The 115,343-nt window shown below is 29.5% G+C and carries 112 protein-coding genes, 2 tRNA genes and 1 pseudogene (2 of these 115 only partly in view); 38 read left to right on the forward strand and 77 right to left on the reverse strand.

The features are described from left to right. The 25 genes and pseudogenes from rplO to rpsL all read right to left on the reverse strand — a co-directional run. Positions 1-224: the 5' end (the start) of a 50S ribosomal protein L15 gene (rplO, locus tag R4I97_RS02740; RefSeq protein WP_013243952.1), read on the reverse strand. It extends 256 nt beyond the left edge of the window; 224 of the gene's 480 nt are visible here — the first part of the coding sequence; it begins with the start codon at positions 222-224; its stop codon lies beyond the left edge, outside the window. Between the two features lie 10 nt (positions 225-234). Next, positions 235-414 carry a 50S ribosomal protein L30 gene (gene rpmD / locus R4I97_RS02745; RefSeq protein ID WP_219708118.1) on the reverse strand — a complete coding sequence of 60 codons (180 nt, stop codon included), beginning with the start codon at positions 412-414 and terminating at the stop codon, positions 235-237. Beyond that, positions 414-896 (reverse strand): 30S ribosomal protein S5, encoded by a 483-nt coding sequence (rpsE, locus tag R4I97_RS02750; protein WP_013243954.1) that lies wholly within the window; start codon positions 894-896, stop codon positions 414-416. The genes rpmD and rpsE overlap by 1 nt, the downstream gene beginning before the upstream one ends. Positions 897-937: 41 nt before the next feature. Then, positions 938-1,294, reverse strand: coding sequence for a 50S ribosomal protein L18 (gene rplR / locus R4I97_RS02755; RefSeq protein ID WP_335783599.1), 357 nt, complete (start codon positions 1,292-1,294; stop codon positions 938-940). A 12-nt stretch (positions 1,295-1,306) separates the two neighbouring features. Then, entirely contained in the window at positions 1,307-1,879 is a 573-nt protein-coding gene (gene rplF, locus R4I97_RS02760; protein ID WP_013243956.1) for a 50S ribosomal protein L6, read from the reverse strand. 25 nt (positions 1,880-1,904) lie between these two features. Next, a complete protein-coding gene (gene rpsH / locus R4I97_RS02765; protein WP_013243957.1) occupies positions 1,905-2,306 on the reverse strand; it encodes a 30S ribosomal protein S8 in 402 nt (133 codons plus the stop codon). Between the two features lie 18 nt (positions 2,307-2,324). Beyond that, positions 2,325-2,510 (reverse strand): type Z 30S ribosomal protein S14, encoded by a 186-nt coding sequence (locus R4I97_RS02770; protein ID WP_008723403.1) that lies wholly within the window; start codon positions 2,508-2,510, stop codon positions 2,325-2,327. After that, complete coding sequence (gene rplE / locus R4I97_RS02775) at positions 2,510-3,073, reverse strand: 50S ribosomal protein L5 (protein WP_219708119.1); 564 nt, start codon at positions 3,071-3,073, stop codon at positions 2,510-2,512. Before rplE ends, R4I97_RS02770 begins: the two co-directional genes overlap by 1 nt. A 16-nt stretch (positions 3,074-3,089) precedes the next feature. Next, positions 3,090-3,431 carry a 50S ribosomal protein L24 gene (rplX, locus tag R4I97_RS02780; RefSeq protein ID WP_013243959.1) on the reverse strand — a complete coding sequence of 114 codons (342 nt, stop codon included), beginning with the start codon at positions 3,429-3,431 and terminating at the stop codon, positions 3,090-3,092. A 2-nt stretch (positions 3,432-3,433) separates the two neighbouring features. Further along, positions 3,434-3,802, reverse strand: coding sequence for a 50S ribosomal protein L14 (rplN, locus tag R4I97_RS02785; protein WP_014933895.1), 369 nt, complete (start codon positions 3,800-3,802; stop codon positions 3,434-3,436). Positions 3,803-3,912: 110 nt separating this feature from the next. Beyond that, positions 3,913-4,170 (reverse strand): annotated as a pseudogene (gene rpsQ, locus R4I97_RS02790) (30S ribosomal protein S17); the annotation flags it as partial. A 14-nt stretch (positions 4,171-4,184) separates the two neighbouring features. Then, entirely contained in the window at positions 4,185-4,391 is a 207-nt protein-coding gene (rpmC, locus tag R4I97_RS02795) for a 50S ribosomal protein L29 (RefSeq protein WP_013243962.1), read from the reverse strand. Further along, positions 4,391-4,804 (reverse strand): 50S ribosomal protein L16, encoded by a 414-nt coding sequence (rplP, locus tag R4I97_RS02800; RefSeq protein ID WP_014933897.1) that lies wholly within the window; start codon positions 4,802-4,804, stop codon positions 4,391-4,393. Before rplP ends, rpmC begins: the two co-directional genes overlap by 1 nt. Next, on the reverse strand, positions 4,804-5,541 hold the full coding sequence (rpsC, locus tag R4I97_RS02805; RefSeq protein ID WP_013243964.1) for a 30S ribosomal protein S3: 738 nt from the start codon (positions 5,539-5,541) through the stop codon (positions 4,804-4,806). Before rpsC ends, rplP begins: the two co-directional genes overlap by 1 nt. 3 nt (positions 5,542-5,544) lie before the next feature. Continuing rightward, complete coding sequence (rplV, locus tag R4I97_RS02810) at positions 5,545-5,949, reverse strand: 50S ribosomal protein L22 (protein WP_014933898.1); 405 nt, start codon at positions 5,947-5,949, stop codon at positions 5,545-5,547. An 11-nt stretch (positions 5,950-5,960) separates the two neighbouring features. Continuing rightward, on the reverse strand, positions 5,961-6,230 hold the full coding sequence (rpsS, locus tag R4I97_RS02815; RefSeq protein ID WP_013243966.1) for a 30S ribosomal protein S19: 270 nt from the start codon (positions 6,228-6,230) through the stop codon (positions 5,961-5,963). After that, on the reverse strand, positions 6,230-7,066 hold the full coding sequence (rplB, locus tag R4I97_RS02820; RefSeq protein ID WP_013243967.1) for a 50S ribosomal protein L2: 837 nt from the start codon (positions 7,064-7,066) through the stop codon (positions 6,230-6,232). Before rplB ends, rpsS begins: the two co-directional genes overlap by 1 nt. A gap of 14 nt (positions 7,067-7,080) precedes the next feature. Continuing rightward, positions 7,081-7,374, reverse strand: a complete 294-nt coding sequence (rplW, locus tag R4I97_RS02825) for a 50S ribosomal protein L23 (RefSeq protein WP_173385055.1) — start codon at positions 7,372-7,374, stop codon at positions 7,081-7,083. An 11-nt stretch (positions 7,375-7,385) separates the two neighbouring features. Beyond that, the gene (rplD, locus tag R4I97_RS02830) at positions 7,386-8,033 is read right to left on the reverse strand and encodes a 50S ribosomal protein L4 (protein WP_013243969.1); all 648 of its coding nucleotides are present in this window, start codon (positions 8,031-8,033) and stop codon (positions 7,386-7,388) included. Positions 8,034-8,051: 18 nt separating this feature from the next. Beyond that, the gene (rplC, locus tag R4I97_RS02835) at positions 8,052-8,708 is read right to left on the reverse strand and encodes a 50S ribosomal protein L3 (protein WP_013243970.1); all 657 of its coding nucleotides are present in this window, start codon (positions 8,706-8,708) and stop codon (positions 8,052-8,054) included. Between the two features lie 125 nt (positions 8,709-8,833). After that, positions 8,834-9,139: a 30S ribosomal protein S10 gene (gene rpsJ / locus R4I97_RS02840; protein WP_013243971.1), complete on the reverse strand. Its 306-nt coding sequence runs from the start codon at positions 9,137-9,139 to the stop codon at positions 8,834-8,836. Between the two features lie 82 nt (positions 9,140-9,221). Next, complete coding sequence (gene tuf / locus R4I97_RS02845) at positions 9,222-10,448, reverse strand: elongation factor Tu (RefSeq protein WP_013243972.1); 1,227 nt, start codon at positions 10,446-10,448, stop codon at positions 9,222-9,224. Positions 10,449-10,514: 66 nt separating this feature from the next. Then, on the reverse strand, positions 10,515-12,596 hold the full coding sequence (gene fusA / locus R4I97_RS02850; RefSeq protein WP_219695059.1) for an elongation factor G: 2,082 nt from the start codon (positions 12,594-12,596) through the stop codon (positions 10,515-10,517). A gap of 20 nt (positions 12,597-12,616) precedes the next feature. Beyond that, positions 12,617-13,087 (reverse strand): 30S ribosomal protein S7, encoded by a 471-nt coding sequence (rpsG, locus tag R4I97_RS02855; RefSeq protein ID WP_013243974.1) that lies wholly within the window; start codon positions 13,085-13,087, stop codon positions 12,617-12,619. A 14-nt stretch (positions 13,088-13,101) separates the two neighbouring features. After that, the gene (rpsL, locus tag R4I97_RS02860) at positions 13,102-13,476 is read right to left on the reverse strand and encodes a 30S ribosomal protein S12 (protein ID WP_015274803.1); all 375 of its coding nucleotides are present in this window, start codon (positions 13,474-13,476) and stop codon (positions 13,102-13,104) included. A gap of 376 nt (positions 13,477-13,852) precedes the next feature. Here rpsL and R4I97_RS02865 point away from each other — a divergent pair, with 376 nt between their 5' ends. The 8 genes from R4I97_RS02865 to R4I97_RS02900 all read left to right on the forward strand — a co-directional run bounded on the left by R4I97_RS02865 (position 13,853) and on the right by R4I97_RS02900 (position 26,803). Further along, positions 13,853-14,458 (forward strand): restriction endonuclease subunit S, encoded by a 606-nt coding sequence (locus R4I97_RS02865; protein ID WP_335783600.1) that lies wholly within the window; start codon positions 13,853-13,855, stop codon positions 14,456-14,458. A gap of 124 nt (positions 14,459-14,582) precedes the next feature. Then, entirely contained in the window at positions 14,583-15,554 is a 972-nt protein-coding gene (locus R4I97_RS02870; RefSeq protein WP_335783601.1) for an AAA family ATPase, read from the forward strand. Continuing rightward, complete coding sequence (locus R4I97_RS02875; protein WP_335783602.1) at positions 15,554-18,025, forward strand: S8 family peptidase; 2,472 nt, start codon at positions 15,554-15,556, stop codon at positions 18,023-18,025. The genes R4I97_RS02870 and R4I97_RS02875 overlap by 1 nt, the downstream gene beginning before the upstream one ends. Positions 18,026-18,157: 132 nt before the next feature. After that, positions 18,158-19,375 carry a restriction endonuclease subunit S gene (locus tag R4I97_RS02880; protein ID WP_335783603.1) on the forward strand — a complete coding sequence of 406 codons (1,218 nt, stop codon included), beginning with the start codon at positions 18,158-18,160 and terminating at the stop codon, positions 19,373-19,375. 225 nt (positions 19,376-19,600) lie between these two features. Then, positions 19,601-21,091, forward strand: coding sequence for a type I restriction-modification system subunit M (locus tag R4I97_RS02885; protein WP_335783604.1), 1,491 nt, complete (start codon positions 19,601-19,603; stop codon positions 21,089-21,091). A gap of 240 nt (positions 21,092-21,331) precedes the next feature. Continuing rightward, on the forward strand, positions 21,332-22,519 hold the full coding sequence (locus R4I97_RS02890) for a restriction endonuclease subunit S (protein ID WP_335783605.1): 1,188 nt from the start codon (positions 21,332-21,334) through the stop codon (positions 22,517-22,519). Between the two features lie 440 nt (positions 22,520-22,959). Beyond that, positions 22,960-26,097 (forward strand): HsdR family type I site-specific deoxyribonuclease, encoded by a 3,138-nt coding sequence (locus tag R4I97_RS02895; RefSeq protein ID WP_335783606.1) that lies wholly within the window; start codon positions 22,960-22,962, stop codon positions 26,095-26,097. Between the two features lie 7 nt (positions 26,098-26,104). Continuing rightward, positions 26,105-26,803, forward strand: a complete 699-nt coding sequence (locus R4I97_RS02900) for a SprT family zinc-dependent metalloprotease (RefSeq protein ID WP_335783607.1) — start codon at positions 26,105-26,107, stop codon at positions 26,801-26,803. A gap of 111 nt (positions 26,804-26,914) precedes the next feature. Here the strand turns inward: R4I97_RS02900 and R4I97_RS02905 are convergent, their stop codons facing one another. The 12 genes from R4I97_RS02905 to R4I97_RS02960 form a co-directional block, all read right to left on the reverse strand. Beyond that, complete coding sequence (locus tag R4I97_RS02905; RefSeq protein WP_335783608.1) at positions 26,915-27,853, reverse strand: ABC transporter ATP-binding protein; 939 nt, start codon at positions 27,851-27,853, stop codon at positions 26,915-26,917. Positions 27,854-27,868: 15 nt separating this feature from the next. Further along, entirely contained in the window at positions 27,869-28,825 is a 957-nt protein-coding gene (locus tag R4I97_RS02910; protein ID WP_335783609.1) for an ABC transporter ATP-binding protein, read from the reverse strand. 36 nt (positions 28,826-28,861) lie between these two features. After that, positions 28,862-30,358, reverse strand: a complete 1,497-nt coding sequence (locus R4I97_RS02915) for an ABC transporter permease (protein ID WP_335783610.1) — start codon at positions 30,356-30,358, stop codon at positions 28,862-28,864. Between the two features lie 22 nt (positions 30,359-30,380). Further along, a complete protein-coding gene (locus tag R4I97_RS02920) occupies positions 30,381-31,778 on the reverse strand; it encodes an ABC transporter permease (protein WP_335783611.1) in 1,398 nt (465 codons plus the stop codon). 100 nt (positions 31,779-31,878) lie between these two features. Next, entirely contained in the window at positions 31,879-33,663 is a 1,785-nt protein-coding gene (locus R4I97_RS02925) for an ABC transporter substrate-binding protein (RefSeq protein WP_335783612.1), read from the reverse strand. A 295-nt stretch (positions 33,664-33,958) separates the two neighbouring features. Then, a complete protein-coding gene (locus R4I97_RS02930; RefSeq protein ID WP_013243976.1) occupies positions 33,959-34,426 on the reverse strand; it encodes a V-type ATP synthase subunit K in 468 nt (155 codons plus the stop codon). Positions 34,427-34,492: 66 nt separating this feature from the next. Further along, positions 34,493-36,352, reverse strand: a complete 1,860-nt coding sequence (locus R4I97_RS02935) for a V-type ATP synthase subunit I (protein WP_335783613.1) — start codon at positions 36,350-36,352, stop codon at positions 34,493-34,495. After that, the gene (locus R4I97_RS02940) at positions 36,349-36,948 is read right to left on the reverse strand and encodes a V-type ATP synthase subunit D (protein ID WP_013243978.1); all 600 of its coding nucleotides are present in this window, start codon (positions 36,946-36,948) and stop codon (positions 36,349-36,351) included. Before R4I97_RS02940 ends, R4I97_RS02935 begins: the two co-directional genes overlap by 4 nt. A gap of 23 nt (positions 36,949-36,971) precedes the next feature. Then, entirely contained in the window at positions 36,972-38,297 is a 1,326-nt protein-coding gene (locus R4I97_RS02945; RefSeq protein WP_335783614.1) for a V-type ATP synthase subunit B, read from the reverse strand. After that, positions 38,290-40,053 (reverse strand): V-type ATP synthase subunit A, encoded by a 1,764-nt coding sequence (locus tag R4I97_RS02950; protein ID WP_101504042.1) that lies wholly within the window; start codon positions 40,051-40,053, stop codon positions 38,290-38,292. The genes R4I97_RS02945 and R4I97_RS02950 overlap by 8 nt, the downstream gene beginning before the upstream one ends. Before the next feature lie 25 nt (positions 40,054-40,078). Then, positions 40,079-40,912: a DUF2764 family protein gene (locus R4I97_RS02955; protein WP_335783615.1), complete on the reverse strand. Its 834-nt coding sequence runs from the start codon at positions 40,910-40,912 to the stop codon at positions 40,079-40,081. A gap of 11 nt (positions 40,913-40,923) precedes the next feature. Further along, the gene (locus tag R4I97_RS02960; RefSeq protein WP_219676840.1) at positions 40,924-41,538 is read right to left on the reverse strand and encodes a V-type ATP synthase subunit E; all 615 of its coding nucleotides are present in this window, start codon (positions 41,536-41,538) and stop codon (positions 40,924-40,926) included. 281 nt (positions 41,539-41,819) lie between these two features. Between R4I97_RS02960 and hpt the strand changes: the two genes are divergently transcribed. Then, positions 41,820-42,347, forward strand: coding sequence for a hypoxanthine phosphoribosyltransferase (gene hpt, locus R4I97_RS02965; RefSeq protein WP_335783616.1), 528 nt, complete (start codon positions 41,820-41,822; stop codon positions 42,345-42,347). A 320-nt stretch (positions 42,348-42,667) separates the two neighbouring features. On the opposite strand, the gene R4I97_RS02970 is transcribed toward hpt, so the two are convergent. The 3 genes from R4I97_RS02970 to ispG all read right to left on the reverse strand — a co-directional run bounded on the left by R4I97_RS02970 (position 42,668) and on the right by ispG (position 46,417). Next, positions 42,668-43,588 (reverse strand): energy transducer TonB, encoded by a 921-nt coding sequence (locus R4I97_RS02970; RefSeq protein WP_335783617.1) that lies wholly within the window; start codon positions 43,586-43,588, stop codon positions 42,668-42,670. A 333-nt stretch (positions 43,589-43,921) separates the two neighbouring features. Beyond that, entirely contained in the window at positions 43,922-44,935 is a 1,014-nt protein-coding gene (locus R4I97_RS02975) for an FAD:protein FMN transferase (protein ID WP_335783618.1), read from the reverse strand. Positions 44,936-45,379: 444 nt separating this feature from the next. After that, complete coding sequence (ispG, locus tag R4I97_RS02980) at positions 45,380-46,417, reverse strand: flavodoxin-dependent (E)-4-hydroxy-3-methylbut-2-enyl-diphosphate synthase (RefSeq protein ID WP_335783619.1); 1,038 nt, start codon at positions 46,415-46,417, stop codon at positions 45,380-45,382. Positions 46,418-46,611: 194 nt separating this feature from the next. Here ispG and R4I97_RS02985 point away from each other — a divergent pair, with 194 nt between their 5' ends. After that, positions 46,612-47,184: a CarD family transcriptional regulator gene (locus R4I97_RS02985; RefSeq protein WP_335783620.1), complete on the forward strand. Its 573-nt coding sequence runs from the start codon at positions 46,612-46,614 to the stop codon at positions 47,182-47,184. Positions 47,185-47,263: 79 nt separating this feature from the next. After that, positions 47,264-48,271 (forward strand): PIN/TRAM domain-containing protein, encoded by a 1,008-nt coding sequence (locus R4I97_RS02990; RefSeq protein WP_335783621.1) that lies wholly within the window; start codon positions 47,264-47,266, stop codon positions 48,269-48,271. Positions 48,272-48,498: 227 nt separating this feature from the next. On the opposite strand, the gene mreD is transcribed toward R4I97_RS02990, so the two are convergent. The 7 genes from mreD to R4I97_RS03025 are packed head-to-tail and all read right to left on the reverse strand — an operon-like array spanning position 48,499 to position 53,577. Further along, positions 48,499-49,038: a rod shape-determining protein MreD gene (gene mreD / locus R4I97_RS02995; protein ID WP_335783622.1), complete on the reverse strand. Its 540-nt coding sequence runs from the start codon at positions 49,036-49,038 to the stop codon at positions 48,499-48,501. Further along, entirely contained in the window at positions 49,035-49,913 is an 879-nt protein-coding gene (gene mreC, locus R4I97_RS03000; protein WP_420535687.1) for a rod shape-determining protein MreC, read from the reverse strand. Before mreC ends, mreD begins: the two co-directional genes overlap by 4 nt. 12 nt (positions 49,914-49,925) lie before the next feature. Beyond that, entirely contained in the window at positions 49,926-50,951 is a 1,026-nt protein-coding gene (locus tag R4I97_RS03005; protein WP_014933928.1) for a rod shape-determining protein, read from the reverse strand. A gap of 5 nt (positions 50,952-50,956) precedes the next feature. Beyond that, positions 50,957-51,895 carry a tetratricopeptide repeat protein gene (locus tag R4I97_RS03010; protein WP_335783623.1) on the reverse strand — a complete coding sequence of 313 codons (939 nt, stop codon included), beginning with the start codon at positions 51,893-51,895 and terminating at the stop codon, positions 50,957-50,959. Positions 51,896-51,903: 8 nt separating this feature from the next. Continuing rightward, positions 51,904-52,305, reverse strand: coding sequence for a polymer-forming cytoskeletal protein (locus tag R4I97_RS03015; RefSeq protein ID WP_335783624.1), 402 nt, complete (start codon positions 52,303-52,305; stop codon positions 51,904-51,906). Next, positions 52,305-53,135, reverse strand: a complete 831-nt coding sequence (locus tag R4I97_RS03020; protein ID WP_335783625.1) for a protein-glutamate O-methyltransferase CheR — start codon at positions 53,133-53,135, stop codon at positions 52,305-52,307. Before R4I97_RS03020 ends, R4I97_RS03015 begins: the two co-directional genes overlap by 1 nt. Positions 53,136-53,160: 25 nt before the next feature. Beyond that, a complete protein-coding gene (locus tag R4I97_RS03025) occupies positions 53,161-53,577 on the reverse strand; it encodes a response regulator (RefSeq protein ID WP_147731789.1) in 417 nt (138 codons plus the stop codon). Positions 53,578-54,080: 503 nt separating this feature from the next. Between R4I97_RS03025 and efp the strand changes: the two genes are divergently transcribed. After that, positions 54,081-54,641: an elongation factor P gene (efp, locus tag R4I97_RS03030; RefSeq protein WP_297285258.1), complete on the forward strand. Its 561-nt coding sequence runs from the start codon at positions 54,081-54,083 to the stop codon at positions 54,639-54,641. A 1-nt stretch (position 54,642) separates the two neighbouring features. Beyond that, positions 54,643-55,218 carry a hypothetical protein gene (locus R4I97_RS03035; protein ID WP_335783626.1) on the forward strand — a complete coding sequence of 192 codons (576 nt, stop codon included), beginning with the start codon at positions 54,643-54,645 and terminating at the stop codon, positions 55,216-55,218. On the opposite strand, the gene R4I97_RS03040 is transcribed toward R4I97_RS03035, so the two are convergent. After that, positions 55,212-55,574 carry a hypothetical protein gene (locus R4I97_RS03040; protein WP_335783627.1) on the reverse strand — a complete coding sequence of 121 codons (363 nt, stop codon included), beginning with the start codon at positions 55,572-55,574 and terminating at the stop codon, positions 55,212-55,214. The two genes, R4I97_RS03035 and R4I97_RS03040, sit on opposite strands and share 7 nt — an antisense overlap. 361 nt (positions 55,575-55,935) lie before the next feature. Between R4I97_RS03040 and R4I97_RS03045 the strand changes: the two genes are divergently transcribed. Together R4I97_RS03045 and R4I97_RS03050 are read left to right on the forward strand one after the other, a co-directional pair. Then, complete coding sequence (locus R4I97_RS03045) at positions 55,936-57,036, forward strand: AAA family ATPase (protein ID WP_335783628.1); 1,101 nt, start codon at positions 55,936-55,938, stop codon at positions 57,034-57,036. 274 nt (positions 57,037-57,310) lie between these two features. Next, a complete protein-coding gene (locus R4I97_RS03050) occupies positions 57,311-58,462 on the forward strand; it encodes an iron-containing alcohol dehydrogenase (RefSeq protein WP_335783629.1) in 1,152 nt (383 codons plus the stop codon). Between the two features lie 19 nt (positions 58,463-58,481). On the opposite strand, the gene R4I97_RS03055 is transcribed toward R4I97_RS03050, so the two are convergent. Beyond that, positions 58,482-59,375 carry a ribonuclease H-like domain-containing protein gene (locus tag R4I97_RS03055; RefSeq protein ID WP_335783630.1) on the reverse strand — a complete coding sequence of 298 codons (894 nt, stop codon included), beginning with the start codon at positions 59,373-59,375 and terminating at the stop codon, positions 58,482-58,484. Next, positions 59,350-60,759 carry a cysteine--tRNA ligase gene (cysS, locus tag R4I97_RS03060; RefSeq protein WP_335783631.1) on the reverse strand — a complete coding sequence of 470 codons (1,410 nt, stop codon included), beginning with the start codon at positions 60,757-60,759 and terminating at the stop codon, positions 59,350-59,352. Before cysS ends, R4I97_RS03055 begins: the two co-directional genes overlap by 26 nt. 222 nt (positions 60,760-60,981) lie before the next feature. On the opposite strand from cysS, the gene R4I97_RS03065 reads away from it, so the two are divergent. After that, positions 60,982-61,055 (forward strand) — tRNA-Ile (locus R4I97_RS03065). A gap of 28 nt (positions 61,056-61,083) precedes the next feature. On the opposite strand, the gene R4I97_RS03070 is transcribed toward R4I97_RS03065, so the two are convergent. Next, the gene (locus tag R4I97_RS03070; protein ID WP_335783632.1) at positions 61,084-62,289 is read right to left on the reverse strand and encodes a hypothetical protein; all 1,206 of its coding nucleotides are present in this window, start codon (positions 62,287-62,289) and stop codon (positions 61,084-61,086) included. A 214-nt stretch (positions 62,290-62,503) separates the two neighbouring features. Between R4I97_RS03070 and R4I97_RS03075 the strand changes: the two genes are divergently transcribed. Together R4I97_RS03075 and R4I97_RS03080 are read left to right on the forward strand one after the other, a co-directional pair. Continuing rightward, positions 62,504-63,004 carry a hypothetical protein gene (locus tag R4I97_RS03075; protein ID WP_335783633.1) on the forward strand — a complete coding sequence of 167 codons (501 nt, stop codon included), beginning with the start codon at positions 62,504-62,506 and terminating at the stop codon, positions 63,002-63,004. Positions 63,005-63,045: 41 nt separating this feature from the next. Beyond that, entirely contained in the window at positions 63,046-63,528 is a 483-nt protein-coding gene (locus R4I97_RS03080; RefSeq protein WP_335784056.1) for a ComF family protein, read from the forward strand. On the opposite strand, the gene gatA is transcribed toward R4I97_RS03080, so the two are convergent. From gatA to R4I97_RS03095, 3 genes are all read right to left on the reverse strand, one after another. Next, complete coding sequence (gene gatA / locus R4I97_RS03085; RefSeq protein ID WP_335783634.1) at positions 63,519-64,967, reverse strand: Asp-tRNA(Asn)/Glu-tRNA(Gln) amidotransferase subunit GatA; 1,449 nt, start codon at positions 64,965-64,967, stop codon at positions 63,519-63,521. The genes R4I97_RS03080 and gatA overlap by 10 nt on opposite strands. A gap of 313 nt (positions 64,968-65,280) precedes the next feature. Next, positions 65,281-66,747, reverse strand: coding sequence for a Na+/H+ antiporter NhaC (nhaC, locus tag R4I97_RS03090; protein ID WP_335783635.1), 1,467 nt, complete (start codon positions 66,745-66,747; stop codon positions 65,281-65,283). 29 nt (positions 66,748-66,776) lie between these two features. Continuing rightward, the gene (locus R4I97_RS03095; protein ID WP_335783636.1) at positions 66,777-67,955 is read right to left on the reverse strand and encodes a PLP-dependent aspartate aminotransferase family protein; all 1,179 of its coding nucleotides are present in this window, start codon (positions 67,953-67,955) and stop codon (positions 66,777-66,779) included. A gap of 243 nt (positions 67,956-68,198) precedes the next feature. Between R4I97_RS03095 and murA the strand changes: the two genes are divergently transcribed. The 5 genes from murA to R4I97_RS03120 all read left to right on the forward strand — a co-directional run bounded on the left by murA (position 68,199) and on the right by R4I97_RS03120 (position 76,073). After that, on the forward strand, positions 68,199-69,476 hold the full coding sequence (gene murA / locus R4I97_RS03100) for a UDP-N-acetylglucosamine 1-carboxyvinyltransferase (RefSeq protein WP_335783637.1): 1,278 nt from the start codon (positions 68,199-68,201) through the stop codon (positions 69,474-69,476). A gap of 20 nt (positions 69,477-69,496) precedes the next feature. Continuing rightward, positions 69,497-70,345 carry a flagellar basal-body rod protein FlgF gene (gene flgF, locus R4I97_RS03105; RefSeq protein WP_219708570.1) on the forward strand — a complete coding sequence of 283 codons (849 nt, stop codon included), beginning with the start codon at positions 69,497-69,499 and terminating at the stop codon, positions 70,343-70,345. A gap of 79 nt (positions 70,346-70,424) precedes the next feature. Next, positions 70,425-73,358: a methyl-accepting chemotaxis protein gene (locus tag R4I97_RS03110; RefSeq protein ID WP_335783638.1), complete on the forward strand. Its 2,934-nt coding sequence runs from the start codon at positions 70,425-70,427 to the stop codon at positions 73,356-73,358. Between the two features lie 156 nt (positions 73,359-73,514). Then, positions 73,515-74,624, forward strand: a complete 1,110-nt coding sequence (gene alr, locus R4I97_RS03115) for an alanine racemase (RefSeq protein ID WP_335783639.1) — start codon at positions 73,515-73,517, stop codon at positions 74,622-74,624. Between the two features lie 75 nt (positions 74,625-74,699). Continuing rightward, positions 74,700-76,073: a sodium:alanine symporter family protein gene (locus R4I97_RS03120; RefSeq protein ID WP_335783640.1), complete on the forward strand. Its 1,374-nt coding sequence runs from the start codon at positions 74,700-74,702 to the stop codon at positions 76,071-76,073. A gap of 668 nt (positions 76,074-76,741) precedes the next feature. Here R4I97_RS03120 and R4I97_RS03125 read toward each other — a convergent pair. Both R4I97_RS03125 and R4I97_RS03130 read right to left on the reverse strand, forming a co-directional pair. Further along, entirely contained in the window at positions 76,742-77,272 is a 531-nt protein-coding gene (locus R4I97_RS03125) for a Fe-S-containing hydro-lyase (protein ID WP_335783641.1), read from the reverse strand. A 36-nt stretch (positions 77,273-77,308) separates the two neighbouring features. Next, positions 77,309-78,151, reverse strand: coding sequence for a fumarate hydratase (locus R4I97_RS03130; RefSeq protein ID WP_335783642.1), 843 nt, complete (start codon positions 78,149-78,151; stop codon positions 77,309-77,311). 570 nt (positions 78,152-78,721) lie between these two features. On the opposite strand from R4I97_RS03130, the gene R4I97_RS03135 reads away from it, so the two are divergent. From R4I97_RS03135 to R4I97_RS03150, 4 genes are all read left to right on the forward strand, one after another. After that, the gene (locus tag R4I97_RS03135; protein ID WP_335783643.1) at positions 78,722-79,987 is read left to right on the forward strand and encodes an alcohol acetyltransferase; all 1,266 of its coding nucleotides are present in this window, start codon (positions 78,722-78,724) and stop codon (positions 79,985-79,987) included. Between the two features lie 3 nt (positions 79,988-79,990). Next, complete coding sequence (locus R4I97_RS03140) at positions 79,991-80,647, forward strand: DUF6320 domain-containing protein (RefSeq protein ID WP_335783644.1); 657 nt, start codon at positions 79,991-79,993, stop codon at positions 80,645-80,647. Between the two features lie 34 nt (positions 80,648-80,681). Then, a complete protein-coding gene (locus R4I97_RS03145; protein ID WP_335783645.1) occupies positions 80,682-81,563 on the forward strand; it encodes an alpha/beta hydrolase in 882 nt (293 codons plus the stop codon). Positions 81,564-81,998: 435 nt separating this feature from the next. Further along, positions 81,999-83,990 (forward strand): ATP-dependent helicase, encoded by a 1,992-nt coding sequence (locus R4I97_RS03150; RefSeq protein ID WP_335783646.1) that lies wholly within the window; start codon positions 81,999-82,001, stop codon positions 83,988-83,990. A gap of 306 nt (positions 83,991-84,296) precedes the next feature. Here the strand turns inward: R4I97_RS03150 and R4I97_RS03155 are convergent, their stop codons facing one another. The 3 genes from R4I97_RS03155 to R4I97_RS03165 form a co-directional block, all read right to left on the reverse strand. Beyond that, on the reverse strand, positions 84,297-84,809 hold the full coding sequence (locus R4I97_RS03155) for a PaaI family thioesterase (protein ID WP_219710416.1): 513 nt from the start codon (positions 84,807-84,809) through the stop codon (positions 84,297-84,299). Between the two features lie 158 nt (positions 84,810-84,967). Next, positions 84,968-87,460: a ferrous iron transport protein B gene (feoB, locus tag R4I97_RS03160; RefSeq protein WP_335783647.1), complete on the reverse strand. Its 2,493-nt coding sequence runs from the start codon at positions 87,458-87,460 to the stop codon at positions 84,968-84,970. 111 nt (positions 87,461-87,571) lie between these two features. Beyond that, complete coding sequence (locus R4I97_RS03165) at positions 87,572-87,859, reverse strand: DUF6506 family protein (RefSeq protein ID WP_335783648.1); 288 nt, start codon at positions 87,857-87,859, stop codon at positions 87,572-87,574. Between the two features lie 333 nt (positions 87,860-88,192). Here R4I97_RS03165 and R4I97_RS03170 point away from each other — a divergent pair, with 333 nt between their 5' ends. Then, entirely contained in the window at positions 88,193-88,849 is a 657-nt protein-coding gene (locus tag R4I97_RS03170) for a phage head-tail adapter protein (RefSeq protein ID WP_335783649.1), read from the forward strand. A 280-nt stretch (positions 88,850-89,129) separates the two neighbouring features. Here the strand turns inward: R4I97_RS03170 and pyrF are convergent, their stop codons facing one another. The 5 genes from pyrF to R4I97_RS03195 form a co-directional block, all read right to left on the reverse strand. Continuing rightward, on the reverse strand, positions 89,130-90,485 hold the full coding sequence (gene pyrF, locus R4I97_RS03175; RefSeq protein ID WP_335783650.1) for an orotidine-5'-phosphate decarboxylase: 1,356 nt from the start codon (positions 90,483-90,485) through the stop codon (positions 89,130-89,132). Continuing rightward, the gene (locus R4I97_RS03180; protein ID WP_335783651.1) at positions 90,482-91,399 is read right to left on the reverse strand and encodes a dihydroorotate dehydrogenase; all 918 of its coding nucleotides are present in this window, start codon (positions 91,397-91,399) and stop codon (positions 90,482-90,484) included. The genes pyrF and R4I97_RS03180 overlap by 4 nt, the downstream gene beginning before the upstream one ends. Next, entirely contained in the window at positions 91,392-92,159 is a 768-nt protein-coding gene (locus tag R4I97_RS03185) for a dihydroorotate dehydrogenase electron transfer subunit (protein ID WP_335783652.1), read from the reverse strand. The genes R4I97_RS03180 and R4I97_RS03185 overlap by 8 nt, the downstream gene beginning before the upstream one ends. A 24-nt stretch (positions 92,160-92,183) precedes the next feature. Continuing rightward, positions 92,184-93,026 carry a DinB family protein gene (locus R4I97_RS03190; protein ID WP_335783653.1) on the reverse strand — a complete coding sequence of 281 codons (843 nt, stop codon included), beginning with the start codon at positions 93,024-93,026 and terminating at the stop codon, positions 92,184-92,186. A 236-nt stretch (positions 93,027-93,262) separates the two neighbouring features. Next, a complete protein-coding gene (locus R4I97_RS03195) occupies positions 93,263-93,982 on the reverse strand; it encodes an SDR family oxidoreductase (RefSeq protein WP_335783654.1) in 720 nt (239 codons plus the stop codon). Between the two features lie 124 nt (positions 93,983-94,106). Between R4I97_RS03195 and R4I97_RS03200 the strand changes: the two genes are divergently transcribed. After that, positions 94,107-94,454 carry a winged helix-turn-helix transcriptional regulator gene (locus tag R4I97_RS03200; RefSeq protein WP_295295393.1) on the forward strand — a complete coding sequence of 116 codons (348 nt, stop codon included), beginning with the start codon at positions 94,107-94,109 and terminating at the stop codon, positions 94,452-94,454. 243 nt (positions 94,455-94,697) lie between these two features. Here R4I97_RS03200 and R4I97_RS03205 read toward each other — a convergent pair whose 3' ends face one another. The 6 genes from R4I97_RS03205 to R4I97_RS03230 form a co-directional block, all read right to left on the reverse strand. Beyond that, the gene (locus R4I97_RS03205) at positions 94,698-98,444 is read right to left on the reverse strand and encodes a phosphoribosylformylglycinamidine synthase (RefSeq protein WP_335783655.1); all 3,747 of its coding nucleotides are present in this window, start codon (positions 98,442-98,444) and stop codon (positions 94,698-94,700) included. Between the two features lie 85 nt (positions 98,445-98,529). Next, positions 98,530-99,543, reverse strand: coding sequence for an AAA family ATPase (locus tag R4I97_RS03210; RefSeq protein ID WP_335783656.1), 1,014 nt, complete (start codon positions 99,541-99,543; stop codon positions 98,530-98,532). A gap of 19 nt (positions 99,544-99,562) precedes the next feature. Beyond that, entirely contained in the window at positions 99,563-100,261 is a 699-nt protein-coding gene (gene pnuC / locus R4I97_RS03215; RefSeq protein ID WP_335783657.1) for a nicotinamide riboside transporter PnuC, read from the reverse strand. Between the two features lie 182 nt (positions 100,262-100,443). Beyond that, complete coding sequence (gene pcp / locus R4I97_RS03220) at positions 100,444-101,052, reverse strand: pyroglutamyl-peptidase I (protein ID WP_335783658.1); 609 nt, start codon at positions 101,050-101,052, stop codon at positions 100,444-100,446. Between the two features lie 79 nt (positions 101,053-101,131). Further along, complete coding sequence (locus tag R4I97_RS03225; protein WP_335783659.1) at positions 101,132-102,049, reverse strand: DUF979 domain-containing protein; 918 nt, start codon at positions 102,047-102,049, stop codon at positions 101,132-101,134. Between the two features lie 30 nt (positions 102,050-102,079). Next, on the reverse strand, positions 102,080-102,763 hold the full coding sequence (locus tag R4I97_RS03230) for a DUF969 domain-containing protein (RefSeq protein ID WP_335783660.1): 684 nt from the start codon (positions 102,761-102,763) through the stop codon (positions 102,080-102,082). A gap of 173 nt (positions 102,764-102,936) precedes the next feature. Here R4I97_RS03230 and R4I97_RS03235 point away from each other — a divergent pair, with 173 nt between their 5' ends. The 3 genes from R4I97_RS03235 (at position 102,937) to purE (ending at position 105,018) form a co-directional block, all read left to right on the forward strand. Beyond that, positions 102,937-103,320: a VOC family protein gene (locus tag R4I97_RS03235; RefSeq protein ID WP_335783661.1), complete on the forward strand. Its 384-nt coding sequence runs from the start codon at positions 102,937-102,939 to the stop codon at positions 103,318-103,320. 22 nt (positions 103,321-103,342) lie between these two features. After that, on the forward strand, positions 103,343-104,092 hold the full coding sequence (locus tag R4I97_RS03240; protein WP_335783662.1) for an SDR family oxidoreductase: 750 nt from the start codon (positions 103,343-103,345) through the stop codon (positions 104,090-104,092). A gap of 437 nt (positions 104,093-104,529) precedes the next feature. Continuing rightward, the gene (purE, locus tag R4I97_RS03245) at positions 104,530-105,018 is read left to right on the forward strand and encodes a 5-(carboxyamino)imidazole ribonucleotide mutase (RefSeq protein ID WP_335783663.1); all 489 of its coding nucleotides are present in this window, start codon (positions 104,530-104,532) and stop codon (positions 105,016-105,018) included. 79 nt (positions 105,019-105,097) lie between these two features. On the opposite strand, the gene R4I97_RS03250 is transcribed toward purE, so the two are convergent. Together R4I97_RS03250 and R4I97_RS03255 are read right to left on the reverse strand one after the other, a co-directional pair. Beyond that, entirely contained in the window at positions 105,098-106,792 is a 1,695-nt protein-coding gene (locus R4I97_RS03250; RefSeq protein WP_335783664.1) for a hypothetical protein, read from the reverse strand. Between the two features lie 30 nt (positions 106,793-106,822). Then, positions 106,823-107,443, reverse strand: coding sequence for a hypothetical protein (locus R4I97_RS03255; protein WP_335783665.1), 621 nt, complete (start codon positions 107,441-107,443; stop codon positions 106,823-106,825). A 278-nt stretch (positions 107,444-107,721) separates the two neighbouring features. On the opposite strand from R4I97_RS03255, the gene R4I97_RS03260 reads away from it, so the two are divergent. From R4I97_RS03260 to purN, 5 genes are all read left to right on the forward strand, one after another. After that, positions 107,722-107,794: transfer RNA gene (locus R4I97_RS03260), tRNA-Thr, on the forward strand. A gap of 96 nt (positions 107,795-107,890) precedes the next feature. Then, complete coding sequence (locus R4I97_RS03265; protein ID WP_335783666.1) at positions 107,891-108,928, forward strand: N-acetylneuraminate synthase family protein; 1,038 nt, start codon at positions 107,891-107,893, stop codon at positions 108,926-108,928. Between the two features lie 129 nt (positions 108,929-109,057). Then, entirely contained in the window at positions 109,058-109,945 is an 888-nt protein-coding gene (locus R4I97_RS03270) for a hypothetical protein (RefSeq protein WP_335783667.1), read from the forward strand. 213 nt (positions 109,946-110,158) lie between these two features. After that, positions 110,159-111,169 (forward strand): phosphoribosylformylglycinamidine cyclo-ligase, encoded by a 1,011-nt coding sequence (gene purM / locus R4I97_RS03275; RefSeq protein WP_335783668.1) that lies wholly within the window; start codon positions 110,159-110,161, stop codon positions 111,167-111,169. Beyond that, positions 111,157-111,723, forward strand: coding sequence for a phosphoribosylglycinamide formyltransferase (gene purN / locus R4I97_RS03280; protein ID WP_335783669.1), 567 nt, complete (start codon positions 111,157-111,159; stop codon positions 111,721-111,723). Before purM ends, purN begins: the two co-directional genes overlap by 13 nt. 135 nt (positions 111,724-111,858) lie before the next feature. On the opposite strand, the gene R4I97_RS03285 is transcribed toward purN, so the two are convergent. The 3 genes from R4I97_RS03285 to R4I97_RS03295 all read right to left on the reverse strand — a co-directional run bounded on the left by R4I97_RS03285 (position 111,859) and on the right by R4I97_RS03295 (position 113,563). Beyond that, positions 111,859-112,857 carry an Ldh family oxidoreductase gene (locus tag R4I97_RS03285; RefSeq protein WP_335783670.1) on the reverse strand — a complete coding sequence of 333 codons (999 nt, stop codon included), beginning with the start codon at positions 112,855-112,857 and terminating at the stop codon, positions 111,859-111,861. 71 nt (positions 112,858-112,928) lie between these two features. After that, positions 112,929-113,168 (reverse strand): hypothetical protein, encoded by a 240-nt coding sequence (locus tag R4I97_RS03290; protein WP_335783671.1) that lies wholly within the window; start codon positions 113,166-113,168, stop codon positions 112,929-112,931. 35 nt (positions 113,169-113,203) lie between these two features. Then, the gene (locus R4I97_RS03295; protein WP_335783672.1) at positions 113,204-113,563 is read right to left on the reverse strand and encodes a hypothetical protein; all 360 of its coding nucleotides are present in this window, start codon (positions 113,561-113,563) and stop codon (positions 113,204-113,206) included. Positions 113,564-113,638: 75 nt separating this feature from the next. On the opposite strand from R4I97_RS03295, the gene R4I97_RS03300 reads away from it, so the two are divergent. Then, positions 113,639-113,983, forward strand: coding sequence for a hypothetical protein (locus tag R4I97_RS03300; protein ID WP_335783673.1), 345 nt, complete (start codon positions 113,639-113,641; stop codon positions 113,981-113,983). 139 nt (positions 113,984-114,122) lie between these two features. Here the strand turns inward: R4I97_RS03300 and R4I97_RS03305 are convergent, their stop codons facing one another. Then, positions 114,123-114,941, reverse strand: a complete 819-nt coding sequence (locus R4I97_RS03305; RefSeq protein WP_335783674.1) for a PTS system mannose/fructose/sorbose family transporter subunit IID — start codon at positions 114,939-114,941, stop codon at positions 114,123-114,125. A 15-nt stretch (positions 114,942-114,956) separates the two neighbouring features. Beyond that, positions 114,957-115,343 carry the 3' end of a PTS sugar transporter subunit IIC gene (locus tag R4I97_RS03310; protein ID WP_335783675.1) on the reverse strand. The gene runs 393 nt beyond the window's last position, so the window shows 387 of its 780 coding nt (coding positions 394-780); its start codon lies off the right edge, out of view; the stop codon is at positions 114,957-114,959.

The raw sequence follows: 115,343 nt of genomic DNA on the forward strand, positions 1-115,343 counted from the left end.
TTGAAAGCAGCATTAGTGAAACCGCTTTTAGGAATTCTTCTATGTAAAGGCATCTGTCCGCCTTCAAAACCAGCTCTTCTGCTGTAACCTGCACGAGACTGAGCACCTTTATCACCTCTTCCTGCAGTACAACCCCAACCAGAACCTTGTCCGCGTCCTACTCTATGACGATTTTTGCTCGATCCTTTTGGAGCTCTTAATATTTTTGTATTTTCCTGTGCCATTCTCTAGCCCTCACTTATACTCTACTTTTAAAAGATGTGATATTTTATTAATCATTCCATTTATTTGAGGAGTTGCTTCGTGTTCTACAACTCTTCTACTCTTTTTGAAACCTAAAGCTACAACAGTATCTCTTTGAGACTTTTCATAGCCTATAGGAGATTTAACTAATGTTATTACAACTTTAGCCATTATTCAGCCCTCCCATAAATCTGGTCAACACTAATTCCTCTTTTATTAGCCATATCTTGAACAGTTTGTAAAGATTTTAAACCTTCAAAAGTAGCTTTAGCTAAGTTCATAGAATTGTTATTACCTAAAGATTTAGAAAGAATATTTTTTACGCCTGCTAATTCTAATACAGCACGTGCAGGACCGCCCGAAATAACTCCTGTACCTTTAGAAGCTGGTTTCATTATTATTCTGCTGCTTCTAAATACACCAACTGTATTATGAGGAATAGTTTCACCTTTAAGGTTAACTTCTATCATATTCTTTTTAGCCTGCTCTATAGCTTTTCTTATAGCATCAGGTACTTCGTTTGCTTTACCGTAACCTAAACCAACATGTCCGTTCTTATCACCTAAAACCATTAAAGCTGCAAATCTAAAGCGTCTTCCACCTTTCATAACTTTAGCTACTCTGTTTAGAGTTATTAGACGCTCTTCAAACATACTTTTTTCTTCGTTATTATCGTGTGCCAAGGTTATACTCCTTAAAATTTCAATCCTGCTTCACGAGCACCGTCAGCTAAGGATTTTATTTTTCCATGATATATATAGCCGTTTCTATCAAACACTACTTCACTAATATTTTTTTCTTTTGCTCTTGTAGCTAATACTTTACCTATCTCTTTAGCTACATCTACATTTTTACCGCTTTTTAAATCTTTCTCTTGAGAAGATGCTGATACTAAAGTTACACCTTTACTATCATCTATTATTTGAGCAGATACATATTTAAGACTTTTATAAACTGTAAGTCTAGGACGCTGTGAACTTCCCTCTATTTTTATACGTATGCTTCTCTTTCTTCTTTCGCGTTGAGCTTTAATTTTTTCTCTTAAACTCATATAGCTTACCCCTTACTTAGCAGCTTTTTTACTTTCTTTCATTTTAACATACTCGCCTTCAAATCTTACACCTTTACCTTTATAAGGCTCAACAGGTCTTTTCTTTTTAATATTCATAGCGAGTTCGCCTACTTTCTCTTTATCATTACCTTCTATAATGATTTTAGTGTCTTTTTCTACTGTTACTTTGATACCCTCAGGGATTTTCATTTTTACATCACTAGAGAAACCTAATTGTAATGTTAAAGTATCTCCCTGAACATTAGAACGGTAACCTGTACCTTCTAATTGTAATACTTTTTTATAACCAGTATTAACACCTTCTATCATGTTAGAAATAAGTTTCCAAACTAAACCTAATTTAGCAGAATACTTAGCTTTATTTTCTTTTATAGCTTCTTCATCAGTGCTATCAATCTTAGGAGGTTTAACCCAAAGAGAATTATTTTCAAGTTCAAGTATTATATAATCAAAAAACTCTCTTGTCAACTCCCCTCTTTTACCTTTTACTACTACTTTGTGGCCGTCAATTTTTACTTCAACGCCTTGAGGAATAGCTATAGGCTTATTTGATAATCTACTCATTATAAATACCCTCTCTCAATTTATATTACCATACATAACATAAAACTTCGCCGCCAACTTTCTCTTTTCTAGCTTCTTTATCAGTCATTACGCCTTTACTAGTAGAGATTACAGATATACCGAAACCATTTTTTACTTGAGGAATAGTATCTACTGATGTATAAACTCTAAGACCTGGAGTTGATACTCTTTGAATACCTTCTATAACAGAATTTCCCTCATAATATTTCAAATCTATTTCTATGCGGAAGAAATTTTTATCTTTTACTTCTACTTTTTTGAAGTCATTAATATACCCTTCTTTTTTCAAAATTGCAAGTATATTTTCCATTTTTGTAGAAAAAGGTATAGTTACATTCTCTTTTTTTGCTCTACAACCATTTCTAATCACAGTTAAAGCATCTGCTATTGGATCATGTACGCTCATTTATATACTCTCCTTAAATTACCAACTAGACTTAGTTACGCCCGGAATTAAACCTTTATTTGCTAAATCTCTAAAACAGATTCTACACATTTTATACTGTCTTATATAAGCACGAGGTCTTCCACATATAGGGCAGCGATTATATTGTCTTGTTTTATATTTTTGTTTTTTTGTAGCTTTAACTTTAAGTGCCAATCTAGCCATTATTTATTCTCCTGACTTTTAGGTGCAGCACGAAATGGCAAACCTATACGTTCTAATAAAGTGCGAGCCATATCGTCATTATCTGCAGTTGTTACTATTGTTATATTTAATCCCTTAACAGCATCTGTTTTGTCGAAACTTATTTCTGGGAATATAATATGCTCTTTTATACCTAAATTGTAATTACCTCTTCCGTCAAAACCTCTTCTAGGAATACCTTGGAAGTCTCTTACTCTTGGTAAAGCTATAAATATTAACCTTTCCAAGAAGTCATACATTCTCTCTCCTCTCAAAGTTACTCTACAACCTATAGGCATACCTTGTCTTAATTTGAAGTTAGCTATAGACTTTTTAGCTCTAGTGATAACAGCTCTCTGACCTGCTATTTGACTTAGTTCTTCTACAGCAGAATCAACATATTTTTTGTCTGTTACAGCTTGAGTAATACCCATATTGATAATAATTTTCTCTATTTTAGGTATAGCCATAGAGGAGCTTAAATTCATATCTTTTAACAAAGATTGTCTTATTTCATTTTCATATCTATCTTTCAATACTGACATATTTAATAACTCCTACTTACTTATCAAGAACTTCGCCTGATTTTTTAGCATATCTTTTTAATTTTCCATCAACTTCTTTTCTTCCAACCCTAGTAGTTTTACCGCCTTTGTCAACCAACATAAGATTAGATATATGTATAGAAGCCTCTTTCTCAACTATACCGCCTTTTTGATTCTCTTGACTTTTAGGCATAGTTTTTTTAATCATGTTAATATTCTTTACGAAAGCTCTTCCCTTTGCTCTGTCTATAGACAATACTTCACCGCGTTCTCCGCTCTGCTCTCCAGCTATCACTTCAACAGTATCGCCTTTTTTTATTTTGTATTTTGTATTACTAAAATCTTTTTTCTTTATCATAATTATATTACCTCTGGTGCAAGTGATACGATTTTCATAAAGCCTTTATCCCTAAGTTCACGAGCTACAGGTCCGAATATACGTTTACCACGAGGCTCTTTTTTATCGTCTACTATAACAGCAGCATTCTCATCAAAACGTATGTATGAACCATCAGGGCGTCTAACTTCTTTCTTTACTCTTACTATTACAGCTTTTACAACTTTACCTTTTTCTATAGAGCAAGTAGGGATTATATCAGTTACAGAACAAACTATAACATCTCCTAAAGTAGCATATCTGCGTCTACTTCCTCCTAATACCTTAATACATTTCAACTTCTTTACGCCTGTGTTGTCGGCTACATTAAGAGTAGTTGGTACTTGTATCATAATTCTTACTCTCCTTCAACCTGTGAAGAAACTGCTGCTTCTGGAGCATGCTTCTCACGTTTTAATACGCTTTCTACATCGCTATCCATAGAATCTTTCTCTACACGCTCAGACTTCTTAACGATTTTTACTAATCTGAATTTTTTATCTTTACTAATAGGTCTGCACTCTATTATTCTTACTAAATCGCCTTCAAAACATTCATTTTTTTCATCATGAGCTTTATAGCGTTTATTCTTACTTATAGTCTTACCATAAAGGGGGTGTTTCTGTTTACTCTCTACTTTTACAACTATAGTTTTATCCATTTTATCAGAAACTACAATTCCTTCAAGTACTCTTTTATATTTTTTTGCTTTGTTTTCCACAGTAATACCTCACACTATTTTTTTATGCCAAGTTCATGCTGACGTATAAATGTCTTAACTCTAGCTATATCTTTGCGAGCTTTCTTTAATTGATGAGTTTGTCTTGCATCACCAACTACTTTTTCAAATCTATGCTCTTGATATTCTTTTTCTAATTTTAGAAGTTCACCCTTAAGCTCTTCTAAACCTAATGACTTATAATCTTTATTATTCTTAGCCATTATATAGCCTCCCTCTTAATGAACTTAGTTTTAATAGGAAGCTTGAAACCAGCTAATCTGAAAGCAGATTGTGCTAATTCTTCTGGTACACCTGCTATTTCAAATATAACTTTACCTGGCTTTACAACTGCTACCCAATATTCAACGTTACCTTTACCTTTACCCATTCTTGTTTCTGCTGGCTTTTTAGTATAAGGTTTGTCTGGAAATACTTTTATCCACATTTTACCTACACGCTTAACATGTCTTGATATAGCAATACGTGCAGCTTCAATTTGTCTATCTGTAAGCCATACAGGCTCTAATGCCATTAAACCATAATCTCCAAAAGTTAAGTTACTTCCTCTTTTGGACTTACCTTTCATTCTACCTCTATGCTGTTTACGATACTTAGTTCTTGATGGTTGTAACATTATCTATCTCCTTTAGCACTGATAACTTTACCCGCATCATCTTGTTTGCTTTCTTTCTTATCAAGAATCTCGCCTTTATATATCCACACTTTTACCCCGATGATACCAAATGTAGTAGAAGCTTCAGCAGTACCATAATCTATATTTGCTCTTATTGTATGAAGAGGTACTGAACCATTTTTGTACTGTTCTGTTCTAGCGATATCAGCACCTGCTAAACGACCAGAACACATAACTTTTATACCTTTAGCACCTTTCTTCATAGCTTGAGTGATAACACTCTTCATAGCTCTTCTGAAAGCAACACGCATTTCTAATTGACGAGCTACGCTTTGTGCTGCCAAAGTAGCATCTAATTCAGCCTCTTTTATTTCTGATATAGAAACATTAATAGGCTTTTTTACTAACTTTTGTACAGCAGCCTTAACAGCCTCAACTCTCTGACCCTTAGGACCTACAACTACTCCTACTCTTGCAGTAGAAATAAATACATTGATTCTATCTGGGAAACGTACTATTTGTATGTCAGATATAGCAGGATCAAAAGACTCTTTCTTTCCGCCAATTTTTTTCTGTTCTTCTTTTAATGTCTTATAATAATAGTTCATTATATAGCGTCTTATAGATAAATCTTCATGCAAACTATCTGCATAAGTTCTGCCATCTTCGAACCATTTACTAGACCAAGTTTTATTAACTCCGAGTCTTAAACCTATTGGACTAACCTTTTGACCCATAGTTTATACCTCCGCTACTTTAGCTGCTTCTTCTTTTTTTGCAACTCTCTTAATTTTTTTCTTCTCAGGTTTTTTTTCATCACTTAATACTATAGTAATATGTGAATTTCTTTTTAATATAGGATCAGCACTACCACGACTTGCTGCTCTTATGCGTTTCAATGATGGTGCTTTATCAACAAAAGCTGTCTTAACCCATAATGTGTCTGGGTTAATAGTTCTAGTCTGAGAAATAGCATTTGCTATACCGCTTTTTATAGCCTTTCTAAGTACAACTGATGACATTTGTGGCATAGTTGTAAGATTAGCGATAGCATGGTTAACATACTCACCTTTAACGAAAGGAAGTAATCTTGCTACTTTCCTGCGACCTATGCGTAAATAACGTACCTTTACCTTATATTCCATAGTCCAATTCCTTATTTCTTAGCTACCTTAGCTGCACCTGCATGTGAACGAAAAGTTCTTGTAGGAGCAAATTCACCTAATTTATGACCTATCATATTCTCTTGTACATAAACTGCTACAAATGTTTTTCCGTTATGAACATTTATAGTAAAACCTATCATCTCTGGAATAATTGTTGAAGCACGGCTATAAGTTTTTATTTGGTGCTTGTTATCTCCAGCTTGTATCTTCTTGAAAAGATTTTTATCTACAAAAGGTCCTTTCTTAATAGAGCGAGACATTATTTCTTACCCCCTCTTCTCTTAATTATTAATCTGTCAGAATATTTGTTTTTCTTTCTAGTCTTATATCCCTTAGTAGGTACACCTGTAGGAGATACTGGATGTGGGTTACCCTGTCCACTCTTACCTTCACCACCACCGTGTGGGTGATCTACTGGGTTCATTACAACACCTCTTACTTTTGGTCTTCTACCTTTATGTCTAGTAGTACCAGCTTTACCGTCTGTAGTGTTGAAATGGTCTAAGTTACCGATTTGTCCTATAGTAGCATAACAATCTTCTAATATTCTTCTCTCTTCACCAGAGCGAAGTCTTATTACACAATAACCGCCAGATTTTGCTGTTATCTGAGCACCACCGCCTGCTGCTCTAACAAGCTGACCACCTTTTCCTGGTGTTATTTCTATGTTATGTATTATAGTACCCAAAGGTATCTTTCTTAAAGGTAAAGTGCAACCTACTTTTACTTTAGCATTTTCTCCGCTAACAACTCTGTCGCCTACATTAAGTCCCAATGGCCATATTATATATCTTTTTTCACCATCTGTGTAATGTAAAAGAGCTATACGAGCTGTTCTGTTAGGATCATACTCTATAGAAACTACTTTAGCTTCTATATCATGCTTATCTCTTCTAAAATCTACTAATCTAAATAATTTCTTGTGTCCACCACCACGACGACGCATAGTGATACGACCGTTTGAACCTCTTCCGCTTATGCGTTTCTTTCCGCATACTAATGATTTACAAGGCTCATTTGTTGTTATATCCGAAAAATCAACTACTGTACGATAACGTAAACTTGGTGTTGTCGGTTTAAATTTCTTAATAGCCATCGGTATCCCTCAACTTATTTTACTATATCTATTGATTCTTTGCCATCGAGAACTATTATCGCTTTTTTATAACTGCGTGTATAACCGCGTCTGCTCATTCTGCGATTTTTCTTCTTAGGCTTTACATTTATTATCTTACAATCTAGCGGATGTACATTAAATATTTTTTCAACCGCTTTCTTCAACTCTTGCTTATTAGCGTCCTGTCTTACTCTAAATACATAATAACGCTTCTCTGTTCCTTTAGGCTCAGTTCTAAGGATATTACTCTTTTCTGTAAGTATAGGCTCTATTAAAAGTGAATACATGCTCATATTTATTATCCCTTAATTCTAGCATTTAATTTAGATAAAGCTGTTTTAGTAAAGTATACTTCATCAGCATAATATAAAGGATGTATAGACATACTGTCTGCATTTACAAGCTTTAAATCTTTGATGTTTCTTAAAGATAATAATAACTTATTGTAATTATCACCTAATGACTCATCTTTACCTACTACAAATGCTACCTTTCTGCTATTTGGCTCTTTAACCTTACTTATAAAACTTGCCATTCTTTTTGTCTTTGGAGCATCAAAAGTGAAATCCTCAAAAACTTTAAGAACATTGTTACCATATTTCAAAGATAAAACAGACAATAGAGCCTTACGTTTCATCTTTTTAGGCAATCTATAACTATAATCTCTAGGCTTAGGAGTATGTGTTTTACCACCGCCTACCCAAATTGGTGAACGTGTAGAACCTGCTCTTGCTCTACCTGTACCTTTTTGTCTCCAAGGCTTCTTACCGCCTCCTGAAACTTCTGCTCTTGTCTTAGTAGAGTGAGTTCCTTGACGTCTGTTCGCCAACTCATTTTTGATTGCTTCGTAAAGTAGATTGTTGTTAACTTCTGATTTGAATATCTCGTCAACTACCTCTAAATTACCTACGCTATCTCCATTTTCATTTAGTATTACTACTTCCATTTTATCATCCTGCTTTTATTATTTAGTCATTGAGTTCTTCTTCTTATTTTTCTTCTTAGCTGCTTGAGTGATTTTTACTATACCGTTTATAGCTCCAGGTATAGAACCTTTAATCATAATCAAGTTATCTTCTGGTCTTATTTCAACTACTTTTAAGTTTTGTATAGTAGTTAAAGTATTACCCATATGACCAGGCATACCTTTGCCTTTCCATACTCTTGCAGGGTAACTGTTACAACCTATAGAACCTGCTCTTCTTCTGAAATTAGAACCATGACTCATAGGACCACCATCGTAATTATGTCTTTTCATTACGCCGGCAAATCCTCTACCTTTGCTCAAAGAACTAACATCTATAAAATCGCCCGCTTGAAATATATCTACTTTAAGTTCCTGACCAACTGTATAAGCACTTGAATCATCCAACCTAAATTCTTTTAAATATTTCTTAGGCTCTAAATTTGCTTTTTTAAATTGCCCTATTTGTGGCTTTTTTAAATGCTTTTCTTTTACAGCACCATAACCTAATTGAATAGCATTATAGCCATCTTTCTCATTATCTCTAACCTGCATAACTGTGCATGGCCCAGCCTCTACAACTGTTACTGCTATAGCATTGCCAGTTTCATCGAAAACTGTTGTCATACCCAATTTTCTGCCAATTATTCCTACCATCGGCTAATCCTCTATAATGATTTTACTACTTCTTTTTTTACCAATTTTTAAGTCAAACTATTAAAATTATAACCATACAAACAAAACGTAGTAAAGTTTTATTCACACGGTTTAAAAAACCTTTCTTACTTCAACTGTACATCTACGCCAGCTGGAAGTGCCAACTTCTTCAAAGACTCAGTTGTTTGAGGTGTTACATCAAAGATATCTATTAATCTCTTATAAACTCTCATCTCGAACTGCTCTCTTGACTTAATGTTTACATGCGGACTTCTTATTACTGTTACCTTTCTTATGCTTGTAGGTAGTGGTATAGGTCCTGATACTCTTGCACCTGTCTTCTTTACACTAGCAACTATTGACTGAGCTGATTGATCAATTAATTCTATATCAAAGGCTTTTAATTTAACTCTTATTTTCTGTTCTTTCATAGTTTGAATTACTCGCTTTTATTCTTTTATATTAAGGGATACATTTAATATTAAAACATATCCCTTTATTTCTTTCCTTAAATTATTCTAATATTTTTGTTACAACACCGTTACCTACTGTCTTACCACCTTCACGTATAGCGAATCTTTGTTTCTCTTCCATAGCGATTTGGCTGATTAACTCTATAGTTAAGTTAGCGTTATCACCTGGCATTATCATTGGAGAACCTTCTGGTAAGTTGATAACTCCTGTTACGTCTGTTGTTCTGAAGTACATTTGTGGTCTGTAACCGCTTACGAAACCGCTATGTCTTCCACCTTCTTCTTTTTTCAAGATATAAACTTCTGCTTCGAATTTTTTATGAGGTGTGATTGTACCTGGTTTAGCTAATACCTGTCCTCTTTCTACTTCTTTACGTTCAATACCTCTTAAAAGACATCCAACGTTATAACCAGCTATACCAACAACTTCTTTCTTGAACATTTCTACACCAGTACAAGTAGTTTTCTTAGTTTCTCTTAAACCAACGATTTCTACTTCGTCACCTTTTTTGATTTGTCCTCTTTCTATTCTACCTGTAACAACTGTACCTCTTCCAGGGATTGAGTATACGTCTTCGATTGACATTAAGAAGTCTTTATCTGTTTCACGTACTGGATCTGGAATATAAGTATCAAGTGCGTTTAATAGGTCTAATATACATTTACAATCTGGATCAGTTCTTGGATCTTTTCCTGCTTCGATTGCTTGAATAGCTTTGATTGCAGAACCTCTAATAATAGGAGTTTTAGAGCCATCGAAACCATAGTGGTCTAATACGTCTACTACTTCTGCTTCTACTATTTCTGCCATTTCTGGGTCATCTAATTTATCACATTTGTTTAAGAATACAACGATGTAGTTTACACCTACTTGTCTTGAAAGAAGTACGTGTTCTTTTGTTTGTGGCATTACACCGTCTTCTGCTGATACTACTAAGATAGCACCGTCCATCTGAGCAGCACCTGTAATCATGTTTTTAATATAGTCAGCGTGACCTGGACAGTCTACGTGAGCATAGTGTCTGTTATCTGATTCATATTCTACGTGTGAAGTAGCGATTGTCAAAATTTTTGTAGGGTCTCTTCTACCTTGACTCTCAGAAGCTTTTGCTACTGAGTCATAAGCAACTTTTTGTACTGTTGCTGGAAACATTGCAGATGATACTGCAGTTATTGCTGATGTTAATGTTGTTTTACCATGGTCAACGTGACCGATAGTACCAACGTTTACGTGTGTTTTTGTACCTTCATAAGTTCCTTTAGCCATTTTTATCCTCCAATTATTTATCCCTATTCTCTAGGAAATTGTTTTTTTATTTATTTTTATTTTTTGTTATTTAGCGTTACCCATTCTAGCACCTATTATCTCTTCTGCTACGTTCTTAGGTACTTCCTCGTAGTGTGAGAACTGCATTGTGTAGCTTGCTCTACCTTGTGATACGTTTCTTATACTTGTTGTATAACCAAACATCTCTGCAAGAGGTACTGTAGCATTAATAGATTTGTAGCCAGATTTATCAGTAAATCCGTGAACTTGTCCTCTTCTTGAAGCTAAGTCACCGATAATATCACCCATATAATCTTCTGGTGTTACAACTTCTACGCTCATCATAGGCTCTAACAAATAAGGATCTGCTTTTTTACATCCATCTTTGAAACCCATTGAAGCAGCAATTTTGAATGCCATTTCTGATGAGTCTACTGGGTGGAATGAACCATCAAATGCTGATACTATAACATCTAACATAGGATAGTTAGCAAGAACACCTGTATTCATAGCCTCAACACAACCTTTCTCTACAGCTGGTATATATTCTTTTGGAACAACACCACCAACGATTTCATTGTTAAACTTAAATCCTGCATTAGGCTCATTAGGTCCAATTCTCAACCATACATCACCGTACTGACCTTTACCGCCTGACTGACGTACGAATTTACCTTCAACTTCAACTGTCTTCTTAATACCTTCTCTGTAAGATACTTGAGGACGACCTACATTTGCCTCAACTTTGTATTCTCTTTTCATTCTATCACAGATAATCTCTAAGTGAAGCTCACCCATACCTGCGATGATTGTTTGACCTGTTTCTTCATCAAAACTAACTCTGAATGTTGGGTCTTCTTCAGCAAGTCTTGATAAAGCTATAGACATTTTATCTCTATCACCTTTTGTTTTAGGCTCTATAGCAACGTTAATTACTGGCTCTGGGAAGTTGATTGATTCTAAGATGATAGGAGCATTTTCAGGACACAATGTATCACCTGTTGTAGTTTCTTTAAGTCCTACTGCTGCTGCTATATCACCGCAATATACTTGTTCAATCTCTTCTCTCTTATTAGCGTGCATCTGAAGTATTCTTCCGATACGCTCTCTTTTACCTTTTGTAGCATTATACACATAAGAACCAGCTTCTAATATTCCAGAGTAAACTCTTAAAAATGCTATTTTTCCAACGTGTGGGTCTGTCATTATTTTGAATGCTAATGCACTGAATTTCTCATCATCTGCTACTTTTCTTTTTATAACATTACCATCTAAATCTGTACCTTCTATTTCAGGCTTATCTAATGGAGATGGTAAATAATCAACTACAGCATCTATTAATACTTGAATACCTTTGTTTTTGAAAGCTGTACCGCAGAACATTGGGAAGAAGTCTGCTGTTAATGTAGCTGTTCTTATAAGTCTTTTGATTGTAGGAATATCTATTTCCTCACCTTCAAAGAACTTATTCATAGCATCATCATCATATTCAACGATTGCTTCTAATAATTCATTTCTATATTTTTCTGCTTGTTCTTTTAGTTCAGGTCTGATTTCTCTCTCTTCCATCTTCATACCATCTTCAGATACCCAAACTATCTCTTTCATTTTTACTAAATCAACAACACCCTCGAAGTTGCTTTCTGCACCTATAGGTATAACTACTGGGTGACTGTTTGCTTTTAATCTATCTCTTGTTTGATCTAAAACAGCGTAGAAATTAGCACCAATCCTGTCCATTTTATTAACAAAAATAGCTCTTGGGATTTTGTAGTTACTTGCTTGTCTCCATACTGTTTCACTTTGAGGCTGAACACCGCCTACAGAACAGAAAACTCCTACAGCACTATCTAATACCCTTAAAGACCTTTCTACCTCAGCAGTAAAGTCAACGTGCCCTGGAGTATCTATTAGGTTAATTCTATGACCATTCCAAAAACAAGTAGTTGCAGCAGAAGTAATTGTAATACCTCTTTCTCTCTCCTGCTCCATCCAGTCCATTTCAGCTGCACCTTCATGAACCTCACCTAATCTATGTGTCTTACCTGTAAAGAATAATATACGCTCACTTAAAGTAGTTTTACCAGCATCAATGTGAGCCATAATACCAATATTACGTGTATTTTCTAACGAAATTTGACGTGCCACTTATTCTCTCTCCTTAAACCTTACCACCTAAAGTGTGCAAATGCTTTGTTACCTTCAGCCATTCTATGTACTGTATCTCTCTTAGCAACTGCCTGACCTTTACCCTCTATCGCATCAGCTATTTCATTTGACAAACGCTCTATCATGCTTCTTCCGCCTCTTTTTCTTGAAGCATCTATAAGCCATGTGAAAGCTAATGAATTTTGTCTGTCTGGTCTAACTTCAACAGGTACTTGATAAGTAGAACCGCCAACTCTTCTTGATTTTACTTCTACTTGTGGTTTTATGTTGTTAATAGCTTCATTGAAAGCCTCTAAACCATCTTTTCCTGTTTTCTCTTTTACCAAATCCATAGCTTTATAAAAAATGTTTTCAGCTTTACTTTTTTTGCCGTCATACATTAATTTGTTTATAAATTTACTTATAACAACACTGCCATAAATTGGGTCAGCATTTATCTTTCTTGTTTGTGCTCTTCTTCTTCTTGCCATATTAATTCACTCCATTAAGCCTTAGGTTTTTTAGTACCATATTTACTTCTAGACTTCATTCTCTTCTCTACACCAGAAGCTTCACGGCTTCCTCTAACTATGTGATAACGACAACCAGGTAAGTCCTTAACCCTTCCGCCTCTTATAAGTACACGGTTGTGTTCTTGTAATGTATGGTCTATACCAGGTATATATGCTGTTACTTCCATACCGTTTGTTATTCTTACACGAGCTATTTTACGCATAGCTGAGTTAGGTTTTTTTGGTGTAGTTGTTGTTACACGAGTACAAACACCTTCTCTTTGCGGACATTTCATTAACGCAGGTGATTTAGTCTTATTTACTATACGTTTACGACCTTTTCTTACTAATTGATTAATTGTAGGCATACAATACAAAACCTCTAATCTTTATTTTTTTTTATTTTTACCCTTTATTAAAAAGGATTTATATATATATAAAATTTTATCTTCAAACGAAACAGCTTGTAACAGCCGAGCTTTTATAGTATTTATCTACATAATTGTAAAGAAAACTAATACTAAACGCTTTAATCGCTTCTCTGAAAGTTAGAAAATTATAAAACAATAAAATAAAAAAATCAATAGTTTTTTAACGAATTTTAGAATTTTTTTAAAAAATATAAGCACTAAAAAGAACCCAAAACGCATATCATAATAAAAAACTGTTATATTTTAACTTACAACAAACTTTATTCAAACAAAATTACTTGACTTTATCATAAAATTTCATATACTTTTTAATATGAAAAAAACATTACTTAAAAATATAGCCGACATCAAAATCGGAAGCCAAATACAAAGATTAACCGCAAAAAAACAATCTACCCCCATAAACATTAAACTCATTAACCTAAAAGCATTCGATAATTTCTCTACAGAATTCAAACCTAACTCCATAAACAATGAACCAATAACAATATATCAAAAAAATTATAACATCATCGAAAATAATGACATACTCATAAGACTAAGAGAACCTTTTAAAGCAATAATCATAAAAAATAACGCCCAAGATTATATAATAAGCTCATTAATAGCCAACATCAAACTAAAAGAAAAAGCCCAAAATATATGTCTGCCTGAATTTTTAGCCATCTACATAAACTCAAGCAGAAAAATACAAAATTTCCTACAAAAACAATCCCGAGGCACAGGAATAATATCCGTAGGCATATCAAACCTATATGAAATACAAATAAATATTCCAAATATAGAAGAGCAAAAGAAAATAATAGAAGCCAACCGCCTATTTGAACGGTCATTGGAGGTAGAAAGAAGCATTTTAGAGCAGAAAGAAAAGTTTTATATTGGAGTGCTGAAAGAGTTTTTTACTAATGAAAGAATATAAATTAATATATGACTTAATAAATATTTAATTTGTTAATCAAAGTTATATATTTTAATATATTAATTGATTTTTTGAAGTATTAAAATATAATTAATTATATATTTAAGATTTAAAGAGGCTATAAATGGCTACTTATGAACAAATAAAGACTTTAATAAAATATCATTATGATAATGATCAAAATGGTTTTTACACCACTGCATTACAAATAGCAGCTTATGAAGCTAAAAATGGTCATGAAAAATTTGCTAATGATATAAAAAAATTAATTGATAAAAAACAAAAAGAAAATAATATAAAAATTATTGCTAATGTAAATGATTTTTCAGATCTAGTCATTGTACAAAAATCAGATTATAAAATGAATAATCTCATAGTAAATGCTAATATTAAATTAAAATTAAATAGAATTATTGATGAATATAAATTGCAATCAAAAATAAAAAAATATGGTTTAGATAATAGAAGAAAATTGTTATTATCTGGACAGCCTGGAGTAGGAAAAACTTTAACAGCTTCTGTTATAGCTGGAGAATTATCTTTACCTTTGCATATTGTTATGATAGACAAAATAATAACAAAATACTTTGGTGAAACCAGTGCTAAATTGAGAAAGATTTTTGACTTATTATATGATAGAAGGGCAGTTTATTTATTTGACGAATTTGATGCTATAGGTGCTGAACGAAATTTAAACAATGATATTGGTGAAATAAGAAGAGTATTGAATTCATTCTTACAATTTATAGAACAAGATAAATCAAATAGTATAATAGTAGCAGCAACTAATAATCCCAAAATTTTAGACCAGGCATTATATAGAAGATTTGATGATATTATTTATTATTCATTACCAAGCAATGAAGAAATAAAATTACTTATTAATTATAGACTTGGAGATTTTAAACCTAATAAATTATCATTTGCAAAAATATTAGAAAAAACAAAAAAATTAAGTCATGCTGAAATCGTATATGCATGTGATAATGCAATAAAAGAAGCTATTTTAAATGATAGAAGAACTATAACACAATCAAGTTTAATAAAAATGATAGAGGAAAGAAAAAACTCTTACAAGTTTAAGGATAAGAAATAATGGCAACTTACAAACATATTTTTATTGATGAAAAATACACAATGGATTTTTCTAGAATCGGAGGTGGAAAATTAAATTTAAAACCTAGAAATAGAAAAGAACATGGTGAAAAAATAAAAAAACAATTTGAGGATGCAATAAGCAATTTTGGAGAATGCGATACTGATAGTATAAGAAAAATTGTATTTGAAAGTGCTGAAGATTGTGATATTGTAATAACTAGTTTATTAGATAAGAAACATAATATAACATTGATAAATACAGACATAATTATAAAAAATAATAAAATAATAAAAAGAGTTACTGTATCTATTCCTAAAGGAGCAGAAAGTTTTTTTCTGGAAAAAGTAAATGACTATCTAAAAAAAATAACTAAAAAAAATAATCCAAAAAATAAAGATTTAATTGAAAGTATAGAAAATATTTATAATGCGGTATTAGAGTCTTTTTGGGATAGTGAAGAAATTGAATATATACCTTCAATAGAAAAAAAATTTTGTGAAGTTTGGATTAATTATATTAATAATAAATCAGATGAAACAATAAAAGATTTTTTAAATAGATGTAATTATATAAATATAAAAGTTAATAAAAATGCTTTGATATTTCCTGAAAAAATTATTTTTTTAATTTATGCAAGCAAAGGAGACATTTTAAATTTATTAAAAAATTGCAATAATATATCTAAATTCAAAAAATATAATGATATTATACCATTTATTATCAATGAAGAAAACAAAAATGTAAAAGAAGAAATTATAAGAGATTTACAAAAAAGAACAAAATTTAATAAAGGAACAGATGTTATTGTGGATATTTTTGATACTGGTATTAATAAGAATAACCCATTAATAAATAAATTCATATCTAACAGTTATTCATTTGAAGAAGGAGTTGATTTAACAGATTTTGATGGACATGGAACAGAAATGGCAGGAGTAGTATTATATAATGATTTAGAAAATTATATTGACAATAAAAAAATTATTAAGATTAATCACCGTATTTCATCAGGTAAAATACTACCAAAAACAAAAATTGACAAAGAATTATGGGGAAGTATAACTGAAAGATTAGTTTATGAATCTATAAGATTAAATCCAAAATATAATCATATAATTTGTATGGCTGTAACTTCTGAAGATAGCACTAACAATGGTAAAGTTACTTCTTGGTCTGCCACTATTGATAAATTATGCTATGGTGATGATATTAATAATAAAAGAATAATATTTCTACCAACTGGGAATATAGAAGAGAAATATCATAAAAATTATCCAGAAATTAATAAAAAACAAATTGTAGAAGATCCATCTCAATCTTTTAATGCTATTACGGTAGGAGCATATACAGAAAAATATAATTTATCAGATAAAGAATATAAATCATATAAAGTCATAGCTAATAAAAATTGTATATCTCCATATACAAAAACATCTTGCAGATTTAATGATAAATGGAGTATAAAACCAGATATATTAATGGAAGGTGGAAATACAGCAATAGATAATACTGGTTTTCCTACATTGGTAGAAGAATTATCCACATTAACAACATCTAATAATCAAAATTATTTTACAACAATCAATGCAACAAGTGCTGCTACAGCAAAAGCATCTTGGTTTGCAGCTCAAATACAATCTTCATATCCTAATGCATGGCCTGAGACAATAAGGGCTTTGATGATTCATTGTGCATATTGGCCTGATGAGATGATAAAACATTTATTTCCAAATTTCAACCATAAAATAAAGTCGTATTATAAATCATTACTTAGAATATGCGGTTATGGAGTACCAAATTTTGATAAAGCGATTAACACAATGGAAAATTATCTTACATTAATAAGTCAATCTGAGATAAAGCCTTTTAAAAAAGAAAATAGCGAAACTAAATTAAATAAAATGGATTTATATGATTTACCTTGGCCAAAAGATGTTTTATTAAATTTGGGTAGTTTGGAAGTTGAAATGAGAGTTACATTATCATATTTCATAGAACCATCCCCTGGTGAAGTAGGTTGGGATTATCATTTTAAATATTCTTCTCACGGACTTAGATTTGAAGTAAAAAAAACTTTAGAAAAAGACCAAGAATTTTTAAGAAGAATTAATAAGCTCTATCAAAATAATGAAGAAGATGAGGAAAGCAATAATTCTAATTTATATAATGATAATTGGGTAATAGGAAAAAATGCAAGAGATAAAGGTTCTATACATAGTGATATTTGGAGAGGAACAGCTGCAGATTTAGCAACTTGTGATAAAATAGCAGTATTTCCTGTTGGAGGTTGGTGGAAAGAAAGAAAACATTTAGAAAAGTATGAAGAAAAAACGAGGTATTCATTAATAGTTTCAATAAGTACACCAGAAATAGATGCTGAAGGTAATAAAATAAACATATATACTCCTGTAATCAATAAACTTAAAATAAAACCAGAAATACAGGCAGAAACACAAATAGAAATTTAATCAGATTGAAATTATGCAAAACTCATGTGAAATTTTTAATATTTTAAATTAAATCCAATCAAATAATTAAAGAATAATACGCATAATATATAGGCGTCAACAATATAAATAATCTAGAAAGGAGCGATAACTATGAAGCACCCCCTCCCCCGCGGCTGGACTTTGAAACGTTTAGGTGATATAACGGAAAGAATTACAAGAAAAAATACAATCAATAATAACAATGTATTAACCATTTCAGCTGAACATGGATTTATAAGCCAAGATAAATTTTTTACTAAAATTGTTGCTAGTAAAGATTTATCAAAATATATCCTATTATATAAAGGTGATTTTTGCTATAATAAAAGTTATTGCCGTGGTTATCCATATGGTGTTTTTAGAAAATTAAAAAATTATGATGTTGGAGTCGCTACATCTTTATATATTTATTTTAAAATTATTGAAGGTGATAGCACATTTTTTGAATATTTATTTGATGTAGGTACTTTAAATAAACAATTAAGTATTATCTCCCAAGAGGGCGTTAGAAATCATGGTTTATTAAATGTTCCAATAGAAGACTTTTTTAATATGACAGTTCCATTTCCACCCATAGACGAGCAAAAACGTATAGCCGAAGTGTTGTCGTTATGCGATAAGTTAATAGAAAACCTCACGAAGCTCATAGAGAAAAAAGAGATTTATAAGAAAGGGGTAATGCAAAGGGTGCTAAGCGGTAAGGCGCGTTTTAATGGTTTTACGGACGAGTGGAAAGAATATAAACTTGAAAATATAGGCATGTCATATGGTGGACTTACCAACAAAAATGCTTCTGATTTTATTGATAAATGCAACGCCAAATATATAACATACAAAAGTATATATGATTGTAATAAAATAGATATTAAAAGATTAGAAGATGTATATATAGAAGAAAATGAAAAACAAAATCTAGTACAATATGGAGATGCTTTTTTTACCATTTCATCTGAAACTCCCGATGAAGTTGCAATCAGTTCTGTTTTATTAGATGAAGTAGAAAATACATATTTAAATAGTTTTTGTTTTGGATTTAGATTTAATTTTAATATTTTAGTACCTGAATTTGCAAGATATTATTTCCGTTCTAATTATGTTAGAAAATACACATATAAGTTATCACAAGGAAGTACAAGATTTAATTTATCAAAAAACAAATTTTTAGAAATGATAGTAAAGTTACCAAGCATAGACGAGCAGAAAAAAATAGGAGAATTGCTCTCGCTGATAGACCAAGACATTGATAACCTTAAACAGCTTTTACATCTGCGTAAACTGCAAAAAAAGGGGCTTATGCAAAAACTGCTAACTGGGGAGGTAAGAATTTAAGATATATTTATTAAAAATGCAGCCTTTTTGGTTCTTTGTGGCAACAAAAGAACTGGGGGCGTGGGGGCAAAGCCACCACTAATAATAAAAAAGATAATAACCCGCACGCATAAAAGATATGTGTTAATAAAAGGCTATACCGTGCGGAAAGGTGCTACAGCTCGTAGGGCAAAGCCACCACTAATAATAAAATATATAAAAGGCAAACAAAAAGGAGACTTCAAAATGAACAAAACTACTAAAGAAACTATTCAAAATATCGTTTGGAAAGCTTGCGACACTTTTAGAGGGTCCATCGACTCATCGCTATACAAAGACTATATTTTAAGTATGCTCTTTGTGAAATACCTATCCGACTTCGTTAAAGAAAAAACTCAAGAATTAGAAAAAAAATATAAAGGCGATGAGGAGAGACTAAAAAGAAACCTGCTAAGAATGGAATATCAAATACCAAAAGAAGCAAGTTTCGATTATTTGCTATCCAAAAAAGAAGAGAGCAATATAGGCGAAATCATAAACGCGGCATTACAAAAAATAGAACAGCAAAACAAATCCAAATTTGAAAATATTTTTAATGATATAGATTTTAATGACTCAACCAAATTCGGAGCCACTAAAGCAAGAAACGCAATACTTAAAAACCTCTTAGAAGATTTCAGCGACAGCGATTTAAATTTAAGCCCCAGTGCCTTAGAAAATAATGATGTGATGGGCGATGCTTATGAATATTTAATAAAGAACTTTGCAAGCGATGCAGGTAAAAAGGGAGGCGAGTTCTTTACACCGCCTGAAGTATCTATACTCATAGCGAAATTGGTAAGCGACAGGAAGGGAGTTAGAGTTTATGACCCTACTTGCGGAAGCGGTTCGCTGCTTGTAAAGGTGTATAAAGAATTGGGAAAAGATAATTGCAGTATATACGGTCAAGAAAAAAATGCTCAAACCTACTCATTATGCCGCATGAATATGTATTTGCATGAGATAGGCGACAGTGCCAAAATAGAATGGGGCGACACTATCAAAGAGCCTAAATTATTAGAAAATGATGAGTTAATGAAATTTGATGTAGTAGTAGCAAATCCGCCTTTTAGTTTGGATAAATGGGGAGAAGATTTTGCACTAAACGACCATTATAACCGCTTTGAATACGGCATACCTCCAAAGAGCAAGGGCGATTATGCTTTTGTGCTTCATATGATAAGCAGCATGGCCAACAATGGCGTAACAGCGGTTGTAATGCCTCATGGTGTATTATTCCGCGGAGCATCTGAGGGCATCATTAGAGAAAAGATAATAAAAGCTAATTTACTTGATGCGGTGATAGGTCTTCCAAACAATTTATTTTACGGCACATCAATACCTGCTTGTATACTTGTACTTAAGAAAAACAGAAAAGAGGAAGATGTTTTATTTATAGATGCGAGCAAGGAATGCGAGAAAGGCAAGAATCAAAACCGTTTAAGAGATGAAGATATAGAAAGAATCTACAAAGCTTATAAAGATAGAAAAGACATTTCCAAATACAGCAAAGTAGTAGATTTAAAAGAAATAGAAGAGAATGAATATAATTTGAATATACCTCGCTATATAGATTCTTTTGAAGATGAGGATAATGTAGATTTAAAAAGTATAAGGGAAGAGATAAGCAAATTGGAAGCGGAGCGTGACAGTTTAGATTCAAGCATAGCAAAGATATTGAAAGACATAAAGTTGTAAAGTTATGAAGTTGCTGAAATGAAAATTTTATAATAGAATATGTTGGAGTGATTACCTTTTGTTAGAGGAATATTTTTTAAGTTTTTTATCTGTGGTGGCTTTGCCCCCACGCCCCCAGTTCTTTTGTTGCCACAAAGAACCAAAAAGGCTGCATTTTTTAAGTAATGATATTAATCGATATAAAATGCAGAAGCTGACAAAAAGTAATCATTTCAATATATTTTTAATGGGGGACTATTAATGAAAAAACATTTGCCGAGCGGCTGGCAGGAAGTAAAATTACAAGAATGTCTATTAGAACAACCAAAATACGGAATGAACGCACCAGCTGTAAAATATGATAATTTATTACCTACATATATAAGAATAACAGATATAGATGAGTATGGAAATTTTATAGATGGTAATAAAGTTTCTGTCAATAATGATAATTATAAAGAATATATTTTACATAAAAATGACTTCTTATTTGCAAGAACAGGTGCATCAGTTGGAAAAACTTATTTATATAATGAAAAAGATGGGCTTTTAGTTTTTGCTGGTTATTTGATTAAAGTAGTACCTAATCAAAATAAATTAAATAGTTTATTTTTAAAATATTATACACAAAGTAAAAGATATTGGGATTTTGTAAAGACTACATCTGCAAGAACAGGTCAGCCCGGTATAAATGGAAAAGAATATGCTAATATGGATATAATTCTTCCACCCCTCGACGAGCAAAATCGTATAGCCGACATACTCTCAACATTCGATGATTTGATAGAAAACCTCACGAAGCTCATAGAGAAAAAAGAGCTATACAAGAAAGGCGTAATGCAAAGGGTGCTGAGTGGAGAGGTGCGTTTTAATGGATTTACGGACGAGTGGAAAACTGTGAAATTAAAAGATATTTTAATAGTTGGTTCAAAAGATAGAGTGCCTGATACTTCTAAATATAAAAAAATAACAATTAAATTGCATAACAAAGGAATAGAATTTTCTAATATAGAAAGAAAAATGGCTGATAAAAGACCTTTTTATATTAGAAAAAAAGATGAAATAATTATAGGTAAGCAAAATTATTTTAATGGAAGTATTGCAATTGTAGATGAAGAATTTGATAATACAATATGTTCAAATGCAATAATGAGCTTTACAGTTAATGAAGATTGCAATAATAAGTTTATATATTTTTTATTATCAAGAAAATCATATATGCAAAAATATTATCATTTAGCTAATGGTACAGGTCAAAAGGAATTATCAGAAAGTGATTTTTTAAATTTTAATCTATTAATTCCAAGCCTCGAGGAGCAAAACAAGATTGCTGAGCTGCTTACGCTCATTGATAAAGATATAGAAATTCTTAAACAGATTTTACAGCTTCGCAAGCTTCAAAAAAAAGGCGTGATGCAAAAACTACTAACTGGGGAGGTAAGAGTTTAGGATATATTTTAATAAGTTATCTTGCATATAAAATATAAACACTATGATTTAGTATTATATTTTTATTTGCACTTTTTGGTTCTTTGACGAAGTCCGCACAGCGAAGGCGGGAAAAAGAACAATAAAATTTTTATTTTTTTTTTGTTGTTTGTGGGGACTAGCCCCCTGCGAAGCGTGCCCTTAGGGTACACGCCCCCACTTCTTTTGCGACCGTAGGAAGTACCTGTTGGTATGACCCAAAGAAGCAAAAAGGCTGCATTTTTTAGCTTAAAATGTTGGTATTACAATATAGTTTATACATATTCAAAAACATATAAAGCTATAGCATTTGCACTTTTTGCAACTTTTTGCGGCGGGAAAAAGTTGAAAAAAAACTTATATAAAAAATATAGTTGTTTAGATACAAATTAAAATATTATTTATAAATAAAAGGAGTTAATATGGCTAAACAATACAGCGAAAGATTTTTACAAGATAAAGTTATTGACCTCTTTCAAAAAATGAAATATCAATTTCTTACTCAAGATGAAGCACTAAAAGAAAGAGAGTATAATCTTAATAATGTGCTGCTCAAAAATATCTTAGAAGAACAAATGAAAAAAATTAACTCATTTACTTATAAAGACAAACAAAACTCTTTTTCTATAGATAATATTAAAAAAGCTATTGAAGACTTGGATGTGCCTCTTATCAATGGATATTTAAGCACAAATGAAATAATTACATCAAAACTCCTTAAAGGCGAATCATATAAAGAAAAAATTGGAAATGAACAAAAAAGCTTCAACATAAAATATATAGATTTTGATAACATAGAAAACAATGTGTTTCATATTACAGAAGAATTTGCTGTTAATAGAAAGACCACAGATGAAAGAGAGAGGACAAGAAGACCCGATTTAGTGGTATTTATTAACGGCATACCTATAGCGGTGATAGAATTAAAAAAGGGAAGTGTTGACTCTCAAAATGCAGTTGAACAGATGTGTAGAAATCAAAAAGAAAATGAAATTCAAAACCTATTTAAATTCTCTCAATTATTAGTTGGTGCTAATGATAACATAGTGAAATACGGCACAGCAGGCACAGAAGTAAAATTATACAACATATGGAAAGATAAAGAACATCATGACAAAGAAAAGTCAAAAGATAAAACCAAAAAAGAAGATAGCAAAACTCTAAAAGAATTACAAAAACTAATAACCGACAGAGTGATAAACGAAATAGATATTACATTATATTCATTGTTTGAGAAAACAAGGCTCTTCGACATCATGGAATATTTTATAATATTTGACGGCCCAACGAAAAAAGTAACAAGATACAATCAATACTTCGCCGTAAAAAAAATATTAGAAAGAGTTTCAAAAACTAACAGCTCCAAAAAAAGAGAAGGCGGTGTTGTTTGGCACACGCAAGGAAGCGGAAAGAGCCTTACAATGTCTATGCTTACAAAGATGATATCAAGAAAAATACAAAACTCTAAAGTGGTTGTGGTTACAGACAGAATAGATTTAGATGAGCAGATACATGACACATTTAAAAACACTGATATTGCAGTAGACAGAGCAACAACAGGAGAGAACTTAATAAAATTAATTAAAGAAAATAAATCTGTAATAACAACTGTAATAAATAAGTTTGAAAAGGTATTCGATAAAAAAGTGGTAGTAGATTCTTCTGATATATTTATATTGGTTGATGAAAGTCATAGAAGTCAATACGGCGACTTTGCAAATAAGATGAGAAAGGTTTTTCCAAATGCTTGTTATATAGGTTTTACAGGCACACCTTTATATAAATCAGAAAAGAGCACTGCAGAAAAGTTTGGAGGATTTATAGATTCCTACACCATAAGAGATGCATTAGAAGATAAGGTAATAGTGCCTTTATATTATGAAAGCAGATTTATAGAACAAAAGATATACAACAAAGAGGGTTTAGATTATAGATATGACCTCATCACAAAAGACCTTACAGAAAAAGAGAAAGAGAATTTAAAAAAGAAAAAAGTAAGTGAAAAGGTGATATTAGAAAGCGAGCCGAGGTTAATATTATTGGCAGATGATATAGCAAAGCATTATAATAAAAACTTGAAAGATACAGATTTTAATGCGATGTTTGCAGTGTCAAGTAAATATCAGGCTTTAAAAATGAAAGAGATATTTGACATTTATCATCATCTTAACACAGCGGTTGTAATATCTTCTCAGGCAGATGAGGGCGAAGACAACAGCAATAATGCAGACAAGAAAAAATATGTTGCAGAAAAATGGAAAGATTTATACAGCAAATATTCAAAAGATGAGAATAAATATACAGAAGAAGTTATAAAATCTTTCAAAAACGGCGGTATAGATATATTGATTGTTGTAGATAAGCTTCTTACAGGATTTGACCCGCCAAGGGCACAGGTTTTGTATATAGATAAAGAGTTAAAAGATCATGGACTTCTTCAGGCAATAGCGAGGGTAAACAGAACCTATACTGGAAAAGACAATGGGGTTCTTATAGACTATAGGGGATTGCTTAAAAATTTAGACATGGCTTTAAATGAATACGACAAACTTGCTAATTATGATTTAGAAGATATTGAAGATGCGGTGTTTGATATAAAAGAAAAAATAGAAGAGTTTAAAGATGCTTATAAGAGGTTAATAGACTTTTTGCCTGAACTCACTTTAGAAAACAGTATAAATATATGCTCTCCGCTTTTAAGCGAACAAGAAAAAAGAGACAAATTTTATGAGCTATTTTTAGATTATTCAAAGCTTTTAAATATATGTCAATTCAGCGAACATTTTTTGGACAGTTTTACTAATGAAGAGATAGAAAAGTATAAAGAATTGTTTAAAACTTGTGTTGAATTGAGAGGCAATTTAAGAATAAAACATCATGAGGCAATAGATTTTAAAGAATACGAATCAAAGATGCAGAAGCTTTATGATGAGTTTATAGGTACAGAAACAAATGTAAAAGTGTTAAATAGGATTCCAAGTATATTTGATGCTGATTTTGAAAAAGAGATAGAATATTTAGAAGATGCCAAATCTGATGCTATATTAAATGCTTCAAGCAGTGTAATAAAAGAGAGAATGGAAGAAAACCCAGAATTATATACAAAACTCTCAGAGAGAATATCAGATATAATAGAAAGATATAAAAACAGCAGAATTTCAGATAAAGAAAAATTAGAAGAGGCAAGAGAAATATATCTAACCCTTAAAGGCGAAAATGAAAAGGAGAACCTTAAATATAACGAAGCTATAAGAGAAAATAAATGTGCAAGAAGTGTTTATGACAATTCTAAGAAATATATTGATAATGAAGATATATTAATAGATTTTTCATTGTTTGTTGATAGTCTATTTAAGGCAAAAAATAAAATACCAGATTGGCAGAATGGTAATGATATTAGAAACAAGATAGAAGGAAGCATTGATGATAAATTGTTTGAATTAGAAGAAGATAACAAAATAGAAAAGATAAAGGATGATGAGATGAAAGAGTTTTTGCGTATTTTGTTTGAGATAGGTTTAAATATATATTCTAATTACAGCGATAAAAAGATAAAGTAGATTATAAATGAGCGAGATAATAATAGAACATAAAAAAATAAAAAATATTTATATAAGAGTAAAACCAGATTTTAACATATATGTAACAGCACCTAAAAGAGTGAGTAAAGAGTATATATATGAGCTTGTAGAAAAAAGAAAAGATTGGATAGAAGAGAAGAAAAAAGAATTAAAAGAAAAAAATATTTATGATATAAGCAAAAAAGAATTAATAAGCGGAGAAGATATCTATTATCTTGGAAAAAGATACATGCTTAAGGTGATAATTTCAAAAGAAGAAAATATAACGATATCAGGCAAAATAATGTATATGCAAATTAATATCAAAGATGATGAAAACTATAAAAATTTTAATATAAGAAAAAAGCATATACTTCTTGACACTTGGTACAAAAAGGAGGCTTTAAAATTGTTTGAAAGTCTTCTAAAAAAATATTGCAGCATCATGAATTTAGAAATAAATTCATTTAGTGTAAAAAAACTTAAAAGTAAATGGGGTTCATGCGACATTTCAAAAAGACATATCACTTTTAATTTGGAACTTATGAAATACCCAGTTCATGCATTAGAATATATAGTAGTTCATGAATTAGCACATTTAATAGAAGCTAATCATAGTAAAAAATTTTATAATATTGTAAGTCTTTATATGCCAGAGTGGAATAAAGAAAAAGAAATTTTAAATAATTTTTTTAAAAATAAATAAAAAAATAATTACAAATTTACTACAAATAAATACCCTAACAAGTTTTTTACTTCTCAAAAAAATTATTAATAAATTTATAAAAAATAAAAATTGCTAATTAGAACTCATAACCTAAATTTTTTTACATGAAACCAAATGATTATTTCCAATATCTTTTAATTTTACATTATCAGACAAACAACTATCCTCTGCATAAGGACATCTATTATAAAACCTGCATCCTTTTTTAGGGTTTATAGGAGAAGTAACTTCACCCCTAAGCAATATCCTATCCTTTTTCTTATTTACATCAACAGTTGGAATAGCCGAAAGTAATGCTTTAGTATATGGATGCTTAGGATTTTCAAACAAAGTTTTTTTATCACAGCTTTCTATTATCTCACCTAAATACATAACTGCTATATTATTTGATATATGTTTTATAACAGATAAATCATGAGATATAAACATATAAGTTAATTTTAATTCTTTTTGCAAATCCATAAGTAAATTAATTATTTGTGCCTGTATTGAAACATCTAAAGCACTAACTGGCTCATCACAAACTATAAACTTAGGATTAATAGATAAAGTTCTTGCTATAACTATTCTCTGCCTTCTTCCGCCATCAAACTCATGCGGATACATATTATAACTTCTTTTGCTAAGACCAACTATATCCATAATCTCTTCAACCCTTGCTTTTCTATCTCTCGCATTATCATATATCTTAAAAAAACTTAAAGGCTCAGAAATTATTTCAGAGACAGTATATCTCGGATTTAAAGATGAATAAGGGTCTTGAAATATTATCTGCATAAATCTTCTCATTTTTCTCATATCATCATTATTTAATTTTGTTATATCCATGCCGTTATAATATATATTACCGCTATCAGGCTCATGCAATCTTAAAATTACTCTTCCCAAAGTGCTCTTCCCGCAGCCAGACTCTCCCACAACTCCAAGGGTCTCCCCTTCTTTTATGCTTAAACTAACATTATCAACAGCATGCAATTTCCCCTTTGGCGTATCAAAATATTTATATAGATTCTTAGTTTCAATAAACATAAATAATAACTTCCCTTAAAAATTAAAATGACATTTATATTGATGCTCATCACCAATTATATTAGGATTTTTCTCCATACATATATCTTTTTTATATTTGCACCTAGGATTAAAATAACATCCGCTTGGCAAATCGGCAGGGTTAACCATATCGCCTTCTATAGGTATGAGCCTATCATTATCAACATCAAGCCTTGGTATAGAATTAAATAATCCTTTAGTATATGGGTGCTTTGTATTTAAATAAACTTCTTTAATAGAACCGCTTTCAACAATTTCTCCAGCATACATTATAAAAACTCTATCACAAACTTCTGCCACAACACCCAAATCATGTGTAATAAGAATAAGTGACATGTCAAATTTTTCTTTAAGATTATTTATTATATTTAATACTTGTGCCTGTATGGTTACGTCTAAAGCAGTAGTAGGTTCATCGGCTATTAGTATTTTAGGTTTTAAAAGTAAAGACATAGCAATCACAACTCTCTGCTTCATACCGCCTGAAAATTGATGAGGATATTCTTTTAATCTATCCCTTTGAACACCCACCAATTCAAGAAGCTCTATAATAGTATCAAGCTTTTCGCCTTTACTCATATTACTTTTATGACTATCTAAAACTTCCATTAACTGTTTTTCAACCGTCATAGCAGGGTTTAATGCAGTCATAGGGTCTTGAAATATCATAGATATTCCGTTTCCTCTTATTTGCTGATACTCTTTTGCACTGCATTCTATTATATTTTTATCTTCATAAATTATCTCTCCGTCCATAATAATGCCAGGAGGATATGGAATTAAACCCATTACAGATAAAGCCATAGTAGTTTTTCCAGCACCAGTCTCTCCAACTATCCCTATACTCTCCCCTTTTTTGAGAGATAAGTTTATTCCATTTACAGCCTTTACTGTTTCATCTTCTTTAATGTAATGTACATGTAAATTTTTTATTTCTAATATATTTTCCATAATAGGCAACTCTTAATTTAATTTTTATTTGTTTTGTTATTTCATTTTAGGGTCTAATGCATCTCTAAGTCCATCACCCAAAAAGTTAAAAGCAAGAACCATAAATATAATAGCTAAACCCGGAAATATAGCTATATAAGGATTAGTTTCCAAATAAACACTTCCTATCTTCAATATATTTCCCCACTCTGGTATATGAGGCTCTATTCCTAAACCCAAAAAGCTTAAACCGCTTGTAGATAACACAGCAGAACCTATATCCAAAGACATTCTAACAATTACAGGAGAAAGTACATTAGGAACTATATGCTTATATATAATAATAAAATTATTAGCCCCCAATGCCTTAGCCGCTTCGATAAACTCCATATTAGATACAGAAATTACACTCGCCCTCACAGTTCTCGCATAACTTGGTATAGCACTAATACTAAGAGATATTATCAATACAAAAACATTAGCACCAAATACTGCAATAATTGCTATAGCAAGAAGTATGCTCGGTACAGAATATAATATATCCAATACTCTCATTATAATGTTATCAGCATTTCCCTTATAATATCCAGACAAAGCACCCAAAACTCCTCCAACTACTATAGGTATAACTGTAGATATTACACCTATTATAAGAGATATTCTAGCACCAAATACTATTCTGCTGAAAACATCTCTTCCATAATTATCCGTACCAAATGGATATATTAAAGAAGGCGTTTGAAGCAAAGCTGTGTAATTATTTTCTATAGCATCAGCATAATTAAAAGTAAATGTACTCATTATTGATAAGGCAAATAAAAATATTACAAAAAACATTCCTATTACAGCCATCTCATTTCTAAAAACTCTATACAGTATATCAACAAACTCTATGGATATATCATCATCTTTATGAATGATTTTTAATATCATAGTAATGCCAGCTAAAAATGAAAATATATTTCCAATGAGTATAGTTAAAATACATATTGCAGAAATAAAATAAAAAAGCTTCTTGTTTTGTTTTATTTCTTTTATTGAAATTAAATACATTGATAATATAAAAAATAATGAAATTAATATTAAAATTATTATACCAAAATAAAAATTGTCAGGCAAAACTTCCTTAAACAAATTAATGCTTGATACAAATATAATAGCTATATTCACCAAAAAAGCCTCAAATATAAGTATATACTCAAGCTTTTTTTTCTTTGTTATCAAATGAAATCCTGAAGAAGCTGCAAAAATATTTGCAGATACTAAAAAAGCTATAAGAAGAAAACCTAATTTTCTTGTAGAAGAAGATATATCATTATTAGCTTTTACATCTTTTTTTAATTTTATTAATACCAAGTATGAAATTAAAGCTGAAATAAAATATAATACTGCCGCTGAAATAGTGTAAATATTAAAACTCTTTTTAGTAAAATCTACAGAAAATAATAGTATAACAACTCCTACAAATAAAGAAGCACCCACGGCAAAATTAAGAGAACTATATTCTCTAAATTTAATAAACTTACTCTCTTCTAATTGTTTTTTATAATCCATGTTCAGTTCCTATTTTTATCTGTTAATAATTTTTCATATTAGATTTTATTCTAGGGTCTAAAAAAGCATATAATATATCAACCGCCAAATTAACAACGCTTACAACCACAGATACATAAACCACCCCAGCCAAAACTGCAGGTATATCTGGAATAAATTGCTTATCAACTATATAGCTTCCTATACCGCTTATATTAAACACCTTCTCTGTAACAGCAGCACCTCCAAGTACAGCACCTAACTGCATACCAGCAGCTGTTATTATTGGTATTAAAGCGTTTTTTAAAATATGCCTAAATATAACTACATTTTCATTTAAGCCTTTGCTTCTTGCTGTAAGTACAAAATCTGCATTCTTTATCTCAAGCATGGAGGCTCTTGTCATTCTTGCTATACTCGCTGAAAAACCTGTACCCAATACTATAACAGGCATTATATATGATTTTAAATCACCTATAGAAAAAGTAGATGGAAGTAAATTTAAATTAATAGAGAAATTCAATATTAATATCAATCCTATCCAGAAATTCGGTATAGATAATCCTATTAAAGCAAAAAGCATAAAAATATAATCAAACAATGAATACTGTTTTATAGAAGAAATTATACCAGCAGGTATTGCTATAATTATCGCAAGCAAAAGAGACAAAAATGATATTGTTAAAGTTACAGGGAATTTCCTAGCTATAGCTGAAAATATATCCTCATTACCCACATAAGATTTTCCTAAATTAAAAGTAATAATATTTTTAAAAGCATTAAATAATTGTTCTATATAAGGTTTATCAAGACCATAAGATTTATTAAAAGTTTCTATTTGTTCTTTTGTTGCATCCTGTCCTAATATATTTAAAGCACTATCCATAGGTGAAATATAAAGTATAGTAAATACTAAGAAAATTACTCCAAACATTACAAATATCATCATCATAAGTCTTTCAAATATATACTTCATATACCAATGAGAATATATATATATCAAAACATACATAGGAAAAGAAAATATTATAGAATATACAAGAAATATTTTATTTTCAAGCATACTGCTTAATATAGCAGAACTAGTAAAACTTTCTTTAAACTTTTTATATTTATTTTTATTTCTTTGCTTTTTTAATTGTTCTATATATTTTTTTACCCTTTCTTTTTTATCCTCATCACTTATTTTTTTGCCTAATATTTCTACCTCTTTTTCTATATGCAAATAATACTCTTTTTCTTTAATCTTTATTTCATCATCTGCATAATCATCAATAGCTTTATAAAAATTAGATTTTTTATATTTATTGTAAATAAAAAACTTTCTTATCCACAAAACAATATAAGTAAATATTCCAAGTATTATTAATGCAATTTTATAAAGAAATATTTTTTGCATTTTTTCAAAATTGCTGCTGATAAAAAAAACAATATTATTCATTTTTATATCTCTATATTTTTTAAATTAAATAATTTAGTAATAAAATAATAATAGTTCTGTAAGTATATATTATACCTACAAAACTATTTTTTATTAATAATTATTTAGAAGTTCCATTACTTTCTTCATAAGCTTTTAAATATTCTTTAGCCTTATCTTTGTCTGCTGTTAAAACATTACCCGTATCAACTAATGGAGTAAGAGTAGTATAGGCCTTATAAGCATAACCATCATTAACAGCTATAAATGCATTTTGGTCTATAGAATATAAAATAGCCTTTCTTACATTAACATCTTTAGTAACATGCCCATCTGACATATTAATAAAAGTAAATATTAAAGCATTACTTGGTACTGTTTGAAGAACCAAATTACTATCACTTTCTATTACTTTTAGTTTATCAGCTACTATATCATATAATATATAAAGGTCTCCGCTTCTTAAAGAAGATACAGCAGCATCTAAATCTTTTATAAATTTTATGTTTATTGTTTTTATTTTAGGGAATTTATCAGTATCTGCCATAAACCCAGGGTTTCTCTCTAAAACTATCTCATAATCATTTTTATAAACAGCAATATACTGTCCGCTAGTACATAAAGTATTATTGTAGCTATTTCCTTCTGTTATAGTTGATTCATCACCATAACAAATATCTTTTTGAGGGTCATAATTAGCAACATTATAAGTATTTACTTTTTTAATTTGTTTTTCACTCACTATACCGGCAGATTGATGTGCCAAATAATTAAGCACTTGAGGGAATGGATTTACTGTTGTAATTTTTACTACTTGATATACTCCATTTTTATTATTAGCCTGAGCAGTTGAAGAAGTAAGAGAAGTGATAGGAGCTGGCAGATTTTTAGAAAGTTCTGTATAAACATCGCTTGTATCTGTTTTAGTGTTTTTAAGTTCATTTATATCTGTTACTATAGAAATTTTTTCCATACTGCTGTGAAGACTGTATGTTCTATGATTAGGAACGCTATTTCTATCTTTAGCTCTGTTTAATGAAAATACCACATCGCTTGCACCAACCCTCTCTCCGCTATTAACTGCTTTTTTATTTTCTACTTTAGCAAAATAGATATCATCTCTCAAGATAAAATAATAATCTTTATTTCCGCTTGCTATAGCATAATTGTATGATAAAGAATTCTCTGTGCTTATTTGGTCGTTAGTAGTTAAAGTTACTATTCTTATATACATTTGGTTATTGATAAAATTAATAGAACCGTCATTTCCTTTTATTGGGTCTAAAGAAGTTAATGAAGATAGAGACTGGCTTATATATAAAGGCTCAGTTTCATTTTTTGCTTTGTCCACAAATGATATTGCTCCTGCATTAATAGAAGCTGCTTTGTATATTTTTACTGTATTTTCATCTAATATAGTCTTATTGAAAGCTTGAGTTTTTACTCTGTTGTATAATGGTATAATATATGCATTTTCATCTATAATAATTTTCTCTATTTCAGAATATGTAGCTTTGGAATCCTCAAAAGACTCTGCTGCAGCTTTTTCTATAAGTTCATCTAACTTTGCATTTGATATTTTAGAAGGATTATAATCTCCATCACTTATAAATAATGATCTTACAGCATAATCTGGGTTTCCTGTTACAGTATTCCAGCTAGTGATTGCTATATCATAATTATTAGCTTCCAACTGACCCATAAAACTTGCATAATCTGGAAGCATACTAATAGTAGGATTAAAACCGTTTTTTGAAAGAATATCTCTCATTACATTTAAAGATTTCTCATCAAAAGATTGAGCGATAATCTTAATATCTACTTTGTTTTCTGTGGTTTTTGAAGAATTTCCACACGAAACTGTTAATAGTAATAAAAATAGAAAAACTAAAAATTGTTTATGCATTTGCATACCCCTTTTGAATATTATAATTATTTTATTTAGATAGTAATATTTATAGACTAACTGTCTACTTATAAGATATTTTATAAATGAGGAAAGTAATAAATTAAAGGAAAAAACATATTAGTATACCTTATACTGATAATTTTCGAGTATATATTAAAATATAAAAAAATCAATTAATTTTCAATTAGTTTCAAAAAAAATACTATTTATAATACTGTTTTTAAACAAAAAATCCGTAAGAGCCTATTACAACTCCTACGGATTTTATTTATTTCACTTTTATTAATTAATATTAAGCACCTAAAACACCGCTGATTAAGAATGCTGTAGCGAAAGAAACGATAGCGTAAAGTTCTGGGAATACAGCAACGATGATAGTGTTACCAAATACATCATAACCATTACCTATAGCTTCAACACCATTAGCACAAACTTTACCTTGGAATATAGCAGAAACCATACAAGCTAAACCAACAGCAATACCAGCACCCAATATAGCAGCACCTTGGAAGATAGTGATATCAGCAGTCAAATAAGGTTGCATAATGAAGAAAGCAGCAAAACCATAAAGACCTTGTGTACCAGGCAACGCACTTAAAACAAGACAGCTACCAAATGCATCTTTATTTTTTTTCAAAGCTCCAACAGTAGTCATAGCAGAAATAGAAGTACCAACCGCACTACCAATACCAGACATACCTACCATTATACCCGCTCCTATATATCCTAATAAAAGCGCTGTGTTCATTGTAAAACCCATAATAAAATCTCCTTTTTAGATTATTTTCTTTTTTAATTATTAAATTATTTATATATAAAAAACTAATTAAGCTACCTTTTTAAGTGGCTTATACTCTTTTCCGCCGCCCTCAAAACCAACGTTATTGTAGAACTCTACAAATGTTAATCTCAAAGGGTGTACCAAAGCACCAAGTATGTTTAATGCGAATATAGCGATGTGTCCGAATACTAAGAACACTACCATTATAACAACACCAACACCCGGTATAGCTTTGAAACTCATACCTATTTGGTTTATTACCAAAGCCAATATAGAACCAGAAGCACCTAATGCAAACAAACGTATATAAGAAAGTGTGTCCCCCATTATACCAGTTGCCGCAAAATAAACACCAAGTATAGAGTTTAATACATCTGGCTTCTTACCAACATTAGAAAGTATTACTAAGAATACCAAACCAACAAGCATAGTTATATAATATATAGTGCTAAATTGTTTGATAACTTCCATTTTTTGCATATCACCCAAAAACCATAAAACAAGGCTAGGTATAAATAAAAGTTTACCAACAGCTGCAAATATATCACCTATAGAACTAGTTTTAATTCTATCTATAACCCCAACTACTAAAGCAAAACATATATGAAGTACACCTATAAGTAATGCTGTATTAAATGGAGTTAAGAACCAATTTTCTTTTATGTCTGTAATTATTAAATACTTACTTAAAGTAGCAAATAAAGGTATTTGAGTATTAGAAGGTATGCTTACACCAAAGAAACTTCCTCCATTTATAACACCCATAATAGTAGTACATATTCCAAGTGTTAAAGCAAGTATACCAATACCTCTTAATTGTCCTTTTAGCACAGTAAATAAACCTATCAAAGCTACTATAGTTAATACTATACCATAACCAGAGTCCCCAAAACAATAAGCGAAAAATAACGGATAGAAAACTGCTATCATAGGAGTTAAATCTATCTCAAAATAATTAGGTAATTGGAACAATTTTGTAATAAGCTCATAAGCAGAAGAATACTTATTGTTTTTAAGCTCAACAGGTACATTATCATCTTTTGTAGGCTCTTCCATTATGTAAGCTATTTTTTTGCTGTCGAGTAAAGTTTTAACTTCGCTCTCTTTGTCTTTAGGTACATAAGCTTCAACATAAAGTATCTTGCCTTCTGTAACCTCACTAGCTACAAAACTCTCTTTAGCCTCTTCAAAATGATTCTGCAAATTAAGATTATCTACTTCTTTATTAATAGCTTCTATATATACCTGATTCTTTATTATATCATTTTCAATATCTTCTATCTTTTTATCAAGTTCAGATATTTGAGTTTTTAATTCATCATAAGATTTATTAGGCATATTGATAATGTCAAAAGGAATTGCCTCTTCGCTGCCTTCTTTCTTGAAAGCAACAAAATAAACCTTACCAGCCTCTTCTTTTACAGCATAAGTAAATATGTCTCCAAAATTATAAGCTTCATACTCTTTAATAGGACCATTAAAAAATGATATATCATAAGAAGTTTTTTCTTTTAAGTTATTAATCTTATCAAAGCTAAAACTTCCAAAAGGAGCTATAATAGATAATTCTTTTTTAAGGTTATCTCTTTCAGCTTTTAATTTATCAGAAGATTGAGATAACTGTAAAACATTGTCTATTACATCAGATGCTTTTTTATTAGTATCAGCTGCTTTAAGATTAGATACATCTTTCTTAGCTTTTTTAGCATCAGACAAAGCATTATTTATAATAGTTTTAGCTCTATTAGCGTCATTTTTTTGAGCGGCAATATTTTCTATATTTTCAGATGAAACGCCGTTAGCAATTTCTATATGCACAACTCCAAGAGAAGCTAAATCATTTAGAGTTTTTTCCCTATCCTCATGAAAGACAAAGAGAGAGAGTTTCTTCATTTTTCTAATCATAAAGACGCCTCCTTAGCTCTGTTTCTTTCTTTTACTATCTTTTGAGAAGACTTACTTAAATTTTCTTCATCTTCCATATACCTTTTAATTTTGATTATAGCTGTTTTATACTCAGGAATCTGTACTTTCTCATAAAGGTTAACTTTTTGAGTAGTTTTTTTCCTCGCATAAGCCAAAGCATTAAGTCTATTTTCTGTCATTTCAATTTTTATTTGTAATGTCATAAGCAGCTCAAACATATTAATGGCAAGCCTAATCCAAGAAGGCATATTAAACATGCTGACATTTTCAATATCAAAATCTATACCTGTTAATATAGAAACTTTAACACCCGCAATATTTTTTTGCTCAGAGTTTACATTTCTAATCTTAACAATCTCAGGAAACTCAGTCCAAAAACCATTATAGTTTTGATTTTGTTTCACAAGTTTTTGATATTCATCTTTAAGTAATTCAATCTCAGCGGTAATCTTTCTCACCTCAAGACGAAGTGCTGCCTCTTTACTTTTCAAAGTAGGCAAAGCTTTCTCACGAATGGAAAGCTGGCGTCTTAGGTTTTGAAGAGCCGTTTTATTGTATTGAAACTTTAATGCCATATTTTTTAACCTACTTTTAAAAATTAATTATTTGTCCATTTACCGTATTGCTCTACTAAAGATTCTTTTATACCAACTTCTGCTTTACTAAAATATTTACCCATTAATTCCCAACCAGTTTCTAACATCTCATCAATTTTGATGTTAATGTCTATTGCTAATAATCTTTCAGAATATTCAGCAGCATATTTCAAACATCTTTCATCATATTCAGTTAAGTCGAAACCGTTTTCTTTTTTCATTTTAGCATTAGCAGCATCTGAATAAAGACGAACCAAAGTGTTCATTACAGCAGGGTGGTCTTCTCTAGTTTTCTTACCTATAACCAACTGTTTCAAACGAGAAAGACTTCTGAATGGGTCGATGATTGTTTTACCTATATCAGAGTCACGTCTTAAATAAAGCTGACCTTCAGTGATGTAACCAGTGTTGTCTGGTACAGCGTGAGTAATATCACCTTCGTTAAGAGTAGTAACAGCGATAATAGTAATAGAACCGCCATCAGGGAACTGAGCTGCTTTTTCGTATATTTTAGCAAGGTCAGAATATAATGAACCCGGCATAGAGTCTTTAGAAGGAATCTGGTCCATTTTGTTTGATACTATAGCTAAAGCATCGGCATAAAGAGTCATGTCTGTAAGAAGTACAAGAACTTTTTGCTTATGCTCAACTGCGAAATATTCTGCAGCTGTACAAGCCATATCAGGTATCAAAAGTCTTTCTACTGGAGGGTCATCAGTAGTGTTGATGAAACATATAATTTTGTCTAATGCTCCAGCTTCAGTAAATGTATTTTTAAATGATAAGTAGTCATCGTTAGAAAGTCCCATACCTCCAAGAATAATCTTGTCAGCTTCAGCTCTCAAAGCAACCTGTGCAAGTACTGCGTTATAAGGTTGGTCTGGGTCTGCGAAGAATGGGATTTTTTGTCCTGTAACAAGTGTGTTGTTAAGGTCAATACCAGCAATACCAGTAGCAATAAGCTCAGAAGGCTGTTTTCTTCTAACAGGGTTTACAGAAGGTCCTCCGATTTCTACCTCTTTACCTTCAACTTCAGCACCTCCGTCTATAGGCTCACCATAAGCGTTAAAGAATCTTCCTGCAAGAAGTTCGCTTACTTTAAGTTTAGGAGGTCTGCCTAAAAATACAACTTCAGCGTTTGTAGGTATACCTTCAGTACCTTGGAAAACCTGAAGCGTAACAATATCTCCAATCATTTTTACAACCTGAGCAGGTCTGCCGGCTACAAGAGCCATCTCATCGTTACCAACATTTTCTGCTCTTAAAGATACAGTTGCTTTAGTAATTTGTACTAATTTTGTATATACTTTTTGAAATGCTTTAGGCATGTGTTATACTCCTTTCAGCAAATATTGATTCCATCTCAGCTGTGTATTTTTTGTGTTCTTCAGACTGATATACAGAATAGTTCATCTGTTTGAATGCGTTAATAAGTCTTTTGAAATAAGTACCTACTTCACTATAATCATCAAATCTGTAATCAGCTTCTACGACTTTCATAACTTGATTTAATAATTCTTTTTGTCTCTCTATTGGACAGTTTTTATCTACTTTATCGAAAGCGTCCTGCTGTAAGATAACGAAGTCTATAAGCTCAGCTTTCCACAAACGCTGATGGTATTCAAGAGGTACTGCGTCGTCACCCAAAATGCTTATTTGGTCGCTTGCTTCCTGACCTCTGCGAGCAATATCTTTCGCTCTTGTAACTTTATCAGCCCAACCTTTTTCTATATAAGTGTCTGAAAACTCTACGAACTCTGGATATTCTATATATTTAGAATAAGAATCTAATGGGTCAACAGCAGGATATCTTTTACTATCAGCACGTTTTTGTGATAATGCGTAGAAACAACGAGCTGCTTTACGAGTAGATTCTGTTACAGGCTCTTTCAAGTTACCGCCTGCAGGTGATACTGTACCTATGAATGTAATAGAACCAGTCTCTCCGTTATTTAAGTATACGAAACCTGCTCTTGCATAGAAACTAGAAATAATAGCTGGCAAGTCGATAGGGAACGCATCTGGTCCAGGTAATTCTTCAAGTCTGTTAGACATCTCTCTTAAAGCCTGAGCCCAACGAGAAGTAGAGTCAGCAAGAAGAAGAACTTTAAGTCCCATTGACCTATAATATTCAGCTACTGTCATACCTACATAAACTGAAGCTTCACGAGCAGCAACAGGCATGTTTGAAGTGTTACAGATGATTGTTGTTCTTTCCATCAAGCTTCTTCCAGTTCTTGGGTCTATAAGCTCTGGGAACTCTGTAAATATTTCTACTACCTCATTAGCTCTCTCACCGCAAGCTGTCATTATAATCAAGTCAGCGTTTGCGTTAGTAGCCAAAGCGTGCTGCAATACTGTTTTACCTGCACCGAATGGTCCCGGAATAAATCCTGTACCGCCTTCAGTAATAGGGTTAAATGTATCTATAGTTCTAACACCAGTCTCTAACAATTTGAATGGTCTTGGCTTTTCTTTGTAAGCTTTAATAGTAAGTTTTACAGGCCAAGTTTGTACCATTGTTACATTAACTTTCTCGCCTTTAGAATCTTTTATCACAGCAAGTGTATCTTCTAAACCATAATTTCCAGCAGAAACTACACTTTCAACAACGCCCTTACCTTCAAATTTGAAAGGAACCATTATTTTGTGGTCAATCCAACCCTCTTTAACAGCACCAATCCAATCTCCTGCCTCAACTTCATCACCAACTTTAGCTATAGGTGTAAAGTCGTATCTCGCATCTTTATCTTCAGTAAGGTTGTTATATTTACCTCTCTCTAAAAATACTCCCTTTAATTTATCAAGGTCATTTTGAAGTCCGTCAAAGTTTTTACCTAAAAGTCCAGGTCCTAATTCAATCTCTAACATTGAACCAGTAAACTCTACGGCATCACCTAATTTCATTCCCCTTGTAGATTCAAATACCTGAGCACTAGCACTAGTACCTGATATTTTAATAACCTCTGCCATTAGTTTGGCTTCACCGCAAGATACAAAACATATCTCGTTCTGTGAAACGGGTCCGTCTACCTCTATTGAAATTAGGTTTGATATAATAGCAGTTACTTTACCTTTAGTCATTTCTATCTCCTAATTAATTTACATTTTATAATGACGCTTTGCTTTTTAATGTTTCTACAAGCGTCTCTAAATGTTTCTTACCTTCCTCTTCATCTCTTCCGTTGATACTAACGGCATAGTTAAGATTTATATAATAAGCAAAAATATTATCTGTTGTGAAAGATTTTATAGATGTTAACTTATCCAAAAACTCCCATACCAAAGAACATTCTATATTTTCCATATTATATGGATCAGCTTTATCTGATGAGTTAAATGTCTCTATAATAGTGTTAATATAAGGTATCTCCCTACCTACACCAAAATCGGAAGCTGTAGATTTGCTTAATGCAGATATTAAAGAATAATCTCCTATAAGCTCTTTAGCTATTTTATCGCTATTAAAACCTAAAGCCCTTCCATTTAAAGCTGCTAAAACATTCTTCATATCTCTCATAAATAATGCATAATTCTTTATAAAATTATTACCACTACTTATCATTTCTTCATAATACAAATTCAATAAACTATTTTCTATATGTCTAACACTTTCCCATTCAACATTCTTATTATCTTCTAAAAATTTGCTCATATAAGTAGGTAAATTAGAGATATTACTGTATTTTTGCATCTCTTCTTTACTAAATATACAAGGCTCTAAATGCTTTGTATAAGGGCTGAATAATCCCTTTTGTTTTGCTATAGCATTTACTAAATTTTTATTGTCATTTTGATAAATAAGATATTTAAAAAACTTAGCATCTTTAGCACTTAAACTCGATAATATGCTTTGAGTAATTTCGTTAATATCATACTTAGCCTTAGCATCAGATAATTTCACTTCGGGAAGACCTGAGATAAGATAATAATATGATCCCATACTCGCCCCTCTTATTTACTAAATATTACTTCTTCTGTTTTAGCTTTGATATAATCACTGAAGAACTCTACAAAATCTTCATCTGTAAATTGTAATTGATAATTGCCATTATTTGGTACTATTTTAAAGCCATTTGATAATTTTTTATCAAAATTAATAGTAGCATTATTAATAGCTGATTTTATAGATTTCTCGAATGCAGCATCTATATCTGCTTTTTTTGATTCTGGGAAATATACTGTTACATCAGAGTTACCTGAAGCTATATCCCATTTTTTTACTACCTCTAAAATTAAATCTTTTAAGAATGCAGTATCAGCAAAAGCTCCTTTTAAGCCTTCTTCCAATACTTTAGAGGTAACTAAATCTTTTACTCTTTGCTTTAAAGCACTTATTGACTGCTCACCTGCCATACGAACATCAGTTATGGTGTTCTTTTTTAGCTCTTCTGATTTCCTTTGAGCTTCTTTAATAATTTCTTCTGATTTTGATTCTGCTTCTTTAATAATTCTATCTGCTTCACTTTTAGCGTTAGAAATTATTTCATCAGCTTTCTTATTAGATTTTTCAACACCGTCTTGATATATACGTTCTAGAAGAGAGTCAAGTTTTTTATCTTCAGCCATGATATCTCCTTAACTTATAAATTATGTAATTATAAACATTTACGATATTACACCATTTTAATCAATTATGAAAAAAAATGCAAGCAAAATACAAAAAATATTATTTAATGTTCGTATAATCAATATATAACTTATAGTTTAAGTATATCATTATTTATTTTGTATATATATGTTACAATTATATAAAAAACTAATAAATAGTTCTATTTAACAAAACTTTAAAAAAATATTCTTTTATAATATAATTAATAGACAATAAAAATATATTTATAGGAAACATTATGTTAAAAAAAGAAGAAGGAATAAAAAAAATATTAATAGATGAAAATACTGTAAAGCAAAAAGTTAAGGAGTTAGCAAAAAAAATAAACAATGATTATAAAAATAAAACTCCTTGTTTAATAGGGCTTCTTAAAGGCTCTTTTGTATTTATTGCAGATTTGGCAAGAGAAATTGAGACAAATATAGAAATTGATTTTATGATTGTTTCAAGCTATGGAAATGATAAAATAGGCTCTGAGATTAAAATATTAAAAGATGTTGATATACCTCTAACAGGCAAAGATGTTATCATAGTAGAAGATATTATTGACACAGGGTACACTTTAGAGAAAATTTGCGAAGTTTTAAAAACAAGAAATGTTTCTTCACTAAAAATATGCACACTTCTTAATAAACCGTCAAGAAGAAAGGTTGACATTAAAATAGACTACAATGGTTTTGATATAGAAGATGAATTTGTTGTAGGGTATGGTATTGATTATGCTCAGAAATACAGAAATCTTCCGTATATTGGCGTTGTAGAATAATAGAATAAAAAATAAATTCTACCCATCATACGAATAGTAAACTCATAATTTAAATTTTTTATTTGTGGCGGCTTTGCCCCCACGCCCCCACTTCTTTTATTGGTATAAAAGAAGCAAAAGAACTGCATTTTTTAGCTAATTTTTAGATGTTACACCATATTTAATGTATATTGCCTACCTATAAAAATATAATATTTACACTTTTTGCAGCGGAAAAAAGTTGAATAAAAAACTTATACAAGCAATAAAATTAAAACAATATCAATATTTATTTACACTAAATAATTAAAAATAACTCTCAATAAATTTCAAAAAAATTATCACTCTCTGCTAAAATTTTGATATATAAACTTAAAAGGTATATATATTTTGCCATTCTCTGCATAATCTCGCACCAAACCTTGAGGAGGAGGTTTTAGCTTTTTGGCATATTCTATAGCCTTTGAGCATGAATTGTCTAAACTGCTTTGACCTAATTTTGAATTGCTTAAAAACTTCTCAAAAATAATATTTCCATCCAAATCTATTGATATAAGCACCTCTACTTCATCAGTTCTTAAAAGTCCTAAGAAATGTGCTTGATTCGGAATAGTTAAATACCAAGAATCTCTTATAGAGCCAACTAAAGTATAAAAATACCAAAAATATTCCTGTGCCTTTGTACCAAGCTGTATGCTTCCTGTTTCACTGGATAATACTACTGCCCTGTCTGCTCCATCTTCAAACGATGCAGGTATCTTTGTATCGCCTTTAAGTCCGGGATTCTTTGGCTTATAAGTTTCAACTTTTTCTCTATTTATTTCATCGCCTAAATCTTTTTGCTTTTGTAGATTGTTGTTATTATTATTTGGAGTTATATTATCGCGTCTTTCAACTATTGGGCTATTGGCTCCGTCCCCCAAAAAAGAAAACACTGAAGCATCTGAAAATACCTTCGAAGGTGTTACATTTACTTCTCCTCTTGATACTAATGATTTATCTGAAGCAAATGGAGTATCTTCGTTATTCTCCTCTTCTTCTACATCTGGAGTCTCTACCAAAAACATATAATCATCTTTTTTATTTTTCTCTTCTTCTAAGATTTTTTTTAATTCATCATTATATGCAAACAAAGATTCCACTATATAAGTATTTATCAAACTCAATACAAATATATGAAGTATAAATGCAACTATTACTGCGAATATAGTATCTTTCTTTTTAACTATTATAGTTTTTAATTTATCTAAAAAATCTTTCATAATATGTTTTATAATAAAAAAGCTATATGTTCAATTATAAATTAAAACTCTAAAAATTTGAATATAGTCAAATGGTTTAATATATATAATTAAAATTAATGAATACTAAAAATTTTTATTTTATCAATTTTTTGTTGTTCTTTTTCCCGCCGCAAAAAGAACCAAAAAGTGCAAATATTCTAATTTTTTATGTTAGAAATATATATTAAATATTTATATTTTAGTTTCTATAAAAGTAAGACTTGTAAAAATGCCGTCTTTTTGCTTCTTTGGGTCACCAAAAGAAGTGGGGTGCGGGGCAAAGCCCTGCAGATATATTAATTTAAACAATTATCAAAAACTCTCGTTCGTTGCTATATATAAAATACCATCAGAATCAACTATATAAGCTTCTCTGTAATTATAATTTTCATTAGTGAAAAAATTAGTGCCCATAAGAAAAGCTGTTGTAGATAAAGCATCAGCCTCTTCTGCATTGGTGTGTACAATAGTAGCTGATATTGCATTATAAGTAGGATAACCTATTTTAGCATCTATTATATGATGATAATTAGTGCCGTTTTCTGTAAAAAATCTCTCATAATCTCCGCTTGTTACTATCGTATAATTTGTTGCCTGTATTAAAGCTAAATATCCATCTTCATCGTTTCTTGGGTTTCTTATTGCTATCACCCAAGGATTGCCTCTTGAGTTTACTCCATTAGCATAAGTATCTCCGCCGTAATCTATTAAATAGTTTTTTATATTATAATTTTTAAACACATCTATAAGTTTTGTAACAATATACCCCTTTCCATAAGAGCCAAAATCAAAAGTTAAATTATCCCTAAGCTCTATAAATTTCTTGCCGTTGTTAGTTATAATGCTTACCTTTGAATAATCTATTTTTTTTAATGCATTTTCAATTTCTTCTCTCTTTGGTACAGTTTGATTTTCTTTAACCCCAAACCCCCAAAGTTCAATTAATGGTCTCACACTTATATCAAAAGAAGGATTTATTTTAGAATATCTTAATCCTGTTTCAAATAAATGTGCCATATCTTCAGAAATTTCTACTCTGAGAACATCTTCTTTATTTTCTAAACTTTTTTTATTTATAATTGCTATTTCGCTATTTGTATTATATGGATTTAATATATTATCCATTCTATTAATTTCGTTTGTTATAGAAGCTACTAAATCATACATTTTTTTCTCTGTGGTTTGTGCTGTGATGTTTAATATAGTATCACTTATTGCTATTGTTGTAGATATATATTTTTCTTTATTTTTATAAACAAAAAGTGTAACAATTAATGCCGCTGCTACAACTAAAATTAATAGATAATATTTTTTCTTTGATGTCATAAAATTTTCTCTCTATGCTAATTATTCTTTTTAGTAAACTTATTATTAATAAACTTATTAAATTATAATATAGTTAAACAACCATGTTTTGTTAAAAACTAAATTTTTTATTTTTATAAATATATTGTCAACTTTTTCCCGCCGCAAAAAGTTGCAAAAAATGCAAATGTTTTAACTTAATATGTTATTATATATATAAAATTAAGATAATGCATATATCTTTTATTAATGATGCAGTTCTTCGCGAAGCGTATCCGTAGGATATAAGCTTCTTTTATACTAATACCATACCTAAAGGTACTTCCTTCGGTCGTACCGAGTAGGTGCCTATTGGCAAAAGAAGCGGGGTGTACCCTCAGGGCATGCTTCGCAGGGGGCAAAGCCCTGCAAATATTTTAAATTTAAAAACTAAATTTTTTTTAAATATAATAGTTTTTATATATATTAAAACTCTTCTATCTTCTTTGTAATAAAACTTATAATATTTTCTTTTGATACCTTTATAGGCTCATTGTCTTTTTCAAAATATATAAAGTTTCCATCTGCACTTCCTGCCACGCCAAAATCTGCATGTTTAGCCTCTCCAGGACCATTAACCACACAGCCCATTATAGCAATAGTGATATTTTTCTTTATATTTTGTACATGTTTCTCTATAAAACTAGCAACCTCCTCAACATTCACCTGACATCTTCCGCAAGTAGGGCATGATATTATCTCAACAGAAGGCTCTTTCCTCAAACCCAAAAACTTAAGAAGCATTTTTCCTGCCATTACTTCTTCAACAGGGTCCCCCGTAATAGAATATCTTATAGTATCCCCAATGCCCTGCATAAGCAAATACGACAAAGCACTTGTACTCTTAATCAAAGAACTTCTTAATGTGCCCGCCTCTGTAACACCTAAATGTATAGGATAATCAAATTTCTCTCTAAATAATGTATTTGCCTCTATTGTAGTTTTGATATCAGATGCTTTTAATGATACTTTTATATTTGTAAAGTTTAAGTCTTCCATTAATTTTATATGCTCAGAAGCACTTTTTACCATATTTTGAGCATTTACTTCCTTATATATAGCTCTGTCCAAACTTCCGCCATTAACGCCAACTCTTATAGTTAAATTTCTGTCTTTTGCCTCTTTTATAACCTCTTTTACTTTCTCTTTATCTTTTATATTACCGGGATTAAGCCTCAAAGCATCAATACCGCTTTTCATACTCTCTAAAGCAAGCCTATAATCAAAATGTATATCCGCTATTAAAGGAACTTTAGTTTGTTTTTTTATCTCTTTTATAGCTTGAGCAGCCTCCATATCAAGCACAGCAAGCCTTACAATATCAACACCTGCCTCTTCAAGAGATTTTAATTGCCAAACTGTCTCTTTAACATTTCTTGTATCAGTATTTGTCATAGATTGCACACTAACAGGATTTCCGCCTCCTATTAATATATTTCCAACATTAACTATCTTGCTCATCATTTCCCTCATAATAACTTTATGAATACTATATTTTATAACCTAATAAAGAAATTGTCAAAATATTTTGTATAATGTCTGATGTTCAGTTTGACCTTGATTTTTTGGTTTTTTAGTATATAATAATTTTAGGTATTTTTTAAATTTAGTAGAATAAATTACTATAAATAAATTAAAGGCTTAATTTAATAAATAATATGTATAAACTAAATAGTTATGTTGTTTACCCTATGTACGGAATATGTAAGGTTGTAGGCATATCAGACAATAAAGTAAATTCTTCCGTTGTAGAATGTTATATACTTGAATGTGAAGGTGAAAATATTACATTAAAAGTTCCTATAAATAGAGTTAAAGAATATCGTATACGTAAAATAATCTCTAAAGCTGAAGCTGAAAATTTTTTGAATTTATTGCAAACTAAACCCCATGATATAGAAAATAATTGGAAAATTCGCTATCAGGAAAATGAAGTAAAATTAAGAAGCGGTGAAATTGAAGATACTATAGAAGTAGCAAGAAGCTTGTTTACTAGAAATAAATTAAAAGAACTATCCGCAAGCGAAAAACGTTTATATGAAAAAGCATATATGTTTATAGTAAATGAAATCAGTATAGCTTTAAAAAAAGATAGAGACCAAATTGAAGATATAGTATCTAATGCATTAGAGAAATCAGCTAAAAAATTTAAAAATAAACCTGCTGAAAAAGAACTTATTAAACCAAATAAAACTATTAAGCCTGCCAAAAAAAAGAAAAAAGAAGAGTGAAATATTTGTTAATCTATTCTATAAAAAATGACTAATAAAAAATAACCAAATCCCTTTTGATTTTCAAGGAGAAATTGTTATGTGGAGAATAATTTATTTTGCTTGCTCTATTCTGGCACTCATATTTGATTATATTTATAACAAACTTTTTAATATAAACACGATTATATTTTTCACAGTTAGTTCTGTTATTATAGTATTGTTTGATTTATTTTTTATAAGAAAAAGGTCTTCAAAAACAACTTTGGTAATTTTTGTATCATTCTTCATTACATTAATAACTGTAATACTTACTCTAAACGTTATAAATATAATAGGAATCAATTTATCATTAAATAAAAAACTTATAATACTATTTATTGAAGGATATTTAACTTTTTCTGTAATTTCATCTTTTATACCAAATATATCAAACATACTAAAACTTACAAAAACAGATAAAATAAAAACAGCTAAAATATTAGATACTTCTGTAATAGTAGACGGAAGGGTATATGATATAGCAGAGAAAAAATTCTTTGACGGACTTTTAATACTTCCAGAGTTTGTAATAAAAGAAATACAATTTTTAAGCGATTCAAGAGACAATCAAAAAAGAATAAGAGGAAGAAGGGCATTAGAAATATTAAATAAAATGAAATCTTCAAAAAACATACTGCTTTCTGTAACAGATATAGATTTTCCAAACATCAAGGAAGTGGATTTAAAACTCATAGAGCTTGCCAAAAAAATGGACGCTAAAGTTATTACTAATGATTTTAACTTGATGAAGGTAGCTTCTATTCATGGAGTTGATATATTAAATATTAATGATTTAGCTAATTGTTTACAAGTAGTTGTGCTTCCTGGAGAGACTATAAAGATAGATTTGATAAGAGAGGGAAAAGATAAACAGGCATTAGGTTATTTAGAAGACGGCACTATGATAGTTGTAGATAATGCTAAACATTTAATAGGCAAAACTGTTGATATAGAAATAGATAATGTACTTCCTAAAGAGGCAGGAAGAGTAATATTTGCTTCTTTGGTGAGTAAACAAAATAATCAGCAAAACAACAAGAAAAAACAAAACCGAGAGCATAAATAATTTTTTATTGATTTTTTAACTTAGTTTTTAGATATATAATCAAGTTTTTTCATACATCTACGCACACCTAAAGGTGCTCAATTTTGTCGCCCTAAAGGACTCACTTATGTCGCAAAAAAGTGGGGCTTGCAAAACACGCATAGCGGTTGAAAACACACAAGATATCAAAATGAAAATACAACATTAATTTTTGACAAAATATAGTTGTTTAAGTATGCATTAAAAAATCAATCTTCGTAGGTTTTGGTGCTGTCATCTACATGTATTTTGTTTTTGTCATACACTATAGGAGCAATCTTTTCAAACAGTATAAACAATGGTGAAGAAAGTATTACTGTGAGCGGAAGACCTATAAATAATTCTGAGCGCATAAGCACAGCAACACTTGACAAATCTGCATATATTGCCATTACCAAAAATAAAGCAATAATCTTTATTAAATATCCAATTAAAGTAACAAATATTCCAGCTGCAATTTGTTTAATAAATATTCTGCTGTTAAAGAAGCCAACAACCAAACCAATATTAAGAAATATTATAGCATAAGAACCAAATGTAGAACTCGAAACAATATCCTGCATTATTCCTATAAAAAATCCGTATATTATTCCCTCAAAAGAACCGTATCTAAATGATAAAAATACTAAAAATATAAGAAGCAAATCAGGCTTAGCACCCAATGTTATTCTAATCAAATCATAAGCAGGGGAAGATTGTATTATTAAAAGGATTAATGAGCTTATTATAACAGTTATTACTCTTTTCATTTATTTGTAACTTCACCCTCTTCATATTCTTCATTAGCAAGCATAATAATTTCTCTGTCTGGAATCTTTTTTATCACATACACATTTTCTAAAGTTGAAAAATCAACTATAGGCTCAATATACAAATCGTGAAAGAGTCCATAATTCTTTTTCTCAACTTTAAACACATTTCCAACCAATATTCCGCTTGGGAAAACTCCTCCCATTCCGCTAGTATAAACTTTTTCACCCTCTTCAACATCAATCTGCAAATCAATATACTGCAAATGTGTTTGAGTGGAACGAGGATTCTGACCGCTCATAATACCAGTAGCCTTAGAACTCTCAAGCATAACAGATATTTGAGACCTTTCATCTATGAGAGATAAAACCCTACTATTATATTTTCTCACTTCTACAACCTTGCCAACAAGCCCCTTGTATCCGCTTTTATATGATATTACAGGCATACCCACAACAATACCATGAGCCCTTCCTTTGTTAATCACTATAGTGTTGTAGAAGTTTTGAGGGTCTTTTGAAACTATCTCAGCATATTCTAATGGATATTCATCAGTAGGTGCTTCATTTAATAATGCTCTTAATCTTGAGTTCTCCTGACGAAGCTGTTCATATTCTAAAGCTGTGCCGTTTAATTCTGCTATTCTATCTCTAAGTGCCTGAAGCTGACTTTGAAGTGTAAATATATCTGTAATGCTTGTATAAAGATAAACAAAAGCCTTTGATATATTTTGCGTAGCATTTTGCACAGGATATACACCAAGTGCATATATAGAACGCAAGTCAAAAACAAAATTACTCCTATTAAGAACCATAAATATTGACGCTATAAGACTAAGCGTAATATAAAGTATAAGTAATTTGTGTTTTAATATATTATTCACTTTTTAAGAAAATCTTCTATAATTTTTTAAATTTCTAGTCTCTTCTATAAACTTACCGCAGCCAATAGCCACACAAGTAAGAGGACTTTCAGCAAGTATAACAGGAACACCAGTCTCTATAGATATTAAATCTGTAAAGCCAGGAAGTAAAGAAGTACCGCCACTCATAACAATACCTCTCTCAACAATATCAGCAGCTATCTCTGGAGGTGTTTGATTAAGCACATATTTTACAGCCTCCAATATCTCAAGCAATATATCAGATATAGCATCTTTTACTTCAGCACTGTTAATAGTTAAAGTTTTAGGAAGACCAGATACAGAATCTCTTCCTCTTATGTCCATAGTCTTAGATATATCACCCTTATAAGCATGCCCAATATTAATCTTAATCTCTTCAGCAGTTTTTTCACCAATATATAAGTTGTGGGTTCTTTGCATATATTTGATAATAGCATCATCAAGCTCATCGCCGCCCACACGTATAGAAGCACTGCGTACCATACTACCAAGTGAAAGTACAGCAACCTCAGTAGTACCGCCGCCTATCTCTATAATCATATTACCATGAGGTTCATTAATAGGCATGTCCGCTCCAATTGCAGCAGCCCTCGCCTGCTCTATTAAAAATATAGTTCTCGCTCCCGCCTGCTCGCAGCTTTCACGTACAGCACGCCTCTCAACTTCTGTAATGCCTGTAGGAATACCTATTGCAATCCTCGGTTTTACCAAAGTTTTTTTATTGTGAACTTTATTGATAAAATATCTTATCATCTTTTCAACAGTTTCAAAATCTGCAATAACTCCGTCTCTCATAGGTCTTATAGCAGCTATAGAATTTGGTACTTTACCAAGCATTCTTTTAGCCTCATTACCAACAGCTATAACATTCCCCGTGCTTTTCTCTATAGCAACCACAGAAGGCTCTGCTAAAACAATCCCCTCTCCCTTAACATAAACTAAAGTGTTTGCAGTACCTAAATCTATTCCCATATCACTTGAGAACATATTATACAACCAACTAAACATATATACTATAATCTCCTTAATGCGTCCCTAGCGGGTTTATAGTTATTATCTATTTTTAATGCTTCTCTAAACATAGCAATCGCTTCATTAATTCGCTTTGTTTTTCTAAATAATTCCCCTATACTATAATATAAATCAGGATTTTTGTCATCTAATAATAATGCTTTTTTGTAAAAAAATTCGCTTTCTTTATACAAGCCCTGCCTATAATATAAATCCCCAAGCTTAGAATATGATTTCGCTTCCAACTTATAATCATTATTAAACTTGCCGTCTATATAAGAAAGTATTTGTATTGCTTTGGTGTAGTTTTTATTTCCCTCATAAGCAATAGCAAGCTCATAATATAATTCTAAATTCAAAAACTCTTTATTATTCTCTGTATCTCTTTTTATAGCATATTCTAAATTCTCTATCGCCTCTTCGTAGTAACCAATCCTATAACATATCTTAGCAAGCTCTATAACAGTAGATACCCTATTATCGCCATTTTTTATAGCCTCTAAATAAGAATTATAAGCATCTATATAGTAAGAACTTCCAAGTCTCTGAAACCCATAAGCTAATCTCTGATATATTATGTATTTATTTTTTATAAACTTTGAAGTTAATAACATTTGCTTTGCATATTTAGTAATATTTTCACTTGCTGTTGTTATAACATCTCTATCTGTAGTTATTAGAAGAATATTATAATATAAATCAATACCCGCCATTAATATATTTTTATTTAACGGCTTTCGGCTATGAAGGTCTTTAAATATAAAAGAAGCATTATCATAATCTTCTAAAGCTATATAATCATAAATATATCTAATTCTCTTTTTTTCTATATAATTTGAAATAAATAAATAAGACAATATAACCGTTAAAATAATACCTGCCAAAGTTGCAATAATGATTCTTGCATTAATTTTTCTTTCAACATCGTATAAATAAGGCATATTAATTATTATTGATTATTATTTGTAGAACCGTATAAATTAAGTATAGTTTCTTTAGGGTTAGTTTTAGGGTCAGGTGATACTATACAAACACCCTCAAGTATAACGCCATTTTGTATGATAAGTTCAGGAGTACGAATCTCGCCAAGAACTCTGCTTGTAGGCATAAGCATTACTCTATTTTTTGCCTCAATATTCCCTATCACTATTCCTTCTATAACTGCTGAATTAGTTTTAATATTAGATTTTACCTTTCCGCTGTTTCCTACTGTAAGGCTGTCAACTTCAAGATTATCTCCTTCATAACAACCATCTATTCTTAAACTGCCATTAAGTGTAAACTCGCCTCTAAAATATGAACCTTCACCTATTATAGAATTTGATTCTGATATTTCATTTTTTCTAAACATTAAAATACCTCCTCGCTTTTGGTATATACAATCGAATTATCTATATTATTAAATTTAAATTTCGTATCAAGTCCGAATAAAGACTCGCTATGACCTATAAATAAAAATCCATGCTTATTTAATATATCATAAAATCTATTAACAGTCAATTTAACAGACTCATTATCAAAATATATAAGTACATTCCTGCAAAAAACAACATCTATATTTAAATATTTGCTGTTCGGATTAATAAGATTATGATATTCAAAACTAACCATGCTCTTTATTTCATCTTTAACTTTATATTTATTATTAGGAAGCTCATCAAAATATTTAGATAAATACTCAGCACTTATATTAGAAACTTTATCCTTATCATAAATCCCTTTCTTAGCAACCTCCAAAGACTGCATAGAAATATCCGTAGCATATATTTTAACATTTGATGAATATATCTTCGGAGTCTCTAAACATGTCATCGCTATAGAATATGGCTCCTCCCCTGTAGAACAACCAGAACTCCATATATATATATTATCCGAATATCTTTTATTATTTAATATGATAGGCAGAACTTTATTTTTTAATAGCTCAAAATTGCTCTCTGTTCTAAAAAATTTGGTAAGGTTTGTAGTGATATTATCTAAAAATAATTTTAATTCATTTTTATCATTTGAAATAAGATGAAAATAATCTCCTACATTAAGAATATTTCTCTCTTTCATAGAAGACTGTATTCTTGATTCTAATATTACCTGATTGATAAGATTAAACCGAATCCCGCTTTTATTATATATAAACTCCTTGAATAATTCTAAATATTCTTCATTTAAACTGCTACTATTCAAATTAATGATACCGTATTTTATTAAATCATTTCTTGTCTAGAACCATTTTTATACGCTCTAAAACTTTTTTTCTATCCAAAGGCTTAGTAATATAATTTTTAGCACCAGCAAGAAGTGCCTTCTTAACCATATCTTCTTTACCTAAAGCACTAACCATAACAACTTTAGCATTTTTATCAAACTCTATTATTTTTGTAAGAGCTGTAATACCGTCCATTTTTGGCATAGTGATGTCCATAGTAACCAAATCAGGCTTTAGTTCCTTATACATCATAACACCCTCTTCTCCATTTTCTGCTGTGCCTACTACTGTATACTGCTCTGATACTAATATCTGCTGCAATTGTTTTACTACAAAAGCTGAATCATCTACCAATAAGACTCTAAAAGATTTACCAAATTCATTTATTCCATCTGCTGCTTTTTTATTTATATCAGACATATTATATTACTCCTTAAAAACTCTAAAAGATATTATCGTATTAGAACTTATTATAATTTAAATTAAAATTATATCAGTATATATTGTCATACATTTTTACATGTGTCTATTTTATCAAAATAATAATTTTTTGCAAGTAAAGATTTACATTTACATTATTATTTTAATAAAATATTAATAACTTTATTAAAAAATATTATATATATGTATAAAAAATAATACTAAAAATACTAATATACACTTTCTTGTACTTATATATCTAATTTTTTATAAGAAAAATTAGATATATAAACCTTTATACAACGAAAAACATATTAATATTCACAATAAATACATTAAACAATAAAATAACTAAATGATTTTAGCTCTTTATAAAGATAATAATTATCTCGTATTTTTATTAACTTTAAATTAATTTAATTTGCTATTTTTTTACTAATAAAATATAATGCTTAAACTAATATCAATATTAAAAATATATTATAATTAGAGGATTTATATTTATGGACGTTAATGATTTAAGAAAAGGCGATGCTATTATATTAGACGGCGAAACTTACTTAGTAATAGATGCTCACTTTCATAGAGCTCAGCAGAGAAAAGCTAATGTAAGAACTAAATTAAAAAATATGATTAAAGGCAACATGGTTGAAAAAACTTTTGCTTCTACTGAAACCGTTGAAGAGGCTGATATTGCATACAAAAAAGCTCAATACCTATATAACGAAGGAAATGAGTATATATTCATGATACTTGATAACTATGAACAAGTACATGTTAATGAAGATATACTCGGAGATAACAAATACTATCTATTAGATAATAGTGAAGTTGATTTGCAATATATAAACGATGAAGTTACAGCTATAAGGTTTCCTATACATGTGATTTTAGAAGTTACATATACAGAGCCCGGTTTTAAAGGAGATACTACAGGAAGTACTTTAAAGCCTGCTAAATTAGAAACTGGAATAGAAGTTAATGTACCATTATTCATAAATATTGGAGATAAAATTAAAGTAGATACTAGAGATGATAGCTACGTTGAACGCGTAAATAAATAATATGCTATATATAGCTTCTATAATATTAGCTTTATTCTTATTCATAATCATTTTTACTGTAAAAGTAAATATATTAATATATATAGCAGTAGCCTTATTTATAATTCATATAATACTTACAAAGTCTTTATATAAAACTATAAAAAGGCTATTGCATCTTATACCTTACTTTTTAGCTGTATTCATTATTCAAGGATTAAACTCAAGAGGAGAATATTATAAAATATTAGGTTTCTACATAGATAAAGTGGGAGCCAATTTTACAATAATATACTTCATTAGAATATTAAGTTTATTATATTTCTTATCTATATTTTTTATTCTTATAAAGAAAATTAAAATACCAAATGGAATATTTTTTGATGAAATGATAAGAATTAATATATTTATGAATATAGTAAAAAAATCATTTTTTTTGGAGTTTAAAAAAATAAGAGATAAAAATAAAACTTTTAAAGAAAAAATAAATTTAATTAAAAAACTATTAGAAAATGTTTATAGAGATTCTTTTAAGAGATATCCATACGACAACTTTATTGATAATTATAGGAAATATCAAAATATAAAAACTCATTGACCTCCAAATAAAAATTGAGCACAATTACTGCATAAATGATTTTTAAGTAAAACAGCTACAACAATAGTATCTTCTCTGTTTTCAGTCATAAATATGCCGTTATTATTTTTGTAATATTTATATTTTAACATCTTATTTTTGCCGTCTTTCAATTCCACATTAATAGAAATATAGTTCTCTTTAAAATTATTGTTTACCATATTCTTATATTTAGGCTTTATTCTAATATGCAAACTCGATATAGAATGCACATTAATAGTTATGGTATTATCATTGATGTTAAAATAGGCTTCAAATATATGATAATAATCTGTATCGCCTTCAATACATTTTGGAGGAACTATTGCATATATCATATAAAAACTCCTTATATATTAATAATAATAAAAATTTATATTCTGTCAATTTTTACATTTTTGTGAATATAATTATTATTTTTATGTAATTTTATTATTATTTCATAAGCAAACAATATCTAAAATCAACATAAAATATTTATTTAACTTACAAGAAGCCAAATTACATCTAATTAAAAAAACAATATAATATACATGCATAAAACTTATACTATTTTATATGTTTTAATAATTATTAAAACAATTTATAGTTCATCTTTTACATAAATTTATACAAAAACCATTAAAAGTTTGAAAACAAATTATTTATAATATATACTAAAATAATAATTAAGATAATCATTTTTAAAAAGAGAATAAAATGCCAAATAATAACAATCAACATCAAAAGCCATTAATGGAAGAACTTTACAAAGAAGAATTAGAAATATTAAAAAGCAGAGATAAAAACCTAAAGCCAAAAAATTGGAAACTATCCCCTCAAGCTGTGAGAGATTTTATACTTGGCAAAGAGTTTGAAGACGGAACGATTATTAAAAAGAAGTTTTACGGAGACGATGCTTTAGTTGAAAGGGCAATAATAACTTTAGCAGGCAACAGAGGCTTAATGCTTGTAGGAGAACCGGGAACTGCAAAAACAATGCTAAGCGAACTATTATCTGCAGCTATAAGCGGAAACAGCACTATCACAATACAAGGAACTGCAGGAACTAATGAAGATAATATAAAATATTCTTGGAACTATGCTTTGCTATTTGCCAAAGGTCCTGTTGATGAAGCATTAATCCCTTCACCTATTTATACAGGTATGAGCAATGGATTTATAACAAGATTTGAAGAGATTACAAGATGCCCTATTGAAATACAAGACTCTTTAATAAGTATATTAAGTGATAAGATAATGAATATACCAGAACAAAATAGAGTATTATTTGCAAATGCTGGTTTTAATGTAATAGCTACGGCAAATACAAGAGATAAGGGTATTAATGAAATGAGCAGTGCTTTGAAGAGAAGATTTAATTTTGAAACTGTTGAACCTATAAAAGATATAAAATTAGAATCTGAAATAATAACTAATCAATGCGAAAGTTTATTTGAGCTTGCTAATATTGATATAAATATAGATTATGATGTGGTTAATGTACTTGCCACTACTTTTAATGAACTTAGAAACGGAATAAGCGAGGATAATACCAAACTTCAGGAGCTTAATTCTATAATGAGTACAGCTGAGGCGGTATCAGTTTATTATCAGTCGGCACTTCATTCATACTATTATGCCGATGGAAATATTAATATGTCTACAGTAGTAGAAAATCTTATTGGAAGCGTTGCAAAAGAAAACAGAGATGATATATCAAAACTTAGGCACTATTTTAATAATGCTGTAAAAATAAAAGCACAAAAATTCGGCCGCAGATGGCAGGAATATTATGAGAGCAGGAATATTATTAAATAATTGAGTTTATATATAAAACTATATTCTAAGCTTTTATTTTAGGCTAAAAAATGCAGCCTTTTTGGTTCTTTGTGGCACGCCGCAAGGGCACTTCCTTCGGTCGCAAAAGAACTGGGGTGCGGGGCAAAGCCCTGCAAACAAAAAACTCAAAAATATTTTCACAAACTACTAAATATTTACTATATGCACAAAAAATAATATTTAATTTAAACAATAAACATACTTTTTCCGAGTATTAATACAGTAAAATTAATTTTTATTATGATGAGTAAATATGGCTATAATAGAGTTTAAACTACCAACAAAAATAAAATTCGGCGTTGATTCTATAGAATCTCTTCAGGAAACCATCAAACAATATGGCGGAAGAGTTGTTATAGTAACAGATGGAAATTCTTTTAATCAAATAGGCGTAATAGATAAAATCGTTAGTAAATTAGAAGATAGTCTAATGAATGTTATGGTTTACTCTAAGGTTAATTCAAACTCAAACAGTGATGAATCGGATATTATAGCCAATTTAATAAGATACAGCAAAGCTGAATGCATAGTTGCTATAGGAGGCTTTAAAGTACAAAATATAGCTAAAGGAGCTTCTGTTGTAGTTACTAATAGCGGTGAAGCTTCAGATTATGTATCAGGGCAGACTGTATATCATAAACCATTTCCATTAATATCTGTGCCTACAATACTCGGGTCTCTATCAGAGATTACTACAGGAATGTATTTAGTAGATAAATATGACGGAATATGCAAAGAATCAACAGATAAAAATATATATGTTAGTGATTGTATAATAGACCCTGCATTATATACAACAGTGCCTGTAAAATATTCTATAAGCAGTGCTTTAAGTGTATTTGCCATGGCTTTTGATTTGTATATGAGTACTACTATAAATGAAATTAATGCTCCTATTATTAAAAATGCTATGAAGGTTAGTATAAAAGGACTAAGTAAGCTTATATTAGACAGCTCAAATGTAGACAATATATCAAATATAGCTATGGCTAATATGATGTGTGCTATGGCTGCCTCTAATGCCAATCTTGGTGCTTCAAGGGCTTTATCTATTGCTATTAATAATATGTATAATGTTAATAAATCTATTATTGCTTCAATGCTTCTTCCGCATATTATGGAATATTATATACCTGTTGTACCTGATAAATATACTATACTTGCAGACTTCATTAATGGAGTTGACCCAGAAATGACTCCTTTTGAAATAGCAAGCCAAAGCGGTGAATATATTAAAAAGCTTCTTCATGACCTAAACTTGCCTCGAAGACTTAATGAAATAAATATAGACAGAAGTAAATTTAATGATGTTGCAGGTATAGCTCTAACTTATAGCGGTATGGACAAGTTGCCAAAACCTATGGCTCATGATGCTATTACAACAATATTAGACCAAGCTTATTAAAAATCAAATAATAAAAATTTTAATCATCACTCTTAGGTGAATATTTATGCGGGTGTTTGTGAAGATAGTCTATTAATTTTTTATTAGGCTTATAATTACTTACAGAAGGAAGCTCTTTATATTCTAAAAGTGTAGTATTATATTTCTCTGCATATTTATTGTATGCAAGACATAATAAATATTCCAAATCAATAGTATCAAGCAAATTATAATGTATGAGAGAATCTATTGCTGTTTCATCTTTAGTGTCTAAGTAATAATTCCAAAGCAAAACGGCGGTATAGCCATTAACACCAAGCATATCGTCTCCCCTATCAATGCCGACATCTTTCTCTATTTTTTTTAATCCGCCGGTATATCCCAAATCCTTTAACACAAAACGTAAATCTATCTGAGCGCATTTTATTTTTGTATTAAAATACCTCTCCAAAAATGGTATATCAAAACAAGAACCATTAAAAGTAACAACAATGGAATAATTTTTTATGTAATCTAAAAAATCTCTTTCATTTTTGCCATGAACAAATACCTGCATATCCTTGCCGTCATAACATCCTATCACTGTAACATAAGACTTTGCAGGCTTCATACCTGTAGTTTCTATATCCAAAAAAACAACCCTATCCATAAACATAGGATAAAGTCTATATAATATTTGATTTGGAAACTTCTTTAAAAAATAATCATAATTTTTTGAGTTTAAATTATATATAGATTTTGGAAGCTCATCTTTTAAAGCTTCTCTTATAGAATTAGGCATAGCATAATAATTAATATTTTTTATTACACTTTGCCAATCTGTTAAACCTTCTTCCCAGAGTAAAGCTTCTTTTTTAGGACCAATACCGCTTATATGCTGATAAGTATTAGTAATTAAATCTATTATATTATTTTCTTTTCCATTTAACGCCATTTGGTGTATCCATTATCTCTATTCCCATACTGTTAAGCTCATCTCTTATCTCATCTGCTCTTTTATAATTCTTCTCTTTTTTAGCTAAAGTACGTTCTTCTATGAGTTTATTAATTTTCTCTTCATCTTCGCTTTCTATTTCTTTTTCACCATTCATATTAAAACAATTTATTATATTATTTACTCTATCTATAAACTTCATTATAGCATCTCTTGAACTAACATTAATAGAATCAAAAGAAATATTTATGCTCTTTATAAAACTAAAAAATACTCCCAAAGCCTCAGAAACATTTAAATCATCATAAATAGATTCAAAGAAATTTTTATTAGCCTCTTCAAGTTCTTTCATTACAGCACTATCATCAGCATCAGTTTTATTAATGTCTTTGAGTCTAAATATAAGGTCATTAACTCTGTCTATTGCACTTTGAGATTGATTAATGCCTTCTATAGTAAAGTTTAATTGTTTTCTGTAATGAGAGTTCATAAGCGAATATCTTATAGCCTCAGCAGATAAACCTTTATTAAGCAAATCTCTAAGAGTATAGAAATTTCCTTTAGATTTTGACATCTTCTCACCATCAACAATTAAATGCTCGCAGTGAAGCCAATAGTTAACAAACTTCTCATTAAAAGCAGCCTCATTCTGTGCTATTTCATTTTCATGATGAGGAAATTTATTATCAACTCCTCCCGTATGTATATCAAAATGCTTGCCCAAATATTTACAGCTCATAGCAGAACATTCTATATGCCAGCCGGGTCTGCCTTTTCCAAAAGGAGAATCCCAATAAACATCGCCGTCTTCTTCTGTATATGCTTTCCAAAGTACAAAGTCGCTTGCATTTTCTTTATCATATTCATCGCTTGAAACTCTTCCTGAAGCTCCCTCTTTTAATTCCTGCTTATCAAGGTTAGCTAATTCACCATACTCTGGAAATGTGCTTATTTTAAAATATATAGAACCATCTGCCTCATAAGTATGACCATTTTTTTCTAAAAGTTGTATGATATCTATCATCTCTTTTATATGCTCTGTAGCAGAAGGGTTTACTGTTGCAGGTTTTATCCTCAAAGTTTTTATATCTTCAAAAAAAGCCTCTTTATATTTTTTTGTATATTCATTTAATGATATATGATTTTCTTTTGAGTTTCTTATGGTTTTATCATCAACATCTGTTAAGTTCATTACTAACTTTACATTATATCCATAATCTTCTAAAACTCTTCTTACTAAATCACTAAATATATAAGCTCTAAAATTACCAATATGAGCATAATTATAAACAGTAGGTCCGCAAGAATACATTCCCACTTCTTTATCATTCATAGGTTTAAACTCTTCTTTTTGCCTCGTTAATGAATTATAAAATTTAATCATAAAAAATTATTTCCTTAAAGAAAAATACATTTCACAAAAATATTTCTAACATTTTACTTAAAAGACTCTATTTGTCAAGGTTTTTATAGGGTATTTTTACAAACTTATATAATTTCAATAATTGAAACAATACTGTCAAATTAAGAAAAAATCCAATTTTTGCTCTTGACTTTTTTTATAGCCTATTATAAAATAGAATAATCAAAACAAATAAAAATATAGGGGCCAGTAGCTCAGTCGGTTAGAGCAGATGACTCATAATCATCGGGTCCGGGGTTCAAGTCCCTGCTGGCCCACTTATTTCCCCTTAAAAATCACTAAATCTCACATATTAGCAAAGAAAAATGGTAAAACAAAACATATAATTAAAAACCATACTAAATAAACATAAATAAATATCATATTCTTAGTATTGTCTATACATATATCTTTCATCACAATACACTCTTCAAATGAAATCTTAAATGTTTTTACAACGTTAATCGCAATGTAAATAAGATGCGCTAAAAATAATATACAATTTATTAAAAGTATAAACTTACTCATAGAAAAACCATAAGCTATTATCCTATACAAAACACTGCTAAATACAATCAAATCCAATAACGATATAGAAATTACTGATAAACAATATATTATCTTAGTTAATATAGTAGCCTTTTTATCTAATCTTGTAAAAAAAAGATTTATCATCATAAGAGAAAGTGCTATATTATAAACTACAAAACTAACTGTATTTGTATAAGGTCTAAGCTCTGCAGATAATAATAAAATAAAAAATATAAATATAATTATCAAGCTAAATATCATAATCATTCTTGATAAATATATTGATATAATAGACTTAGTTTTTTTGTATAAGAAATAAGATACAAATAAAGATAGGCTATACAAAAATATTATTAAAGAAATGGCAATTTTTGCAAATATAAATCCAGCCTCATCATAAGAATAAATTAATGAAGCTAAAGAAGCACCCACTATAAAAATAGAAAAATACGCTATTGAAATTAAAACGCTGCTTGCAGTATTAATGATAAAAAGCCAAGAGAGAGTTTCACCAACCATAGTAAAAAACTCAGCTATATTTTGTGTATCTTTCAAATTAAAATTAATATAAGAAATAATCATTATAATAAAAAATATAAAAGGCACAAATACTAAATTATTTATAATGATATAAAAATCTTCAGAATCATACGGCGGCATTGCAACATAATTAAAAATGAAATGAAAAGAAAATAGCAAAAGGCTTATTAGCAAAAATGATAAAAAGCTCATCAGTATTATTTTAATTCTTAATACATCTGTATGAAATAATATACTAAAGCAAAATAAATAAAAAAATAAAAATGGATAGCCTTTTATAATAAATAAAAGTAAAGTTTCTGATTCTATTATATCAATACTAAAAAGATATATGTATAACGGCACATTTGAAAATAGTATTGCAAATATACTAAGTAATATTTTTAAGTTTTTATTTAGAGTGATGTCAGTATTTATTATATTTAAAATTTTTTTATACATTGTTTCCATAGACAAATATATTATATTATAAACAAAAAAATTCAATTGATAATATTTTTAGTATATTAATAAAAATTTTTAAGTTTATCAATCTTGAGTTTTTCAATAAAATAAAAATTGAAAAAATTCAATCACTTTACTATATTTAAAAAAACTCTATATTATGATATATTATTTATAACTTAAAACAAAAAACAATTTAAGGAATAATGCTATGATTGGTAGTTTGTCTATAAAAAAAATAAAATCAGAAAGTTTAATTCTTATATCTTTAATAGCTGTAAGTATAATATCTCCTATTGCTGTACACTTTGTAGGACTTAAAGGCACAGAATTTCTTCCTATATTTTTTGCTTTATCTATAGGCACTTTTATTTTAAACCCAATTTACTTAATAGCTCTTTCAATATTCTCACCAATTTTAAACTATTTAATATTTCAAATGCCGAATATACCTGTTTTGTATTTTTTAATGTTTGAAGGAATAGTTTATTCTTTGCTAATATCAGCTATTAAACATTTTTTTAAAAATAGTAATTATGTTATTGTGTTATCTATTCTATCTTTTATTGCATCAAGATTTTCATCTATTTTGCTTTTAAATATTTTTAATTATGATATGTGGTTTAATTCTTTAATTAATAGCTATAAAGGAATAATTCTAAACTCTATCTATATAGCTTTAACATATATTATAATAAATAAAAAAAGGTAATAAATATTTTTAAACCATACAAAACTTTTTATTTAAATGATATAAAATGCTCAGCACTTGGAGATTTAGATTTAGAGCTTGGAGATGAACTTAGAGCATTTAAAAAAGGCAATATAAATAATACTCCTCTAATATTTGAAAGTTTTTTTAATTGCTATAAATATTTAAATATAAATTTTGATTTGCTTTTATATGTGCCGTCAAATAAAAATAATAATGTTATGAATTTTTTTGCTGACACCATATCAAAAACACTCAATATAAAAAAATCTGATGATATTCTATTAAATAAAAACATAAAAGAGCAAAAATTTTTAGAAACATTAAAAGAAAGAGAAGATAATATAAAAGATGCATTCACCATCAAAAATATAGAAAATCTTCAAAACAAAAGACTTCTTATTATAGATGATGTTTATGCATCAGGAGCTACATTAAAAGAGCTTATAAAATTATTAAAAGAATATAATTTAAATAGCAGTATAGAAATAATAGTATTTTGTTATAGAAACCATTATTTATAATTTAATTCATGAGCATAAGCCATTTTAAACATAGAAGCTTCATCAAACTGCTTAGCTATAAACTGTATACCTATAGGCATATTATTTTTATCATAACCGCAAGGCACACTCATAGCAGGAAGACCAACTAAGTTAATGTTTGAAGCATAACTATCTGCTAAGAAACCTAAAGCACTGTCTGTTTGGTCTCTTGTACCTAAAAGACCTGCAGTTATAGGTGAAGTAGGAGATATTATGATATCAACATTTTTGAATGCATTGTCGAAGTCCATTTGCATTAACTTTCTCACCTTTAGGGCATGCTGATAATGGCTGTAGAAGAATTTTTTACCAGTCATTAAAGTACCAAATAATATTCTTGCTCTAGTTTCAAAAGCAAGCCCCGCACTTCTTGAAGCATAATAATATTCATCTAAATTAAAATCGCCTTTAGGGTGATAACCATATCTTATACCGTCATATCTACCCATATTAGAAGCAACCTCAACCGCCATAACCGCAGTATAAACCCTTGAACCATATTTAGCATTAGGCAAAGATATATCTACTATCTCAGCACCCTGAGCTTTAAGATTATCTATAGCCTTCATTACATTCTCTCTCACTTCATTATTTAACAAATCAGTTTCATAATACTCTTTAGCAAGGCCAATTCTCATGCCCTTAACATTTCCGTCTAATAAAGAATTATAATCAGGTACAGGTATGTTTAAAGTAGTAGATTCTTTAGGGTCAAAACCAGCAATAATCTTAGTCATTAAAGCAGCATCTTTAACATCTTTAGCAAGAGGACCAACTTGGTCTAAACTGCTCGCCATAGCCACACATCCAAGTCTTGGAACTCTTCCATAAGTAGGCTTAACCCCAACTATACCGCAGAAAGAAGCAGGCTGTCTGATAGAACCGCCTGTATCGCTTCCTAAAGCACCAAAAGCAAAATTAGCAGCAACCGCAGCAGCAGAACCGCCTGAAGAACCGCCTGGAACATGCTTTCTATTAACAGGGTTTCTTGTAATTCCATAATTAGAAGTTTCTGTAGTACCGCCCATGGCAAACTCGTCCATGTTAGTTCTTCCTATTATAATAGCACCATTGTCTATTAATCTCTGAACTGTAGGAGCTGTGTATGGAGCTTTGTAGCCTTCAAGCATCTTTGAAGAAGCTGTCATTAAATGGTCTTTATAACATAAATTATCTTTAATAGCTAAAGGAACTCCAAGAAGAGGTAAGTCTTCACCTTTATTAATTCTCTCTTGTGCTTTTTTTGCTTGTTCTATTGCTTCATCTTTAAAAATTTCTAAATAAGCATATATTTTATCTTCTCTTTTATCATCTTCTTCTATTTTCTTTATAATAGATTCTGTTAAACTAACAGCATCTATTTCTTTATTTTTTAATTTCTCTCTTATTTGAATTATACTCAATTCATTTAAATCCATTGTAGGAAACCTCTTAAATAAATAATAAATTTTGAGTTTCATTATATCATATATATATTTTTTTGCAAAAACTATACACAATAAAATATTTGAATTGTTATTTAAGTGTTTAATAACCCTTAAATAATTTTCTAATCAATGTATTTAACAATTTTTTTATTTTTTATAAATATTTAGTAGCAATTATATTCTATACTCATTTTAGAGAAATATGTGAAAGGCTTAATTTTTAAACAAAACATATTTAAAGGATTAATAAAAATATAATATAAAATAGGGTATAATATTTTATTTATACCCTATTTCATAATTATTACTTATTTAATTCTAAATATTCTTGATAAGAATCACTTTTTTCATTAATTTTAGCAATACCAAATCCTGTAAATCCCCAAATTATAGCAAATATAACACCTGTGTAACACAATACAGCCCAAGGAGCATACTGAGCGGTAGCAACACCTAATGTAGAAGACATATACACACCAGCCAAAGACCAAGGAACTAATGGCTCTACAACTGTAATACTGTCTTCCAAAGAGCGGGAAAGATTTTTGCTTTCCAAACCTCTTTTAATATATTCACCTCTGAATAAACTTCCTATCATTAAGAAAGTAACAGATGCTTCACCTATAACAGTAATTACTAATACTCCAAGCAAAATAGTTAAAGTAATTAATTTACCAGTGCTGTCAATATGTTTCATAATAGATGAAATTACAACTTCCAAACTTCCAGATATTGTAAGAGCACCTATAAAAGAGAAAGCACAAAAAGCCATTAAAGCACTATTCATCATAGATGACATACCACCTCTTTGTAAAAGATTAGGTACTTCTTTTACCAAAGAATTTATATCTACTTCAGGATTTACAAACATATCCATTTTAAACCCATTAACCATACTATTAGCACAAGCTGAAATAGAAAAACCTTGTATAAAAATAGCTATAAGAACAGCAACTAAAGATGATATCATCATAACAGGAATAGTTGGTTTTTTTAGAAGTGAGCCGGCAATTACTATAACTGGAGGAATAAGTAAAATTAAACCAACAGGCATAGTTAAATTAAATAATTGAGATAAAGAACTTATAATAACATTTATTTGTTCTATTTGACCAGAACTAGAAAAATGAAAACCTGCTACTAAATATACTATACAACTTACTATAAAACCAGGAACTGTAGTATACAACATGTGACCTATATGCTGATATAAATTTGTATTTGTGGCTATAGCTGACATATTAGTACTATCAGAAAGAGGAGACATTTTGTCGCCAAAATATGCTCCGGCAACTATTGCTCCAGCCACAGCAGGTAATGGAGCTCCCATTCCAGCTGCTACACTAATCAATGCAGCACCAACAGTTCCTGCAGAACCCCAAGAAGTTCCTGTACTTACAGATAATATTACTGTAACTAAAAATGAAGTTATAATAATAAACTTAGGGTTAATAATTTTAAGACCTATATAAACCAAATATGGTATTGTACCGCTTATTACCCAAGCTCCTATCATCAAGCCAACAGATATTAAAATCATAATAGCAGGAAAAGCTCTTGCTAATTTAGCAATAATTTCTTCTTCTATATCTTTCCATGTATATCCTAATTTGAGAGATATACAAATTGTAAAAGCAGCACATAAAATTAATAATATTTTAATATCTATATGCAATACTAAAAGACCTACTATTAAAACTATAAACATAAAAATTAAAGGCAGTAAAGCCAAAAAAAGCGTAGGCTTTTTTCTTTGTTTTGTAGTATCCATAATTAAATCATCTCCTAAATTATATGAAATTATATTTTATTTAAAGCTTGCTTCAAATCATTTATTAAAATTTCAGCACCTTCCAAACCGCAATGAAGCCTTACTATGTTTCTGCTTAGTTCATGGAATTTTAATTCTTCTTCTGACCAATTATATGTAAATGCTATAGCTAAACTTTCAAAACCTCCCCAAGAGCATCCCTTCTCAAATACTTTTAGGTTATCTACAAAAGTTTCAACATTTTTAACATCTCCATCTATTTCAATACTTAGTAAACCGCACTCACCTTTTTGCTGTTTTCTTGCCAATTCATATTGAGGATGAGACGGCAAGCCAGTATAAAATACTTTTTTTACTTTTGGATGTCCCTCTAAAAATTTTGCAACTTCCATTGCTGTTTCATAGTGTCTTTGCATTCTCAAATCTAATGTTCTTAACCCCCTAATAGCCAACCATGCTTCCATAGGACCCATAACACTGCCAAACCAATCTCTTTGAACCATAAGTCTTTTCATTAACTCATCATCTTTAGAAACTAAAACTCCTCCTATCAAATCACTATGACCTCCTATATATTTAGTCATAGTATGCATAACTATATCTATACCCATATCTAATGGTTTTTGGAAAATAGGTGTTGAATAGGTATTATCTATATATGTCTTTATATTATGTTTTTTTGCTATTTCAGATACTTTCACTAAATCTACAACATTACAAACTAATGTTGATGGACTTTCTAAAATAATCATATCTGTATTTTCTTTTATTGCATCTTCAAATTCTTTTGGGTCTTTTCCAACCACATAAGTTACTTCTATATTCATTTTATCTTTTAAAAAGTCATTTAAAAGATGCTGAACAGGACCATAACTTTCTCTTATACATATTATATGGCTTCCTGTTTTACATACGGCAAATATAGCTGCTGAACAAGCCGCCATACCGGCAGAAAAAACAACTGCTCTGCTGCCATGCTCTAATGCCGCTATTTTCTTCTCCAAAATATTAACTGTTGGATTAGAAGCTCTTCCATAATAAAATTGATCTTTAAATATATCTACATCAAAATATTCTTTAACTGTATTAAAAACATGTAAAGAATTCATAAAAACAGGCGGAACAACTGCTTTCATATATTGTTCTGGATTTTCTCCAAGATGTGTCATAGTAAAAAGATCTTCATTTTTTGAGTCCATTGATTCCATAACAAACCTCATCAAAATTTTATTTATATTCTGTTAGTATATAAATAAATTAATCAAAATCAATAATAAAACATATTTTTGTTTATTTTTTTAAAAAATAAAACAAAAAATATATTTTCTCAAAATAAGAAACAAAACATATTTTTTTATCAATATAAATATCTTAATATAGTAAAAATTTATTAAACATTTTTAAATTATACCGAGAAAATAAGGTAGTATAATATAAAAATAGGGGGAAGAATGTATAAATACACTATAGAAGGCTCTAAAAATATTAATGGAACAGTAAAAATTTCTGGTTCTAAAAACGCCTCACTTCCTCTTTTGGTAGCTTCTATACTCACTGACGAACCTATAACACTTCATAATGTACCAGATTTGGTTGATGTACAAGTATTAATAAATATATTAGAGCCGTTGGGAAAGAAAGTTGATTTTAAAAATAACACTACTGTAATAATATCTCAAAACGGCAAAAGCGATGAAGCTCCTTATAAGCTCGTAAAAAAAATGAGAGGCTCTATTATAGTGCTTGGACCATTACTTGCAAAACGCAAACATTGTAAGGTTTCCTACCCCGGCGGCTGTGCTTTTGGTCCAAGGCCAATAGATTTGCATCTGAAAGGAATGGAAGCATTAGGTGCTAAGATTGATATCACCGCCGGTTATATAGATGCCACTGTAAAAGATAATTTAGTAGGTGCTGATATAAACTTGTCTGGTAAAAATGGACCTACTGTTTTGGGTACAGATAATGTTATGATGGCTGCTACTTTAGCCAAAGGTACAACAATCATAAGAAATGCCGCAAGAGAGCCTGAATGCACTAACTTAGCAGAGTTATTAAAAGCTATGGGGGCAAAAATAGAAGGTATAGGAACTTCTACTCTCACAATAGAAGGCGTTGATTATTTGAAAGGTGTAGAGTTTGAAGTAATACCAGACAGAATAGAAACAGGTACTTTTTTAGCAATGGCTGCTGCAGGAAGAGGAAAATTAAAATTAGAAAATACTAATCCAGAACATTTAACTTATGTATTAGATTTGCTCTCTTCTATAGGCTGCGATATAAAAACAACAAAATCAACTATAGAAATAGATGCTTCAAATAAAGAATTAAAGCCTTTTGAAATAGAAACTCTTCCATACCCAGGCTTTCCAACAGATTTGCAGGCAATATTCACAACTTTAGCCTGCACAATAAAAGGCTCAAGCAAGATAAAAGAAACTATTTACCCAGACAGATTCAGCAATGTACCAGAATTAATTCGTATGGGTGCTGATATAGAATTATATGAGCCAAGCATTGTTGTAAATGGAGGAAATAAACTTTCTGGTGCCGATGTACAGGCTAGCGATTTGCGTGCAGGTGCTGCATTAGTTATTGCAGGTGCCGTAGCAGAGGGCATTACAGACCTTCACAGAATATACCATATAGAAAGAGGCTATGAAGACTTTGTAAGCAAATTAAACAAAATTAATATAAAAACAACAAAAGAAAATGATGATATATTATAAATAAAGGGGGATATATATAAATGGTTAGAGGAGTTTATACAGGCGCAAGCGGAATGATAGCAGAACAATACAGACTTGATGTTGTAGCTAATAATTTGGCTAATGTTGATAAACCTGGTTTTAAAAGAGATACTGCTACTTTCAAAGCTTTTCCAGAGATGATGGCAGCAAGAACTGAAGATGATGGAGTTGTAATATTTCCTCTTGGTTCTACAGATATAAGACCTTATGTTGGAAGACTTGGTACTGGTGTGGAAGTAAATGAAGTTTTTACAGAATGGGAGCAAGGCTCTTTAAGAGAGACTGGAAATCAGCTTGATATAGCTTTGGGCGATAAGGGGTTCTTTGCAGTTGAAACACCTCATGGCGAGAGATACACAAGAAACGGAAGCTTTTTAATTGACAAAGATAATTATCTCGTTACAAAACATGGATATAAAGTAATGGGTGAAAATGGTTATATACAAATAAAAACTAACAACTTCAATATAGACGAAGAAGGAAGAATCAGCATTAATAGAAGATATCAAGACAATGAAGACTTTGTTCAGTTTAATGATAATGAATGGGAAGATGAAGAAATACTTGATACTTTAAAAATAGTTCGCTTTGAAAATGAAAGATATCTTAAAAAAGAAGGAGAATCATTCTGGGTAGATACTGACATCAGCGGTCCTGCCTATATAGCTCAAAAAGGCGTAGACAGACCTAAAGTATTATCAAGATTCTTAGAAATGAGCAACGTTAACCCTATAAATGAAATGGTTAGAATGATAGAAGTTCAGCGTGCCTACGAATTAAACTCAAAAACTATATCAACTCATGATACATTAATAGGAAGAGTAGTTAATGAGGTTGGAAGAGTGTAAATTAATATTTTGATAAAAATTGTACGATAATGTATAATAGTATCTAAAATTATATAATATAAAAGGAATGGATTATTCTATGGCTGTGGATAAATATCAACAAAAAATTATATTCTCCCTAAAAATGCAGCTTATTTTTACATATATAATAATAAATTTGCCAATATGGTACCTTATACTATACTTTTTTGTATACAGTCATAAGATTCCTTTCTTCGGTATAAAAATAATAGCAACCGTATTTTCTGTAGTATCAATATTAAAATACTTCGATATATGGAAAAATGGATTAAATATACAAATAGCCAGAAAAACTATAAGGTTATTTACAGCAACTTCTATAATTAGCTCATTATTAGAAATAGTACTGTATAATATTTTCAATAAAGATGTTTTTATATATACATCTATTATAGCTATGATAGCATGTCTATTAATAAATGGAGGGGCAGTTTCTTTAACTTTACTTTCATTCAAAATAGCTACACTAAAATTAGATTTAGAAACTAATATTAATACATTCTATATCCCTATTACAACTAAAATTCTATATACTATCTATTTCTTCTTCTTCTCTGTTGTATTAGTATTCTTAATCTATTCAATCAACGTAAATGAAAACCTATATATCAATAACTATATTAATTCAACATTAAATGAAATAATAAAAATAGATGATAATATATATTCATTAAACAATAGTATAAAAAATGATTTAAATATCTATAATAGAGTTATTAATAATATTTACTCAAATAGATATACTCAAAATAGAAATATTTTAAAAACAGAAATAGAAAATAGATTATCTTATATAGATAGAATATCAAAAAACAATTATAAATCAATTTATATAAATATAGACAGAGAATTTTTAGATTCAAACCTACCATATTCAATAAGTATAACTAAAAGCACATCCTCTAATAGTAATACTTATACAGTAAGAACAGCGGATAGTTTAACTACACACCCTATATTAGAAAATAATGCTACAAGAAGAGATTTTTATAAATTAATAATAGTTAATGATAGAAATAATATTAATATATCTTCACATTATCCAATCACTTTAAATGATATTCAAGCTGGATATATAATATCAGATATAGATATCAATAACTATTACTCAAATATGATAACCAATACTTATCTCTCAGATTTATCATATATATATTATGATTTTAATACAAAAGAAATACTATTAAGTTCGGACTTAGGAAACAAATTAGAAAATGCTAATTTAATATTAAGAAGAAAATCTGCCGACTTAATGAAATATATTAATAATTTTGAAAATCAATTAAACAATAAATATTTCTATGTTCCCCCAATACTTAATATAGATGGAAGCAGGAATATGGTTATTATGTACTATATGAAAGATTTAGACATTATAGCTGTATATTATAAAGATCTTACAAGTATAATAAAGAGTTCTGCTATAGAAAGAGATATATCAATAATATTATCTATAGTTATAGTAATATTCTTAGTAGTTTCAGGTACTTATTTATATATTATAAGACAATTATTTAAGCCTATAGATTCAGCTACAGAATCTGCTAAAGGTCTTATAGGCGGTAAAGGTGATTTAAGAAAGAGAATATACTCTAAAAATAATGATGAAATTGGGGTATTAGTATATAATTTTAATTTATTTCTTAATGGGTTAGATAACATCATAGGAAATTTAAAAGCGGAAAGTAACAATGTATTTAATGAAATAAAGTTAATAGATAAAGCAATAGAGTCTAATGCTCAGATGGTAAATGATCAAAGTGCAAGTATTACACAAAATATAGCAAGTGTAAATAATATTATTAATTCTATCAAAAACGTTACAAACTCTTCAGAGCAGCAGAAACATGCATTCTCATCAGCTTCCATTGCTGTAGAAGAATTATTACAAACAATTTATAAAATAAGCGATAACATGGAAAAACAAGCCTCTGCTGTAGAGCAAACATCTTCTTCTATAGAAGAGATGATTTCCAACATTACAAGTGTGGCAAAAAGTATTACAAAAGCACACTCATTCTCCAAAAAATTGCTTATAGATGCTCATGACGGCGGCGACATGGTAGATGAAGTGATAGAAGCTGTTAGAGGTATTGAGGAGAGCTCTGACCAAATTAAAGAAATAGTTAACGTTATTCAAGGCATTGCTGAGCAAACAAACCTTTTGGCTATGAATGCAGCTATAGAAGCAGCACATGCCGGCGAACAAGGTAGAGGTTTCTCTGTGGTTGCTGATGAAATTAGATTGCTCGCAGAACACACAGCAGATAACACCAAAACCATTACAAACATTATCAAAACTATTACTAAAAGAATAGATGAAACAGTAGAGCTTGCAAATAACAGCGGAAAATCACTTGAAAATATACTTGATATGTCTGAAAATACTTCAAGGGTTGTTGCTGAAATTAATACTGCAAACAGTGAACTTGAAATAGGCGGAAGAGATATACTTGAAACTATTAAGCACTTAAATAATATTACTATGGGTGTTAAAGAAAATGTACGTGAGCAGATTAATAGCGGTGACGTGGTAGACAGCCAAATTACTTTGTTAGACCAAATTAATAAGGAAGTTGCTGAGATTATTCAAGCTAATAGTGTTGGAGCTGCTGAAGTTGTAAGCACTATGGCTTTCTTAAATGAATTATCCGTAAAAACTGCTAAAAGTAATCATGAATTCTTTATGGTTACAAGTAAATTAAGTGAAAGTTTTAATAAATTCCAATCTCTTATGTCTGGATTTATTACAAATGTTGATAATGTTGAAACTGAAAAACCTGATGATATCATACTTAATTTAGATACTGAAGAATTTAATACTAATGATATAGACATTAGCAAAATGAGTGAAACAGAAAATAAAATAGATATAGAAATAAAAGAATTAGAAGAAGAATTATCAAATAGTAAACATGATGCTTTTACTAAAGATGATAAAGTTCTTGAAACATTGAAAGAAGATTTTAAAAACCCTGATATGTTTTATTAATATACAAAAATATTATATTATTATATTAATTTTACTTTTTATCTAAAAATTAATTATATTTATTAATAATATATGTTTCACAATAACAATCATTATATGTATTGACAATAATAAATTAACATATATACTAAAATTTAGATATGCTTAGGAGATGAGATGTCTTTATGCAACAACATAGCAGAAATAGATTTAAAAGCATTAGAAAATAATATAAGAATAATTCGTTCTATGACAGGAAATATTAAATTACTCACAATAGTAAAAGCTAATGCTTATGGCCATGGGATTGTAGAAATATCTAAAGAGTTAGAAAAATTGAATGTGGATGCACTTGGAGTTGCTACTGTAGAAGAAGGTATAAAGATAAGAGAAAGTGGAATCAAAATACCAATAGTTATTTTATTTCAGCATTTTAGAAATGAATCAGAGTATGTATGCAGATATAATTTAACGCCGATTATAAGCAATGCCGAATGTTTAGATGATTATGATAAGTTTTTAAAAAAGAATGATAAAAAGTTAAAGTTGTATATCAAAGTAGATACTGGTCTAAACAGAATGGGAGTTAAACCAAAAGATGTGTTAAACTTAGCAAAAAAAGTTTTGTCATATAATACTTTAGAAATAGAAGGAATTAACACTCATTATGCTGCTTCGGATATGTTTGATGATGCTTCCAAGGAATTTACAGAAAATCAAATAAGAATTTTTAACGAGGTACTTAATAACTTAAAAACAAACGGCATAAAAATAAACAATGCTCATACTGCTAATTCTGCTGCATTGCTTTATTACAAAAATGCCTATTTTGATATGGTTAGAGCGGGGATAGTGGTTTACGGGTATACAGATAAACTGCATGACTTTGGATTTAAACCAATACTAAATTTAAAATCTAAAGTTATTCTAATTAGAAAAATAAAGAAAAATGAAACTGTTTCTTATGGTATGACATGGAAGGCCGATAAAGATACTAATATAGCCGTGATACCGATAGGATATGCAGACGGACTTTCAAGAAAGCTTTCTAATAATTGGGAAGTAAAAATAAATGGTAAATATTATCCTATAATAGGGAAGATATGCATGGATATTATGATGGCAGATATAGGCAATACAGATAATATAAAAGAAGAAGATGAGGTTTTAATATTTGGAGATGATGAGAAGCTTAATGCTAATACTATGGCAAAAAAAATAGAGAGTATAAGTCATGAGGTATTAGTACGTATTGGTGAAAGAGTTAAAAGAGTTTATAAAGATTAAAAAATCTTTTAGATAAAAATATTTTTCAAGGAGTACATCAAAATTTAAATAAACTACATAAAAAAGGAGATTATTATGGTTGATATGATAGCAAAAGTCAACGGCATTATTAATGGTTTTGTATGGGGACCTATAATGCTCACCCTATTGGTTGGAACTGGAATATTCTTAAGTATTAGAACTGGTTTCTTGCAAATTACACAAATACCTTTATGGGTAAAACATACTTTTGGTTCTTTAGCAAAAAAACAAGATGCTGATGATAATATTACCCCTTTTCAAGCGGTGAGCACAGCATTAGCAAGTACAGTTGGTACTGGAAACATTGCTGGGGTTACTACTGCAATAGTGGCAGGAGGACCTGGAGCTTTATTTTGGATGTGGTTTGCTGCTTTTTTTGGAATGGTTACAAAGTATTCTGAGGTTATATTAGCTGTTCATTATAGGGTTAAAGATGATTTAGGTCATCACCATGGCGGACCTATGTATTATATATCTAAAGGTGCTAATTTACCTTGGCTTGGAAGTATATTCGCTGCTTTTGCCGCTTTAGCTTGTTTTGGTGCTGGAAATATGACTCAAACTAATGCTATGGCAGCTGTTGTTTATCAAAATTTTGGAGTACCTAAAATTATTACAGGAATTGTTGTTGTTGCTTTAACTGCTGTTATAATAATAGGCGGTATTAGAAGAATTGCTACTGTTACAGAAAAGTTAGTTCCTGTTATGTGTGTTATATATTTAGTTGCTGGTATTATTATTTTAGCTTTAAATTTAGATAAAATTCCTCATGCTTTTCAAAGAATATTCTCTGAAGCTTTCAACTTAAAACAAGTCGGTGCTGGTTTCATGGGATATTCAATAATGATAGCTATGAAATTTGGTTTTGCAAGAGGCGTATTTTCAAATGAGGCTGGTTTAGGTACTGCTCCTATGGCTCATGGTGCAAGTAATTCTAAAAACCCTATAGAGCAAGGTTTATGGGGTATATTTGAAGTGCTTATAGATACTTTCTTTGTTTGTACTTTAACAGGACTTATGGCTATTATGTTCTTAGAGGCTAATCAAGGTACTAAATTAAACGGTGCTGAATTAATATCTGCTTCTTTTGGTGCTAACTTAGGACATGCTGGTTCTATAATACTTACTGTATCATTAATATTATTTGCTTTCTCAACTTTTGTTGGTTGGTCGCATTATGGAGTTGTTGCTTTAGGTTATCTCACTAAAAGAAATAAAATAGCTTCTTATGCTTATAGAATTATATTTTTAATTATTGGTATAATTGGTGCAGTTGCTCAATTAGATTTAATATGGTCTATAGCAGATACTTTAAATGGTCTTATGGCCATACCAAACTTAATAGGTCTTTTAATTTTATCTCCAAAAGTAGCTAAACTAACAAGAGATTATTTACAGGACCCTACTTCAACAATTATGAAAGACTAAAAACGATATAAAAAAATAAAAAAGCACTCGCTTAAAAAAGCGGGTGTTTTTTTATTTGAAGAAGAGTTAAAATGTTTGCACTTTCGCAAAGCATTCCTAAATATTGAAAACTTTGACGAAGTCCGCAAAGCGGACGAAGGAAGTGCCTGTGGGTGCGACTGAAAGGAGTCCTTCAGGGCGACTGAAAGAAGTACCTTCAGGTGCGTAGCTGCGGGAAAAGAACAACAAAATTGATAAAATCAATGTATTCTAAATATTTTTTAAGTTTATCAATTTTTGTTTTTAAATTTTATTATATTCGGGGGCTAGCCCCCGTACCCCCACTTCTTTTATTGGTATAAAAGAAGCAAAAGAACTATATTTTTTAGCTCAGATTTAGGTATTACGTTATATTTAATATATATTCATTACATATATAAATATATGATATTTATAAAGCTAAAACACTTGCACTTTTTGCAACTTTGACGAAGTCCGCACCGCGAAGGCGGGAAAAAGTTGAATAAAACAAAAATTTAAATTATAAAATATAGTTGTTTAACATATCCTAAAATAATTTAAGTTTTTAATTTGTTTTATTTTTTCGGGGACTAGTCCCCGTACCCCTACTTCTTTTGCGACCGAAGGAAGTGTTGAAAACTTTTAATAAATAAGATTTTAAAAAAATGTTAAACCTTTAAAGCACTATCCCCATTAGAATCTATTGCTACTATTAGCATCATGTCTTCAACATAAAGCTCTCTAATAGCCTCAGTACCTAAATCTTCAAAAGCTATTACTTTGCATCTCTTTACACAATGAGCCATGTATGCAGCAGCTCCTCCTATCGCACAAAAATATACAGCTCCATATTTTTTTATAGAGTCAATAACATCTTTAGACCTTGCACCTTTACCTATTGTAGATAAAACTCCTAATTCTGTAAGCTTTGGAGTGTAGGCGTCCATTCTATAGCTTGTTGTAGGTCCAACGCTTCCTATCACTTCATTTGGTTTATTTGGTGAAGGGCCTGCATAAAATATTGTTTTATTTTCTAAATCTAATGGCAACTTTTCTCCACTATTTATCATGTCTATTAATCTTTTATGTGCAGCATCTCTTGCAGTATATATATTGCCTGTTAAGCTTATCATGTCGCCTGCTTTTAATGTTGATAGTATTTCTTTTGTTAGAGGGGTGTTTATTTTTTTTATTTCCATAAAACCTAATACCTTAAAAATTTTTTATTAAACTATTTATAAAACAATTTCTCTGTGCCTTGTTGCATGACAGCCTGTACATACGCATACAGGAAGCGATGTTATATGAGTAGCATACATATTTATATGCACGCATAAAGCAGTAGTCTTTCCTCCAAAACCAGAAGGACCAATATTAATTTTATTTATTCCTTCAAGTAACTCTTCTTCAAGTTCTTGTAAACGTTCATCATCATTTTTTGAGCCCACCTCTCTAAGTAAAGCCCTCTTAGCAATATCAACGCATTTCTCCATATTACCTCCAATACCAATACCCACAATCATAGGAGGACAAGCATTAGCACCAGCAGTTTTTATTGTATCATAAACAAACTTTTTTATTCCATCTATTCCAGCAGAAGGAGGAAGCATAGCAACCTTCCCCATATTCTCACTTCCAAAACCTTTTGGTGCTACTATAATCTTTACTTTATCACCTTCAACTATATTATAATGAATAATAGCAGGAGTATTATCATTTGTGTTTTTTCTCTCTAATGGGTCATTTACAACAGACTTTCTTAAATAACCTTCTTTATATCCTATTGCAACACCTTTATTAATAGCATCTGTTAAACTGCCTCCTATAAAATGAACGTCCATTCCCACATCAACATATATAATAGCCATTCCTGTATCTTGACATATTGGCTTTAATTCTTCTTTGGCAATTTCTGAATTTTTTATAAGTACATCAAGTATATTTTTTGGAAGGCTTTCTTCTTCTTTTGCTAAAGATTTTTCTAATGCATTTTTTATATCATCGTTTAAATAAATATTAGAATCTATGCAAAGTTTAGCAACATTTTCTGTTATAACATTAACATCAATTTCTCTCATATATTTATGCCTATTAATAGTTTTTATATATGTATAATACAAAATAAAAATTTAATTGTCAATTTTAAAAGTAAATTTAAAATCTAAAAATAACTATTTAAATGTTTAGATAATGTTATAGCTAATATCCTAGGAATATATAAAAAGATAATACCAACATTTTAAATTAAACAATGCAGTTCTTTTGGTTCTTTTATACCAATAAAAGAACTGGGGTGCTACCCTAAGGGCACGCTTCGCATGGGGCAAAGCCCTGCAAATAATAAAAATAAAAAAAGTTAAAAATTTTCAGTATATTCTGAAATAAGTATATTTTGTTATATGATTTTTTTATTCAACTTTTTCCCGCAGCAAAAAGTTTTTACCCTCCGGGTACGCTTTGCGAAAAGTGCAAGTATATTTTGTCAAACCTATATGAATAATAAGTATAACTAGTACCCATAAATAATTAGAATAAAAAGAACTATAGTACTTAAAACAACTATTTTTTATGAATTTAATTATTGCAAAATAGAATAAATAATTTAATATTATATTATAAAATTATCAATTATATAATTGAGTACAAAAATGAAAGAATTATACAAATTAGATAATGCCGCAAAACTTTTTGTATCTATAAAAAATAAAAAAAATATTCCTATATTTAGAGTATCAGCTCTGCTAAAAGATAAAGTAAATGAAGCAACACTTCAAAATGCCTTAGACATCACAATGAAAAGATTTCCAACATTTGCTTTATCCATAAAAAAAGGATTGTTCTGGAACTACTTTGAAGAAAACAATAGAAGACTATTAGTTGAAGAAGAGAAATATTACCCTTGCTACAATATAAATTATAAACTCAATAATGGTTATTTGGTTAGAGTGGTTTATTATCAATATAGAATATCTGTAGAAGTTTTTCACTCTCTTGCAGATGCTACTGCTTTAATAAGTTTCCTAAAATCTCTGCTTTATCATTATCTCACATTATCTGGAAAACAAATTAACGACCCTAATGAAGATGTATTTAAAGACAGCATACACACAACTCGTGACTATGATGACAGCTTTAAAATGCATACACAAAATAAAAAGACAACAACAAAAGAAAAGAAAATTAAAAATGTTTATTTAATAAAAGGCAAGCAATTAAAAATATACGGAAACAATGTTGTTCATGGAATTGTTAGTGTAGAAAATATTAAAAAAGAAAGCAAAAAATATAATGTTACTATCACAGCCTACATCGCTTCGCTTTTGGCATACTCTATATATGAAGTAAAAATAAAAAATAGATTAGACGGCAAAAATATAGTAGTATGCATTCCTGTTAATCTAAGAACAATATTTCCTTCAATATCTTTAAAAAACTTTTTTGGTGTAATTAATATAAAAATAAACACTTCCAATAAACTAACCTTTGATGATATTATAAAAATAGTTTCTGATGAAATGAAAGAAAAACTTCAAAAAGAAAAATTAGAAAACTTTATTTATCAAAACACAAAATTAGAAAATAATATATTAACAAAATTTATTCCATTGTTTATAAAAAACTTTGTGGTTAATTTGGATTTTGAGTTATTTGAAGATAAATTAAAAACTCTCACATTATCAAACTTTGGAAATATTATTCTTCCACAAGACATGAAAGAATATATTAATCATTTTGAGGCTGTGGTTTATAATACAATAAATAGCCCTTTAAATGTAGGTTTATGCAGCTTTGATGACAAATTATCTGTTACATTCAATAGAACAATTATAGAAACAGATATTATAAAACACTTCTTTCAAAATATTTCAAAAGTTACAAAAACAGAAATTTATTCTAATGATTTTGGAGTGTAAAAAATGCCTTATTGCAATAATTGTAAATTAGAAATAAAAACAAACAAATGCCCATTATGTTTTAGTGAATTAGAAAATAAAAATACTTATAATGAAGAATATCCTTCTTATGATTGGTATTATAAAAAAATAAAAAAAGTTAATGCTAAAAAAATAGTTTCTTTAGTTGCTGTAAGTGCTGTCATCATTATAATGCTTGTTAATATATCAACTTCTTCAAAATATAATTGGGCTATGATATCTATAGTGTCTGTTACCTCTGCATATTTTACCTATATATGTTTTACAGCTTCAATATTTTATTTGAGGCAAAAATTATTAATAGAGTTTTTTATACTTCTTCCTTTAGTTATAATAATAGATATATTCAGCGGATTTTATAAATGGTCTTTTAATTATGTGATGCCTTTTTTATCGCTTGGCTTAAATCTTTCAATGCTTATAATAGGTATTATAGACCATAAATATTTTAATGAATATGTTTCTTATATAATTTCTGCTGCTTTTATATCTATGCTTATGATTGTTTTACCGCTATTTAATTTTCTATATTGGACTAGTTTGGCTGCTTTTGGTTCTGGTATAATTGTTATTCTTACTATGATTATATTATTTAGAAATGAGTTTATTTTATCTTTGAAAAAAATTTTTAATGCATAAAAAAATATTATATAAAAATATTAGGAGTTTTTGTATGGATAAAAAAATAAAAAAGACAAAAAAAAATAAAAACTTAATAAAAGAATATTTAAGCTATCCTGTAATGGCTATTAATTTTATTAAGGCAGATAAAAAAATTAAACCCGCTAAATTTAAATACGACAAAAACAAAAGACAATATATTTTATATTTCCCAGCACAATTAAAAGAAAATGAAAAACCAAAAAAACAATTAATAGTATATATACATGGAGGCGGCTGGAGAGAGGGAAGTGCTGATTTATATAGATTTGTTGGAAGGAGATTTGCTAAAGAAGGTTTTAATGCAATATTATTAGGTTATAGATTAAGCAAAAAAGCTAAATATCCAGCACAGATAGAAGATGTATTTAATGGTTTTAATAAAGCACTTTCTATATTAAAAGAAAAGAATATAGATTATTCTGATATAGTTGTAGTAGGTTCATCTGCAGGTGCTCATTTGGGAGCTTTACTTGTTTATAATAAAGATATGCAAAAAAAATATAATGTTGATATAAATAATTTTAAAGGATACATATCATTAGGAGGACCAACAGATTTAAACGTATGCACTAATGAAATTATCACACCAATGCTTAATCAGCTTTTTGAATGGAATTACAACAGAGATTTAGCAAACCCTTATAACTATATAGATGGCAGCGAAAAAAATAAAGTATTATGCATACACTCAGGATTAGACCCTATTTGCGATGTTCAAAACTCAATTAATTTTTCAAACAAAGTTAATAGTTTTAATGATGGTTTAGCTAAATGTATTGTGTTTGAAAACAAAGAAATTTATCATAACAATTTAGTTAACGGCATATTCTTTGAGACTATGGACAGCAACAATATAATGGACGAAGTTTTTAAGTGGATTGAAACATTATAAATAATATAAAATAAGAAAAAAATAATTTTTAAGTTTGTCAAAATATTTTTGACTTTTTTTATTTGTAGCGGCTTTGCCCCTGCGAAGCGTGCGCGTATGGTAGAACCAGCACTTCTTTTATTGATATAAAAGAACCTTATATCCTTCGGATACGCTTCGCGAAGAACTGCATTTTTTTAGATTAAAATAAATTTATTATTTTATACTAATACATATTCCAACATATAGAGTTAAGATGTTTGCACTTTTTGCAACTTTGACGAAGTCCGCAAAGCGAAGGCGGGAAAAAGTTGATAACATGTTTATAAACAATTACGAAATATAATTATTTAGCTGCACACTATTTTCTAATCAATAACCCCTATGCTTGTATATATTTCGTTATAATATATAATAAATTTCCAACTTCTAAATAAAGGTTTTTTTATATTTTTTATGGCATTAATGTTAAATGAAGAGCAAAAAAAAGCTGTAGAGCATATAGATGGTCCTATGCTTGCATTAGCTGGAGCAGGAAGCGGTAAGACTAGAGTAATCACAGAGAGAATTGCATATTTAATAAAAAATGGAATAGACCCTAGTAATATACTTGCTGTTACTTTTACAAATAAAGCTGCTAATGAAATGCGTGAGAGAATAACTGCTTTGCTTAAAGAGAAACCCAAACAATTAGTAATCAGTACTTTTCATTCTTTTTGCGTGAGAGTGCTTAAACTTGATATAGATAAACTTGGATACAAAAAAAACTTTAGTATATACTCTTCTTCAGACAGTAGAACTCTTATAAGAAACATTTTGAGAGAGGTTAAAGTAAATACTCTTAATTATGATGAAAACCTTTTTGCTTGGTATATAGACAGGTACAAAAACAATTTAATGAAGCCAAATGAAGTAGTGCCTCATGATGATTTGGAAAAGATTGCTAAAAGAGTTTATGAGGTTTATCAGAATTATTTGAAAGGGTATAATGCTGTTGATTTTAATGACCTTATTAATTTAACTATTGATTTATATATTAATTTTCCTGATGTTTTAGACAAATATCAAGAGAGATTTAAATATATTATGGTTGATGAATATCAAGACACCAATTTAGCACAATATAAACTCACAAGCCTTTTAGCATCAAAATATAAAAACATTGTTGTAGTGGGTGATGATGACCAGAGTATATATGCTTTTAGGGGGGCTGATGTATCAAATATACTTTCTTTTGAAAACGAATATCCAGAAGCTAAGATAATCACATTAAACAAAAATTATAGAAGCACTAAGGCGATACTTGAAGCGGCACATGCTGTAATAAGCAACAATACACAAAGAAAAGCAAAAGAGGTTGTTGCTGTTAATGATGAAGGTATACCTCCTGTTATTATGCCTTGCGAAGATGAAAGAGATGAGGCACAGTTTATAGCAGAAAATATCACACAAACTGCAATAAACAAAAATTTAAACTACGAAAACTTTGCAATACTTTTTAGAATGAACTCTCAGTCGCGTATTTTTGAAGAGGCTTTAAGATTTCGAGGCATTCCATATACTGTTGTTGGTGCTTTTCAGTTTTATGAGAGAAAAGAGATTAAAGATATACTTGCATATTTAAACTTGTTTGTTAATCCAGAAGATGAGGTTTCTCTTTTGAGGGTTATTAATATACCAAAAAGGGGAATTGGTGCTGTTGCAATTAATAATCTCAATGAAATAAGTATAAAAAACGGAGTATCATTATATCAAACATTACTTGACTATGAGAATATAGATGATATACCTCCAAAGGCAAAAACAGGTATAAAGGATTTTTTAGATATTATTCATCATTATAATGAAATATTCACTGTTGATAAAAACACATTAGAAAAACCAAAGCTCTACGAAAACATTAATAAATTTTTGGATACAATTGCATATCATAATGAAGTATTAAACTCAAGCGATACAAAAGAACAGGGAAGCAAAAAAATAGAAAACATTGAATCTCTAATGAATGGTATAGCAGAATATGAGAAAGGGAATAAAAACGCAACTCTAAAAAATTATTTAGACAGAATACTTTTAATGAGTATAGAGGAAAATAATGAAGAAGAGAAAAAGAAAGGCGTAATGCTTATGAGTATACATGCAGCAAAGGGTTTAGAGTTTCCTTATGTTTATATATGCGGTATGGAAGACGGCATACTTCCGCATCATAAAAGTTCATCAGAAAGAGAGATAGAAGAAGAGAGAAGACTTTGCTACGTTGCTATGACGAGGGCAAAAAAGCATCTCACATTAACATATTGTATGAAAAGAAAAAAGCAAGGCAGAGATGTGGAATGCACCCCGTCAATATTTTTGGAGGAGATGAGAAAGGGGCTTCCAGAAGATATGGCGATGGACGAAGAGGAGTTTTTCTCAAACCTCAAAGCAACATTGAAGAGAGATGCTTAAAAGATTTTATTATATTTAAAAATTTTTAAATAGTATTTTTATATTTAAAATATTTGCAGGATTTTAATCTAAAAAATGCAGTCCTTTTGCTTCTTTGGGTCACCAAAAGAAGTGGGGGCGTGGGGGCAAAGCCACCACAAATAAAAAACTATATATTACCATATAGTTTTTGTTTTATTCAACTTTTTCCTGCCGCAAAAAGTTGCAAAAAGTGCAAGGGTTTTGCTTTATATGTAGGTATGCTTCGCAAAGTGGTAAAGCCACCACAAATAATAAAATTTAAAAAATTAAAATAAACAAATTTAATTATGGTATGGCTATAGTTTGTGGGTCTGTTTCTTTTTTCTCTACATACCAATCTTCTTCATTGTTCGGGTCCATTTCTGCTATTTGCTCTAAACTCATGCATATATAATTGCCTTTTGCTGTTACTGCTACAGTGTCATCATTAAGAAGTATATAACCTTCTCCTTCATACATTCTGCCGTTGCCGTAAGTAATTTTTCCAATTATTCTAATCTCTTCATTTATAGGTACAGGTTTTTTATATTTTGTTGTAAGCGTTGTTGTTACTCCCCATTTATCTTCCCCGGTGTATGGCATCATAGCTCTTCCTATAGTCTCATCTAAAATAGCAGCAAGTATTCCTCCATGCACTCTTCCGGGGTATCCTTGATGATAATCTTTAAAAGTTACCAAAGCACAAAGCGATTTATCTTCAAGTTCAAAAAACTCTGCCTTTAAACTTAAATCATTTTTAAATCCGCATACCAAACACATTCTTGAATTATTTTGTTTATTCAATACTTTTAATTCCATAAAAATCCCCCTTGAGCATAAATATAATTATAATATTATACACTAAAAAATTAATTAACAATATACTAAACTACTTTGCTTTTATAAAAAAATATAGATACCCAAGCATTAAGCTCAGGTATCTATGATTTTAATAAAAATAGGTTATATTATGAAGTCTAGATAATTCCAGCTATTCTTCCAGCAATTTGGTAGAATGCGAAACTAACTATCCAAGCCACCGCTAAAGTATAAACAATTAAGAAAGGTATCCAAGCCTTGCCTATTTCAGAGCCAATAACAGCTATTGATGCAAAGCAAGGGAAATATAATAATACAAATAAAAGCAAAGCATAAGCTACTATAGGATTAAATACAGGGTCATTTCTTAAAGCCTCTATTAAAGTAACTTCATCTTCTTCTATAGATTTTATCTGTGCTATTGTTGAAACAAATACTTCTTTAGCAGCTCCTCCTGCTATAAGAGCAATACTTATTCTCCAATCAAAACCTAAAGGCTTCATTACAGGCTCTATAAATGTTCCTAATTTACCAGCAAAACTATGTTTCAAACCTTCAGAAGCTACAAGTCTATCATATTCAGCATTTAAAGCCTCTTCATCATTTATATCTATATTTTCTGATACTAATACAGTTTTTGCTCTATCCATTAATTCAGCAGATTCTTCTTCTGTAGGATTGTATTGAGGGAAAGTCATTAATGCCCATATTAAAACAGAAGCAGCAAATACATAAGTACCAGCTTTTTTTATATACATCCAACCTCTGTCAAACATGTGTCTTAAAACAGTTTTTACGCGAGGTACTCTATACGGAGGAAGCTCCATAACAAAAGGAGTTTCATCGCCTTTGAAAAATAATTTTCTTAATATAAATGCCACAAGAAAAGCCATTATTACGCCAATTATATATATGCTAAACATTACAGTAGGAGCCATTTTTGGTGAGAAGAAAGCTGCAGTAAATAATACATAAACAGGAATTCTCGCACCGCAGCTCATAAATGTAGTTATAAGTACAGTTACAATTCTGTCTTTTTTGTTTCTCAAAGTTCTTGCCGCCATAGTAGCCGGTATAGTACAGCCAAAACCTAAAAACATAGGTATAAAAGACTGCCCATGAAGCCCAAATTTATGCATAACCTTATCCATTAAAAATGCAGCCCTTGCCATATAACCGCAGTCTTCAAGAAAAGATATACCAACAAATAGTATTAAAACTAATGGGAAGAAAGAAAGCACAGCCCCAACGCCACCTATTACACCATCAACTACAACAGATTGTAATAAACTTCCTTCAGGCAAAAGATTTGATACGAAAGATGCTAATGCACCAATACCCATCTCAATCCAGCCTTGAGGATAAGCTCCAAGAGTAAAAGTAACTTTAAATATTAACCATAACACACCTAAAAATATTGGTATACCAAGCCATTTGTTTAAAAATACTACATCGGCAGCATCTGTAAAATTGAATGCCTGTATATCATCTCTTTTTATAACTTCTTTTAAAGCACCCCTAATATATGAGTATCTTTTATCTGCCATAATAGAGTCTGTTTTAGAATTCTCTTTTGTCTCTAATCTTATAATTTCTTTATTTATTGTCTCTATTACATCTCCAGCATTGTTGCATTCGCGTCTTACAGAGTGTATTGCCCTTTCATCTTTTTCTAATGACTTTATAGCAAGCCATCTCTTATGAAGCTCTGATACATCACCCTGCATAGAGCTAACTATATTTCTTATAGATTCCTCAACATCTGCTCCATATTCTAAAGCAGCCTCTCTATGCAGTTTGTTTCCAGATTCATAAATTTTTTCTATTTTATCTAATATTAAAAGTACACTTTCATGTTTGTTCCCATGAACTTTCATTACAGGAAGTCTAAACAGCTCTTCTAATTTAGCTTCATCTATATTTATACCCTCATTTTCTGCATGTTCATACATATTAAGTACACATAAAATAGGTATACCCAATTCCACTAACTGTAAAGTAAGATAAAGATTTCTCTCTAAATTTGTAGAGTCAATAACATTTATAATAAAATCAGGTTTTTCATTTAGAAGTACATCGCAAGCTACAACCTCATCTTGAGAATAGGCACTTAAACTGTACACCCCCGGTAAGTCCATCAAATCATAAGTGTATCCGTTGTATAGCATAGAGTATTCTCTCTTTTCAACCGTTACACCGGGGTAGTTAGCAACTTTATAATTAGCACCAGTTAAAGCGTTAAATATTGTTGTTTTACCGCAGTTTGGGTTACCAGCTATAGCTACTTTTAATTTTGTATTGTTTGAAGGAACTTTGAACTTTTTACTAATCTCTTCTTTATCTTCTAAAAATAAATCACAGGCATTGTTTTTTTTCTCTCTTTTTACTTTGCCTGTTTTTATATCAGCCATTTTTTTTATTTCAACATCTGCCTTAGAAACTTCAATTCCATTTGCCTCAGATTTTCTTAAAGATATTTCATAGTCCATAATATGAACTTGAATAGGGTCTCCAAGAGGGGCTTTTCTTACAATCCAACCTTTAGCACCAGCCGTAAAACCCATCTCTATAATTCTTTGTCTTATCTCACCCTGTGTCTCCACATTATCCACAACAAAACCTTCTTCTATATCAAGTTCTGTTAGTTTCATAAATAACTCCTTTCGGTAATTTTAATAATCTAATAAAGTGTTAGTATAGTCTAACATATATACTAAATTTGTCAATATAACTCTATATAAAAAAGTGTTTATTTAGTAAAATTAATGAGAAAAAAGCTGCCTATATATATCATCTTGCTCTTTTAGATGCACCACAAAGCCTACAGCTATTTTGTTTTCAGTAGCCTCTATTATTTTTTTAGCTCCTTCCTCTCTAAAACCTCCGCAAAGTTCTATGCAGTCAATACCTTCTTTTTGTAAGTTTTTGGATACCTCAATAGCTTCTTCTATATTTGATACACCAATTATTTGCGATACTCCATTATGTATTGAAGCTTTATCTTTACTGCTATCAAAAATTTTATCCATTATCAAATAAGCGAATTTCATTTTTGTATAACTCCTAATATATATATATTTTTATATTATAGCATAGAAGATTAATTTATAAAGTTTTAAAATAATTTTAGCTTATTTTCACGCACGTTAAAAAATGCATTTGTTTATTAGTAAGATTATAATTGTTATTTAAATTATGTTTATAAATATTTTTAAACGTGCGTTGAGTAGATTAAATACTTAAATAATATTTTTGTGTTTTAATTTTATTATTTATAATGATAGTGATTAATAGTTATACTAAACAAGTGAAATAATATAGATTTGTTTATAGGTTTATAGTATACTCTATTTGAAGAAGAAATTTTTAGAGTATAATTGATTATGAATAATACATGGTCACAATTAAATAAAGAAATACAATCTAAAATCAAAAAGAAAGATAGCTATAAAGAAGGTATTATTGCATTATTTGATTTGAGAAACATTCTAATAGAAACCCTAAAATCATTTTATAAAGAATTAAGTAGAAAAGATTTTGATGCGATTCCATTTGTAAATTCAGATGGATATCATAATAAAACTATTGCATATTCAATTTGGCATATTTTTCGTATTGAAGATATAGTTGCACATACATTAATAGCAGACAATGAGCAAATATTTTTTTCTAGTAATTATCAAAAACGTATCAATTCACCTATAATTACAACAGGAAATGAACTTATAAAATCTCAGATAGACGACTTTTCAAGAAAACTTAACTTAGATGAACTTTATTCGTATATTTTTGATGTAAAAAACAGCAGTGAAAATATAATTAATAGTTTATCTTATGATGAATTAAAAAAGAAAATACCAGAAAAAAGAAAAGAAAAGTTAAAATTATTGAATGTGGTAAGCAATGATAAAGATGCAATTTGGCTTATTGATTATTGGTGTAAAAAAGATATTCGAGGTTTAATACAAATGCCATTTTCAAGGCATTGGATTATGCATATAGAAGCAAGTTTACGCATAAAAAATAAAATATATTCATAATTAATAAAATAATATATAACATTAAAAGAATTGAGTTTTTTATTATAATTAAATTTTAATAACATACCCCGCCCTTTATTTTTGATAGCTTATTTTAAAATTTTAGTTTAAATTATTTTATTGTATATTTAGAAATGTTAACGCCCACCCAAGATTTTTTAAATTTAAAACTTCACTCTACGCACGGTTAGCTGATATTAGTTTTTTGTTTTATTGCAATTGTTAATAAAATTTATGCTTTTGCCTTGTTTACCGTGCGGTGTATTTTATAAAACTATTATCAAACATTCCAATTTTCTGGGTCTTTGTTCCACTCTAAAGCTTTCTTCAATTCATCTTCGCTTATATACTTCTCATCTTTTGCTATTTCCATTAATGAAGAGAAATTAGAAAGAGAAGAGAATTTTATATTTGCTTCTTCAAAGTTTTTCTTAGCCTTTTCAAACTCATAAGAAAATATTGAAATTATCTCAAGACCAATAGCTCCTTCTGCTTTAGCTGCCTCAAATGCTTTTATAGAACTTCCGCCTGTTGAAATTAAATCTTCTATAAGTATTAATCTTTTGCCGTTACAATCAGCTCCTTCAATCTGCCTTCCTCTGCCATGCTCCTTTTTCTCTGCTCTAATATAACACATAGGCTTATCAAGTTCATACGCTATAAATGATGCCCAAGGTATACCAGCAGTTGCAGTACCTGCTACTATATCAAAGTCTTTTAATTTTAATATATTTACAAAAGATTCAACTATCACTTTCCTATATTCTGGGAAACCTATTACATATCTGTTGTCGCAATATATAGGACTTTTTATTCCAGATACAAAAGTAAAAGGCTCTTTAACATTAAGTTTAACAGCTTGAGATGAAAGCAAAGCAACTGCAATTTTTTGAGCCTTACTTTTTTTATTATTTTCCATTCCCTCAGCAATCTCTTGAACAACCATTCTGCAAGCTTTAACTCTGTCTTCGCTTCTTGTGATAGGGCGTCCAACTACAAGATAATCGCATCCGTTTTCTATGGCTTCTTTTGGTGTCATAATTCTCTCTTGGTCGTCAACACTAGCCCACTTAGGACGCACGCCCGGACACACCGTTCTAAATCTCTCACCGCATTCTTTTTTGATGATAGCAGCCTCTCTTGGTGAGCATACAACTCCATCAAGTCCAGCCTCTTTTCCAAGTTTCGCCCAATTAACAGCCAAGTCTTTTAATGCTATATTTGAAGTGAACATATTCTTTACATCGTTTTCTGAAAGACTAGTTAAAACTGTTACACCTATTATTAAGTTTTCTTTGTTTAATTTCTTTATCTCTTCAACAGTCTTTTCCATCATCTTTTTTCCGCCGCTTGTATGCACATTAAACATAAAGACATTCTGCTTAGCAGCAAAAAGTGAAGCCATAGCTGTTGTGTTTGGTATGTCATGAAATTTTAAGTCCAAAAATACTTTTTTATTTTTATTAGCCAAATATTCTATTATCTCGCCTTTAGTATATAAAAATAATTCAAGCCCCACTTTATAAAACACAGCCTCATCGCCAAGTTCATCTATTAAAGCCACCGCCTCAGACATAGAATTAAAATCTAATGCCACTATAAGCCTATCTTTTGGATTGTTGTCTGCTATCATCATAAATGTGCTACTCCTATTAAATCTTTTATATTGTTTATATTATTTTCTTCAAGATAATTATTTATTTGTTTTATTATTTCTATAGGGAGTGTTGGGTTAGAAAATATTGCAGAGCCTATAGAAATAACAGAAGCACCAGCCATTATAAACTCTAAAGCATCTTCATATTTTTGAATGCCGCCCATTCCAACTATAGGTATATTAATAGCCTTGTAAACTTGATAAACCATTCTCAAAGCAATAGGCATTATAGCAGCACCTGAAAGACCTCCGAAAGTGTTACCCAATAATGGTTTTTTTGTTTTTATATCTATCTTCATAGCTAAAAAAGTATTAACTAAAGAAACACTATCCGCACCCGCATACTCCACAGATTTGGCAATGCTCACAATATCAGTAACATTCGGAGATAGTTTTACTATTAAAGGCTTTTTTGTTAATACTTTTTTTACTTCTTTTGTAGTTCTCTCAGCACTTTCACAGCTTGCCCCAAAAGCCATACCCCCATTTTTTACATTAGGGCAAGATATATTAAGCTCTATAAAATCAACTCTCTCTATTTCATTAGCAATCTCTGCCACTTTAACATACTCTTCTAATCTGCTTCCGTTAATATTTAAAATAATAGGCGTTGAGTATTTTATATTTTTTATAATTTCATCTCTAAAATATTCTATCCCAGGATTTTCTAAGCCTATACAATTAATCATTCCGCTTGGTGTTTCTGCAATGCGAACCCCGCTGTTTCCATCTTTTTTATTTAATGTTATTCCTTTTAAGTTTACAGCACCAAGTTCATTAACGTCAAAATAATTATTATACTCTTCTCCAAAGCCAAAACAGCCAGATGAAGTTATCACTGGGTTTTTTAATTCTTTACCTAAAAATTTAATATTAAGTCTGTTATTATTCATTTTTAATCCATAAATATTTAGCATCAAATACAGGTCCGTCAGAACAAGCCTTTTTTAATACTACAGTTTTATTGTCATAACTCACTTCAACATTGCATCCCAAACAAGCATTAACTCCGCAAGCCATTCTCCTCTCAAGAGAAGCATAGCATAATATGTTGTTTGTTAATGCTATTTTTATTATTCCATTCATCATAATGGTAGGGCCGCAAGTATATATTATATCAAACTTTTCTTTTTTTATTATTTCATTTGTTTTCTCTACAGCATTACACTTATCACCAACAGAGCCATCATCTGTAACTATATGTAAGTTAATATCATTAGTATCAAATCTCTCCATTATGTTGAGGGCGTCTTTATTTGCTCCGCCCATTACAAGAGTGATGTTATTATTATTTACTAATTTTTCTATTAATAGCTTTATAGGAGCAATGCCCATTCCGCCTGCTGCTATAAGCACTTTTTTATTATTAATATTAGTATCAAATCCGTTTCCTAAAGGTCCTTGTATATTAACTTTGTCTTTTAAGTTAGATAAATATTTTGTGCCTTCGCCTTTTACCTGATAATAAAACTCTACCATATCATTAGAAACATAATGAACACTTATAGGTCTTCTTAAATATGTGCTGCTTTTTAGCATAAAAAATTGCCCTGCCTTAATATGCTTAAAAGCCTCTTTGGATTTTATTTTGAGAATATACTTATCCTCTGCTATTTTTTTGTTTTCTACTATCTCGCAATCTTCTAAAAACATAATCCTATACAACCAGTAATAAAATTAAATTATAGTAATTAAATTAGAATAATCATTTGTATAACCCATCATATCAAGCATAGCAGATATTTCTCCTCTATGATGAGTATTATGATTTAATTCATGCATTATTATATGATAGATTGGCTTTTTTACCACATCATCAGCAAAATCTATTTTTATTATTACATTATAATCATCTATACTATTTATTATATCTATTATTATATCATCTAATTTTTTTCTAATATCAAATAAGTTATCCAAATTAGCATCTATTGGTTTATTGAATAAAAAATTATCATTAAGGTACGTTAATATCTCTTCGTTTGCTATTATTTTTTTGCTTGAATACTTTCTTAAAATAGAAAAGAAATAAATATCTGCTTTTATAATATGAGTAAAACTATTTATTAATGATTTAAAATAAGTTCCTGTTTCTTTATATAAATCTGATTCATTAATTTTTTGTATATCTCTAAAAATACTTATAAGCATTCTATTAGCTTTTCTGTTATATTCTGCCATAAGAGTAAGAACTCTTTGTGATGTGATTGTTTTTATAATATTTTCTGAGGTTTCAGATTGTTCTTTATTAAGTTTTTTATGATTATTTTTTTTATTAGTTTTTTTATACTCTTTTTTTATTTCTGAAAAATCTTTTCTTAATTCTAATAAATTATCATATATTATTTTTTTTTCTTCTCTTAATTTTTTTAATTTTTTGCTTTTTAACTCTTTTAGATTTTTATTTAGATTGTTTATAATACTTGATTTTAATATTTCAATTTCTTCTGACTTTTTATTTAACCTATTTAATTCTGAGTTTATTTTTTTTTCTAACAAATTGATTTTATGGTCTATCATAAACGATTCCTTTTTGCTGATATAGTAAAAACAGCAATTAACTAATAGTAATAGAGAAATTTATTTTTGTCAAATATTATTATAAAGTTTTTAAATATTATTAATTATTAAAGTTTTATTTTTAGACATAAAAATATTTATTTTTTATAGATGAGTTTATTCTAAATAAAATGTTTGAATTTTAATCATAAATTAAAAAGCCAAAGTATAAAAAATATACCATGGCTTAATATTCATTAGTCTATTTGTTTCGTCTTTGCTATAACTAATTCTCTTACACATATATCCTGCGGCATATTATAAGCGAATTCTATACAATTAACTATATCAGAAGCATTTAAACCATTTCCTATGCTCTTTTTCCATTCAATATAATCAGCTTTTATATTTTCATCTGTTGTATGTTCTAAAAGATGAGTTTCCACAACTCCCGGTGCTAATACTATAACTCTTACATTTTTATCAGCTACTTCTTCTCTAATACTTTCAGTTATGGCATGTACAGCAAATTTACTTCCGCAATATACTCCATGATTTTTAAATGTTTTTCTTCCTGCTATTGAACTTATATTTATAATAGTGCCTTCATTTCTCTTTATCATATCTGGAAGTATTATATTTGTAGTTGTTAGTATTCCATTTATATTAACATCTATCATATTCTTCCATTCTTCATAGCTTTGTTTATCAATATTACCAAGAAGCATTACTCCCGCACAGTTTATAAGCAAATCAGTTTTTCCGTATTTATCTTCTGCCATTTCTATTGCCGTTCTTATTTCTTCAAAATTTGTAACATCTGCTTTTACGCTTATAGAATTTGGTAATTTTAAATTATCCATTATTTCTTTACGTCTTGATATTAAAAGTGTAGGGTATCCATTTTCTGAGAATCTTTTTGCTGTTTCCATTCCTATTCCAGAGCTTGCTCCCGTAATAACTACTAATTTTTTCATAATAAAAAACTCCTTTATAAAAAATAATTATGCCTTATAATATATTAATAAATTGCTTACACAAGAACGGAAATGATTGTTATTAAGTAACATTTATTTCACTATCAATTAATAGGATAATTAAATGAAAAAAATAAAAGTAGCATCAGAAATAGGAGTTACACTTTATATGATAGGAGGTAAATATAAACCTCTTATACTAAATTATCTTATAGAAAATAAAACAAAAAGATTTAATGAAATGCTTAGATATATGAAACCCATATCTCAAAGAACTCTAACTAATCAGCTTAGAGAATTAGAAGAAGACGGACTTATAAACAGAAAAGTGTATGCAGAAGTTCCACCAAAAGTAGAATATATTATAACTAAAAAGGGCAAATCATTATCAAAAATATTAGAAGCTATGTGTGAATGGGGAGAGAAAAATATTGATGAAAGGTTTGAAATTACTAATCCTCAATGTTTATAATAAAAAATATTTTTTAAAAATTTATTAACTACTTATTCATTATTTGAAATATTAGTATAGTTTGTTTTTTGTTTTACTTTTTTTAGCATTAAACATATAAAACACCTATATACTTAATCATTTCATTAAAATTATAATCAAAAAAAGTAGTAGAAACATTTACAGAAAATAATTTTTAATTATTTAAATAAAGCCATAATCTTTTAAGACTATAGCTTTATTTTTTTAATAACTTTTATATTTTTACTTAAAGTAATTTACACCATTTTCAAATATATTGTAAATATCTTTAGTAATGATGTTCTTGTATAGGTTATTTCCATATCTCTCACTATGACCCATTTTACCGAATACTTTTCCATCTTCTGAAAGTATACCCTCAATAGCATAAACTGAACCATTAGGATTGAATCTAAACTCATTAGTAGGTTTTGATTCAAAGTTAACATACTGAGTGGCAACCTGACCTTTTTTGATTAATTCTTTTATTATATCGTCATCAGCAAAAAATCTTCCTTCACCATGAGAAACAGGAACAACTAACTCACTTCCAACAGGTATATTGTATAGCCAAGGAGAATTATTTGACACGACTTTTGTTGTTACCATTTGAGAAATATGTCTTCCTATTTTATTGAAAGTAAGGGTAGGAGATTTTTCTGTGATGTTTCCTATCTTTCCATAAGGAAGAAGCCCTGATTTTATTAATGCTTGGAATCCGTTACATATACCCAAAACAAGCCCGTCGCGTTCTAAGAGTTTATGTATAGATGTTTTTATTTTTTCATTTGTAAGTATTGCAGAAATAAACTTTCCGGAACCGTCAGGCTCATCTGCAGCACTGAATCCTCCAGGTATCATAAATATTTGAGAATTATCTATTTTTTTAGACATTTCTTCGATTGATTCTTTTATGTATTCTGGCTTAATGTTTCTAAATACAAAAATATCAGTATTGGCACCAGCATCAGAGAATGCCTTTTGAGTATCATATTCGCAGTTAGTGCCGAGGAACGAAGCTATTAATACATTAGGTTTAGCTGTTTTATTTTTGCATATAAATGGTGCTTCTCTTTTATATTCAGCTAGCTTGTAAGTTTCTATATCTTCATAAGTTTTATAAGGGAATACTGGAGATAATTTATCAAGCCATAATTTTTCTATTTCTTCTAAATCTACTATTTCACCGCATACTTTTATTTTATATTCATTTATAGTTTTGCCTATAAGTATAGCATTTTTATAATTTAACTCTTCTTTAGTTTCTACTATAAATGAAGCAGGCATTAAGTTAAAGAAATAAAGCTCATCTTTTATATCAACACCTATTCTGTTGCCGAAAGACATTTTTGTTAAAGCCTCAGCAATACCTCCGAATTTAATTGTATAAGCTGATAATATTTTTTTGTCTTTTATATTTTTATGTACGAATTCAAAATTATCTTTTATTTCTGTAACATTAGGTATGTAGTTTTCAAGCATATTATGTTTTACTAAATACACATAATTATTAGCTGATTTGAACTCTGGAGATATAACATCATTACTGTCAACAGTTGATACTGCAAATGATATTAAAGTTGAAGGCACTGATATATTATTAAAAGTACCGCTCATAGAGTCTTTACCTCCTATAGCAGGTATATCAAATTCAGTTTGTGCATATATTGTGCCGAGTAATGCAGAATAAACCTTACCCCATTTTTTAGCATCATTTCCTAATTTCTCAAAATACTCTTGAAATGATAATCTTATTTTTTTATAATCAGCACCAATAGAAACAAGCTTTGACATTGATTCTATTACAGAATATATTCCTCCATGAAACTCTGACCATTTCATTATAGAAGGATTATAACCCCAAGATATAGCAGAAGCTGTGTTTATTTGTTTTGCATTGTTGTCAAATATTGGTATTTTTTGAATGCTTACATCGCTTGGAGTCATTTGATATTTTCCACCGAAAGGCATAAGCACAGTAGTAGCTCCTATTGATGAGTCAAACATTTCAATGAGTCCCTTTTGAGAAGCAACATTTAAATTTTCTGCCATATTAAACCAATGAGAAGTTAGAGAGCATGCATTTTTTGTATTAAATGGATTATTGTCAAAATTGATATCTTTAAGAACAGCATTAGTCTCTTGCTTAGCTCCGTTTGTGTCTAAAAACTTACGGCTTATATCTACAATCTTTTTGCCTTTTAAATACATTACAAGTCTGTTAGTGTCTGTTATAGTGGCAACCTTTGTAGCTTCAATGTTTTCTTTGTTGGCAAGTTTTATAAAATTATCTGCATCCTTACTCTCTACAACAACAGCCATTCTCTCCTGTGATTCTGATATTGCTAGTTCAGTGCCGTTTAATCCTAAATATTTAACAGGCAATACATCAAGGTTAATGTCAATTCCGTCTGATAATTCACCTATAGCAACAGAAACTCCTCCCGCACCAAAGTCATTACATTTTTTTATTAGTTTTGTAACTTCTTTATTTCTGAAAAGTCTTTGAATCTTTCTCTCTTCTGGGGCATTACCTTTCTGTACTTCAGCACCGCAAAGTCTTAAAGATGTATCAGTATGGCTTTTTGATGAACCTGTAGCACCTCCGCAGCCGTCTCTTCCTGTTCTTCCCCCAAGCACTATAACTATATCGCCTGCCTTTGGCTTTTCTCTACGCACATAGTCCACAGGAACAGCTCCAACAACAGCACCAACCTCAAGCCTTTTTGCCTTATAGCCTTCATCATATATTTCATTAACTAAACAAGTTGTAAGCCCTATTTGATTACCATAAGAAGAATATCCTGCAGCTGCAGTTGTAGTAATTTTCTTTTGAGGAAGTTTTCCTGCTAAAGTATCTTCCAATTTTTCTAATGGATTAGCACTTCCTGTAACTCTTATAGCCTGATATACATAGCTTCTTCCAGAAAGCGGGTCTCTTATAGCTCCGCCCAAACATGTAGAAGCCCCTCCGAAAGGCTCTATCTCTGTAGGGTGATTATGAGTTTCGTTTTTAAACATCAATAAATATTTTTCTGTTTTGTTTTTTCCATTTTCATCAACAGCATCAACATCTATATAAATAGAACAAGCGTTTATCTCATCAGAAACCTCTAAATCTTCAAGCTTTCCTTTTTTCTTTATGTATTTTGCAGATACTGTTGCCATGTCCATTAAATTAATATCTCTTTTGCTATCAACATCTTCTCCGTAAAGCTCTTTTCTAATGTTATAATATCTGTTAATAACATTAAGTATAACTTCTGAAAAATTGCTTTTATCATTTTCTAATTTTACATCATTAATCTTTGTCATAAATGTTGTATGCCTGCAATGGTCAGACCAATATGTATCAAGAACTTTTATTTCTGTTTCGGTTGGGTTTCTCTTTTCTTCATTTTTGAAATAATTCTGTACAAACTCTATATCTTTATAAGTCATTGCTAAGTCAAGATTATCTCTATATTTATGAAGTTCATCTATATTTAAATTAATAAAGTTTTCTACGTCTTTAATGTCATCAGCTTTTTGATGAGGTTCTATTTCTAATTTGCTTAAATCTTTTTCTCTGCTTTCTACTGGGTTAATATAGAACTTTTTTATTTTTTCTATTGTGCTGTCATCTACATTACCGCTAAAAACTATCACCTTCCCGCTTACTATAGTTACTTCTTCAATATCATTATAAATAAGCTTCAAACATTGTAATGCAGAATCAGCCCTCTGGTCAAATTGTCCGGGCAAATATTCAACAGCAAAATGTTTTAAACTCTCAAAATCTTTTTTTTCAACTACCCTATCTGTTGGAGGCTCTGAAAATATTACATTAATAGAATTAGTTAATTTACTTTCTTCTATATTAAAAATGTCATAAACATTAAGAAGTCTTACACTGCATTTTATTTGGAAATTCTCTTTTAATTGACTTTCTAATCTTTTCGCCTCTAAATCAAAGCCCTCTTTTTTCTCTATAAAGATACGATAGTTCATTTTAAATATACCTCATTGTTATATGGAGTTTTTATATTAATAGATTATATATTATATCATTAGTTTTATAAAGATATTTTTATTATTAAAAATGTTTTTCAAGAAGACTATCAACAATAGAAACAGCTTTTTTAAATCTTTTTTGATAATCTCCGCTTACAGAATGATATTTTATATTTAAATCATTTAATATATCTTTTATTTTATCGCTGTATTTTATTCTGTCATTTTTTATAACTTCGCTTCTGTCGCCGTCCTGAATAAAATCAACATCAGGCTCTAAAAATAATATAGCATCATATTTATTTATATGTATAATTGCCTTTGCAAGTCTTTCATTATCAATAATATTTTCATCTTCCAAAAAATGCATATAAAAGTTTGTAATTATTGCATCGGTATCAACAAACAATATTTTGTTGCTATGCTCTATTGCTTTTATTTCATTTAATTTATGAGTAAGAAGTATCTCTGTAAAATCTTCTGAAAGCATAAGTAAATCAGTTCCTGATTTCTCTGATAATTCTCTTCCTGCCTCTTCTATATAATTGGTATTATAATAATTTGCTAAATTAATTGTGAGAGTTGACTTGCCTGTGCTTTCGCTTCCTAAAAGCAAAACCTTTTTTGTATAATACGGCTTTACTATATTAGGTAAATAATCCCAATACTTGTAAACATTATCTCTAATCTTTGAAGAGCTTATTTCATCTCTCTCTATAAATATTAACTCTGAATCTTTATAATATCTTGTGTAAAAAGAATCTTTATTTTTATAATCATCTCCGCAAAATACTGCGTCAATTTTTTCACCTATTGCATTTTTTATTTTTATAGAATCCTCTTCCCATAAATCTTCAGTGTAGTCTTCTTTTGTGTTTGCATTATCCTCTATAAATATAATCTTCACATTTCCAATATGCTTTGTTAATTGATAAAGCCATCTGTATCTTATTTTTTTATCAATTTCATTTCTATTATTTCCAACAGCTAAAACAATATAAAGCTTTTTACATTGATTAGCAGCTTCTATTATGCATTTTACATGCCCAAGATGAAGAGGATTAAAAGAACCGCCATACATTCCTACATTATACATAAAACCTCCGAATAATTTTTTAGTTTATCTGCTGATTTTTATTATTTGCCTCTCTATACCACTTAATAAACATAAACACTGCATTAACTAAATAAACACTCCACATAAGCAAAGTAGCTATATTGTCCCCCCCGCTTGCAAAATTAATATACCATATAGAAATATTTAAAATGTTTACAAGTATCCACATTATCCATTGTTCAGTACATCTCTTTACACATAGTATCTGTGCCGTTATGGCAAACACAGTACTTGCACTATCAACAAAAGGAAGAGAACCTCCTAATTTTTTTAGTATAAAGCCATAAATAAATATTGATATAAAAGAAAAACCAAATATTATAATTTTATATTTATTATTTAATTTTGTTTTTATTACCTCTTGATTTTCATTATTCATATTTCTGCTCCATAATATAAAACCCGCTATATTCATAGGTATATAGTAGAATACATTGAGCATAAACTCGCCATAGTATTTTGCGCTAAAAGCTATAATAGAATAAAGAATAGTATTAATCATTCCAAATACATACGAAGATAATTTTCCTTTTCCCGTAAGTATAACACATAATATACCGCTTATTGATGACACTATGCCAATAATATTTTCCTTCCAATATATAGAAAGCGATAATATTATACTGCATGCTATTATAATCCACGCCACTTCTATAGGTTTCCAATTTTGAAACTCATTTTTGATAATTATTTTCACAATGAATCCTTTAGAAAATAAATTTTCCTTATTATATTACTACTTTATGTAAAATCAATATAAATTTATTTTTATAAAAATAGATTTGAAAATATTAATTTTTAATAATGACTTGCCTGCAAAAATAAATATTAAAAATAGTTGTTAATATATTTTGCAGCAAGTCATATTACAATTTTTTATTAATTATTATTCACTGTAGTTTTTATAATTGTCTCAAGAGCTTTTACTATCATTTCTTTTGGCATATAGGCTGTATTAGGCTTATCAAGTATTTGCTCTATTATATAAGGAACATGTATAAAACCGCCTTTGATATTTAAATTATTTTTGTTTATATAATATAACAAAGAATACATTATATGATTGCATACAAAAGTACCTGCTGTATTTGATATTGATGCTGGTATAGGAATGGTTTTTAATTCATCTCTAATTGCCTTTATAGGAAGTGTAGAGAAATAAGCACTATCTCCGTCATTAAATATAACTTCATCTACAGGCTGATTACCTTCATTGTCTTTTATTCTTGCATCGTCTATATTTATGGCTACTCTTTCTAATGATATCTCATATCTTCCGCCAGCCTGACCTACACATATAACTACATCAGGTTTAAGATTTTTTATATTTTCAAAAAGTTTTTCTGCAGATTTTTTAAATACTGTTGGAAGCTGTAATTTTATTATTTCATTGCCTTCTATATAATTAGGTAAGCTATTAACTGCCTCCCATGAAGGATTAACTTTTTCTTTATCGAATGGGTCAAATCCTGTTATTAATACTTTCATTTTATTAGCTCCTTTTATAAAAATAGTTTTTAATATTTCTGTAATTATCTTTTTAATAATAATTTTTTAATCTTAATTTTTATCTAAAAGCAAGTAAATACATTATAGTTGTGTTTATTGCAAGAAGTATTAAAGCTACTGGTATCTGCTCTAATATAACTCCGTTTTTATTCTCCATTTCCAATATAGAAGCAGGTATCATATTAAAATTGGCAGCCATAGGCGTCATTAATGTGCCGCAAAAACCTGCTGTTAAACCTAAAGCAGAAACAATATTAGGATCTCCTCCTAAACCAATAACAAAAGGTATGCCTATTCCAGCAGTTATAACAGCGAAAGCAGCAAAAGCATTTCCCATTACTATTGTAAATATAGCCATAGATACACAATAGCCAATAACCCCAAAAAGCTTATTATCTGCAGGTATAACACCTTTCATTATATTCGCTACTATCTCACCCACTCCAGCCTCTGCAAACAATCCTCCCAATGAAGCTAACAGCTGCGGAAGAATAACGCTTGGCCCCATTTGCTGAAGCATTCTTGATGATTCATAAGGAACAGTTGAAGCTTTTTCTTTTGTTATTATCATACATAAAACTAATGATGACATTGCTCCTATACCTAATCCTATTAATCCGCCTAATTTTGTAAATTGTGCAACCAAAAATGCTATTAAGCCTATTGATATAGCCGGTATAAAAAGTAAGTTTTTAAATAGCTTTTCTTTTTCTTCTCTGTATGCATCAGACACGGGTTTTAAAGATTGTAATGATACGTTTTTTGTAGCTGTTAATAATGCTAACACTATTAAAAGAAGCCCAACAACAAATGAAGGAATAATTTTACCAAAAATAAATATAAACCCTAATATTATCCAAAACAAAGCACTTCCTATTCTTTTTTTATTTTCTTTATTTTTATATGCATATATACCGCATACAACTATTATAATTCCAGAAATTATATATAAAACTTCTAAAAGATTATTTACCATAAATTTATATTCTCCATAAAATTATATTTCTTAATTTTTATTTTCTTTTAATGCATTTATTAATTTTTTTAATTTCAAATCAAATAAATAATTTCTTATAATAGAGACTATCATAGCAACTATTGCCATTGGTATGCTTGAAATGGCTATAGAATATGCATCTATATTTTCTATTCCCAATTCTTGCAAAGTGCTTAATACTAATAACACCCCAGCAGAAGCTATAAACACATTCTGTCCAAAAAAGTTTCCATAGTTTTCAACACTATTTGATATTGCTTTCACTTTTTCATCTAATTGCTTATCATAAACGCCATATTTCTCTAAAGCTCCCCTTGCCATAGGATAAATTAAAGGTCTTATAAAATTAACATGCCCTCCTATTCTAAGGGATAATGCCGATGCAATAGTTCTTATAATTACATAAAGACTCAATATCTTTCCGCAAGTAGCTCCTCTTATACCCATAATACATTTGGTAGCTCTTTCTCTTAATCCATTTCTCTCTAATATGCCTATAGTAGCTAAAGTTAAAACTAATAATGTGGCAAATCTGTTGGCAACGAATGCATTTCCTAAAAATGATAATATTTCAATAATACCCATTCCAGAAACAATGCCTGTTATTATTCCAGCAAGTAAAACTATGCTTATAGTATCTAACTTTAAAGCAAAGCCTAGTATTATAACTAATATGCCGATAAGTTTAATCATAAAATACTCCATAACCTATTTGTTTAATATGTAATATTATTATGGTCTAATATATAATATTTAAATAATAATTGTAACTATTAATTTATGTTTTTTTATTATTTTTAATATTTATTTTTATAATTTATAATTATTAATGTTATAATATTATAAAAATGTTATGAGGTTATAAAATGAAAATATCTCATGTTGCCGTTTGGGTAAAAAATTTAGAAAATATCAAAAACTTTTATATTAAGTATTTTAACTGTAAATGTAATGATAAATACATTAATGAAAAAAAAGGGTTTGAATCATATTTTCTCATATTTGAAGATAATTGCGGATTAGAAATTATGAATAGAAAAGATATAAAAGAAATAAATACTAATGATGAAATATACGGTTTTGCTCATATATCAATATCAGTAGGAAGCAAAGAAAAAGTGGATAGCCTTACAAAAGAATTAGAACAAGACGGTTTTCAAATTGTATCATACCCAAGAACCACAGGCGATGGATATTATGAGAGTGTTGTACTTGATAGTGAAAACAATAGAATAGAAATAACTATATAAATAAATTTAAAGGTCATAAAAAATGAAAAATAAAGTTTGTGTTATAACAGGTGCTTCTAATGGCATAGGAAAAGAAATAGCATTACATTTTGCTAAAAATAATTGCAGCATAGCTTTTGTTGATAAAGATAAAAAAAATGGGATAAAAGTAGAAGAAGAAATAAAAAAACTTAAAAGAGAATGTTTATTCATTAATGATAATATAGACAATGAAAAATCTGTTAATAATTTTACAAATGAAATAATAAAGAAATTTGGTAATGTTGACTATTTAATAAATAATGCATGCTACTCAAATAAGGGCTTATTAAGCAATTGCAGCTATGATGACTTTTTAGAAATTTTTAAAGTATCAGTTGCATCAGCATATCAAATAACAAAAAACTTAATAAATAATTTTAATAAAAATGCCTGCATTATAAATATAGCTTCCACAAGGGCTTTTATGTCACAAAAAGACAGTGAAAGCTATAGTGCTTCAAAAGGTGCTATTATAGCTCTTACTCATTCTATGGCTATTAGTTTATCTCATAAAGTACGTGTAAACTCAATAAGCCCCGGTTGGATAAACACTTCTAATGATTCTAACTTTAGCAAAGAGGACATACTTCAGCATCCATCTGCTAAAATAGGCGATGCGTCAGATATAGCAACTACTGCTTGGTTTATTTGCAATAATAATTTTATAAATGCTCAAAACATTACAGTAGATGGCGGTATGACAAAGCTAATGATATATCATAATGATGAAAACTGGACTTTAAATATATAATAATTTAATATATAAAAAATTTTTTTTACACTCCCCACCCTCTATGTTTTTTATATTCATTATTATTTTCACTTATTTTTTCTTTTTGTTTAATACTCTAATTTTAGCTCCCACCCAAGCTTTTTTTAAATTTAAAATCTACTCACCGCACGGTAAGAAAAATAAAGAATATAAATTATATTGAAATTAAAATTGAAATTATATTTCTAAATCTGCACACCGTGCGGTATAATAAATTTTTTAAGATAATAAAATCTTGGGTGGGCATGCTTTTTTAATTCAGCATTATAAAAAATTAAAGCAATAATATTTTAATTAATACAAAAAACTTAATAGGGCGGTGTATGTAAATAAATTTCATAGAAATGTAATTAATTTGCAATAAAGATATTTTTTATTATAATTATTCGTAAAAAAATTTATTTATAGGAGTATATATGAAAGTAGCAATTATTTTTGGAAGCAGAAGCGATACTGATAAAATGAAGAATGCCGCTTTATGTTTAAAAGAGTTTGGTATAGAGTATAAAGCTTTTGTATTATCTGCACACAGAGTTCCAGAACATCTTGAAAAAACTATTAAAGATATAGAAGAAAAAAACTTTGAAGTAATTATTGCAGGTGCTGGTCTTGCCGCTCATTTACCAGGAGTTATAGCTTCTAAAACTATACTTCCAGTAATAGGAGTTCCAATTAGTGCAAGCGTGCTTGATGGAATGGACGCTTTACTTTCTATAGTTCAAATGCCAAAACCTATAACAGTTGCTACTGTTGGTATAAATAACTCTTATAACGCTGGTATGCTTGCTGTTGAAATATTGTCATTAAAATATGATAGTATAAAAAGCAAATTAATAGAATATAGAAAAAAGATGAAAGAAGATTTTATTTCTGATAATGAAAAAGAAATAGATTTTGGTATTTAATTAATTTTATTAAAGAAATATAAATAAAAAAGGTCATGCATTTATATAAGCATGACCTTTTATTTTTTAGAGTTTATTTTTATTCTTGTGTTTGAGTATTATTGTTGTTTTGCTGTCTTAACTGCATAACCTCATCATAAGTCAAATACTCTAAATCAGGATTATAATCACCGCTTCTCTCTTCACCATTAAGACTAGGTATTATTAATCTTTGACCAGGAAGTATTAAATCAGGGTTATCAGGGTCTCTAAGTACATTTCTATTAGCTTCGTATATTCTGTACCATTCGATAGGGTTGTTGTATATGTAGCTGTATCCTGCAATTCTCCATAGAGCATCAGTTAAAGGCACTCTTCTTACTACAACATAATATTGAGGCAATACAGTAACTTTTCCTTCTGTGTTTACTTCTTGACCAGTAGTAGCATCAATTATTTGACCAGTTTCATTACCGCCCATATCTCCTGGTATAACTTGTCCGTCAATAGGTCCTCTCTCTTCTATAGCATTCATAGCTAAATTAGCTTCCTGCATTTTTTGATCAGCTAAAGTATAATCATTATTATTTAAAGCATCTTCAGCTTCCTGAATAGTTTTAGATAGATTTTGCTCTTCTTCGCTGTCTTTTGTTAAATAGCCTTCGCTTATAAGTCTGTCTCTTCTTGCTTTTAATTGCTCTAAATTTTTAACAGCCTCTTCTTTTTTCATCTGACCAACATTAGCAACTATATCGTCCATAGTTTTAGAAGCCTCTAAAGCTTTATCGCTTGCAGTTTGAGGAGTGTTTTGTAAAGCATTATTAGCATCAGTTAAAAGTTTTGATACGTTTTTATCATTATCATCGCCTTTAGCTATCACTTGCTCATTAACTAAATTATTATATTTATTTTGTGCATCTTCTATATCTTTTTTAGCTTTAGCTATTGCATCAGCTTTTGCTTTAGCCTCTGCTTCAGCTTTTGCCTTAGCGGCAGCGGCAGCTTTTGCTTTAGCCTCTGCTTCAGCTTTCGCTTTAGCTTCTGCAGCAGCCTTTGCTTTAGCCTCTGCTTCAGCTTTCGCCTTAGCATCTGCTATAGCTTTATTTATGCCAGCTAATGCAGCAGATACATTCTGTTGAACACTTGCAAAATTATCATTGCTAAGTGCTTCATCAGCTTTAGTTAAAGCACCAGTAATATTTTTATCATTAGCATCGCCTGCTTTTACACTCTTTCCTAACTCTGCCTGATATTTGCTTCTTGCATCATTAATAGATTTTGAAGCTATTGCTCTTTCTCTATTAAGATAACCCTCTTTTACACTGTTAGCAGATTGTAAAGCATTATTAAAAGAATTATATACTGTTGTAAATGTGTTTGAAGAAGCAGTAAACTCTTCATCTGTAGGAGGAGTTTGAGGTTCTGGAGGAAGAGTATTTACAGCATTATTTCCCTCTTCAAAAAATTTAAGAGCCTCTTCATATTTTGCTTTAAACTCATTATCAGTAGAAGCGCCTAATTGTTCTATTTCATTAATAGTATTGCTTGCATCATTTTTTGCTTTTGCTATTCTTAAACTCATTAATCTGTAAAATAATGATACAGTAGTTTTATCTATAGAATCAGAAGCCTCCTGAGATTTATCATAAGACTTTTGATATTCTCCGTCATTTTGCAAAGTCTCAGCTTCTCCAGTAATTCTAGCTGCATCATCATAAGTTTGAGCAGGTAATACGCTAAAACTAAAAGAGATTAAAGCTATATAAGCTACGATTTTTTTTATTAAAGTACTCATTTTCTTTTATACTCCTTAAAATATTAAAAATTAGCTTTGTTGCTCTTGCTCTAAAGTTTCAAGCTCTTTTACCATAGCTTCAAGTTCAGCTAAACGCTCTTTTACTTTAGTTAAAGCTTCATCACTTTTATCAAATTGTTCTTTTGTTTTATTATATAAAGCTAAATAAGCTTCTTTTGCTGTATAAAGTTTATCTACTAATACTCTATAATCTTTAGTTTCAGCGGTATACATAGCGTTTGCTTCATTATATATTGCCTCTGCCTGAGCATACTCTTCGCCATACATAACATTAGCTTTAATTTGACTTGCATTAGTATAATTTTCATCAGTCTGTTTTTTTAGTATCTCAGAATAAGGCGGCAAACCTTTATCTAAAACTAAATTATAATTAGTTTCAGCTGTAAGAAGCAGTTCTTTAGCCTTTTCCGCTTCATCTTTATTTTCTGCCTTCATAATGATATCTGCCTCTGCATATCCTTTCTCAGCGATATCATAATCGTTTTGAGCAAAAGTTTTAATTTCAGTATACTTGTTTACAGTCTCTCTTAAAGCAGTAACTCTCTCATAATCTTTTGTAGGTAATCCTCCGCAAGACATTACAAAGAAAGATAATGCTATTATTAGAGCTTTTTTCCCTTTTAAACTCATATTAATACAATTCCTCCTATTTTTTAATTATGTAAAAAAAATATATAAAAAAATAATATGTTAACAACATTATCGCTTAAATAATTAAAAAGTCAAGTTATTTTAATTATAGAGAGCGTACAATAAAATTTAAAGTAATACTAAAATCTACTATTATTATAAATTGTTTAAAGATAAAAAAGTAAAATGATTAAATTATAAATTAGTAAAAATATTAAATGTTTTAAAAATACTACTTGCATTTTTTTTATTATATAGTATAATGATTAAATCATTTTGCTGGTGTAGCTCAATTGGCAGAGCAGCTGATTTGTAATCAGCCGGTTGCGGGTTCAAGTCCCATCACCAGCTCATTTTTTTTAACGCTTTCTTTTTTCATATTAATAAATCAATTTTTATTTTCGATAATTACTTTATATATATTTTAATTCTTGTTGGGAAATTATTATGCCAAATTTTAAATTAAAAGACCTCATTAAAAAAAATAATTTTTTTGTAATTGCAGAATCAGGTTCAAATCATGAAGGCTCTATAGATGATGCTATTCAATTAATTAGAGAAGCTGCTAAAGCAGGAGCTGATGCTGTTAAGTTTCAAAGCTTTACTTCAAAAACTTTATTTGCACATAAAGAATATACTAAAATACTAAAAATACCAGAAAATGCTTTGGATAATGTTGATGATATAGTGTTAAAAAAAGAGTGGTATGAAACTCTATACAAAGAAGCTAAAAAAAATAAAATTATTTTAATGAGCACGCCATTTTCTGTTGAGGCTGTTGATGACATGGATAAATATGTGCCTATATACAAAATAGCTTCTTGTGATATAGACAATATTCCTCTTTTGAGAAAAGTTGCTTCTACTAAAAAACCTGTGATACTTTCTACTGGTTTAGCTACAAATAAAGATATAAAAAATGCATTAAATATCTTAAAAAATAATGAAGTAGCTTTGCTTCATTGCTCTGTGGAATATCCTACACCGTTAGAAAATGCAAGATTGAATAGAATAACTGTTATGAATAAACTTTTCAAAAAAAATATTATAGGCTATTCTGACCATACTATAGGTATAGATGCTCCTATTATAGCATATACTCTTGGTGCTAAAATTATAGAAAAACATTTTACAATAACTCCAGAAAAAAAATCAGGCGACCATATAATAAGTTTAGACACTAATTCTATGAAAGAGATGATTTCTAAATTAAAAGATACTTGCAATATGCTTGGAGGAGATGAAGCACTAAAAACAGAAAAGAAAATGAGCAAGCAAGAGAAAAAAGAGCTTGTTTATGCTAAGAGAGGAATATATCTTAATCATAGTATGCTTAAAAATGAAGTGATAACAGAAAAAGATTTAGTAACTTTAAGACCATCTGTGGGAATACCTGCTAAAGATTATGACAAGGTTGTTGGAAAAAAATTAAAACTTGATAAGAAATCTTTTACAGCTTTAAATTATAAAGATTTAAAAAAATAGTAATTAATATAATTTATTTTCTATAAATAAATTAAAAATACCACAAAGTAAACATAATCTATTTGATTTAATTCTTCAATATAGTATAATAAATAATAGTATAATAATAAAAATTTGGAGAATGAAAAAATGAAAAAATTGCTAGCAATATCTTTGTTTATATCTATGAGTATTGCCCTTCATGCTTATGAAACTATACCTTATATGTTTAATAATATTGTTCCTTACGGTGTATCTCCCGATGAAGTAAATCAAATACTTATGTCTAATAGTTTTATAACAACAGAGGGACAGGCTGTAAGTGGTACTTTTTATATATCTTCATATCCTGATCCAGATTTAGCTTGGTATAATCCTCAAACTTTGAAATGGGTTAATATAAAATTTACTACTAATAATATGTCTGATTTATTTAAAAGAGATTTAACTCTTTTGTATTTTAATTATACATTAGATGATGAGTTTAAATGTATGACTATAACTGCTGAAAACTTATCTGACGACAGCACTTTAGCAGGAAAAAATACTAAATGGGTTTATAAGTTCTTCTTCCACAATGATAAATTATTTGCAGTAAGTTCTCTATATCAGGGAGACGCTGCTTTAGAACAATATAAGCAAAGAAACCCTGATAATGAATATGCAAATCCTGGATATGTTATGTCTTCAGGTTTATTTAATAGAACTTTAAATGGTTTTATAACAAAATACGGCGGATTTAATAATAGCCTTGTAAAAACTTTAGATGATTTCACTTCTATGTATTATGGAAATTATATTAATGGACAGGCTGATACTTCTTTATCTGTATTTTACGCTAAATATGCTATGAAAAATATTAACTTTGTTGCTTCTTATGTTGATAATTATAGAATGAGACCTATCTATTACAGATTCCAAAATAAAATTTATGAAGATGTTAATGATATAGCAGATGTTCCTGTTGGAATACCGCCTGAAGTAAAAAAATTAAATAAAAATAATAACCAAACTGCTGCTGCTGAAAATAATCAGTAACATTAATAATTTTGTAATATTTAAGAGAGGCTATAATAGAGCCTCTCTTTTTATATATCATCGATACATTTTTTAGCGTATAACATAAAATATATATGCATTATCTTAATATAAAATTACATAAATAAAATAAAAAATTATGCTTGTACTATAAATATTTTTTGTTATACTTAAGAGCATCTCAATCTATAATATAAAAAAGGAATAAATTTTATGTCTGTTTCTTATGAAGAAAGCGGTGTAAGCAGAGAAGAAGGTTATAAAGCCGTATCTCTTATGAAAGAAGTAGTTGCTAAAACTATGAACAACAATGTATTAAACAACATTGGAAGTTTTGGGGCTATGTATGAACTTGGTAAATATAATAACCCTGTTTTGGTATCTGGCACTGACGGAGTGGGCACCAAATTAGAGATTGCATTCTCTATAAAAAAATATGATACTGTTGGAATTGATGCTGTAGCTATGTGTGTTAATGATGTTCTTTGTCATGGAGCTAAGCCTATTTTCTTTTTGGATTATCTTGCTTGCGGAAAACTTAACAGTGAAACCGCTGCTTTAATAGTAAAAGGAATAGCTGATGGGTGCTACGATGCTGGTGCTGCTTTGATTGGAGGGGAAACTGCTGAGATGCCAGGTTTTTACAAAGAAGGCGATTATGATATTGCTGGTTTTTGTGTGGGTGTTGTTGAAAAAGACAATATTATAGACGGAAGTAAAGTTAAAGAAGATGATGTTATATTAGGTATAGCTTCTTCTGGTTTTCACAGTAATGGTTTTTCACTTATAAGAAAATTAGTAAGAGATTATAATGCTACATTTGAAGATAAAAAAATCGGTGAAGTACTGCTTACTCCTACTAAAATATATGTTAAGCCTATTCTTAAATTATTAGAAAAATATAATATTAAGGGTATGGCTCATATTACAGGGGGAGGATTAATAGAAAATGTTCCAAGAGCTTTCAAAAAAGATTATAAGGCTGTAATAAATAAAAATAGTTTTAATACGCCTGAAATATTTAAGTATATTCAGTATCTTGGAAACATAAAAGAAGAAGAGATGTATAATACTTTTAATATGGGTATTGGTTTTGTAATTATTGTTGATAAAAATGAAAAAAATAGTATTATAAATGAATTAAAAGAAATGAAAGAAACTGTTTATGAAATAGGACATATAGAAAAAAATAATGGAGAAAACAGCGGAATATGTTTAATATAGCAGTATTAATTTCTGGAGGCGGAAGCAATTTAAAATCATTGATAGATAATCAAAAAGAATACTATAAAATAAATATAGTAATTGCTGATAGAGATTGCGGAGGGTTAAATATTGCTAAAAGTGCTAATATAGATGCAGTTTTAATAGATAGAAAAAAATATAAAGAAAAGTTATCAGAAAGAATTTATGAAGAGCTTAAAAAATATAATATTGATTTAATAGTTCTTGCTGGTTATTTATCTATAGTAGATAGTAATTTTATATCTAAATGGAAAAACAAAATAATAAATATTCACCCATCGCTTTTACCAAAATATGGCGGTAAGGGAATGTATGGAATGAAAGTTCACGAAGCAGTTATAAAAAATAAAGAAAAAGAATCAGGCTGCACAGTGCATTATGTAACAGAAATGGTAGACGGAGGCGACATCATAATGCAAAACAAAGTGAATGTATTAGAAGATGATACTCCTGAAATACTTCAAAAGAGGATATTAGTAGAAGAGCATAAAATACTTCCTGCAACTGTTATGAAATTAGCTTCTGAGAAATAATTTTTTTATTCAACTTTTTCCCGCCGCAAAAAGTGCAATTATTAAAACTTTATATCGTAAAAATATATATCAAATATAAAATGACTATAATAAATTTTAGCTAAAAATACAGTTTAATATATTTGTTATACTCAATCAATCTTCAAAAACATATCTATAAATTTTTTCAGACAAAGGTATGCCGTTTTTTAAATAATTTCTATAACAAGCTTCTTTCCTCTCGCCCGGTATTGTTATAGGTTTATTTTCATCTAATGGAGGCTCTTTTCTTATATCGTCTATAAATGACTGAACAGTATTTAAATAATCTTCATTATATACAAAAGGATCAACTATAAGCATAAATGTTGATAAATCTCTTTTCTTATCCATATCTCCATACATCTTAACCAAATTATTACAGTAAACATTTCCAATCAAAAGCCCCGTAAAAGCTTCTATCATAGTCATAATGACATAACCCTTAGCACCTCCAAAAGGTACAACATATTTTATTCTTTTAGGGTCTTCTGTAGGATTTCCATTCTCATCAACTCCCCAATTAATAGGGACTTTTTCATTATTATCGCGGGCAGTAAATATTCTCCCTAAAGCAACTTCACTAGTAGCCATATCTCCGAGTAAAAAGTCTTTTGCAGCAGGAAAACCATAACTTATAGGATTAGTACCAAAAAAAGCTCTTTTGCCGCCATAAGGTATAACTCCAGGATCTGTATTTGCCATTATAAGAGACACCTTTTTTTTATCTATTGCCATTTTATTGTAGTATGATAATGCCCCGCAATGACTATTATTCTTTATACCTATTACAGCAATTCCCTGTTTATCTGCAGTCTCTATTGCCCAGTCAGCAGCTTTCTTCATAGCAATATGTCCAAAACCTCCATCTGCATCCATTAATGCAAATGAAGGCTTTTTTGCCTCTATGTTAAAATTAGACTTTAAATTTACTCCTCCAGCTTTTATTCTTTTTATATAATGTTCAAGCCTCAAAACACCATGAGAATGAATACCCCTCACATCAGCATAACATAAAACATCAGCAACAATCTCAGCATCACACTCGCTAACATCTGCTAATACTAATTTTTTTATCACAGCTTCTTTTAAATCTTTAAAACTAACATTTATCATAACTTTAATTCCTGCATAATTTTTTATACACAATATTAAAGTTTACATAATATTTAATTAATGTCAATATATCATATCTTTTCACGTATCAAACTCTTAAACTTGTAAATAGCATAATTAAGCCCAAGCCTCAAATAATCATCTTCATCATATTTAGTTAAAACATATCTATCGCTTATTATCTGATACCAAGCCTCAAGTATTATTTTTCCCCAAAAATTAAAAGCAGTGTACAAACTCAAAATTCCTTCTTCCAAATAACAAAAATCATTTGGTTTTATATCTCTATTATTAAAAGCATAAGTAACCAAATTATTAATTTCGGCTTGCTCTATAGAAGTTATCTTTATAAAGCCCGCCTCTCTAACAAAAAACTTTTTATAACCTGTGCAAACTCATTAATATCTTTTGTGCTCCATTTATCAAGCAAGTTTGTAGCCAGCTCATCATTAATCTTCACATCAAGCCAAACAAATATATCATCATCTGTGTTTTTGTTTTCTTTAGCCTTCACATAATCAAGATTCTCTCTAAAAGTTGGTCTGTTAATGCTTATAATGTCTTCATCATTAAACTTTTCTCCCAAAGTAGAGCGGCTATATATTTTTACTGGCATAAGCTCATTATTATCAGCCTCTTTATAAACCGTCTCTTCTACAATGTATCTATTAAAAAACTCTTTGCATTTAAAAGTATTTTTTTGCATTTAATATACTCCTTTTTTACATTTTTATAGTTGATATATTTGATTGTAAACATATAATTTGATTAGGTTTTTATTATGAAGAAATTTTTATTAATATTTTATAGCATTACATTATACTCATATAATACTTTCTTCTTTCCGCTAAATAATTATTATACTAATAACTCTATTAATAATAATTTATATTTTAATAAGTATTTTCAAAGCTGTTTTAAAAACATATATAACGATTTATTTCTTTATCAAAATAATATTACATCAAGCATTTATTATAACTCTTCTATGATATCAAAAAATTATTTTAACTTTGATTACAAACAAAGTAAACAACCTTACGAATATTCAAACAGCACATTTTTATCAAACATGATAATGAAAGAAAAAGACAAATACAATTCATTTTTCAGAAATAAACATTAATTATTATATATAAGAACTTTGTATTTAATAAAAATTTTATATGTATTGTTAGTAAACTTCTTTGAAATAAAGAAGAAAAAATAAAGCTCCATACTTGATAGTATGAAGCTTTTTATTTTTCATTATATAAACATATAAATTATACTATACCAAAATATGAGCCTATGCAAGACAATATGATTAATACTATTAATATTCTGGTAGTTTTTATACCCTTACCTAAAATCCAGTACATTAATAAAAATACTAAAGCAGGCAATAAAGATGGTATAATTCCATCTATATAACTTTGTATACTTTGTTTTGATTCATTTACACCAATTTCAAATGGTATTGTTATATTTACTATTGAAGCAACCATAGCACCTATAACCATTAATCCTAATATAGAAGCAGATTTTGTAATATCAGATAATATACCAGAATTAGCTATATTAGAAAATATTGCAGAACCATATTTAATTCCATATTTTAAGCCATAATATCTAGCCAAAAAAGCAGGCACATTGATTATAAATATAAATGCTAATGGCCCAACTATGCTTCCGCTATTAGAAAAAGATACAGCAACACCTATAGCAATTGTTAAAAGAGTACCCCAGAAAAATGAATCTCCAATACCAGCCATAGGGCCCATTAAAGAAGTTCTAACAGCACTAATACTAGATGAATCAAAATCTTTGTTTTTTGAGTTCTCTACTTCCATAGATCTCAAAATTCCCATTAATAATGTAACAATATGCGGCGTACATGATACAAATTCAAGATGTCTTTTAAGAGCTTTAGATAATTCTGTCTTATCTTTATACAATCTTTTTAATACAGGAATCATAGAAAAACCATACATCAAATTTTGCTGTCTTTCATAATTCCAAGCAGAATCCAATGTACAAGATCTAAAAAATATACTCCAAAATTCTTTTTTATCTATTTTAGTTAAATCATTTTTATTTTCCATACCTACTATCCTTTATTAAAAATCATCATCATCTACAGAAGCTTCCGTAAGTGAATTTTTATTACTTCTATGATAAAACAATATTAAAATAATAACTAAACCAAATAATGTAACACCCAATACAGATATTTTTAGGAATGCAGCCAATAAGAACCCTAATAAAAGATATGGAACTAATTCTTTTATTAAAATCATTCTAGCTAACATAGCAAATCCTATTGCAGGAAGTATACCTGCAGCTACATCCATTCCATGAATAATAAACTCTGGTATTTTGCTCAATATTTTTTCTATAAAAGGAGTACCTATATAAAAAGAAAATCCAACTAATAATGATAATAAAATTTTATTCCCGATACCCGAAACAAATGCTATTATTTCTATTTTTCTATAATCACCCAT

This window comes from Brachyspira pilosicoli (assembly GCF_036997485.1).
Classification (GTDB): Bacteria; Spirochaetota; Brachyspiria; order Brachyspirales; family Brachyspiraceae; genus Brachyspira; species Brachyspira pilosicoli_C.

What these genes read in the sequence shown, in the direction of transcription:
- rpmD (WP_219708118.1), bottom strand. Translation starts at nt 414, where the DNA reads ATGGCTAAAGTTGTAATAACATTAGTTAAATCTCCTATAGGCTATGAA.
- rpsE (WP_013243954.1), bottom strand. Translation starts at nt 896, where the DNA reads ATGTTTGAAGAGCGTCTAATAACTCTAAACAGAGTAGCTAAAGTTATG.
- rplR (WP_335783599.1), bottom strand. Translation starts at nt 1,294, where the DNA reads ATGAGTTTAAGAGAAAAAATTAAAGCTCAACGCGAAAGAAGAAAGAGA.
- rplF (WP_013243956.1), bottom strand. Translation starts at nt 1,879, where the DNA reads ATGAGTAGATTATCAAATAAGCCTATAGCTATTCCTCAAGGCGTTGAA.
- rpsH (WP_013243957.1), bottom strand. Translation starts at nt 2,306, where the DNA reads ATGAGCGTACATGATCCAATAGCAGATGCTTTAACTGTGATTAGAAAT.
- R4I97_RS02770 (WP_008723403.1), bottom strand. Translation starts at nt 2,510, where the DNA reads ATGGCTAGATTGGCACTTAAAGTTAAAGCTACAAAAAAACAAAAATAT.
- rplE (WP_219708119.1), bottom strand. Translation starts at nt 3,073, where the DNA reads ATGTCAGTATTGAAAGATAGATATGAAAATGAAATAAGACAATCTTTG.
- rplX (WP_013243959.1), bottom strand. Translation starts at nt 3,431, where the DNA reads ATGATAAAGAAAAAAGATTTTAGTAATACAAAATACAAAATAAAAAAA.
- rplN (WP_014933895.1), bottom strand. Translation starts at nt 3,802, where the DNA reads ATGATACAAGTACCAACTACTCTTAATGTAGCCGACAACACAGGCGTA.
- rpmC (WP_013243962.1), bottom strand. Translation starts at nt 4,391, where the DNA reads ATGGCTAAGAATAATAAAGATTATAAGTCATTAGGTTTAGAAGAGCTT.
- rplP (WP_014933897.1), bottom strand. Translation starts at nt 4,804, where the DNA reads ATGTTACAACCATCAAGAACTAAGTATCGTAAACAGCATAGAGGTAGA.
- rpsC (WP_013243964.1), bottom strand. Translation starts at nt 5,541, where the DNA reads ATGGGTCAAAAGGTTAGTCCAATAGGTTTAAGACTCGGAGTTAATAAA.
- rplV (WP_014933898.1), bottom strand. Translation starts at nt 5,949, where the DNA reads ATGGAATATAAGGTAAAGGTACGTTATTTACGCATAGGTCGCAGGAAA.
- rpsS (WP_013243966.1), bottom strand. Translation starts at nt 6,230, where the DNA reads ATGTCTCGCTCTATTAAGAAAGGACCTTTTGTAGATAAAAATCTTTTC.
- rplB (WP_013243967.1), bottom strand. Translation starts at nt 7,066, where the DNA reads ATGGCTATTAAGAAATTTAAACCGACAACACCAAGTTTACGTTATCGT.
- rplW (WP_173385055.1), bottom strand. Translation starts at nt 7,374, where the DNA reads ATGTATTCACTTTTAATAGAGCCTATACTTACAGAAAAGAGTAATATC.
- rplD (WP_013243969.1), bottom strand. Translation starts at nt 8,033, where the DNA reads ATGGAAGTAGTAATACTAAATGAAAATGGAGATAGCGTAGGTAATTTA.
- rplC (WP_013243970.1), bottom strand. Translation starts at nt 8,708, where the DNA reads ATGGTAGGAATAATTGGCAGAAAATTGGGTATGACAACAGTTTTCGAT.
- rpsJ (WP_013243971.1), bottom strand. Translation starts at nt 9,139, where the DNA reads ATGAAAGAACAGAAAATAAGAGTTAAATTAAAAGCCTTTGATATAGAA.
- tuf (WP_013243972.1), bottom strand. Translation starts at nt 10,448, where the DNA reads ATGGCTAAAGGAACTTATGAAGGTACAAAAACACACGTAAACGTTGGT.
- rpsG (WP_013243974.1), bottom strand. Translation starts at nt 13,087, where the DNA reads ATGGCAAGAAGAAGAAGAGCACAAACAAGAAAGATAAATGCTGACCCA.
- rpsL (WP_015274803.1), bottom strand. Translation starts at nt 13,476, where the DNA reads ATGCCTACAATTAATCAATTAGTAAGAAAAGGTCGTAAACGTATAGTA.
- R4I97_RS02865 (WP_335783600.1), top strand. Translation starts at nt 13,853, where the DNA reads ATGAAAAAAACATTACTTAAAAATATAGCCGACATCAAAATCGGAAGC.
- R4I97_RS02870 (WP_335783601.1), top strand. Translation starts at nt 14,583, where the DNA reads ATGGCTACTTATGAACAAATAAAGACTTTAATAAAATATCATTATGAT.
- R4I97_RS02875 (WP_335783602.1), top strand. Translation starts at nt 15,554, where the DNA reads ATGGCAACTTACAAACATATTTTTATTGATGAAAAATACACAATGGAT.
- R4I97_RS02880 (WP_335783603.1), top strand. Translation starts at nt 18,158, where the DNA reads ATGAAGCACCCCCTCCCCCGCGGCTGGACTTTGAAACGTTTAGGTGAT.
- R4I97_RS02885 (WP_335783604.1), top strand. Translation starts at nt 19,601, where the DNA reads ATGAACAAAACTACTAAAGAAACTATTCAAAATATCGTTTGGAAAGCT.
- R4I97_RS02890 (WP_335783605.1), top strand. Translation starts at nt 21,332, where the DNA reads ATGAAAAAACATTTGCCGAGCGGCTGGCAGGAAGTAAAATTACAAGAA.
- R4I97_RS02895 (WP_335783606.1), top strand. Translation starts at nt 22,960, where the DNA reads ATGGCTAAACAATACAGCGAAAGATTTTTACAAGATAAAGTTATTGAC.
- R4I97_RS02900 (WP_335783607.1), top strand. Translation starts at nt 26,105, where the DNA reads ATGAGCGAGATAATAATAGAACATAAAAAAATAAAAAATATTTATATA.
- R4I97_RS02905 (WP_335783608.1), bottom strand. Translation starts at nt 27,853, where the DNA reads ATGTTTATTGAAACTAAGAATCTATATAAATATTTTGATACGCCAAAG.
- R4I97_RS02910 (WP_335783609.1), bottom strand. Translation starts at nt 28,825, where the DNA reads ATGGAAAATATATTAGAAATAAAAAATTTACATGTACATTACATTAAA.
- R4I97_RS02915 (WP_335783610.1), bottom strand. Translation starts at nt 30,358, where the DNA reads ATGGATTATAAAAAACAATTAGAAGAGAGTAAGTTTATTAAATTTAGA.
- R4I97_RS02920 (WP_335783611.1), bottom strand. Translation starts at nt 31,778, where the DNA reads ATGAATAATATTGTTTTTTTTATCAGCAGCAATTTTGAAAAAATGCAA.
- R4I97_RS02925 (WP_335783612.1), bottom strand. Translation starts at nt 33,663, where the DNA reads ATGCATAAACAATTTTTAGTTTTTCTATTTTTATTACTATTAACAGTT.
- R4I97_RS02930 (WP_013243976.1), bottom strand. Translation starts at nt 34,426, where the DNA reads ATGGGTTTTACAATGAACACAGCGCTTTTATTAGGATATATAGGAGCG.
- R4I97_RS02935 (WP_335783613.1), bottom strand. Translation starts at nt 36,352, where the DNA reads ATGATTAGAAAAATGAAGAAACTCTCTCTCTTTGTCTTTCATGAGGAT.
- R4I97_RS02940 (WP_013243978.1), bottom strand. Translation starts at nt 36,948, where the DNA reads ATGGCATTAAAGTTTCAATACAATAAAACGGCTCTTCAAAACCTAAGA.
- R4I97_RS02945 (WP_335783614.1), bottom strand. Translation starts at nt 38,297, where the DNA reads ATGCCTAAAGCATTTCAAAAAGTATATACAAAATTAGTACAAATTACT.
- R4I97_RS02950 (WP_101504042.1), bottom strand. Translation starts at nt 40,053, where the DNA reads ATGACTAAAGGTAAAGTAACTGCTATTATATCAAACCTAATTTCAATA.
- R4I97_RS02955 (WP_335783615.1), bottom strand. Translation starts at nt 40,912, where the DNA reads ATGGGATCATATTATTATCTTATCTCAGGTCTTCCCGAAGTGAAATTA.
- R4I97_RS02960 (WP_219676840.1), bottom strand. Translation starts at nt 41,538, where the DNA reads ATGGCTGAAGATAAAAAACTTGACTCTCTTCTAGAACGTATATATCAA.
- hpt (WP_335783616.1), top strand. Translation starts at nt 41,820, where the DNA reads ATGTTAAAAAAAGAAGAAGGAATAAAAAAAATATTAATAGATGAAAAT.
- R4I97_RS02970 (WP_335783617.1), bottom strand. Translation starts at nt 43,588, where the DNA reads ATGAAAGATTTTTTAGATAAATTAAAAACTATAATAGTTAAAAAGAAA.
- R4I97_RS02975 (WP_335783618.1), bottom strand. Translation starts at nt 44,935, where the DNA reads ATGACATCAAAGAAAAAATATTATCTATTAATTTTAGTTGTAGCAGCG.
- ispG (WP_335783619.1), bottom strand. Translation starts at nt 46,417, where the DNA reads ATGATGAGCAAGATAGTTAATGTTGGAAATATATTAATAGGAGGCGGA.
- R4I97_RS02985 (WP_335783620.1), top strand. Translation starts at nt 46,612, where the DNA reads ATGTATAAACTAAATAGTTATGTTGTTTACCCTATGTACGGAATATGT.
- R4I97_RS02990 (WP_335783621.1), top strand. Translation starts at nt 47,264, where the DNA reads ATGTGGAGAATAATTTATTTTGCTTGCTCTATTCTGGCACTCATATTT.
- mreD (WP_335783622.1), bottom strand. Translation starts at nt 49,038, where the DNA reads ATGAAAAGAGTAATAACTGTTATAATAAGCTCATTAATCCTTTTAATA.
- R4I97_RS03005 (WP_014933928.1), bottom strand. Translation starts at nt 50,951, where the DNA reads ATGTTTAGTTGGTTGTATAATATGTTCTCAAGTGATATGGGAATAGAT.
- R4I97_RS03010 (WP_335783623.1), bottom strand. Translation starts at nt 51,895, where the DNA reads ATGCCTTATTTATACGATGTTGAAAGAAAAATTAATGCAAGAATCATT.
- R4I97_RS03015 (WP_335783624.1), bottom strand. Translation starts at nt 52,305, where the DNA reads ATGTTTAGAAAAAATGAAATATCAGAATCAAATTCTATAATAGGTGAA.
- R4I97_RS03025 (WP_147731789.1), bottom strand. Translation starts at nt 53,577, where the DNA reads ATGTCTGATATAAATAAAAAAGCAGCAGATGGAATAAATGAATTTGGT.
- efp (WP_297285258.1), top strand. Translation starts at nt 54,081, where the DNA reads ATGGACGTTAATGATTTAAGAAAAGGCGATGCTATTATATTAGACGGC.
- R4I97_RS03035 (WP_335783626.1), top strand. Translation starts at nt 54,643, where the DNA reads ATGCTATATATAGCTTCTATAATATTAGCTTTATTCTTATTCATAATC.
- R4I97_RS03040 (WP_335783627.1), bottom strand. Translation starts at nt 55,574, where the DNA reads ATGATATATGCAATAGTTCCTCCAAAATGTATTGAAGGCGATACAGAT.
- R4I97_RS03045 (WP_335783628.1), top strand. Translation starts at nt 55,936, where the DNA reads ATGCCAAATAATAACAATCAACATCAAAAGCCATTAATGGAAGAACTT.
- R4I97_RS03050 (WP_335783629.1), top strand. Translation starts at nt 57,311, where the DNA reads ATGGCTATAATAGAGTTTAAACTACCAACAAAAATAAAATTCGGCGTT.
- R4I97_RS03055 (WP_335783630.1), bottom strand. Translation starts at nt 59,375, where the DNA reads ATGGCGTTAAATGGAAAAGAAAATAATATAATAGATTTAATTACTAAT.
- cysS (WP_335783631.1), bottom strand. Translation starts at nt 60,759, where the DNA reads ATGATTAAATTTTATAATTCATTAACGAGGCAAAAAGAAGAGTTTAAA.
- R4I97_RS03070 (WP_335783632.1), bottom strand. Translation starts at nt 62,289, where the DNA reads ATGTATAAAAAAATTTTAAATATAATAAATACTGACATCACTCTAAAT.
- R4I97_RS03075 (WP_335783633.1), top strand. Translation starts at nt 62,504, where the DNA reads ATGATTGGTAGTTTGTCTATAAAAAAAATAAAATCAGAAAGTTTAATT.
- gatA (WP_335783634.1), bottom strand. Translation starts at nt 64,967, where the DNA reads ATGGATTTAAATGAATTGAGTATAATTCAAATAAGAGAGAAATTAAAA.
- nhaC (WP_335783635.1), bottom strand. Translation starts at nt 66,747, where the DNA reads ATGGATACTACAAAACAAAGAAAAAAGCCTACGCTTTTTTTGGCTTTA.
- R4I97_RS03095 (WP_335783636.1), bottom strand. Translation starts at nt 67,955, where the DNA reads ATGGAATCAATGGACTCAAAAAATGAAGATCTTTTTACTATGACACAT.
- murA (WP_335783637.1), top strand. Translation starts at nt 68,199, where the DNA reads ATGTATAAATACACTATAGAAGGCTCTAAAAATATTAATGGAACAGTA.
- flgF (WP_219708570.1), top strand. Translation starts at nt 69,497, where the DNA reads ATGGTTAGAGGAGTTTATACAGGCGCAAGCGGAATGATAGCAGAACAA.
- R4I97_RS03110 (WP_335783638.1), top strand. Translation starts at nt 70,425, where the DNA reads ATGGCTGTGGATAAATATCAACAAAAAATTATATTCTCCCTAAAAATG.
- alr (WP_335783639.1), top strand. Translation starts at nt 73,515, where the DNA reads ATGTCTTTATGCAACAACATAGCAGAAATAGATTTAAAAGCATTAGAA.
- R4I97_RS03120 (WP_335783640.1), top strand. Translation starts at nt 74,700, where the DNA reads ATGGTTGATATGATAGCAAAAGTCAACGGCATTATTAATGGTTTTGTA.
- R4I97_RS03125 (WP_335783641.1), bottom strand. Translation starts at nt 77,272, where the DNA reads ATGGAAATAAAAAAAATAAACACCCCTCTAACAAAAGAAATACTATCA.
- R4I97_RS03130 (WP_335783642.1), bottom strand. Translation starts at nt 78,151, where the DNA reads ATGAGAGAAATTGATGTTAATGTTATAACAGAAAATGTTGCTAAACTT.
- R4I97_RS03135 (WP_335783643.1), top strand. Translation starts at nt 78,722, where the DNA reads ATGAAAGAATTATACAAATTAGATAATGCCGCAAAACTTTTTGTATCT.
- R4I97_RS03140 (WP_335783644.1), top strand. Translation starts at nt 79,991, where the DNA reads ATGCCTTATTGCAATAATTGTAAATTAGAAATAAAAACAAACAAATGC.
- R4I97_RS03145 (WP_335783645.1), top strand. Translation starts at nt 80,682, where the DNA reads ATGGATAAAAAAATAAAAAAGACAAAAAAAAATAAAAACTTAATAAAA.
- R4I97_RS03150 (WP_335783646.1), top strand. Translation starts at nt 81,999, where the DNA reads ATGGCATTAATGTTAAATGAAGAGCAAAAAAAAGCTGTAGAGCATATA.
- R4I97_RS03155 (WP_219710416.1), bottom strand. Translation starts at nt 84,809, where the DNA reads ATGGAATTAAAAGTATTGAATAAACAAAATAATTCAAGAATGTGTTTG.
- feoB (WP_335783647.1), bottom strand. Translation starts at nt 87,460, where the DNA reads ATGAAACTAACAGAACTTGATATAGAAGAAGGTTTTGTTGTGGATAAT.
- R4I97_RS03165 (WP_335783648.1), bottom strand. Translation starts at nt 87,859, where the DNA reads ATGAAATTCGCTTATTTGATAATGGATAAAATTTTTGATAGCAGTAAA.
- R4I97_RS03170 (WP_335783649.1), top strand. Translation starts at nt 88,193, where the DNA reads ATGAATAATACATGGTCACAATTAAATAAAGAAATACAATCTAAAATC.
- pyrF (WP_335783650.1), bottom strand. Translation starts at nt 90,485, where the DNA reads ATGATGATAGCAGACAACAATCCAAAAGATAGGCTTATAGTGGCATTA.
- R4I97_RS03180 (WP_335783651.1), bottom strand. Translation starts at nt 91,399, where the DNA reads ATGAATAATAACAGACTTAATATTAAATTTTTAGGTAAAGAATTAAAA.
- R4I97_RS03185 (WP_335783652.1), bottom strand. Translation starts at nt 92,159, where the DNA reads ATGTTTTTAGAAGATTGCGAGATAGTAGAAAACAAAAAAATAGCAGAG.
- R4I97_RS03190 (WP_335783653.1), bottom strand. Translation starts at nt 93,026, where the DNA reads ATGATAGACCATAAAATCAATTTGTTAGAAAAAAAAATAAACTCAGAA.
- R4I97_RS03195 (WP_335783654.1), bottom strand. Translation starts at nt 93,982, where the DNA reads ATGAAAAAATTAGTAGTTATTACGGGAGCAAGCTCTGGAATAGGAATG.
- R4I97_RS03200 (WP_295295393.1), top strand. Translation starts at nt 94,107, where the DNA reads ATGAAAAAAATAAAAGTAGCATCAGAAATAGGAGTTACACTTTATATG.
- R4I97_RS03205 (WP_335783655.1), bottom strand. Translation starts at nt 98,444, where the DNA reads ATGAACTATCGTATCTTTATAGAGAAAAAAGAGGGCTTTGATTTAGAG.
- R4I97_RS03210 (WP_335783656.1), bottom strand. Translation starts at nt 99,543, where the DNA reads ATGTATAATGTAGGAATGTATGGCGGTTCTTTTAATCCTCTTCATCTT.
- pcp (WP_335783658.1), bottom strand. Translation starts at nt 101,052, where the DNA reads ATGAAAGTATTAATAACAGGATTTGACCCATTCGATAAAGAAAAAGTT.
- R4I97_RS03225 (WP_335783659.1), bottom strand. Translation starts at nt 102,049, where the DNA reads ATGGTAAATAATCTTTTAGAAGTTTTATATATAATTTCTGGAATTATA.
- R4I97_RS03230 (WP_335783660.1), bottom strand. Translation starts at nt 102,763, where the DNA reads ATGATTAAACTTATCGGCATATTAGTTATAATACTAGGCTTTGCTTTA.
- R4I97_RS03235 (WP_335783661.1), top strand. Translation starts at nt 102,937, where the DNA reads ATGAAAATATCTCATGTTGCCGTTTGGGTAAAAAATTTAGAAAATATC.
- R4I97_RS03240 (WP_335783662.1), top strand. Translation starts at nt 103,343, where the DNA reads ATGAAAAATAAAGTTTGTGTTATAACAGGTGCTTCTAATGGCATAGGA.
- purE (WP_335783663.1), top strand. Translation starts at nt 104,530, where the DNA reads ATGAAAGTAGCAATTATTTTTGGAAGCAGAAGCGATACTGATAAAATG.
- R4I97_RS03250 (WP_335783664.1), bottom strand. Translation starts at nt 106,792, where the DNA reads ATGAGTACTTTAATAAAAAAAATCGTAGCTTATATAGCTTTAATCTCT.
- R4I97_RS03255 (WP_335783665.1), bottom strand. Translation starts at nt 107,443, where the DNA reads ATGAGTTTAAAAGGGAAAAAAGCTCTAATAATAGCATTATCTTTCTTT.
- R4I97_RS03265 (WP_335783666.1), top strand. Translation starts at nt 107,891, where the DNA reads ATGCCAAATTTTAAATTAAAAGACCTCATTAAAAAAAATAATTTTTTT.
- R4I97_RS03270 (WP_335783667.1), top strand. Translation starts at nt 109,058, where the DNA reads ATGAAAAAATTGCTAGCAATATCTTTGTTTATATCTATGAGTATTGCC.
- purM (WP_335783668.1), top strand. Translation starts at nt 110,159, where the DNA reads ATGTCTGTTTCTTATGAAGAAAGCGGTGTAAGCAGAGAAGAAGGTTAT.
- purN (WP_335783669.1), top strand. Translation starts at nt 111,157, where the DNA reads ATGTTTAATATAGCAGTATTAATTTCTGGAGGCGGAAGCAATTTAAAA.
- R4I97_RS03285 (WP_335783670.1), bottom strand. Translation starts at nt 112,857, where the DNA reads ATGATAAATGTTAGTTTTAAAGATTTAAAAGAAGCTGTGATAAAAAAA.
- R4I97_RS03295 (WP_335783672.1), bottom strand. Translation starts at nt 113,563, where the DNA reads ATGCAAAAAAATACTTTTAAATGCAAAGAGTTTTTTAATAGATACATT.
- R4I97_RS03300 (WP_335783673.1), top strand. Translation starts at nt 113,639, where the DNA reads ATGAAGAAATTTTTATTAATATTTTATAGCATTACATTATACTCATAT.
- R4I97_RS03305 (WP_335783674.1), bottom strand. Translation starts at nt 114,941, where the DNA reads ATGGAAAATAAAAATGATTTAACTAAAATAGATAAAAAAGAATTTTGG.